The 112,500-nt window shown below is 70.0% G+C and carries 112 protein-coding genes and 2 pseudogenes (1 of these 114 only partly in view); 53 read left to right on the forward strand and 61 right to left on the reverse strand.

The window, feature by feature from the left end:
* The 12 genes from O5O46_RS18920 to O5O46_RS18975 form a co-directional block, all read right to left on the reverse strand.
* Positions 1-1,016 (reverse strand): PHP domain-containing protein (locus O5O46_RS18920; protein WP_269856671.1); only part of this gene is annotated, 1,016 nt, incomplete at its 3' end.
* An 83-nt stretch (positions 1,017-1,099) separates the two neighbouring features.
* Complete coding sequence (locus O5O46_RS18925; protein WP_269856672.1) at positions 1,100-1,672, reverse strand: antibiotic biosynthesis monooxygenase; 573 nt, start codon at positions 1,670-1,672, stop codon at positions 1,100-1,102.
* A 221-nt stretch (positions 1,673-1,893) separates the two neighbouring features.
* The gene (locus tag O5O46_RS18930) at positions 1,894-2,814 is read right to left on the reverse strand and encodes a cobalamin-binding protein (RefSeq protein ID WP_269856673.1); all 921 of its coding nucleotides are present in this window, start codon (positions 2,812-2,814) and stop codon (positions 1,894-1,896) included.
* Positions 2,815-2,916: 102 nt separating this feature from the next.
* Positions 2,917-3,078 (reverse strand): hypothetical protein, encoded by a 162-nt coding sequence (locus O5O46_RS18935; RefSeq protein WP_269856674.1) that lies wholly within the window; start codon positions 3,076-3,078, stop codon positions 2,917-2,919.
* 152 nt (positions 3,079-3,230) lie between these two features.
* Positions 3,231-3,473, reverse strand: a complete 243-nt coding sequence (gene rpsR, locus O5O46_RS18940; RefSeq protein WP_269856675.1) for a 30S ribosomal protein S18 — start codon at positions 3,471-3,473, stop codon at positions 3,231-3,233.
* A 41-nt stretch (positions 3,474-3,514) separates the two neighbouring features.
* On the reverse strand, positions 3,515-4,672 hold the full coding sequence (locus tag O5O46_RS18945) for a GTP-binding protein (RefSeq protein ID WP_269856676.1): 1,158 nt from the start codon (positions 4,670-4,672) through the stop codon (positions 3,515-3,517).
* Positions 4,669-4,920, reverse strand: coding sequence for a type B 50S ribosomal protein L31 (locus O5O46_RS18950; RefSeq protein WP_269856677.1), 252 nt, complete (start codon positions 4,918-4,920; stop codon positions 4,669-4,671). The genes O5O46_RS18945 and O5O46_RS18950 overlap by 4 nt, the downstream gene beginning before the upstream one ends.
* A gap of 5 nt (positions 4,921-4,925) precedes the next feature.
* Positions 4,926-5,090, reverse strand: a complete 165-nt coding sequence (gene rpmG / locus O5O46_RS18955) for a 50S ribosomal protein L33 (protein WP_269856678.1) — start codon at positions 5,088-5,090, stop codon at positions 4,926-4,928.
* Between the two features lie 217 nt (positions 5,091-5,307).
* Positions 5,308-5,607, reverse strand: coding sequence for a hypothetical protein (locus tag O5O46_RS18960; protein ID WP_269856679.1), 300 nt, complete (start codon positions 5,605-5,607; stop codon positions 5,308-5,310).
* Positions 5,608-5,797: 190 nt separating this feature from the next.
* Complete coding sequence (locus tag O5O46_RS18965) at positions 5,798-6,226, reverse strand: (2Fe-2S) ferredoxin domain-containing protein (RefSeq protein ID WP_269856680.1); 429 nt, start codon at positions 6,224-6,226, stop codon at positions 5,798-5,800.
* Positions 6,227-6,460: 234 nt separating this feature from the next.
* Complete coding sequence (locus O5O46_RS18970) at positions 6,461-6,817, reverse strand: GTP-binding protein (RefSeq protein WP_269856681.1); 357 nt, start codon at positions 6,815-6,817, stop codon at positions 6,461-6,463.
* A gap of 7 nt (positions 6,818-6,824) precedes the next feature.
* Entirely contained in the window at positions 6,825-7,325 is a 501-nt protein-coding gene (locus tag O5O46_RS18975) for a Fur family transcriptional regulator (RefSeq protein ID WP_269856682.1), read from the reverse strand.
* Positions 7,326-7,522: 197 nt separating this feature from the next.
* On the opposite strand from O5O46_RS18975, the gene O5O46_RS18980 reads away from it, so the two are divergent.
* The 5 genes from O5O46_RS18980 (at position 7,523) to O5O46_RS19005 (ending at position 13,066) form a co-directional block, all read left to right on the forward strand.
* Complete coding sequence (locus tag O5O46_RS18980; protein ID WP_269856683.1) at positions 7,523-8,992, forward strand: Y4yA family PLP-dependent enzyme; 1,470 nt, start codon at positions 7,523-7,525, stop codon at positions 8,990-8,992.
* Positions 8,982-10,301 (forward strand): pyridoxal-phosphate dependent enzyme, encoded by a 1,320-nt coding sequence (locus tag O5O46_RS18985; RefSeq protein ID WP_269856684.1) that lies wholly within the window; start codon positions 8,982-8,984, stop codon positions 10,299-10,301. Before O5O46_RS18980 ends, O5O46_RS18985 begins: the two co-directional genes overlap by 11 nt.
* Before the next feature lie 6 nt (positions 10,302-10,307).
* Positions 10,308-11,510, forward strand: coding sequence for an aminotransferase class V-fold PLP-dependent enzyme (locus O5O46_RS18990; protein WP_269856685.1), 1,203 nt, complete (start codon positions 10,308-10,310; stop codon positions 11,508-11,510).
* An 86-nt stretch (positions 11,511-11,596) separates the two neighbouring features.
* Entirely contained in the window at positions 11,597-12,355 is a 759-nt protein-coding gene (locus O5O46_RS18995; protein ID WP_269856686.1) for a class I SAM-dependent methyltransferase, read from the forward strand.
* 336 nt (positions 12,356-12,691) lie between these two features.
* The gene (locus O5O46_RS19005; protein WP_269856687.1) at positions 12,692-13,066 is read left to right on the forward strand and encodes an ArsR/SmtB family transcription factor; all 375 of its coding nucleotides are present in this window, start codon (positions 12,692-12,694) and stop codon (positions 13,064-13,066) included.
* Between the two features lie 17 nt (positions 13,067-13,083).
* On the opposite strand, the gene O5O46_RS19010 is transcribed toward O5O46_RS19005, so the two are convergent.
* Positions 13,084-13,485, reverse strand: coding sequence for a winged helix-turn-helix domain-containing protein (locus tag O5O46_RS19010; RefSeq protein WP_443072568.1), 402 nt, complete (start codon positions 13,483-13,485; stop codon positions 13,084-13,086).
* 330 nt (positions 13,486-13,815) lie between these two features.
* On the opposite strand from O5O46_RS19010, the gene O5O46_RS19015 reads away from it, so the two are divergent.
* Complete coding sequence (locus tag O5O46_RS19015; RefSeq protein ID WP_269856688.1) at positions 13,816-14,277, forward strand: molybdopterin-dependent oxidoreductase; 462 nt, start codon at positions 13,816-13,818, stop codon at positions 14,275-14,277.
* 21 nt (positions 14,278-14,298) lie between these two features.
* Here the strand turns inward: O5O46_RS19015 and O5O46_RS19020 are convergent, their stop codons facing one another.
* A complete protein-coding gene (locus O5O46_RS19020) occupies positions 14,299-14,718 on the reverse strand; it encodes a TOBE domain-containing protein (protein ID WP_269856689.1) in 420 nt (139 codons plus the stop codon).
* Between the two features lie 121 nt (positions 14,719-14,839).
* Between O5O46_RS19020 and O5O46_RS19025 the strand changes: the two genes are divergently transcribed.
* Positions 14,840-15,244 carry a TOBE domain-containing protein gene (locus O5O46_RS19025; RefSeq protein ID WP_333482407.1) on the forward strand — a complete coding sequence of 135 codons (405 nt, stop codon included), beginning with the start codon at positions 14,840-14,842 and terminating at the stop codon, positions 15,242-15,244.
* 51 nt (positions 15,245-15,295) lie between these two features.
* Here O5O46_RS19025 and O5O46_RS19030 read toward each other — a convergent pair whose 3' ends face one another.
* Positions 15,296-15,751, reverse strand: a complete 456-nt coding sequence (locus O5O46_RS19030) for a hypothetical protein (RefSeq protein WP_269856691.1) — start codon at positions 15,749-15,751, stop codon at positions 15,296-15,298.
* A gap of 222 nt (positions 15,752-15,973) precedes the next feature.
* On the opposite strand from O5O46_RS19030, the gene O5O46_RS19035 reads away from it, so the two are divergent.
* The 5 genes from O5O46_RS19035 to O5O46_RS19055 all read left to right on the forward strand — a co-directional run bounded on the left by O5O46_RS19035 (position 15,974) and on the right by O5O46_RS19055 (position 22,554).
* The gene (locus O5O46_RS19035) at positions 15,974-18,349 is read left to right on the forward strand and encodes a SpoIIE family protein phosphatase (protein WP_333482400.1); all 2,376 of its coding nucleotides are present in this window, start codon (positions 15,974-15,976) and stop codon (positions 18,347-18,349) included.
* An 84-nt stretch (positions 18,350-18,433) separates the two neighbouring features.
* Positions 18,434-19,540: a sugar ABC transporter substrate-binding protein gene (locus O5O46_RS19040; RefSeq protein WP_269856692.1), complete on the forward strand. Its 1,107-nt coding sequence runs from the start codon at positions 18,434-18,436 to the stop codon at positions 19,538-19,540.
* Positions 19,541-19,544: 4 nt separating this feature from the next.
* Positions 19,545-20,339, forward strand: coding sequence for an ATP-binding cassette domain-containing protein (locus O5O46_RS19045; RefSeq protein ID WP_269856693.1), 795 nt, complete (start codon positions 19,545-19,547; stop codon positions 20,337-20,339).
* Positions 20,336-21,604 carry a sugar ABC transporter permease gene (locus O5O46_RS19050; RefSeq protein ID WP_443072569.1) on the forward strand — a complete coding sequence of 423 codons (1,269 nt, stop codon included), beginning with the start codon at positions 20,336-20,338 and terminating at the stop codon, positions 21,602-21,604. The genes O5O46_RS19045 and O5O46_RS19050 overlap by 4 nt, the downstream gene beginning before the upstream one ends.
* Before the next feature lie 158 nt (positions 21,605-21,762).
* Positions 21,763-22,554, forward strand: a complete 792-nt coding sequence (locus O5O46_RS19055; RefSeq protein ID WP_269856694.1) for a polysaccharide deacetylase family protein — start codon at positions 21,763-21,765, stop codon at positions 22,552-22,554.
* A gap of 17 nt (positions 22,555-22,571) precedes the next feature.
* Here O5O46_RS19055 and O5O46_RS19060 read toward each other — a convergent pair whose 3' ends face one another.
* The 3 genes from O5O46_RS19060 to O5O46_RS19070 form a co-directional block, all read right to left on the reverse strand.
* Entirely contained in the window at positions 22,572-24,164 is a 1,593-nt protein-coding gene (locus tag O5O46_RS19060) for a hypothetical protein (protein WP_269856695.1), read from the reverse strand.
* Between the two features lie 258 nt (positions 24,165-24,422).
* A complete protein-coding gene (locus tag O5O46_RS19065) occupies positions 24,423-25,139 on the reverse strand; it encodes an esterase/lipase family protein (protein ID WP_269856696.1) in 717 nt (238 codons plus the stop codon).
* A 161-nt stretch (positions 25,140-25,300) separates the two neighbouring features.
* A complete protein-coding gene (locus tag O5O46_RS19070; RefSeq protein WP_269856697.1) occupies positions 25,301-25,489 on the reverse strand; it encodes an antitoxin in 189 nt (62 codons plus the stop codon).
* A 140-nt stretch (positions 25,490-25,629) separates the two neighbouring features.
* On the opposite strand from O5O46_RS19070, the gene O5O46_RS19075 reads away from it, so the two are divergent.
* Positions 25,630-26,064, forward strand: a complete 435-nt coding sequence (locus O5O46_RS19075; protein ID WP_269856698.1) for a hypothetical protein — start codon at positions 25,630-25,632, stop codon at positions 26,062-26,064.
* A 65-nt stretch (positions 26,065-26,129) separates the two neighbouring features.
* On the forward strand, positions 26,130-26,729 hold the full coding sequence (locus tag O5O46_RS19080) for a hypothetical protein (RefSeq protein ID WP_269856699.1): 600 nt from the start codon (positions 26,130-26,132) through the stop codon (positions 26,727-26,729).
* Here O5O46_RS19080 and O5O46_RS19085 read toward each other — a convergent pair.
* From O5O46_RS19085 to O5O46_RS19095, 3 genes are all read right to left on the reverse strand, one after another.
* Positions 26,719-27,429, reverse strand: a complete 711-nt coding sequence (locus O5O46_RS19085) for an N-acyl homoserine lactonase family protein (RefSeq protein WP_269856700.1) — start codon at positions 27,427-27,429, stop codon at positions 26,719-26,721. The genes O5O46_RS19080 and O5O46_RS19085 overlap by 11 nt on opposite strands.
* 66 nt (positions 27,430-27,495) lie before the next feature.
* Entirely contained in the window at positions 27,496-28,128 is a 633-nt protein-coding gene (locus O5O46_RS19090; RefSeq protein WP_269856701.1) for an aminotransferase class I/II-fold pyridoxal phosphate-dependent enzyme, read from the reverse strand.
* A complete protein-coding gene (locus O5O46_RS19095; RefSeq protein WP_269856702.1) occupies positions 28,125-28,961 on the reverse strand; it encodes an alpha/beta fold hydrolase in 837 nt (278 codons plus the stop codon). The genes O5O46_RS19090 and O5O46_RS19095 overlap by 4 nt, the downstream gene beginning before the upstream one ends.
* A gap of 101 nt (positions 28,962-29,062) precedes the next feature.
* Between O5O46_RS19095 and O5O46_RS19100 the strand changes: the two genes are divergently transcribed.
* A complete protein-coding gene (locus tag O5O46_RS19100) occupies positions 29,063-29,449 on the forward strand; it encodes a winged helix-turn-helix transcriptional regulator (protein WP_269856703.1) in 387 nt (128 codons plus the stop codon).
* A 27-nt stretch (positions 29,450-29,476) separates the two neighbouring features.
* On the opposite strand, the gene O5O46_RS19105 is transcribed toward O5O46_RS19100, so the two are convergent.
* The 4 genes from O5O46_RS19105 to O5O46_RS19120 all read right to left on the reverse strand — a co-directional run bounded on the left by O5O46_RS19105 (position 29,477) and on the right by O5O46_RS19120 (position 33,677).
* A complete protein-coding gene (locus O5O46_RS19105; protein ID WP_269856704.1) occupies positions 29,477-29,962 on the reverse strand; it encodes a DUF5709 domain-containing protein in 486 nt (161 codons plus the stop codon).
* 90 nt (positions 29,963-30,052) lie between these two features.
* Positions 30,053-32,167 (reverse strand): xanthine dehydrogenase family protein molybdopterin-binding subunit, encoded by a 2,115-nt coding sequence (locus tag O5O46_RS19110; RefSeq protein WP_269856705.1) that lies wholly within the window; start codon positions 32,165-32,167, stop codon positions 30,053-30,055.
* On the reverse strand, positions 32,164-33,165 hold the full coding sequence (locus tag O5O46_RS19115) for an FAD binding domain-containing protein (RefSeq protein WP_269856706.1): 1,002 nt from the start codon (positions 33,163-33,165) through the stop codon (positions 32,164-32,166). The genes O5O46_RS19110 and O5O46_RS19115 overlap by 4 nt, the downstream gene beginning before the upstream one ends.
* Entirely contained in the window at positions 33,162-33,677 is a 516-nt protein-coding gene (locus tag O5O46_RS19120; RefSeq protein WP_269856707.1) for a 2Fe-2S iron-sulfur cluster-binding protein, read from the reverse strand. The genes O5O46_RS19115 and O5O46_RS19120 overlap by 4 nt, the downstream gene beginning before the upstream one ends.
* A 220-nt stretch (positions 33,678-33,897) precedes the next feature.
* Between O5O46_RS19120 and O5O46_RS19125 the strand changes: the two genes are divergently transcribed.
* Together O5O46_RS19125 and O5O46_RS19130 are read left to right on the forward strand one after the other, a co-directional pair.
* A complete protein-coding gene (locus tag O5O46_RS19125) occupies positions 33,898-34,158 on the forward strand; it encodes a Smr/MutS family protein (RefSeq protein WP_269856708.1) in 261 nt (86 codons plus the stop codon).
* On the forward strand, positions 34,155-34,373 hold the full coding sequence (locus tag O5O46_RS19130; protein ID WP_269856709.1) for a DUF6011 domain-containing protein: 219 nt from the start codon (positions 34,155-34,157) through the stop codon (positions 34,371-34,373). The genes O5O46_RS19125 and O5O46_RS19130 overlap by 4 nt, the downstream gene beginning before the upstream one ends.
* A gap of 11 nt (positions 34,374-34,384) precedes the next feature.
* On the opposite strand, the pseudogene O5O46_RS19135 reads toward O5O46_RS19130, so the two are convergent.
* Positions 34,385-34,562, reverse strand: a pseudogene (locus O5O46_RS19135) (XRE family transcriptional regulator); the annotation flags it as partial.
* A 141-nt stretch (positions 34,563-34,703) separates the two neighbouring features.
* Here O5O46_RS19135 and O5O46_RS19140 point away from each other — a divergent pair.
* Positions 34,704-35,342, forward strand: coding sequence for an SAM-dependent methyltransferase (locus O5O46_RS19140; RefSeq protein ID WP_269856710.1), 639 nt, complete (start codon positions 34,704-34,706; stop codon positions 35,340-35,342).
* A gap of 51 nt (positions 35,343-35,393) precedes the next feature.
* Here O5O46_RS19140 and O5O46_RS19145 read toward each other — a convergent pair whose 3' ends face one another.
* The 6 genes from O5O46_RS19145 to O5O46_RS19170 form a co-directional block, all read right to left on the reverse strand.
* Positions 35,394-36,938, reverse strand: a complete 1,545-nt coding sequence (locus O5O46_RS19145) for an AMP-binding protein (RefSeq protein ID WP_269856711.1) — start codon at positions 36,936-36,938, stop codon at positions 35,394-35,396.
* 170 nt (positions 36,939-37,108) lie between these two features.
* Positions 37,109-37,612: an LURP-one-related/scramblase family protein gene (locus tag O5O46_RS19150; RefSeq protein ID WP_269856712.1), complete on the reverse strand. Its 504-nt coding sequence runs from the start codon at positions 37,610-37,612 to the stop codon at positions 37,109-37,111.
* A 117-nt stretch (positions 37,613-37,729) separates the two neighbouring features.
* A complete protein-coding gene (locus O5O46_RS19155; protein WP_269856713.1) occupies positions 37,730-37,918 on the reverse strand; it encodes a hypothetical protein in 189 nt (62 codons plus the stop codon).
* A gap of 219 nt (positions 37,919-38,137) precedes the next feature.
* Entirely contained in the window at positions 38,138-38,308 is a 171-nt protein-coding gene (locus O5O46_RS19160; RefSeq protein WP_269856714.1) for a hypothetical protein, read from the reverse strand.
* A 19-nt stretch (positions 38,309-38,327) separates the two neighbouring features.
* Complete coding sequence (locus O5O46_RS19165; RefSeq protein ID WP_269856715.1) at positions 38,328-38,816, reverse strand: hypothetical protein; 489 nt, start codon at positions 38,814-38,816, stop codon at positions 38,328-38,330.
* 263 nt (positions 38,817-39,079) lie between these two features.
* Positions 39,080-39,949, reverse strand: a complete 870-nt coding sequence (locus O5O46_RS19170; RefSeq protein ID WP_269856716.1) for an RNA methyltransferase — start codon at positions 39,947-39,949, stop codon at positions 39,080-39,082.
* Between the two features lie 335 nt (positions 39,950-40,284).
* Here O5O46_RS19170 and O5O46_RS19175 point away from each other — a divergent pair, with 335 nt between their 5' ends.
* Both O5O46_RS19175 and O5O46_RS19180 read left to right on the forward strand, forming a co-directional pair.
* Complete coding sequence (locus O5O46_RS19175) at positions 40,285-41,667, forward strand: hypothetical protein (protein ID WP_269856717.1); 1,383 nt, start codon at positions 40,285-40,287, stop codon at positions 41,665-41,667.
* Positions 41,668-41,828: 161 nt separating this feature from the next.
* Positions 41,829-43,070, forward strand: a complete 1,242-nt coding sequence (locus O5O46_RS19180) for an MGDG synthase family glycosyltransferase (RefSeq protein ID WP_269856718.1) — start codon at positions 41,829-41,831, stop codon at positions 43,068-43,070.
* A gap of 1 nt (position 43,071) precedes the next feature.
* Here the strand turns inward: O5O46_RS19180 and O5O46_RS19185 are convergent, their stop codons facing one another.
* Positions 43,072-43,995 (reverse strand): nitroreductase/quinone reductase family protein, encoded by a 924-nt coding sequence (locus tag O5O46_RS19185; RefSeq protein WP_269856719.1) that lies wholly within the window; start codon positions 43,993-43,995, stop codon positions 43,072-43,074.
* Between the two features lie 319 nt (positions 43,996-44,314).
* On the opposite strand from O5O46_RS19185, the pseudogene O5O46_RS19190 reads away from it, so the two are divergent.
* Positions 44,315-45,019, forward strand: a pseudogene (locus O5O46_RS19190) (methyltransferase); the annotation flags it as partial.
* Here the strand turns inward: O5O46_RS19190 and O5O46_RS19195 are convergent.
* The 3 genes from O5O46_RS19195 to polX all read right to left on the reverse strand — a co-directional run bounded on the left by O5O46_RS19195 (position 45,014) and on the right by polX (position 48,308).
* The gene (locus O5O46_RS19195) at positions 45,014-45,286 is read right to left on the reverse strand and encodes a hypothetical protein (protein ID WP_269856720.1); all 273 of its coding nucleotides are present in this window, start codon (positions 45,284-45,286) and stop codon (positions 45,014-45,016) included. The pseudogene O5O46_RS19190 and the gene O5O46_RS19195 sit on opposite strands and share 6 nt — an antisense overlap.
* Positions 45,287-45,412: 126 nt before the next feature.
* On the reverse strand, positions 45,413-46,501 hold the full coding sequence (locus O5O46_RS19200) for a hypothetical protein (protein WP_269856721.1): 1,089 nt from the start codon (positions 46,499-46,501) through the stop codon (positions 45,413-45,415).
* Between the two features lie 67 nt (positions 46,502-46,568).
* Positions 46,569-48,308 carry a DNA polymerase/3'-5' exonuclease PolX gene (gene polX, locus O5O46_RS19205; RefSeq protein WP_269856722.1) on the reverse strand — a complete coding sequence of 580 codons (1,740 nt, stop codon included), beginning with the start codon at positions 48,306-48,308 and terminating at the stop codon, positions 46,569-46,571.
* A 90-nt stretch (positions 48,309-48,398) separates the two neighbouring features.
* Here polX and O5O46_RS19210 point away from each other — a divergent pair, with 90 nt between their 5' ends.
* The gene (locus tag O5O46_RS19210; RefSeq protein ID WP_269856723.1) at positions 48,399-49,706 is read left to right on the forward strand and encodes a pyroglutamyl peptidase; all 1,308 of its coding nucleotides are present in this window, start codon (positions 48,399-48,401) and stop codon (positions 49,704-49,706) included.
* Between the two features lie 78 nt (positions 49,707-49,784).
* Here the strand turns inward: O5O46_RS19210 and O5O46_RS19215 are convergent, their stop codons facing one another.
* The 3 genes from O5O46_RS19215 to O5O46_RS19225 all read right to left on the reverse strand — a co-directional run bounded on the left by O5O46_RS19215 (position 49,785) and on the right by O5O46_RS19225 (position 51,424).
* Complete coding sequence (locus tag O5O46_RS19215; protein WP_333482401.1) at positions 49,785-50,336, reverse strand: HD domain-containing protein; 552 nt, start codon at positions 50,334-50,336, stop codon at positions 49,785-49,787.
* A 77-nt stretch (positions 50,337-50,413) separates the two neighbouring features.
* Positions 50,414-50,851: a hypothetical protein gene (locus O5O46_RS19220; protein WP_269856724.1), complete on the reverse strand. Its 438-nt coding sequence runs from the start codon at positions 50,849-50,851 to the stop codon at positions 50,414-50,416.
* 15 nt (positions 50,852-50,866) lie between these two features.
* Positions 50,867-51,424 carry a hypothetical protein gene (locus O5O46_RS19225; RefSeq protein WP_269856725.1) on the reverse strand — a complete coding sequence of 186 codons (558 nt, stop codon included), beginning with the start codon at positions 51,422-51,424 and terminating at the stop codon, positions 50,867-50,869.
* 158 nt (positions 51,425-51,582) lie between these two features.
* On the opposite strand from O5O46_RS19225, the gene O5O46_RS19230 reads away from it, so the two are divergent.
* Both O5O46_RS19230 and O5O46_RS19235 read left to right on the forward strand, forming a co-directional pair.
* A complete protein-coding gene (locus O5O46_RS19230) occupies positions 51,583-52,365 on the forward strand; it encodes an SDR family oxidoreductase (RefSeq protein ID WP_269856726.1) in 783 nt (260 codons plus the stop codon).
* Positions 52,366-52,813: 448 nt separating this feature from the next.
* Positions 52,814-53,356: a universal stress protein gene (locus tag O5O46_RS19235; RefSeq protein ID WP_269856727.1), complete on the forward strand. Its 543-nt coding sequence runs from the start codon at positions 52,814-52,816 to the stop codon at positions 53,354-53,356.
* A gap of 78 nt (positions 53,357-53,434) precedes the next feature.
* Here the strand turns inward: O5O46_RS19235 and O5O46_RS19240 are convergent, their stop codons facing one another.
* Positions 53,435-54,634 (reverse strand): cytochrome P450, encoded by a 1,200-nt coding sequence (locus O5O46_RS19240; RefSeq protein ID WP_269856728.1) that lies wholly within the window; start codon positions 54,632-54,634, stop codon positions 53,435-53,437.
* A 375-nt stretch (positions 54,635-55,009) separates the two neighbouring features.
* Here O5O46_RS19240 and gnd point away from each other — a divergent pair, with 375 nt between their 5' ends.
* From gnd to O5O46_RS35575, 8 genes are all read left to right on the forward strand, one after another.
* Positions 55,010-56,038, forward strand: coding sequence for a phosphogluconate dehydrogenase (NAD(+)-dependent, decarboxylating) (gene gnd / locus O5O46_RS19245; protein WP_443072570.1), 1,029 nt, complete (start codon positions 55,010-55,012; stop codon positions 56,036-56,038).
* A 2-nt stretch (positions 56,039-56,040) separates the two neighbouring features.
* A complete protein-coding gene (gene zwf, locus O5O46_RS19250; protein ID WP_269856729.1) occupies positions 56,041-57,480 on the forward strand; it encodes a glucose-6-phosphate dehydrogenase in 1,440 nt (479 codons plus the stop codon).
* 511 nt (positions 57,481-57,991) lie between these two features.
* The gene (locus tag O5O46_RS19255) at positions 57,992-58,444 is read left to right on the forward strand and encodes a hypothetical protein (protein WP_269856730.1); all 453 of its coding nucleotides are present in this window, start codon (positions 57,992-57,994) and stop codon (positions 58,442-58,444) included.
* 106 nt (positions 58,445-58,550) lie between these two features.
* A complete protein-coding gene (locus O5O46_RS19260) occupies positions 58,551-59,414 on the forward strand; it encodes an NAD(P)-dependent oxidoreductase (RefSeq protein WP_269856731.1) in 864 nt (287 codons plus the stop codon).
* Positions 59,415-59,596: 182 nt separating this feature from the next.
* Complete coding sequence (locus O5O46_RS19265) at positions 59,597-60,529, forward strand: LLM class F420-dependent oxidoreductase (protein ID WP_269856732.1); 933 nt, start codon at positions 59,597-59,599, stop codon at positions 60,527-60,529.
* A 26-nt stretch (positions 60,530-60,555) separates the two neighbouring features.
* A complete protein-coding gene (locus O5O46_RS19270) occupies positions 60,556-61,755 on the forward strand; it encodes an MFS transporter (RefSeq protein WP_333482402.1) in 1,200 nt (399 codons plus the stop codon).
* Positions 61,756-62,004: 249 nt separating this feature from the next.
* The gene (locus O5O46_RS19275; RefSeq protein ID WP_269856733.1) at positions 62,005-62,472 is read left to right on the forward strand and encodes a hypothetical protein; all 468 of its coding nucleotides are present in this window, start codon (positions 62,005-62,007) and stop codon (positions 62,470-62,472) included.
* Positions 62,473-62,483: 11 nt separating this feature from the next.
* Positions 62,484-62,684 carry a hypothetical protein gene (locus O5O46_RS35575; RefSeq protein WP_443072571.1) on the forward strand — a complete coding sequence of 67 codons (201 nt, stop codon included), beginning with the start codon at positions 62,484-62,486 and terminating at the stop codon, positions 62,682-62,684.
* Between the two features lie 325 nt (positions 62,685-63,009).
* Here the strand turns inward: O5O46_RS35575 and O5O46_RS19280 are convergent, their stop codons facing one another.
* A complete protein-coding gene (locus tag O5O46_RS19280; RefSeq protein WP_269856734.1) occupies positions 63,010-63,252 on the reverse strand; it encodes a DUF5302 domain-containing protein in 243 nt (80 codons plus the stop codon).
* A gap of 267 nt (positions 63,253-63,519) precedes the next feature.
* Here O5O46_RS19280 and O5O46_RS19285 point away from each other — a divergent pair, with 267 nt between their 5' ends.
* Both O5O46_RS19285 and O5O46_RS19290 read left to right on the forward strand, forming a co-directional pair.
* Positions 63,520-64,206 (forward strand): SDR family oxidoreductase, encoded by a 687-nt coding sequence (locus tag O5O46_RS19285; RefSeq protein ID WP_269856735.1) that lies wholly within the window; start codon positions 63,520-63,522, stop codon positions 64,204-64,206.
* A 329-nt stretch (positions 64,207-64,535) separates the two neighbouring features.
* Positions 64,536-64,976, forward strand: coding sequence for a hypothetical protein (locus tag O5O46_RS19290; protein ID WP_269856736.1), 441 nt, complete (start codon positions 64,536-64,538; stop codon positions 64,974-64,976).
* Positions 64,977-65,121: 145 nt separating this feature from the next.
* Here O5O46_RS19290 and O5O46_RS19295 read toward each other — a convergent pair whose 3' ends face one another.
* A complete protein-coding gene (locus O5O46_RS19295; protein WP_269856737.1) occupies positions 65,122-66,048 on the reverse strand; it encodes an NAD(P)H-binding protein in 927 nt (308 codons plus the stop codon).
* Between O5O46_RS19295 and O5O46_RS19300 the strand changes: the two genes are divergently transcribed.
* The 5 genes from O5O46_RS19300 (at position 66,034) to O5O46_RS19320 (ending at position 75,077) form a co-directional block, all read left to right on the forward strand.
* Entirely contained in the window at positions 66,034-66,159 is a 126-nt protein-coding gene (locus O5O46_RS19300) for a hypothetical protein (RefSeq protein ID WP_269856738.1), read from the forward strand. The genes O5O46_RS19295 and O5O46_RS19300 overlap by 15 nt on opposite strands.
* Before the next feature lie 687 nt (positions 66,160-66,846).
* On the forward strand, positions 66,847-70,857 hold the full coding sequence (locus O5O46_RS19305; protein WP_269856739.1) for a Pls/PosA family non-ribosomal peptide synthetase: 4,011 nt from the start codon (positions 66,847-66,849) through the stop codon (positions 70,855-70,857).
* A gap of 114 nt (positions 70,858-70,971) precedes the next feature.
* Positions 70,972-72,363, forward strand: a complete 1,392-nt coding sequence (locus O5O46_RS19310) for a diaminobutyrate--2-oxoglutarate transaminase family protein (RefSeq protein ID WP_269856740.1) — start codon at positions 70,972-70,974, stop codon at positions 72,361-72,363.
* Between the two features lie 4 nt (positions 72,364-72,367).
* On the forward strand, positions 72,368-73,627 hold the full coding sequence (locus tag O5O46_RS19315; RefSeq protein WP_269856741.1) for an aspartate kinase: 1,260 nt from the start codon (positions 72,368-72,370) through the stop codon (positions 73,625-73,627).
* Between the two features lie 124 nt (positions 73,628-73,751).
* Positions 73,752-75,077, forward strand: coding sequence for a M1 family metallopeptidase (locus tag O5O46_RS19320; RefSeq protein WP_269856742.1), 1,326 nt, complete (start codon positions 73,752-73,754; stop codon positions 75,075-75,077).
* A gap of 67 nt (positions 75,078-75,144) precedes the next feature.
* On the opposite strand, the gene O5O46_RS19325 is transcribed toward O5O46_RS19320, so the two are convergent.
* Entirely contained in the window at positions 75,145-75,501 is a 357-nt protein-coding gene (locus tag O5O46_RS19325; RefSeq protein WP_269856743.1) for a hypothetical protein, read from the reverse strand.
* Between the two features lie 425 nt (positions 75,502-75,926).
* On the opposite strand from O5O46_RS19325, the gene O5O46_RS19330 reads away from it, so the two are divergent.
* Entirely contained in the window at positions 75,927-77,438 is a 1,512-nt protein-coding gene (locus O5O46_RS19330; protein ID WP_269856744.1) for a DHA2 family efflux MFS transporter permease subunit, read from the forward strand.
* A gap of 59 nt (positions 77,439-77,497) precedes the next feature.
* On the opposite strand, the gene O5O46_RS19335 is transcribed toward O5O46_RS19330, so the two are convergent.
* A complete protein-coding gene (locus O5O46_RS19335) occupies positions 77,498-78,145 on the reverse strand; it encodes a maleylpyruvate isomerase family mycothiol-dependent enzyme (protein WP_269856745.1) in 648 nt (215 codons plus the stop codon).
* Between the two features lie 170 nt (positions 78,146-78,315).
* Here O5O46_RS19335 and O5O46_RS19340 point away from each other — a divergent pair, with 170 nt between their 5' ends.
* The 3 genes from O5O46_RS19340 (at position 78,316) to O5O46_RS19350 (ending at position 79,657) form a co-directional block, all read left to right on the forward strand.
* A complete protein-coding gene (locus tag O5O46_RS19340; RefSeq protein WP_269856746.1) occupies positions 78,316-78,516 on the forward strand; it encodes a hypothetical protein in 201 nt (66 codons plus the stop codon).
* Positions 78,517-78,590: 74 nt separating this feature from the next.
* On the forward strand, positions 78,591-79,154 hold the full coding sequence (locus tag O5O46_RS19345; RefSeq protein WP_269856747.1) for a DUF5565 family protein: 564 nt from the start codon (positions 78,591-78,593) through the stop codon (positions 79,152-79,154).
* The gene (locus O5O46_RS19350) at positions 79,151-79,657 is read left to right on the forward strand and encodes a DinB family protein (RefSeq protein WP_269856748.1); all 507 of its coding nucleotides are present in this window, start codon (positions 79,151-79,153) and stop codon (positions 79,655-79,657) included. The genes O5O46_RS19345 and O5O46_RS19350 overlap by 4 nt, the downstream gene beginning before the upstream one ends.
* Positions 79,658-79,777: 120 nt before the next feature.
* Here the strand turns inward: O5O46_RS19350 and O5O46_RS19355 are convergent, their stop codons facing one another.
* Positions 79,778-80,518, reverse strand: coding sequence for a type 1 glutamine amidotransferase domain-containing protein (locus tag O5O46_RS19355; protein ID WP_269856749.1), 741 nt, complete (start codon positions 80,516-80,518; stop codon positions 79,778-79,780).
* A gap of 125 nt (positions 80,519-80,643) precedes the next feature.
* The gene (locus O5O46_RS19360) at positions 80,644-81,117 is read right to left on the reverse strand and encodes a hypothetical protein (RefSeq protein ID WP_269856750.1); all 474 of its coding nucleotides are present in this window, start codon (positions 81,115-81,117) and stop codon (positions 80,644-80,646) included.
* A 91-nt stretch (positions 81,118-81,208) separates the two neighbouring features.
* Between O5O46_RS19360 and O5O46_RS19365 the strand changes: the two genes are divergently transcribed.
* A complete protein-coding gene (locus O5O46_RS19365) occupies positions 81,209-81,571 on the forward strand; it encodes a MerR family transcriptional regulator (protein WP_269856751.1) in 363 nt (120 codons plus the stop codon).
* Between the two features lie 168 nt (positions 81,572-81,739).
* Here O5O46_RS19365 and O5O46_RS19370 read toward each other — a convergent pair whose 3' ends face one another.
* The 4 genes from O5O46_RS19370 to O5O46_RS19385 all read right to left on the reverse strand — a co-directional run bounded on the left by O5O46_RS19370 (position 81,740) and on the right by O5O46_RS19385 (position 88,191).
* Positions 81,740-83,344 carry an adenosine deaminase family protein gene (locus O5O46_RS19370; protein ID WP_269856752.1) on the reverse strand — a complete coding sequence of 535 codons (1,605 nt, stop codon included), beginning with the start codon at positions 83,342-83,344 and terminating at the stop codon, positions 81,740-81,742.
* A gap of 85 nt (positions 83,345-83,429) precedes the next feature.
* Positions 83,430-84,506, reverse strand: coding sequence for a MerR family transcriptional regulator (locus O5O46_RS19375; RefSeq protein WP_269856753.1), 1,077 nt, complete (start codon positions 84,504-84,506; stop codon positions 83,430-83,432).
* 217 nt (positions 84,507-84,723) lie between these two features.
* A complete protein-coding gene (locus tag O5O46_RS19380) occupies positions 84,724-86,652 on the reverse strand; it encodes an alkaline phosphatase family protein (protein WP_269856754.1) in 1,929 nt (642 codons plus the stop codon).
* 138 nt (positions 86,653-86,790) lie between these two features.
* Positions 86,791-88,191, reverse strand: coding sequence for a serine hydrolase domain-containing protein (locus tag O5O46_RS19385; RefSeq protein ID WP_269856755.1), 1,401 nt, complete (start codon positions 88,189-88,191; stop codon positions 86,791-86,793).
* A gap of 176 nt (positions 88,192-88,367) precedes the next feature.
* On the opposite strand from O5O46_RS19385, the gene O5O46_RS19390 reads away from it, so the two are divergent.
* On the forward strand, positions 88,368-89,636 hold the full coding sequence (locus O5O46_RS19390; RefSeq protein ID WP_269856756.1) for a phenylacetate--CoA ligase family protein: 1,269 nt from the start codon (positions 88,368-88,370) through the stop codon (positions 89,634-89,636).
* 68 nt (positions 89,637-89,704) lie between these two features.
* On the opposite strand, the gene O5O46_RS19395 is transcribed toward O5O46_RS19390, so the two are convergent.
* From O5O46_RS19395 to O5O46_RS19415, 5 genes are all read right to left on the reverse strand, one after another.
* Positions 89,705-92,236 carry an acyl-CoA reductase gene (locus O5O46_RS19395; RefSeq protein WP_269856757.1) on the reverse strand — a complete coding sequence of 844 codons (2,532 nt, stop codon included), beginning with the start codon at positions 92,234-92,236 and terminating at the stop codon, positions 89,705-89,707.
* Entirely contained in the window at positions 92,233-93,405 is a 1,173-nt protein-coding gene (locus O5O46_RS19400; protein ID WP_269856758.1) for a LuxE/PaaK family acyltransferase, read from the reverse strand. Before O5O46_RS19400 ends, O5O46_RS19395 begins: the two co-directional genes overlap by 4 nt.
* Positions 93,402-94,556: a GNAT family N-acetyltransferase gene (locus O5O46_RS19405; RefSeq protein ID WP_269856759.1), complete on the reverse strand. Its 1,155-nt coding sequence runs from the start codon at positions 94,554-94,556 to the stop codon at positions 93,402-93,404. Before O5O46_RS19405 ends, O5O46_RS19400 begins: the two co-directional genes overlap by 4 nt.
* A gap of 305 nt (positions 94,557-94,861) precedes the next feature.
* Positions 94,862-97,336 carry a SpoIIE family protein phosphatase gene (locus tag O5O46_RS19410; protein WP_269856760.1) on the reverse strand — a complete coding sequence of 825 codons (2,475 nt, stop codon included), beginning with the start codon at positions 97,334-97,336 and terminating at the stop codon, positions 94,862-94,864.
* 147 nt (positions 97,337-97,483) lie between these two features.
* Positions 97,484-97,897: an organic hydroperoxide resistance protein gene (locus O5O46_RS19415; RefSeq protein ID WP_269856761.1), complete on the reverse strand. Its 414-nt coding sequence runs from the start codon at positions 97,895-97,897 to the stop codon at positions 97,484-97,486.
* A gap of 167 nt (positions 97,898-98,064) precedes the next feature.
* Here O5O46_RS19415 and O5O46_RS19420 point away from each other — a divergent pair, with 167 nt between their 5' ends.
* The 7 genes from O5O46_RS19420 (at position 98,065) to O5O46_RS19450 (ending at position 105,044) form a co-directional block, all read left to right on the forward strand.
* Positions 98,065-98,913: an MIP/aquaporin family protein gene (locus tag O5O46_RS19420; protein ID WP_269856762.1), complete on the forward strand. Its 849-nt coding sequence runs from the start codon at positions 98,065-98,067 to the stop codon at positions 98,911-98,913.
* A gap of 28 nt (positions 98,914-98,941) precedes the next feature.
* Positions 98,942-100,459 (forward strand): glycerol kinase GlpK, encoded by a 1,518-nt coding sequence (gene glpK / locus O5O46_RS19425; protein ID WP_269856763.1) that lies wholly within the window; start codon positions 98,942-98,944, stop codon positions 100,457-100,459.
* 246 nt (positions 100,460-100,705) lie between these two features.
* A complete protein-coding gene (locus O5O46_RS19430; RefSeq protein ID WP_269856764.1) occupies positions 100,706-102,241 on the forward strand; it encodes an ATP-binding protein in 1,536 nt (511 codons plus the stop codon).
* Positions 102,242-102,243: 2 nt separating this feature from the next.
* Positions 102,244-102,651 (forward strand): roadblock/LC7 domain-containing protein, encoded by a 408-nt coding sequence (locus O5O46_RS19435; RefSeq protein WP_269856765.1) that lies wholly within the window; start codon positions 102,244-102,246, stop codon positions 102,649-102,651.
* Positions 102,648-103,022 (forward strand): DUF742 domain-containing protein, encoded by a 375-nt coding sequence (locus O5O46_RS19440; RefSeq protein WP_269856766.1) that lies wholly within the window; start codon positions 102,648-102,650, stop codon positions 103,020-103,022. The genes O5O46_RS19435 and O5O46_RS19440 overlap by 4 nt, the downstream gene beginning before the upstream one ends.
* Positions 103,003-103,638: a GTP-binding protein gene (locus O5O46_RS19445; protein ID WP_269856767.1), complete on the forward strand. Its 636-nt coding sequence runs from the start codon at positions 103,003-103,005 to the stop codon at positions 103,636-103,638. The genes O5O46_RS19440 and O5O46_RS19445 overlap by 20 nt, the downstream gene beginning before the upstream one ends.
* A complete protein-coding gene (locus O5O46_RS19450; RefSeq protein WP_443072572.1) occupies positions 103,635-105,044 on the forward strand; it encodes a cytochrome P450 in 1,410 nt (469 codons plus the stop codon). The genes O5O46_RS19445 and O5O46_RS19450 overlap by 4 nt, the downstream gene beginning before the upstream one ends.
* Positions 105,045-105,096: 52 nt before the next feature.
* On the opposite strand, the gene O5O46_RS19455 is transcribed toward O5O46_RS19450, so the two are convergent.
* From O5O46_RS19455 to O5O46_RS19465, 3 genes are all read right to left on the reverse strand, one after another.
* A complete protein-coding gene (locus O5O46_RS19455) occupies positions 105,097-106,083 on the reverse strand; it encodes a terpene synthase family protein (protein ID WP_269856768.1) in 987 nt (328 codons plus the stop codon).
* A 456-nt stretch (positions 106,084-106,539) separates the two neighbouring features.
* On the reverse strand, positions 106,540-107,319 hold the full coding sequence (locus O5O46_RS19460) for a GNAT family N-acetyltransferase (protein ID WP_269856769.1): 780 nt from the start codon (positions 107,317-107,319) through the stop codon (positions 106,540-106,542).
* A gap of 48 nt (positions 107,320-107,367) precedes the next feature.
* A complete protein-coding gene (locus tag O5O46_RS19465; RefSeq protein ID WP_269856770.1) occupies positions 107,368-108,222 on the reverse strand; it encodes a helix-turn-helix transcriptional regulator in 855 nt (284 codons plus the stop codon).
* 135 nt (positions 108,223-108,357) lie between these two features.
* On the opposite strand from O5O46_RS19465, the gene O5O46_RS19470 reads away from it, so the two are divergent.
* On the forward strand, positions 108,358-109,053 hold the full coding sequence (locus O5O46_RS19470) for an SDR family oxidoreductase (RefSeq protein ID WP_269856771.1): 696 nt from the start codon (positions 108,358-108,360) through the stop codon (positions 109,051-109,053).
* Positions 109,054-109,084: 31 nt separating this feature from the next.
* Here the strand turns inward: O5O46_RS19470 and O5O46_RS19475 are convergent, their stop codons facing one another.
* The 3 genes in view from O5O46_RS19475 to O5O46_RS19485 are tightly spaced (at most 33 nt apart) and all read right to left on the reverse strand, a layout consistent with a single transcriptional unit that may run on beyond the window.
* The gene (locus tag O5O46_RS19475; protein WP_269856772.1) at positions 109,085-110,413 is read right to left on the reverse strand and encodes a hypothetical protein; all 1,329 of its coding nucleotides are present in this window, start codon (positions 110,411-110,413) and stop codon (positions 109,085-109,087) included.
* Positions 110,410-111,417 (reverse strand): ATP-grasp domain-containing protein, encoded by a 1,008-nt coding sequence (locus tag O5O46_RS19480; protein ID WP_269856773.1) that lies wholly within the window; start codon positions 111,415-111,417, stop codon positions 110,410-110,412. The genes O5O46_RS19475 and O5O46_RS19480 overlap by 4 nt, the downstream gene beginning before the upstream one ends.
* Positions 111,418-111,450: 33 nt before the next feature.
* Positions 111,451-112,500, reverse strand: the 3' portion of a protein-coding gene (locus O5O46_RS19485) for an ATP-grasp domain-containing protein (RefSeq protein WP_269856774.1). The gene runs 207 nt beyond the window's last position; only the last 1,050 of its 1,257 coding nucleotides appear in the window; its start codon lies beyond the right edge, outside the window — the gene reads right to left on this strand; it ends in the stop codon at positions 111,451-111,453.

The following is a 112,500-nucleotide window of genomic DNA, read 5'->3' on the forward strand; positions in this document are numbered from 1 at the left end:
CCCGGGTGGCTGCGGGTCCACTCCAGGAGGCGCTCGACCGGCCAGGTCGTGACCACCCGATCGGCGCGGACGCCGCACTCCTCGGCGCGGGCGCAGCCGTGGATCTGCCAGTCGAGCTGGCCTGGTGCGTGTGCGTCGCTGTCGATGGCGAACAGTGTGTCGTACTCCACGGCCAGGCGCAGCAGATCGCGGGGCGGGTCCAGGCGCTCGGGTCGGCTGTTGATCTCCACGGCTGTTCCGGACTCCGCGCAGGCGGCGAACACCGCCTCGGCGTCGAACAGCGAGGGTGGCCGCTGGCGGCCGGTGACGATCCGTCCGGTGCAGTGGCCGAGCACGTCCACCAGGGGATTGCGGACCGCCGCGACCAGCCGCCGGGTCATGGCCACCGGATCCATGCGCAGCTTGGAGTGCACCGAGGCCACGACCACATCGAGTTCGTCCAGCAGTTCCTCGTCCTGGTCGAGTGAGCCGTCATCGAGGATGTCGCACTCGATGCCGGTCAGCAGCCGGAACGGGGTCAGCTGCGCGTTGAGTTCGGCGACGACGTCCAACTGCTCGCGCAGCCGCTCCGCGGACAGGCCGCGGGCAACCGTCAGCCGTGGTGAGTGGTCGGTCAAGACGGTCCAGCGGTGGCCGATGTAGTCGCGGGCGGTGTAGGCCATGTCCGCGATGGGGCTTCCGCCGTCCGACCAGTTGGAGTGCGTGTGGCAGTCGCCGACCAGCTTCCCGCGCAGCCGCTGCCCACCCTGGGCGAGCGGTTCTTCGGCGGCGCGTTCCAATTCGACGAGGTAGCCGGGCCGCCGCCCGGAGACCGCCTCGCTGATGACCCGTGAGGTGGTCGGGCCGATGCCGGGGAGTGCGGTCAGCGTCCCGGCCGCGACTCGGGCGCGCAGTTCCTCCGGCGGTAGGGCCGCGATCGTCTCCGCGGCAGTGCGGAAGGCACGTACGCGGTAGGTGGCCTCGTGGCGGCGCTCCAGCAGGAACGCGATGCGGTCCAGCGCGGTGACGGGGTCCATGAACGACGAATAGCCGGTCGGAGCGCGATCGACGCACGGACCTGCGGGGTCGTCCCCCGTCTGGCGCAGGGACGGGACGCTCGCTAGCGGCGTGACTCGCTTCGGCGGCCTCGCACGCTTCCGAGCAGGCGGTAGTGCTGCGGAGGGTGTACGTGTACCGCGCTGTCGAGGGGCACGGGCAGTGAGCGGTGCCAGTCGCCGCCCTGCGTGTTCGGTGCGTAGATCAGCGCGCGCTTGCCATCCGTGCTCGCCAGCAGGTGTGCGGCTCCGATGCCCGCGGGCGGTGCGTTCCGCAGGCTGTCCGCGGTGGCGTCGGCCCAGCGCCGAGCGTGTTCGGCCGTCTGTGTCGCGACGTAGAGCAGCGTGATGGACTCGCCGCAGTCGGGCGCGCCGTCCGGGACGACGCTGTGTAGCAGCCGGTAGCGGGACAGTCCCGGACGCTCGATGCCGGGGATCGCCTGGTCGATGCGGTTGACCATGTCCTGGCGGTGCTCGCGTGCGAAGGCGATGTGCGCCTCATCGCTGACCCACTGCGCATGACTGAGCAGCACCCGGCCGTCCGCACTCGCGAAGCAGCTGAGCTGGAGGAACGCATCGAGCTGAAACCGTGCGGACAGCTCGCGCCACTCCCCCAGGCAGGGCCTCGGCGGCCGCACGCTGCCGCTCAGGTGTGCCGACTGTCCACTCGCTCAGCAAGGTGGTACCGGCGTCGGGCCGGGTCATGTCGGGCAGCTGTGACTGATCGGACGTCAAGGTCGTTCTCCTGGACCGTGTGACTGGCGACGTGAACTCCCCGGACGGCCAGGCTTGTTCGGTGGGAGGAGCGGCGCCGGCCGAGCGGGGTGACGCCAGCCTGCAGTCTCAAGCAGGCTTGAAGTCAAGTCCCCGCCAACCGGCGCGCCTCCGCGTGGGTGACCGGGACGCCGGCCGACACACCGTGCAGGACGTGTGCGAGGACTTCGATGCCGCGTACCACGCGGGGGCCGGGCCGGTTGAAGTAGGCGGGGCCGTCGACCACCCAGACCTGGTCGTCGCGCACCGCGGGCAGCTCGGACCAGCCCGGTAGGGCGGTGAGCAAGTGCCGTTCGGCTTCGGTGCGTTCGGGGGTGAAGCCGCAGGGCAGCAGCACGACCGCCTCGGGCCGTGCGGCACGTACCGCATCCCACCGCACCGGTTCGGTGTGTTCTCCGGGTCGTGCCAGCAGCGGCTCGCCTCCGGCGCAGCCGATCTGCTCGGGTACCCAGTGCCCGGCCGGCCACAGCGGGTCCAGCCATTCGACGGCGGCGACCCGGGGGCGTGGCAGGCCCACCACCGCGTCGCGTACCGCGTCCAGTCTGCCGCGCAGTTCGGCGACCCGTCGCGCCGCCGTCTCCGGCACGCCCAGTACCTCGCCGACCCGCTCCAGGCATCCCAGCACCTCGTGGAGGGTGCGGGGCTCCAGACTGATCACCCGGGGCCCGGCGTCCAGGACGCGTACCGCACGCGACACCGTGGAGTAGGAGACCGCGCACACCTCGCACAGGTCCTGTGTCAGCACGACGTCCGGAGCGAGTTCGGCCAGGCGCCGGGTGTCCAACGTGTACAGGGACGAGCCCTGGTGGGTCATTCCGCCCACGGCGTCGGAGATCTCCCGGCTGCTCATGCCGCCGGTCCGCAGCTCGGCGGAGGTGACCACCGGTACGGAGGCCACGGCGTCCGGCGGCCAGTCGCACTCGTGCGTGCGCCCGACCAGATCTCCGACCAGGCCCAGTTCCGCGACGATGTCGGTGGCCGCGGGCAGCAACGACACGATCCGCATACCGCGAGCGTAGGCCCTCTCGCCGCTGGATGTCCGGTGGCCGGACCCTGTGCGCCGGAAGCACACGTGAGCCGCCGGGCCGGGGCCCGGCGGCGGTGCGGGTCAGAAGAAGTCGCGCTCGACGATCTCCTCCCGCTCGATGACCTCCTCGCGCCCGAAGAAACCGTCGCGCTCCACGACGGTCTCGCGCTCGATGATCTCTTCCCCGCCGAAGAACCCGTCCCGCTCGATGATCTCTTCGCGCTCGTAGAACTCTTCACGCACGGCGCTTCCTCATTTCCCTCGGTGCGGGCCGCCCAACCGGGTTGGGGCGACCGATATGTACGGAGTCCGCCAACTCCCCCGTACAGCAGGGGAATCGCCGATCCGAGGGATGATCATAGGGGTGGTTGGGGCCCGCACCGCGCGCGGAGGGCCTACCGGCTGCCGTACGGCAGCAGCGCCATCTCGCGGGCGTTCTTGATGGCCTGGGCCAGGCGGCGCTGCTGCTGGAGGGTCACGCCGGTCACGCGTCGGCTGCGGATCTTGCCGCGGTCGGAGATGAACTTCCGCAGCAGGTCGGTGTCCTTGTAGTCGATGTACGTGATGTCCGCGGCTTCAAGGGGGTTGACGCGCTTGCGGCGGCGGTCGGTGGCTTTGGTGGGGATACGCCGGGACATGTCCGGGTCCTTTCCTTGAGGTCTGGGTTTTCGGGTCGGGGTCAGGACACGGGGTCCAGGAACTCGTCGAAGGCGTGGGGCAGTTGCTGCCACACGTCCCGGCCCGCCGCGTATTCGCTGTCGGTCAGCAGGCAGGAGTCGAGAAGTTCCAGCAGGCCGTCGCGGTCGAGGCCGGGTGAGGTGAACGTGAGGTGCTGGCAGCGGTCACCGTGCTGCGGGTGCCAGTCCAGCGAGGCGGCGACACGGCGCTCGGCCGGGACCATCTCCCAGGCCGCCTCGGGCAGCGCCGCCAGCCACGGTCCGGTCGACTCGACGCACAGGGCGCCGCCCGCCGCGTCCCAGGACAGCAGGGTGTCGGGGCGGTCGGCGAGCCAGAACCGGCCGCGGCTGCGCGCCGCCACACAGGCCAGGTCCTCCAGCGCGGCATAGAGCCGCTGCGGGTGGAAGGGCCGGTCGCGGCGCCAGGCGAGGGTGGTCACCCCGTGGTCGTCGGCCTCCTGGGGCAGCAGTGCGCAGGACGGGTGCTGCCGGGCCGCGGCGGCGGCGAGGTCGAATCCGGTCAGCAGCTCCGGGCCGAGCTCGCCCCCGCCGACCTGGAAGCGCCGTGCGGTGGGGGTGAGTTGGGCCAGCAGTGCCTGGTCGGCGTCGTCCGCCGGTTCCTCTCCCTCGGACAGCGCGAGGACGGTGGGGTACTCGATCTGCCGGGCGAAGGTGTCGGCGATGGTGCGCTGGTCGGTGGGCGCGGCGGCCAGGCCGACCTCGGCGAGGTCGTCGCCGTTGGCGAGGTACGGCAGGACGAGGGCCGGGTCCACCGCGGTGGCCACGCCGGTCAGTTCCAGCGGGGCGCCCGCGGCGGCGATCACGGCGGCCATGGCCTGCGGTTCGACGGAGTCCCACAGTTCGACGACGGCCAGCCGGTACGCGCCGTCCTCCGCGAGTCGCAACAGTTCCGGGACCAGGTCCTCACGCAGCGCGCAGCAGGCGCAGTCGTTGACCAGCGGGGTGTGGCCGGCGCTGACCGGGCCGGTGATGTCCCGGACGGCGCGGTGCACCATGCCGTCCGACGCGGCGGACAGGTCGTGGTGCAGCACGACCGTACCGGGCACGGCGTGCAGGATGTCGCCGATCGCCGCGCGGCGCGCGTCCGCGTGCAGCCCGCCGACGATCGCCACCGGCAGCCGACGATCGGCCGGGCTCATCGCGCCCCCCGCCCGTAGCGCCGCTGGAACAGCTCGACGCGGCCGGCGGTGTCCAGGACGCGCTGGGTTCCGGTGTAGAAGGGGTGACTGGCGGAGGAGACCTCGACATCGATGACGGGGTAGGTGTTGCCGTCCTCCCACTCGATGGTGCGGTCGCTGGTCATGGTCGAGCGGGTGAGGAAGGCGAAGTCGGCGGAGCGGTCGCGGAAGACGACGTGCCGGTACTCGGGGTGGATGCCGGACTTCATGACGGTCAGCGCTCCTCTCGGAAGTCGACGTGGCGACCGACGACCGGGTCGTACTTGCGCAGGGTCAGCCGGTCGGGGTTGTTGCGGCGGTTCTTGCGGGTCACGTAGGTGTAGCCGGTTCCGGCGGTGGACCTGAGCTTGATGATCGGGCGTAGTTCGTTGCGGGCCATGGACAACAGACTACACAGAACTGGTTTTCATTTTCATCTCCAGGTGCCGCCGATCCCCTGCTGTCCCGATCCGAGGTGGAGAAGCACGACCGTCAAGTGGGCCCGGCTGCCAGCAGTTTGGGGCCGCCGCACCTGAAAACGTCGCCGCCGTCACAACTGATCGGCGCCCCGGCCCGAAGGCCGAGGCGCCGATCAGCGTGCGTCGCGGGGACAGCGGTCAGTGGTCGTCCCAGTGGCCTTCGTGCTGGGCGTGGCGGTGTCCGTCGTGGATGTAGTCCACGTGGTCGCCGTGCGGAACGGCGACATGGCCGCACCCGGCGCCGTGCTGGTGGCCGTGGCTGTCGTGGACGCTGTGGCCTGCGGGCTCACACTCGTCCGTGTGCCCCTCGTGGGCGCGGTGCAGGTGTCCGTCGTGGACGTAGTCGACATGGTCGTCGTGCGGAACGGCGACATGGCCGCAGCCAGAGCCGTGCTGGTGGGTGTGGTTGGTGTGGGGAGCGTGGGTGGCGGTCGCCATGGCGATTCCTTCTTTCCGCTCGGTCATGTGCGTCTGCCCCGCGTCATGTGTACTTCGCCTTCGATCCTGACATGCGGTGATCGGAAACGCACCCGAGTGACGGTTGTCGTCTGGAATCCGATGATGTCCGGATACCGCCCTTGCCATGGTCAGCGGTGTTCGATCTTGCGGTGGCCGAGCGGTCCACGCCTCATCGGCGGGTACGACCGCGGCCCCGGGCCCGTGCGCGCGCCTCGCCGGGCGGCTCGATGAACTGGAGTTCCAGGGTCGCAGGCGGATCGATGACGCCGGGGCCGCCGTCGGCGACCCAACGCAGGATGTCATCGGTGCAGTCGTCGTCCAGCGCCCAGCCGATCCAGGCGGCCCGACCGCCGTTGCGCCTGCCCTCGGCGGAGGGCTGGACCACGATCACGTTCGCCTGACCGCAGGGACCGAGGCAGTCGGTGGTACGCAGCGTCAGTCGGCCCCCGGACTCGGCGGCCGCCGCCCGTAGCCGGTCCAGCTGCCACTGGTGGTCGGTACCGGGGTACTTGCTCGGGTTGCCGCAGCAGCAGCCCCGGCAAACGACCACCGTGCACGGCCGACTGCGGGCGGCACCGAACACCACGCCCCTGCTCACCGTGCCGTCCGGGACGGCAGATGACCGCCCGGTCGCCAGGCGGCGAGTGCCGTGATGGTCCCATAGGTGCCCAACGGGCGCGGCGCGGTGTCGGCCCGGCCCCTGCCGGAGAAGCCCACGCGCTCGTTCCCGCGGTGGTCGGACAGTCGGCGAAGCCGGGTTCCCGGGCGGCGCGGTCGCGGTCGCGGCGGAATCAACACCAGCCGCTCACCGCGGAGTTCGCCGACGCGGCGGTCACGGCCAAACCCGCCGTGCAACGGCATGTGCCCCCCTCTGCCAGACATATCGGCTTGGGCGTGCCCGCGATGGCGGGATGCCCTTCGAACGGAAGATATCAGCGCCCCGGACGCTCAACAGGCCGCCCAGCCACCCGTTGAGCCGGTCCTGGTCGAGCTCACCGGGCAGGGTGACGCCGACGGATATGACGGTGGCGTCGTGCCGGCGCCCGCCGTCGGCGCGGAAACAGGTGCCGTCCAGGGCCTGTTGGAGGTCGGCCTGGCGTGTCGGCGGGGACGGCCGAACCGAGGCGAGGAATCCGGCCGGCACGGTGGCGGGCAGGCACCCGCCGCCGGTCGCGGCGGTTTCGCCCATCGACGGGTCAGGCCCCTTCGGGGGCGGTGCTGTGGGGGTCGCGGTTGCGGGCTGGCCGACAGGGTGGCTCGCCCTGTTCGGCGGAGGGCAGGCATCGGGCGCAGATGCCGGTGAGTTCTACGGTGTGATGGACCGCGGCGAACCCCGCGTCCCCACCGACCCGGTCCGCCCATTCCTCCACCACCTCGGAGGCCACCGGCTGGCTGCGCCCGCAACAGCGGCACATCAGGTAGTGCCGATGGCCGTCCGAGAGCCGCCGCCGGTACAGCCGCTCCCCCGCGTCATCGCGGACCACGTCCACCCGCCCGGCCGACTCCAGGTCCCGTAGCGCACGGTAGACGGTGGTCAGCCCGACGCTGTTTCCGGCTGCGGCGAGCAGGGCGTGCAACTCCTGGGCGGAGACGAAGTCCTGGCATCCCGCGAGCACCCTCAGCACGGCGGTGCGCTGCCAGGTCGTACGCCCCCGCGCCTCCCCGCGCGGCGGCTTGCCGGTCGTCCGGCCGCCCACGGCCGATCACCTCCTCGCGAGGCTCTGTATGGTCACAGACCGACACTAAGTGAAAATGACTTCCATGTCCACGTATCTTTTCCGGCCATTCCCACCACTGGGAAGGGGGCGTAAATAGCCTCGCGGGCGGAAATGGGTAGACCGAACAGTCGTTGGGTCACCGCTGGCCCAGCCGATACCAGGGGAGGGAACCTCGGATGGACGTCCCCTTGTACCTGGAGCCGAGGCTGGGCCCACGGCTGGCGTCGTTGGTACGGTCCGGCCCATTACTGCACACACTCGTCGGCGGCCTCGGCTCACCGCTCAACGTGGTCCTACCCCAGCAGATCACCGACAACCTGGCTCGCTTCCGCGGCGTGTACCGCGAGCACCGGCTGGGCGGCGAGGTCCTCTTCGCGCACAAGGCCAACCGTTCCAGCGCCCTGGTACGGCAACTCGCCGCCGCGGGCGGCGCCGTTGAGGTCGCGTCGCTGGGCGAACTCCAGCACGCGCTCGGCGCGGGATTCACACCCGATCGGATCATGGCCACCGGCCCGAAGAACCCGGAGTTCCTGTGGCTGGCCGCCCGCACCGGGGTCGGGGTGCACATCGACTCCCCCGCCGAACTCGACGAACTGACCGCACTGGTGAACCGGTTCCGGCTGCCCCGCGCCCGGATCCTGCTGAGGCTGTCGGGGTTCACGGCGCCCGGGATGAAGGTACTGACCCGGCAGAGCAGGTTCGGCTCACCGGTGGCGGAACTGGACGGGCTACTGAAGGTGGTCGAACGGCACGGCGACGCCGTGGAGTTGCTCGGCGTCGGCTACCACCTGGACACCACCAGCCTCAGCGAGAAGGCGGTGGCACTCGAAGGCTGCCTTCGGGCGATGGACCTGTGCCGGGCCCGAGGGCTGCAACCGCGGGCCATCGACGTCGGCGGCGGTTACGGCGTCAACTACCTCGACGACGGCGAGCAGTGGGACCGCTACACCACGGAGCTGACCAACGCGGTGCTGGGCAGGCGCCCGCCGCTCACCTGGCACCAGCACGGCTACGGACTGCGCAACGACTCCGGCACGCTGCGCGGCGCCCTCGGCCTCTACCCGGCCCATCGGCCGGTAGCCGGTGAGCGCTACCTCGACGCGCTGCTGTCGCACCAAGCCCCGTCGCTGGGCGGCCGGTTGGCCACGCTGCTCCTGGAGAGCCTGTACGACCTGTACACCGAACCCGGTCGGGCGCTGGCCGACCAGTGCGGGCTCACCCTCGCCCGGGTGCTGGAGGTGCGGCGCACGGAGTCGGGCGAGCACCTGGTACGGCTGGAGGCCAACGCGGACGACATCGGCCTGGAGGAACACGGCGTGCTGATGGACCCGCTGCTCATCCCGCGCGACAAGGGCCGAACCCCGGCCGACGCCGAGCCGTTGGGGGTCTACCTCACCGGGAACCTCTGCCTGGAGTCGGACATGGTCACCCGCAGGATGGTCTTCCTCCCGCGTCCGCCCGTCCCCGGTGATCTGCTGGGCTTCGCCAACACCGCCGGATACTGCATGGACTTCAGCGCCGACCACGCGCAACGGCAGCCCGTGGCGCGCAAGGTCGCCGCCTGGCAGGACGGGGACGGCTGGCGATGGTGCCTTGACGAGCAGTACTGGCCGATCACGAATCCCGGGGGCGCGCATGCGGTTTGACAACATCACCGAGGCCATCGGCAACACACCGCTGGTCCGCATCGACCCGGCCGTGCACGGCCTGCGCAACATCGACCTGTACGCGAAGCTGGAAATGCTCAACCCGTTCGGATCGGTCAAGGACCGGGCCGCCTGGAACATGGTGCGCCCCGGTCTGGACTCGGCGGTGGAAAACGGCCACACGGTGGTGGAACTGTCCAGCGGGAACACCGCCAAGGCGCTGGCCGTGATCGCGGGCATGCACGGGCTGTCGTTCAAGAGCATCACCAACCGGATGAAGATCCCCGAGGTCAGGGAACTGCTGCTGCTGCTGGGCGCGGAGATCGAGGAGCTACCGGGACAGACCGAATGCCTCGATCCCACCAACACCGCCGACCCGCTGACGCTCTTTCACCAGTCCCTCACCGAACCGCAGGGCGCCTACCTGTACACCGACCAGTACTACAACGCCCGCAACACACAGGCACACGCCACGGGAACCGGTCCGGAGATCGTCAAGGACCTGGACGGACGGGCCCCAGACTGGTTCATCGCCTGCGTGGGCACCGCGGGCTCGTCCAGCGGAGTGGCCAGGGTGCTGCGCGAACACGACCCGCGGGTACAGGTCATCGGGCTGGTCGCGCACAAGTCGGACTTCATCCCGGGGATCCGCACCATTGACGAGGTACAGGAGGTCGGCCTGTTCGATCCGGCCACCTATGACGCCATCGAGTCGGTGACCTCCGACGAGGCCATCGAGGGCATGCTGGCCCTGGCCCGCCGCTGCGGCCTGCTCGCCGGACCCACCGGCGGCGCCGCGTACTTCGGCGCGGTACGCCAACTGTGCGCTGTCGACAGCGAGTTGACCGAGCGCAGGTCGGCGGTGTTCATCGTGTGCGACCGAATAGAGAGCTATCTGAGCTACGTCCGGGAGCGGCGCCCCGAACTGCTGGGCCGCCCAGTGCGGAAGAACTCCCTCACCACCCTCTCCGACGCCGAAGTTCGCTCGGCCCCGGCCATCGACACCGAGGACGCCCTGAAGTGGATCGCCAGGGAGCGGCCACTCATCGTCGACCTGCGCAGCCCCTTCGCCTACACCGCCCTGCACATCGAGGGGTCCGTCAACATCGTGGACGAACTCTTCGGTGAACTCGTTCGCGGCGGAATGCCGTTCAGCAAGAGCCAGCCGGTGCTGCTGGCATGCCCGGTCGGTGAGCAGTCCGCCCGGTACGCGGCGCTGCTGTCCCGGATGGGCCATCCCGATGTGCGCAGTCTGTCCGGTGGCATCATCGCCTGGCGGGACGCCGGCGCTCCCCTGGTACGGGAGTGAGCCGGGGTGACCACCACGGACACCGACGCGCTGGAGGAGCTACGCGCCTGGCACACCGCGCTGCGCGCCCAGTTCCCCATCATCGCGGCCAACCCGGAGCTGACGTACCTGGACAGCGCCGCGACCACACAGAAACCGCGGGCGGTGCTGGACGCCGTACACGCCTACCTCACCACCAGCAACGCCAATGCCGCGAGGGGCAGTTACACCTGGGCCAACCAGACGACGGCACTGGTGCGGGCCACCCGGCAGCGCGTCAAGGAGTTCCTGCGCGATCCGGTGCCGGAGCGTTCCGAGGTGCACTTCACCAGTGGGGCGACCGAGGGGCTGCGCACCGTCGCGCGGGACTGGCTGACCGGCTTGCTCGCCGACGGTGACGAGATCGTCGTCCCGTTCGCCGACCACCAGGCCAACATCGCACCGTGGCTTGAGGTACGCGACCTGCTCGCCCGGCAGGGGGTGCGCGTCCTGGTGCGCCCCATGCCGTACCAGCCGGGTTCCGGTGACTACGAACCGGGTGCGCTGGCCGAACTGGTGGGCGAGCGCACCCGGTTCGTGGCGGTCACCCATGTACACCATGTGTACGGCGGCGACATGAACGTGCACCGGATCCGCCAGGCGGTGGGGCCGGACGTACCGATCTGCCTGGACGCCGCGCAGAGCGTCGGCCATCTACCGGTCTCCATGGCCGAACTCGATGTGGACTTCGCCGTGTTCTCCGGCCACAAGGCGCTCGCCCTGCCGGGCAGCGGCGCCGTGTGGGCCCGTAACGCTCGCGGGCCGCGCTTCGTACCGGGCGGCTGGGACGGCACCCCCAACACCAGCGGAATCGCCAGCCTGCGGGCGGCACTTGACTGGCTGGACTCCGCGGGCATCGACCGCGTCGAGCGATGGACCACCGCGCTGGCCGCCCGGCTCACCGAGGGGCTGCGCCAACTCGACCCGTACGAAGTGCTGGGATGCCAGCGCAGCCTCGCCGCCCGGACCGACGTACAACAGCGGCGCGGCATAGTCACCTTCCGGCACCGCGACATCGACTCGGGTGATCTGGGATTCGTGTTGTTCAGTGAGGGGTTCATGGTGCGCAGCGACAGCCACTGCCAGGGCAGCGGCGGCGAGAAGCAGAACTCGGTGCGGGTGAGTCTGCACGTATACAACGCCCCGGAGGAGATTGACCGGCTTCTGAGGGTTTTGAGCACGTTGGAGTGAAGCACCCGCACTTGAAAATCGTTTCCACCTGTAGGCTCGGCACTGTCGGACGGATGGTTACGAGATGGCAGAGGTGGCGCGCCCCGATGGGACTGAGCATGGCAACGGCCGCGCTGTGGGTAGAGCGTTGGGAACGCCAGCAGCAGCGGTACGCCGTCGACCGCGAGGAGCGGTTCACGGTGATCGCGGACATCGTTGAGCATGTCACCGCCGGCCAGCCGAAGCCGCTGATCGTGGACCTCGGCTGCGGCCCCGGATCGCTGGCCGTGCGACTGGCGGAGCGGCTGCCGCACGCGGACATCGTGGCCGTGGACCGCGACCCCCTCCTGCTGGAGCTGGGCAGAACCCACCATGCGGCCGCGGCCCGGTTCGTGGAGGCGACCATCGGAGCGGACGGCTGGCTCCAGGCGCTGGAGCTGGACCAGCCGCTGGATGCCGTCGTCTCCACCACCGCACTGCACTGCCTGCCGCCGGAGGTGCTGGGACGCGCCTACGAACAACTGGCCGCGCTGGTACGGCCCGGCGGGGTGCTGGTCAACAGCGACCAGTTCGGCCCGGGCGGCGACCCGGCGTCGCGGATCGCCGCCGAGGTGGGACGGCGCCGGGCCGAACGGCAGCGGCTGCGCGAACGTGAGGACTGGACGTCCTGGTGGGCGGCCGTGGCGGGCGAACCCGAGCTGGCCCAACTGCTCACCGACCAACCCAGGCCGTCCTGCGCACACCACAACCGCGACAACGGTCTGGACGTGTCCCACCACGTGGAACTGCTACGCCGGGTGGGATTCCGACACGTCTGCCCGGTCTGGCAGTTCGGCACCGGTTGCGTTCTGGTAGCGGTGCGCTGACGGCCGTGGATCAGCTGCCTTCGGCCGCCGGTGCGTGCCAACGGCGCTCGACCTTGGCCAGGCCGCCAGTAGACGAGTGCGCAGGCCCAGACCACCGCGGACAGGCCGACGATGATGAGGCGGCCCACGTCGTTCGGGTCGATGCCGGAGATCCAGCCGGCAGGGCCGTACTGGACTTTTCAGACAGGGTCAGTGGCGAGGGCCGCTCCGGTTTCGCACCGCTCTTCCCGAACACCACGGCTGGGCAACGGTAGATGTTCAGTCAGGGTGGCCTCAAGCCTGCACAGATATGCACGTGTGTTGGTCATCGGCGGGCAAGGGGTGAGAATGGGGCCCATGCACTTGGTTCCGCCGGAGCGCGCGCATCAGCACCCCATTGACGAGCACACCGTGTGCCACGCCATCGAGGGGATCGGCGACCCCGAGCGGGTGCGCGCCTGGGCCGAGCGGTTCGCCCTGCTCGCCGACCCCGGCCGCCTCTCGCTGCTGCTCGCGCTGCACCGGGCAGGCCCCATCGCGGTCTCCGACCTGGCGCTCGCCACCGGGATCCGGGACACCGCGGTCTCCCAGGCGCTACGGCTGCTGCGTACCTCGGGCGCGGTACAGGCCGACAAGGACGGACGGGTGGTCCGCTACCGCCTGCGCGCCCCGGAGATCGCGGAGCTACTCGAAGTGCTCGCCACGCACGGTTCAACCCCCTCGCCCGGATAGCCTCACGCGGCCGCCACTCATGCGGGGCGGTATGTGTAGCCGACCTGACGCACGGTCGCGATCAGCGATCGGTGTGCCGGGCCGAGTTTGCGGCGGAGTCGGGCGATGTGGACGTCGACGGTGCGGGTGTCGCCGATGGACGGCTGCCGCCACACCTCGTTGATCAGCTGGGCGCGGGTGTGCACCCGCCGCGGGGCCGCCGTCAGATGGGCGAGGAGTTCGAACTCCAGGTAGGTCAGGGTGAGCGTTCGCCCGTCAATCGACGCCGTACGCCGCTCGCGGTCGATGACCACACCCTGCGGTGGCGCGACGGGCTCGGCGACCGCGACGGCTTCGGGTGCCGAGCGGTCCCAAATCGGCTGTGTGTACCGGCAGTTCCGGTGGATCGAGTACCGCGTGCGCGGATAGCGGACCAGCACGGCTCTCCTTAGCGGTCGATGAGGGTGACCAGTTGCCGACGCGCCCAGTAGCAGAGTTGGTGGGCAGCGGTGCGGGCTCGGGTGCTGACAGTCGGGTGCGCTTCGGGGCGGGCCATGACACCACAGCTTATCGCAATCGGTTTTCATTTTCATCAGCGATGCACGGCAAGCCCCCTAGGTTCGCAGATGCGAGGCCATTCCCCGCACCAACCAAAGATTCGCCAGGCTTCGCGGCCGAAAAGTCGGGCAGATTCGGTTCCCGATCTCCAGGGGCGGGCATCACGTTCTGCGAGCAGCCCGACTCACGCCCGTACGCCGAGGGGACCGCCGATGAGCCGCATCACAGCACCGCCCCGGACGCTGCGCTTGTACGGTGACCTCGAACGCCCCGGCGACCTGACGGTGGCCCAACTGCGGCGGTGGCCGGCCCAGCGGGCCGAAGTCGTCTTCGACTGCGCGACCAACGGCGCCCAGCGGCATGTCTTCACCGGGCCGCTGCTGCGGGACGTGGCCACCGAGGCCCACCCCACTTTCGACGTGCGCCGCCGCAAGGACCGTTCGCGGTTCCTGATCGCGGTGTTCGGTGGCGACGGCCATCGCTCGGTGCTGTCCTGGCCCGAGATCGACGCCGAGTTCGGCAACTCCCCCGTGCTGCTGGCCACCACCCTCGACGGGCGCCCGCTGGACGCGGACGGCAGCCAGCTGGTGGTACCCGGCGACGCCTGCGGGGCGCGCTACGTCAGCGCGATCACCAGCATCTGGGTCGGGGCCTACCTTCCGCCCGACCGCTAGGCGGGCGACCGCGGCGTCCCGTCAGGCGGCGGCGAGCGCGATCTCCGTCGACTTGATCAGCGCGACCACCGGGGAACCCGCGGCCAACCGGAGTTCCTCGACGGCGTCCTTGGTGACAGCGGCGGTCAACTCCCCGCCCTCCACGGCCACTTTGACCGTCGCCATGGCTTCACCGGTGGCCACCGCCGAGACCGTGCCGGGGATCTGGTTGCGGATGCTGACCCCGGTCACCGGGCCGGTGGCCAACGCCACCTCGGTGGACTTGACCAGGGCGCGCACCGCACTGCCCTCGGCGATCCCGAGGTCTCTGACCGCCTCCAGCGTCACCGCGGCGGTGATCTGCTGACCACCGGCCAGTCGAGCCTTCACCGTGGCCATGACCGTGCCAGGGGTGACCGATACGACAGTACCGGGAAGCTGGTTGCGCATGCTCAGACTCATGGAACGCCACCTCGGGCCCTTCGCGCGGAATATCCCGTTTTCCGGATGTGCCACAGACACAGTAGCCAGCACTGGCCGTCGATGATCGCGACCCGTCGCAAACGCCGGACAAAGGGCCACTATCGTGAGGCACATGCAGTCCTACACGATCGGCCAGGCGGCGCGGCTACTCGGCGTCAGTCCGGACACCGCCCGCCGCTGGGCGGACGGCGGCCGTATCCGCACGCACCGCGACGAGGCCGGTCGCCGTCTCATCGACGGCCGGGACCTGGCCGCGTTCTCCGTGGAACTGGCGCAGAGCGCGGGGGGCGAGGAGGAGGCCTCGTACACCACGGCCCGCAACGCCTTCCCCGGTATCGTCACCGCGGTCAAGCTGGGCGATGTCGCCGCCCAGGTGGAGATCCAGGCCGGACCGCACCGGCTGGTCTCGCTGCTCACCCGGGAGGCCGTCGAGGAACTCGGACTGGAGGTCGGGGTACAGGCCACCGCCCGGGTGAAGTCGACCAACGTCCACATCGACCGCTGAACCCTGAGCCGCGGCTCCGGCCCGGTCGGCTGACCGAGTACCCGCTCCGCTCTAGCCCCTGTCGAGCTCCGGAACATCATGGCCCAGACCGCGGGCCTCGTCGGCATGGACATGATGCAGCAGTCGGTGCGTCTCCCGGGCGAGGCGCAGTCTTTCCTCTTCCATGCGGGAGCGCCTGCGGTTGGTGCGCACCAGGTGCAGGGTGCCGCCGGCGGCGATGCACGCGCCCACGTCGCTGGTCACGTTGGTGTAGTTGCCGCCGATGAGTTCGGCGGTGGCACTGGGGGTGAGGATGTGGGCCAGCGGCAGCACGACCAGGTAGATGCCCAGCGCGACCAGGAAGATGACGTGCACCTTGCTGGCCAGGGCGCGCGGCACCCAGGCCAGGATCCGGTCGAAGGCGTGTCCCGGGTGGGCTATCCCGGTCAGTGACTCCACCGGCCGCGTTCCCGGGTCGGTCGGCTGCTCGTCGACGGTGGGTACGGTTCCGCCGGATTCCGTGCTCATTGGCCCTCCCCTGGGTCCCGGTTCCCCACATCGTAGCCACGCCACTTGCGTGATTGCGCAAGCCCGCAATCAGAACTACGGACCCGGGGCCAATCGGATCAATCTCGCCCTTAAGCGGGAATGTGTGATGATAAAGGGCCAGAGCGAGGCGGCCCCCATGCCGTGAAACCGGGCGGCCGGGGCCCACGGAGTCGACTCCCTGCTACGAGGACGCTGCGGATCGTGACGGATCGGGGCGAGGGGTTCGCCGGGGCGGCGCTCACCGCCGTCTACGTGCTGGACCTGGACGCCGACGAGCTACGACAGACCGATGCGGTCGGGGACAGTCCCGGCACCGGGTTCGGATTGTCGTCCAGATACCCCTTGTCCGGCAGCTCGCCGGTGGCCGACGCCTTCCGCACCGGGCAGCCGCTGTGGTTGACCCCGGCGGAGGTGACCGCACACGGTGACGGCCAGCCCGCCGACGTCTCCCTGGGCGCCCTGCCGCTGGGCGCCAACGGCAAGCGGCTGGGCTGCCTGGTCGTACTGGACCGCGGCGGGGACGGTTTCGACACCGTGCGGCGCAACTTCCTGGAGCTGTACGCGGACCAGGTCGGCGCGCTCCTCGACGCCGCCGACGTCCCCTGCGGTACCACGGCCCCGGACTGCGCACTGCGGCACATGCGGGTCGGTTCGTTCACGCTGGTGCTGGGCACCGGGCAGATCGACGCTGACAGACAGGTGCTCGATCTGGCCGGGATCCACCCGAGCGAGTTCGACGGACGCGTGGAGACCCTGCTGGCGCACACCGTTCCGGAGGACCTGCCCGCACTGATGTCCGTGGTCGAACCGGGGCATATGGCCTCCAGCAGGCGGGAGTTGGAGTTCCGGATGCGCTGGCCGTCGGGCGAGCTGCACTGGCTGCGGCTGCGTTGCCGGGTGCTGGCCGACTCGGACGGCAGGCCGGAGCGGATGCTGGGCGTGGTGGCCGAGTCCTCGCATCTGCGGCCCAGCACGGACGAGGTCTCCCGGGTGCAGCGGCTGTCCGCGATCCTGGCCACCGCGATGACCGTACGGGACGTGAGCCGGGGGGTGGTGGCCGCGCTGCGCGAGCCCCTGGGCGCCGATCGGATGGCGCTGTCCGAGTTGCACGCCAGCCGACTGGTGGTCACCGTCCTTGACCCGCCGGAGCCCTCGGCGTGGCCGGAGATCTGGCGCGCCGAGTGGCGTTCCGAGTGGCCCGAGGCCCCGGCCCGCGCCCTGCCCACCCTGGAGGCCGCGCTGCGTGAGGGCCGCACCAGCCTGTGGACCACCAGCACCGGCCTGGAGCCGGGGCTCGCCGGACTCGGCCGCGGCGGACTCGCGGTGCTGCCACTGCCCGCCGACGGCCGGCTGGTCGGCGCCTGCCTGCTCGGCTGGGACAACCCGCATGAGTTCGGCACCGAGGAGCGGTCGCTGCTGACCGCGACCGCGGGACTGGTGGGGCAGGCCCTGGTGCGGGCCCGCGCCTTCGACGCCGAGCACGAGCTGGCCGCGATGCTCCAGCGCAGCCTGCTCCCCCGCAAGCTGCCCGAGCTGCCCGGCTGTGCGGCGGTAGCCCGTTACCTGCCCGCCACGGCCGGGCTTGAGGTGGGCGGCGACTGGTACGACGTCATCCCGCTCTCCGACCGGCATGTGGCGCTGGTCATCGGCGACGTACAGGGGCACAGCGCCGAGGCCGCCACGGTCATGGGCCAGATCCGCACCGCCATCCGGGCCTACGCCGTGGAGGGCCACCCGCCGGACGTGGTGGTCTCGCACGCCAACCGGCTGCTCGTGGGCATGGACACGGACTCGTTCGCCACCTGCTGCTACGTCGCGCTGGACACGGAGGAGGGCGACGCGTGGATCGTCAGGGCCGGGCATCTGCCGCCGCTGCTGCGCGACCCGGACGGCAACTCCAGCGAGGTGTTCGCCGAGGGCGGTCCCCCGCTGGGGGTGCTGGCGGACGCGGAGTTTCCCCTGACGGTGGTCGGGCTGGCCGCCGGAAGCGTCATCACACTGCTCACCGACGGCCTGGTCGAGTCGTCCAGCCTGCACCTGGACGACGGGATGCGCCGGGTGCGCGAGGTGCTCTCCGCCACCGACCCGTCCGACGTCGACCGGCTGGCCGACGCGGTGATCAGCGGCGCGGACCGACGTGACGATGACGTCGCGGTGCTGCTGCTGCGCTACGACGGGTTGCGGGCCCGGCCGCTGCGCGCGGGCTGGGCGGTGTGGCGGCTACCCGACGCCGTTATGCACGCCCGCCGCTTCACCGCGCGCACCCTGCGCTCGTGGAAGGTGAGCCAGCAGACGGACGCGGTGCTGCTGATCGTCTCCGAGCTGGTCACCAACGCCCTGGTGCACACCCAGGGCGAGGTTCGCCTGGATCTCACCCTGGCCGGGGAGCGGTTGCGGGTGGCGGTCAGCGACTCGTCGCCGCGCGCACCGGTCAAGCCGACGAGCGTGGACTGGGAGGTGACCGGCGGCCGGGGGCTGCTGCTGGTGGAGGCCATGGCGTGCTCGTGGGGTGCGGTTCCACTCAGCGGCGGCAAGCAGGTGTGGGGGGAGATCGTCCTGGCACCACTGGAGAGCTGAACCGTCGACCCCCAGCCCCGAGTCCGATTTTTCGGGTATTGCGGCTATTGTCGAGAGGAGAACCACGACCGGAAGTGCCCGCGGATGAAGAGTTCTCTGGGTCGCGCTGCGGTTGCCGTGACAGCGGTGTCCCTGGCCGTCGGCCTCGCCGCCTGCGGAACGGCCCGCGGCCCCGGCATCCCGACCGCCGTCGCCAAGGGCAGCGGCGGCTTCACGATCGGCCTGCTCCTTCCCGACACCCACACCGCACGCTGGGCGACCGCCGACAAACCGCTGGTCGAGAAGAAGGTCCGGCAACTGTGCCCGCACTGCACGGTGGACTACGCCAACGCCTCGGCGGACGTGGCGACCCAGCAACAGCAGATCGACTCGATGATCGCCAACGGCGTCCGGGTGCTGATCCTCGATCCGGTCGACTACAAGGCGCTGCGCTCCTCCGTCACCAGGGCGCACGACGCCCACATCCCGGTCGTCTCCTACGACCGACTGGCCCAGGGCCCGGTCTCCGCCTACTCCAGCTACGACTCCTGGCAGATCGGCCGGATCCAGGCCCAAGGCCTCCTGGCCGCCATGGGCAGCAAGGCGCACGATCCGCGGGTCGTGATGATGAACGGCGACCCCACCGACCCGAACACCGCGGCGCTGAAGGACGGCGCGCTCTCCGTCCTCAAGGGCCGGGCCAAGATCGCCGCGACGTACTACACCGGCGGCTGGATCCCGGAGAACGCGTTCAGCAACATGTCCGCCGCCATCGCCGAACTGGGCGCGGGCCGGATCGACGGTGTGCTGTCCGCCAACGACGGCCTGGCGTCCGGCGCTCTGTCCGCCCTCAAGGCGGCCGATGTCACACCGCTGCCCCCGATCACCGGTCAGGACGCCGATCTGGGCGCCATACAGCGGCTGCTCACCGGCGAGCAGAGCCTCACCGTCTACAAGTCCTTCGTGTCGGAAGCCGACGCCGCGGCACGGATGGCCGTCGCGCTGGGCCGTGGCCGGACGTTGCACGGCATCGCCAACGCCCGGGTCAGCAACGACACCAGCAAGGACATTCCGGCCGTCCTCGGCACCCTGGTGCCGGTGACCGCGCACACCATCAGGCAGACCGTCGTCGACCGCGGCCCCTACACGGTCAGCCAGATCTGCACGCCCCAGTACAGGTCCGCCTGCGAGAAGGCCGGTCTCACCGGTTAAGGAGATGGTCGATGTGTCCACCACGCCCGTGCTGGCACTGCGCGGAATCTGCAAGCGGTTCGGCGCCGTCCAGGCGCTCACGGACGTCGAGTTGGAGATCCACGCCGGTGAGGTGGTCGCCCTGGTCGGCGACAACGGCGCCGGAAAGTCCACCCTCGTCAAGGTGATCACCGGTGTCGGCCCCGCGGACGAGGGCGTCATCGAGTGGAACGGCCGACCGGTCCGCATCAACCGCCCCCATGACGCCCAGGCCCTGGGCATCGCGGGCGTGTACCAGGACCTCGCGCTGTGCGAGACCCTCGATGTGGTCGGTAACGTGTTCCTCGGCCATGAGCTGTGCAAGGGCGGTGTCCTTGACGAGGTGGCCATGGAACGCCGTACCCGGCAACTGGAGTTGATGGACACCCTGTCCATCCGGATCCCCAGCGTACGGGTCCCCGTCGCGTCGCTCTCCGCGGGCCAGCGGCAGATGGTCGCGATCGCCCGCGCACTGCTGAGCGATCCCAAAATCCTCATCCTGGACGAGCCCACCGCCGCCCTGGGTGTCGAGCAGACCGCCCACTTCCTCGACCTCATCGAGCGGTTGCGGGAACGCGGCATCGGTGTGCTGCTGATCAGCCACAACCTGGGCGACGTCAAGGCCGCGGCCGACCAGGTCGCTGTGCTGCGCCTCGGCCGGAACAACGGCTTCTTCGACGTACTGACCACGTCCCAGGAGCAGATCGTCTCCTCCATCACCGGAGCAACCGACAACGCCGTGACGCACCGCAAGGCATGGGCGTGGGAGGCGATGCTGTGAACAGGGCGGAAGCTTCCGAACTCAAGGCCGCGAAGGCGCACACCGACTCCACCGCCAGGCGCCGCCAGGGCGAGCCGGACCGGGAAGCGCCGGGCTATCTGGACGAGTTCGTCCGCAAGCTGCGCGGCGGTGAACTGGGCTCGCTGCCGGGAGTGTTCTGCGTCGTGGTGATCTGGATCGTCTTCCAGGTCCTGGACCACCAGTTCCTCTCCCCGCGCAACCTGTCCAACCTAAGCGTGGACATCGTCGGCACGGGACTGATCGCGGTCGGCATCGTCTTCGTGCTGCTGCTGGGCGAGATCGACCTGTCGGTCGGCTCGGTCAGCGGGCTGGCGGCGGCGGTGTTCGCCGTGCTGAACGTCAACGACGGCCTGCCGGAGTGGCTGGCGGTGCTCGCCGCGGTGCTCGTCGGCGCCGCGATCGGCGGCATCCAGGGGTTCTTCTTCGCCAGGGTCGGGGTGCCCGCCTTCGTGGTCACCCTGGCGGGGCTGCTGGCCTGGAACGGTCTGATGCTGCACGTCCTCGGCGCGAGCGGCACCATCAACCTCCATGAGCGGGGCCTGGTCTACGCCCTGACCAACCGCTACTTCCACCACACGGCCGCGGCGTACGGGCTGGCCGCACTGAGCGCCGCGGTGTTCTTCCTGACCTCGTACCAGGACCGGCGGCGGCGCAGGGCCGCCGAGGTGCCGTACCGGCCGCTCGCCGAGATCGCCCTGCGCACCGGCGGGGTCGCGGTGATCGCGTTCGCCACCGCCTATGTGCTCAACCGGTTCGAGGGCCTGCCGCTCGCGCTGCTGGTCTTCCTTGTCTTCGTCGTCGGCCTCGACTACGTGCAGCGGCGCACGAAGTACGGCCGCCGGATCCGCTCGATCGGCGGCGGTGTCGAGGCGACCCGGCGAGCGGGCATCAACGTGGTGTGGGTACGGGTCTCGGTGTTCGCGATCTCCGGGACGCTGGCCGCGATCGGCGGGCTGTTCCTCGCCTCGCGGGTGGCCTCGGTCGGCCAGACCTCCGGCTCCAGCATCCTGATGATCAACTCCATCGCCGCGGCCGTCATCGGCGGCGCCAGCCTGTTCGGCGGGCGCGGCAGTCCCTGGTCCGCGCTGCTCGGCATGCTCGTCATCCAGTCGATCGCGTCCGGGATGCTGCTCATGGGGATCCAGACCACCGTGCAGTACATGATCACTGGCGGTGTGCTGCTGGCCGCCGTGGTGCTGGACTCGCTCTCCCGCCACTCCCAGAAGACGCACGGCCGGGCGTGAGCGGACCCCTCCCGGCGCCGCGGGGACGTTAAGGCTAATGGCGTACTCCCGACTGCCGGGGACGGTGCCCGGTGCCAGGGTGGCGGTGTAACGCGGCGACGGGCGAACGCCCGCTGGTGCCGCGATGGGGGCAACCGCTACGAGGGAGACGATGTCCCGTGACGGTGAGCGTGCCTCGGCGGGCTGTGCTGTACACAAGCGGTCTGGTGATGGCGGCCGTGGGCGGATGGGGCCTGCTGGTCGACCCGCCCTGGCGGCACGCGGTCGCCGGCGGGCGGTCCCGGTCCCGGTTCCCCACCCCCGGCCCCGCACAGAGCGAGGACGGCGATGTGCGCGGGCCGCAGTACCACGTGGACGCCGGCCCCAAGACCATCGCCATCACCTTCGACGACGGGCCGGACCCCCGCTACACCCCGTTCATACTCGACGAGTTGCGGCGCCACCATGTCACCGCCACGTTCTGCATGATCGGTGAACACGCCGCCAGACACCCAGACTTGGTGGCCCGCGTCGTCGACGAGGGGCACGCGCTGGCCAACCACACCTGGTCGCACCCCAATCTGCGGCATCTGCGTCCCGCGCAGATACGCGACCAGATAGAGAAGGCCGCCGACGCCATCGAGTCGGCCTCCCGGGGGAACCGCCCGGGGCTGTTCCGCGCCCCGTTCGGAACGTTCACGCCCGCCGTGCTGTCCGCGTGCTCGGAGTACGACCTGCGGCCGCTGGCCTGGTCGGTGGATCCGCGCGACTGGTCCCGTCCGGGCAGTGCGCGGATAGCCGCCACCGTACTGGACCGCACCCGCACGGGAGCGATCATCATCAACCACGACGGCGGCGGCGACCGATCCCAGACCCTGGCGGCCGTGCGCACCTATCTCCCGCGGCTGATCGCCGCGGGCTACCGGTTCACCACTCCCTTCTCCGGAGCCGACGACAGCGACGGCGAGTAACCCACCGTCGGCGTCGGCTACCAATGGACCTTCTTGGGCGGTCGGCACGACTTGCTGGGCGCCGGGGTGGGGCTGTTCCCGGTGCCGGTGCCGCCCGCGGTGCCGCCTGCCGGGGCGGTGGCACTGGTGCTGGGGGCCGGGGCTGAGGCGGTCGCGGTGGGCGGCATGCCGCCGGTGCCGGTGGGCGCGCTCGGCATGGCCGAGGCGGTGGGCGCGGCGGACGGCGGGGTCTTGCCGAGCGGGGTGAGGGCGGCGGCGGTGACCACCCCGTTGCCGTTGGTCGTCAACGTGATCGGGTTGGCGGCGTTCAGCAGCTTGCCGCAACCGAGGTTGGTGAAGCTCTGGTTCGCCCGCATCGCCAGGAAGGTGAACAGGTTGGTGGCCATCGCGGCGTCCACGGACGGCGCGTTGGCGAACATCGCCTGGTCCTTGAACACCCTTTGCACACCCGCGGGGTTGTTGAACATGTTCTTGCAGTACGTCGTACCGTTGCCGTTGTCGGCGGCGCCGATCGGGGGCTGGTCGACTCCGGCGCGGTAGAGGTTGGCCTTGCCCTGGCTGGCGTTGGCGTTGTTCAGCGTCATCGGATCGTTGAGCGGTACGAGGGCGACCGGGGCCTTCTGGTTGGCCGCCGCGGACAGTTCGTCCAACGGCAGGGCGGCGCTCGGCTGGTTGTCGCTGGACTGGTCCGGTGTGGTCCACGGTGTGCAGCCGAGGGCCGGGTCGATGAACTGGCTCAGCAGCAGGTTGTCGCTGCCGTTGGCCAGATCGGTGGCGTTGGCCACCGCCGCCTTGCCCGCGGCGTTGTTCTGGGCGGTCTGCCCCTTGCCGTTGGCCAGGTAGTGGGTGACCACGTTGTCACTCTGGTCCTGGTCCACCACGGAGAAGTCACGGGTGGTGGGACAAGGCATCCCGTCCTTCGCCATGCCCAGCGCCGGGACCTGCAACTGCTTGTTGGCGATCTGGCCGTTGGCGGCCTGGAAGAACGCGGGGGCGTTGCACTGCGCGAACTGCCCGAAGACCGAGCCGTTCTGACCGTTGACGCACTTGCCCTGGGTGAGACTGTTTGCGCCCGCGGCCGACTTCAGCGTCAGGTTGGTTCCGTTGAACCCGAACCAGATGCCGACCGTGGACCCCGCCGGGACCTGCGCGGCGGCCGGGGGCGCGGCCGGTTGGGTGCCCTTGTCGACCACCAGCGGGTCGTAGAGCGTGAGTTGGCCGTTGCCGCCCATGACCGCGGCTTCGACGAACGCCGACTGGTTGGCGTTGGCCTCGTTGCAGGGTCCCATCGCGGGGTTGGTCGCGGTCAACTGGTAGGGCGTGGCCAGGCCTTGGGCGCTCAACGGGTTGGCGGGGACGATCAGGGTGCAGTTCGGGTTGGCGTTGGCAGCCGCGGCCGGGTTGGCGGCGGCGCTGGGGCTAGTGGACGGGGCGGCTGCGGCGGCACCGCGGTGGTGGTGGACGCCGACCGCGGCGAACACGGTTCCGGCGAGCGCGCCCATGGCCAGCGGTACGCCCGCGAGGGTGAGCGTCAGCTTGGAGATCCTTCGGCGGCGTACCCGCTGCCGTCGCAAGGTCCGACGGGACTTCTCGGTGCGTATGTGCGACACGTATCCGGCTCCGATCTTCCTGGTTCAGTCGGCCCGTCGCCGAACCGCCTCGGCGTCAGCGGCGGAACCGGGCCGCCCCTGCACACGTACGGGCGCGCGGTGGGGTTCAATTCCCGGGGCGACGCGGCCACTTGGCAGCGCCGGGACAGGCCCAATCCGACTCGGTGGCTTCGGCCGCCGGATGTTCCCACCGCAGCGCCAACCACATAGGCGGCATTTGGCGGTCCCGGTCTGCTCGAAGTCCGGCCGGGCCGGTGATCAGTGAGCCGTCGCGGTCCGGAGGAACGCGAGAACCTGTTCGGACACCGTTCGGTCGCTGAGGAAGTCGTTGTGCTTCAGGCAGCCGGTCTCGGTGTTGGCCGCACCGGTGAGTTCCGTGCTCGTCGGCGGGGAGACCTGCTCGTCGCACGGCGACCACCAGGTCGCGTACCGCACCGGTCCCGGGGCTTCGGCGCCCTGGTCCAAGTGCTGCACGACGTAGGAGCCGGGGGTCATGTCCCGGCACCCCTGGTCCCACAACGCGCACAGATAGGCCAGGCTCGTACCGTGGTTGGGACCGGCAAGGGAGGCCCAGTGCGCCACCTTCCGCGCGCCGCCGCCGAACTTGATGTACCAGCGGGTGGGCAGGCTGCCGAGGCTGTGCGCGACGATGTCCACCCGGGTGGCACCGGTGCGGGCCAGCACCGTGTCGACGTACGAGGACAGTTGGCCGCTCAGCACCTCGTTGGTCGACTGCGATGTGTCGTACGACCAGGCGAACAGCCGGTCCTGCGGGTACCCGGCGGCGGTGAAGTCGGTCATCATGCCGCCCCACACACCGGGCCCGGCGTTGCGGCCGTGCACGAAGACCACCGGGTCCGGTTCAGCCGGCGCCGCCTGGGCGGGAGCGCTGGACGTGACGGCGCTCAGTGTGGCGGTCGCCAGGGCCGTTGCCAGTAAGGCCGCGAGTGCGCGGCCCAAGTGGTCGCGTTTCACCGGCCGTTGCGGTAAGCCGTGCCTTGAGTTCCCCTTGGGCATCCGTTCCTCCCCCTCGTAGGGCCTGGAACGCAGCTTGGGGAACGCGACGGGCATGCGCAAGGCAACCGGCACCGCCGCCGCGACCGCCAACGGCCCCCGCGATCCGCGTCAGGCCGCGGTCAGGTCCGTGGAGGATTGTCCTGGTCTCCGCCGAACTGTTCCCTGAGCTTTTCCTGGCCGGTGTCGACCTGGCCGCTGTACCTGCCCTGCGTCTTCTCGTCCGCGTAGTCACCCGCCTTGTCGACGCCCGTCCTGGCTTGGTCCTCGTGCCCCTTCAGCAGGCCCTTGAGCTTGTCGAGCATGGACATGGTGGTCCTCCTTGGCGTGTGGCCCCTCTCCCAGGGTCACCGCATAACACTCGGTCCGCATCCGCAAGCCGGTCACCTCGAAGGAGTGAATCGAAGGTGATCGGAAGCGGGCCGTGCCGCCGCGAGTCACAGTGGAGGGCATGAGGAGCATGAAAATCCCCGTCAGCGCGTTCACCGTGGGGCTGGCCCTGTCCACCGCCGCGATCTGCGTACCGGCCCCGGCCTCCGCCGCACCACGAACGGACCGGTCGGTAACGGCCGCCCGCCTCACCCTCACGAACGCTGACAACGGCCGGTCGGTGACCGTCCGCAGGGGAGAAGTGATCACGGTCCGGCTGACCGGCCGCCGCGCGAACGCGGAGACGTGGAAGTGGAGCGTGCCGAGCGCCACCGGGGACCGGACCCTCCAGCGCACCGCCGAGGGGACATCCCCAAGCGGCAACGCCAGCGCCGTCTTCCGCCCGCAGTCCGACGGCACCGCGACCATCAGCGCCAATGAGCGGTGCGTCTCCGCACCCGGTCGCATCTGCCCGCATACGGTGCTGCACTGGACGGCAACGGTCCACGTGAAGTGACGAGACGGCCACAACCCCCGGGCGCCGCGGACGAGTTGCCGCACACACCAACCCGGACGGAGACCATGTCCACCGCACGCCGTCCGCGCCTGCCCCTCGCCGTGGCCGGGCTGCTCCTGACCGCCGTACCACTACTGGCCCCGGCCAACCCCGCCACCGCCTGCGACGCACCGGACCCGGCACCCTCCGCCACGCGCACTCCGGCCACCGTCCACCACGGCCGTGCCACGGTGGCCTACGACCCGCTGACGATGCCGAAAGGGGTCGTCGTGGGCGGCCCCAAGGTCGAGATCGGCACGGTGATCTACAACGGCACAGGCGCCCCGTTCCACAGCATCCGCCCGGCGCTCGGCCTGTCCGCCTGGGCCCCGATCGGCAACGGCAAGGCGGTGTCCCTCGCGCCCAGGGACGCAACCGTCGAGGTCTACCACCAAGGACGGTGGAAGAGGCTCAGCCTGACGAGCGGCTGCGACCCGGTGCTCAACACCAACACCGACTTCCTGGCCGCGCACCTCCCCGACAACCGCGCCACCCGCTTCCTGTTCCGCCTGTCCATCACCCGAGCGGCCCCCGCCCAACTGACCTCGCTCCAATTGCACTTCACCGCCTGGTCAGAACGCGGCTACGAGGCCCTGGTCAGCCGCACCATTCCCATCACCCGTTGAGCGGCGCCTCCCAGACCGCGAAGTCATGGGCGAAGAACACACGCCGGGGGTGGAATTCGGCGAGCCGGTCCAACCACGGCCGGTAGGTGGGAAGCGGTGGTTGCACGCCGCGCAGCGAAGCGCGCCGGGCCAAGTGGTCCGAGCCGAACTGGAAGGCGAAGTCATGGGCTTGGCCAGCGAGCACGACGGTTTCGCCGTCCGGTTGTCGTAGGACCAGTGACTGATGGCCGTTGGTGTGCCCTGGGGTCGGGATGATCCGGACCCCAGGCCAGATCTCGGCCTCGCCGGCGAGTCCTTCGTAGACCGCACCGGGGAAGTCGACGAGTTCGTCAATCGTGTAGTCGCCTCGGCGGGCCATGGCCAGTTCCACGTCCTGCACCAGGATCGGCGTGCCGCCCAGCAAAGGATTTCCGCCGCAGTGGTCGAAGTGGAGATGGCAGTTCACAACGACCGAGATATCGGCAAGGGTCACACCGGCGGCGGCCAACTCGTCCTGGAGTCCGCGCCGTTGGGGTCGGTAGTGGGCTTCGGTCTCGGGATCGGCCGCGCCGATGCCGGTGTCGAAGAGCAGCAGGCCCCGCTCGTGCGCCACCAGATAGGCGAGAACGGGTTCAACCCTCGGCTGCGAGCCGCCCGTTTCCGACGCTGGCCGGATCACATAGCCCAGGTCGAGCCGTCGCACGGTCGTGGTCTCTCCCATCACCCCAGCGTGGCCGCCCGCCACGCCGCATTCGGAGTGTTTCGCGCATGGCGGAACCGCTCCCCGTCACCCCAGCCCCGCCGCGAGTTGGCGGGTGTGTTCCTCCCAGGCGACGGTGAGGCGGTCGACGGCGGTCTCCAGGGTCCGCGGGGACTGCGCGAAGGAGAGGCGGAGCCCGGACAGGTGGTGGCGGTCGACGCAGAACGTGGTGCCGGGGGTGGTGTGGACACCGTGGTGGGTTGCCGCGAGGTGGGCGTAGGTCTCGCTTTCCGATGCGGGGAGGGCCGCCCACAGGGACAGTCCGGCATGCGGCACATGCCTCCGCCAAGCCGGTAGGTGCCGGGCGAGCAGGTCCAGCAGCAGGTCGCGGCGTTGCCTCAGGGTGCGGCGCAGTTCGGCGTACCAGGCAGGGTCTGCGGCCTGAAGCAGTCGGACCGCGAGCAGTTGGGCGGGGGCGCTCGGTGCCGTATCGCTCATGAGGCGCAACCCCGTGGATCGGGGGATGCGCAGCCAGCCGATGCTCAGCCCGGCCCAGAAGGTCTGGGAGAGGGAGCCGATCGCGACCACGCGGTCGTCCTCGGCCACCAGCGGCACGGGCTGTTCCGCGCTGTCGAGGCCGAGCCCGGCTTGGGACAGGTCCTCGACATCGGTGACGTCGCGCCGCCCGGCCATGGCCGGCAGTGGCTGTCTGCGCCTCACCCGAGGAACGGCTCCAGTAGGTCGAGCAGCGCCGCTGGCCGGTCCAGCGGAATGATGTGGCCGCAGTCCTCGATGACATGGCCGACGAGGTGGTCGGCCACCGGGCGCAGTTGCCGTTCGAGCGCGTCGCCGACCGGCTGCGCGCCGACCGCCAGGGTGGGCACCGTGAGTCGGCTGGTGGCGACCGCCTCCTGGATCTGCCGCGCGCTGGTGGGCAGTGCGCGGTAGTAGGAGAAGGCGCAGCGCAGGGCCTCGGCTCCGGTGTAGGCGTGCACGAAGGCGTCGCGGATGTCGGCGGGCACGCCACGGCCGAGAGTGCCGCGGTCGAGGAACCAGTCGATGTACTGGGCCTCATGGCCGGTCAGTACGGATTCCGCCAGGCCGGGCTGGGCGTGGAAGCCGAACCACCAGGGTGCCCCGCCCGCCAGGAAGTCCTCGGCGCCGGGCAGCGCGCCCACCAGTGACTCCATCACCGCCAGTCGCCGGACGAGACCGGGTCGCCGCATGGCGAGCAGGAAGGCGGGCGGGGTGCCCGCGTCGATCCCGACCACCGCCGCGGAGGTCTCGCCGAGTGCGGCCAGCAGGCCCTCGGCGTCGGCGGCCAGGTTGGCGGCGTCGTAGCCGTCGGTGGCCCGGGGGCTGGCGCCGAGACCCCGCAAGTCGAGTGCGATGACGCGGTGTTGAGCGGCGAGCCGCTCCATGACCTCGGTCCACAGTCGCCAGGTGTGCGGAAACCCGTGCAGCAGCAGGACCGCCGGACCTTCGCCCGCGAGCGCCACATTGAGGCGGACGCCGTTGGTCGCGACGCGACGGAGTTCGATCTTCAGGGACACGGCGCGCCTCCGAGGCCGGTTACCGATGGTGACAAGCAAACGTTAGGTAACTACAGTGGAGGCGCCAAGACCGCACTTTCGGCACAGGTGGTGAGTTCCAGGTGACCTCCGACGGCGCCCGCGGCGACCTGTTCGATCAGCGATGCCCGACCCGGCAGTTGCTGGACCGCATCGGCACCAAGTGGACGTCGATGGCGATCAAGGTGCTGGCCGGGGCGGCTCCGGACGAGGTCCGGTTCGCGGAGTTGCAGCGTCGGATGCCCGGCGTCTCGCAGAAGATGCTGTCGGTGACCCTGCGGAACCTGGTCCGCGACGGCCTGGTCAGCCGCCGGGTGGAGCCGACCGTGCCGCCACGGGTGCACTACCGGATCACCGAACTCGGCCTGTCTCTGGAGACCCCGCTGGCCATGCTGCGGAACTGGGCCGAGGAACACATGGCCGACATCGACCGCGCCAACGCGGCGGCCATGGACGGCGCTTCCTGGTGATCCCCTCACGCCGCAGCGCGGTTGCGGTCACAGATCGTCCGGCTCGGGTTCCTTTCCCTCCTCCACGATCCGCATCGCCGCCTCCTCGGCCGACGCGGCGCCGCCCGCGATTCCGGCGTCGTAGGCCGCACTGTCCTCCGCCTGCTCCACACCGTGCGGCACGCCCTCGTCGGTGCCCACCAGACGCCCCGCCCGCGCGTCGCCGACCTCGCGGTCGATCAGCTCTCCGTTCCCGCCGACCAGGTCTCCGACGCCGTCGCCCAGCGGCTCGCCGACGTCCGGTACCTCCTCCGCCAGCCGCTGGTCGAGACTCTCGCCCCGTCGCTGCTCGCTGACCGTGACGCCGAACCGCTCCACTGCCAGCGGGCGCTCCGGCGGTGAGTACCCCTCGTCGATGGCCGGGCTGACGCCCCGGTCGTCCAGGGTGTCCTGCGGATCGAGGATCCCGGAGTCGTCCTGGACCTCCGACCCGTCAGGTTGGTAAACCTCGTTGGCCCATATCTCGTCGGACATGGGAGTCTCCTCACCACCAGGTGAGCTGCCGTCCTGCCCAGGCACCTGCTACGGCACTCTTCCTCTTACACCTTGACACACTTTCCCGCGCTATGGCGGACCTGGCTGGTCGGCTAGCCGGGCCACCAGCACATCGGGGTGGATGGGCAGCGCACGCACCCGTACGCCGGTGGCGTGGTGGACCGCGTTGGCGATCGCCGCGGCGGTGCCGACGATCCCGATCTCGCCGATGCCCTTGGAGCCCATGGGGTTGAGGTGTGGGTCTTCCTCTTCGATCCAGTGGACGTCGATCTCCGGGACGTCCGCGCAGGCGGCCACGTGGTACGCGGCCAGGTCCCGTTCCGCGTAGTCACCGAAGGCGGGATCCATGGTGCTGCCCTCAAGTAGCGCCATCCCCAGGCCCATTGTCATCCCGCCGATGAACTGCGACCGCGCGGTACGGGAGTTGAGGATCCGGCCCGCCGCGAAGACGCCCAGCAGCCGGCGCACCCGTGTCTCACCGGTCGCCGGATCGACCTGGACCTCGGCGAACTGCGCGCCGAAGGCATGGCGTGCGAGGTCCTCCCGCTCGTCAATGTCCTGGGCGATGTCCGCGGCGACGGTGATGCCCTGCTCGGGCACCGCGTATCCGCGTTCCGCCAGGCGCTGCCGCAACTCGGTGCACGCCTTGTGCACCGGCCAGCCCCAGGAGGCCGTACCGGACGAGCCCCCGGCCACCGAGGCGGGCGGCAGATCGCTGCTGCCGACGCGGACCCGGACGCTGTCCAGCGGCACGCCGAGGGTGTCGGCGGCGATCTGGGTCAGCACGGTACGGGCGCCGGTGCCGATGTCGCTGGCGCTGACGCGCACCTCGTAGCTTCCGTCGGCGGCGGCGTGCGCCTCGGCCTGCGAGGGCATCACGAGCGCCGGAAAGGTGGAGGCGGCGACGCCGCTGCCGATCAGCAGACGGCCCTCGCGCCTGCCCCCGATCCGGGCGTCGCGGTCGTGCCAGCCGAACCTGCAGGCGCCCTCGCGCAGGCACTCCACCAGATGGCGGCTGCTGAACGGCAGCCCACTGTCCGGCTCGACGGCCGGCTCGTTGCGCGTGCGCAGTTCGATCGGGTCGACCCCGCAGGCGAGGGCGAGTTCGTCCATCGCGGACTCCAGGGCGAACATCCCCGGGCACTCGCCGGGCGCGCGCATCCACGACGGAGTGGGGACATCGAGTTGGGCGACCCGGTGGGTGCTGCGGCTGTGTGGTGCGTTGTACATGGTGCGGCTGGGCGCCGCCGCCTGCTCCACGAACTCGGTGATCGTCGAGGACTGTGTGATCGCCTCGTGGGCGAGCGCCTCGATGTGTCCTTCTGGGTCGGCGCCGATGCGGATCCGCTGGATGGTGGGGGCGCGGTAGCCGGTCACCGCGGCGAGCTGGTTGCGCGGCAGGGCGAGCTTGACCGGGCGGCGCACGGTGCGGGCCGCCATCGCCGCGAGTACGACGGGGGGCCGGGCGGTGCCCTTCGCGCCGAAGCCGCCGCCGACGTGCTCGTTGACCACGTGCACCTTGCCGTTCGCCAGCCCGAACAACTGGGCGAGCGTGCGCTGGACGCCGGAGGAGTCCTGGTTGGAGTCGTAGACCGTCAGATCGTCGCCGTCCCACAGCGCGGTGGCCGCGTGCGGTTCCAGGGGGTGGTTGTGCAGGGCGGGGGTCTCGTAGACGGCGTCGATCCGCACCGGCGCGTTGGCGTAGGCGGTGTCGAAGTCACCGTGCTCCCGGTCGGTGGGCAGACCAGCGTTGACCTCGTCGGGTTTGTACAGTCCCGGGTGGTCGGGGGTCAGTACGACGTCGTGCGGCTCGGTGCGGTAGGTGACGCGGATCGCTTCGGCGGCGGCCCGCGCGGACTCCAGTGAGGTGGCGACGGCGAGCGCGACGAACTGGCCGCGGTGCGCCACGTGCGGGCTCTGCAGCACGGCGAGGTTCGGGTCGTCGGTCTCGTGCAGCCGGGGAGCGTTCTGGTGGGTGAGTACGGCCAGCACGGCCGGGTCGGCCAAGGCCGCGGTGGTGTCGATCGACGTGATCTCGCCGCGCACCACGGTGGCGGGCACCGGCCAGGCGTACGCGGTGCGGTCGGTGGGGTGGTCGGTGGCGTACCGGGCGGCGCCGGTGACCTTCTCACGGGCCTCCAGCCGGGCCGTGGGCGCCCCGAGCAGGGGCTGGGTGGTGGTCATCGCGGTTCTCCGGCCTCGGGCGCCGCGAGGTCGGTCAGCACGCTGACGGCGAGGCGGCGGGCGAGCGGCACCTTGTAGCCGTTGTCCCGCAGCGGCCTGGCCGCCGCCAGCTCCCGGTCGACGGCTTCTTCGAAGGCCTCCGCGGTCGCGGGCTGGCCCAACAGCGCCTCTTCCGCGACGCGGGCGCGCCACGGCTTGGCCGCCAGTGCGCCGAAGGCGATCCGCACATGGTGCACCAGCCCGCCGCGCACCTGCAGCACGGCGGCGACGGAGGCGAGCGCGAAGGAGTAGGAGGCCCGGTCACGGGCCTTGCGGTAGGCCGAGCGAGCCTCGGGCACCGGCGGCGGAAGCTCCACGGCGGTGATCAGTTCACCGTGCCGCAGGACGGTGTCGCGCTGCGGTTCGTCGCCCGGCAGACGGTGCAACTCGGTCAGCGGCAGCGAGCGCGGACCCGAGGCCGAGACCAGGTGGACCATCGCGTCCAGCGCGACGAGCGCCACGGCGAGGTCGGACGGGTGCGTGGCGACGCAGTGCTCCGACGCCCCGAGGATCGCCAGGTCGCGGTGGACGCCCTCCCGGGCGGGGCAGCCCGAGCCCGGCTGGCGCTTGTTGCACGGCTTGCCGACGTCCTGGAAGTACAGGCACCGGGTGCGCTGGAGCAGGTTTCCGCCGATGGTCGCCGCGTTCCGCAGCTGCGCCGAGGCGCCGGACAGCAGCGCCTCGGAGACGATCGGATAGCGTTCGCGCACCATCCGGCGCGCGGCGAGCGTGCTGTTGCGTACGGCGGCGCCAACCCGCAGCCCACCGCCGTCGGTCTCCTCGATCTCCTCGAACGGCAGTCGGCTGACGTCGACGACCAGGTCGGGGGCGGCCACGCCGAGTTTCATGAGGTCCACCAGATTGGTGCCGCCACCGAGGTAGGTGGCGGCAGGAGCGTCGGTCAGCAAAGCGACGGCCGCGTCGGCGTCGGTCGGCCGTTCGTACCGGAATTCCTTCACCTAGCCACTTCCCGTACCGCACTGACGATGTTCACGTAGGCGCCGCAACGGCACAGGTTGCCGCTCATCCGCTCGCGGACCTCTGGCACGGTCAACTCGACCGGGCCTTCGGGGGCGTCCTCGGCGGTGACGGCGCTGGGCCATCCGGCGCGCGCCTCGGCGATCGCCCCGACCGCCGAGCAGATCTGGCCCGGTGTGCAGAAGCCGCACTGGAAGGCGTCGTGGTCCACGAACGCCTGCTGGAGCGGGTGCAGGGTGTCCCCTTCGGCCAGCCCCTCGATGGTGGTGATCTCCGTCCCGTCCATGGCGACCGCGAGCAACAGGCAGGAGTTGACGCGGTGGCCGTCGAGCAGGACCGTGCAGGCCCCGCACTGACCGTGGTCGCAGCCCTTCTTCGCCCCGGACAGGTGCGCGTGTTCGCGCAGCAGGTCCAACAGCGTGGTGCGGTTGTCGAGTTCGCGGGAGAACCGCTCACCGTTGATGTCCAGGGTGACCGCGGTCATGGCACCCATGGCCCGTCTCCTTCCGGTGCGCGCGGTTGCGCGTACCAACACATCGGCACAGCGTTTCGGGCTAACCGATTCGGGCCCGCGGCAAACCGATGCCGCGTCATCTCACACCGCTGGCGCACGGAAACGTTCATCGAAGGTGACCGGGGTACGCCCGCCCGGAGTCGAGCGCACGGCGACATGGCAGACTCGGGCTGGGACACGCCGGAACCGACAGGAGGGGTTGACGTTGCTGACCCTCGACCTTCACCCGATCTTCCGGAACAACCGAGACATCGAACTCGCCCTGCGGCAGACCATCTTCAAGGCCGCCCGAACCGGCGAGACCGTCTTGGAGATCATCCCCGGCAAGGGATCGGGGCAGCTGAGGCAGCGCACCCTGGCGTTCCTCGGCCAGAAGCACATCAAGAAGCTGTACGACCGGGTCGAGGCCGATCCGAACAACCCGGGCCGTCTCCTTGTCCACTTCAGGCCGGCCCGATGACCGCGCCGAATCTGACGCTGCCGCTCGACCAGGATGACGAGCCGCAGGCGCGGCGGCGCGTCAGCTGCCGCTTGTGCGGGCGCCCGTTGACCGGCCGGGAGGCGCGCCTGTGGGGGCTTGGCGAGGGCTGCCGCGCCAAGCTGGCCGAGCGCGGCGCTCCACGGCCGCCGCGCGCCGAGGTCGAGCAGGACGCGCTACCCGGTCTGGCGGACTGAGCGGGCGCGGGTCACTCACCGCTGGGGCGGGCGCGTACGTGCGTCCGTTCGCCCTGCGGCCCGAACAGGCTGAGGGACTCCACGGGCGCGGAACCCGCGTTGGCGAGGCCATGCGGGGGTGCGGGTGTCGAACTCGGCGGTCAGGACGAGGCCGTGCTCGCCCAGGGCCAGCCGTAGTCGGCCGGACAGGTCAGCCATACGCCTGTTTGCTGACCCGGCAAGAAGGTTTGTCAAAGCAGCGATGCTGGGGCGACGCTCTGCGGTGAACGGAGGTACGGGCGGCGCCGCCCGCCCGTGACCACCGCCCCTCCCACCGAAAGGGAACCGAAGATGACCAACGAAACCGCCTCGGCGGCCGAGCTCTGGGACGCCCGGTACTCCGAGAGCGAGCGGATCTGGAGCGGACAGCCCAACACCGTCCTGGCCCGGGAGGTCGCCCCCCTCAAGCCGGGCACCGCGCTGGACCTGGGATGCGGCGAAGGTGGAGACGCCGTCTGGCTCGCCGAGCGGGGCTGGCGGGTCACCGCTGTCGACGTCTCCCGTGTCGCCCTGGACCGGGCCATCAAGCACGCCGCGGCGGCGGGTGTCGGCGACCGGATCGACTGGCAGCGGCACGATCTCGCGACGTCCTTTCCCACCGGCAGCTTCGACCTGGTCTCCGCCCAGTTCCTGCACACCCTCGGCGACATGCCGCGAGAGGAGATCCTGCGGAAGGCCGCGGCGGCCGTCGCGCCCGGCGGGGTACTGCTCATCGAGGGACACTCAGGTCTGCCCCACTGGGAACAGCACGCCCATCCCGAGGTGCGGCTGCCCTCCCCGGACGAGGTCATCGAAGCGCTGAACCTGCCGGACGGGCAGTGGGAGGTACTGCTGAACGAGGAACACGAGCGCGTCCAGGTCATGCCCGACGGCGAGTCGTTCACCCGTACCGACAGCACCGTCAAACTCCGTCGTCTGCCTCAGCGTTGAGCGGACCGACAGGGCCGGGCCGGACGAGTCCCGGCCCGCCCCGGACGGCGGTCAGGCCAGGGCGGCCTCCTGCTCGGCCCGCAGCCGCAGCTGCTTCTTGTCCGGCTTGCCCGCGTCGGTCAGCGGCAGGGCGTCGACGAACGTGATCCGCGCGGGCTCGTACATCGCGCCGCGCTCGCCGCGCACCATGTCGCGCAGCCGCTGTTCGTCGACGTCGCCGCCGGGTGCGCGGACCACGGTCGCGTGCACCCGCTCCATCCGGTCCTCGTCACGCACCCCGAAGACGGCGCTCTGCAGCACCTGCGGGTGCGAGTTGAGCAGGTCCTCCAGCTCCGTGGTGTACACATGGCCGCCGACCACGACGATCATGTCCTTGAGTCGGTCCACGATCGTCAGGTAGCCGTCGGCGTCCAGGTAGCCGACGTCACCGGTGTGCAGCCAGCCGTCGCGCAGCACCTCGGCGGTCAGTTCGGGCTGCTTCCAGTACCCGCTCATGATCTGGTCGGAGCGCACGCAGATCTCGCCGTGCTCACCCGCGGGCAGGTCGCGTCCCGACTCGTCGCGGATGACGACCTCGACCCCGTCGAGGACCTTGCCCGCGGACCGCAGCAGGTCCGGCCGCTGCACGTCGTGGTCCTCGGACTTGAGGACGCTGATGCCACCGGCCTCGTTCTGCCCGTAGAACTGCATCAGCACCGGGCCGAACCGCCGCACCGCGTCGGCGATGCGGGTCGGCGACGCCTGGCAGCCGCCGTACACCACGTTTGTCAGGCTGGAGGTGTCGGCGTGGGCCGCGTTCGGGTGGTCCATCAACTGGTAGAGCAGGGGCGGCAGCAGGAACAGATGGGTGATGCGCTCACGCTCGATCGTGGCCAGGACGGCCTCGGCGTCGAAATCCTCCAACAGCACCGCCGAGCCACCGGAGTTGAGGGTGGAGTCGACCAGGAAACCGGCCGCGTGGGCCAGGGTGGTGCACACCAACTGCCGGTGCCGGTCGACCTTGTTGTCCGGCAGCCGTCCGCGCAGGTTGCGCATCTGGCCGAAGGAGGTGCAGATGCCCTTGGGATGGCCGGTGGTGCCGCCGGTGTGGCGGATGGTGCAGATGTCCTGCGGCCGGGCCTCGTTGGGGAACGGCTCGGCGGACTGCTCGGCCGCCAGCGCGAGCAGGTCGGAGCCGATGGGCGCGGCCCCGAGTATCAGGACGTCCTTCACCGGCGCCCGGTCGAGCACCTCGACGGCGCGCTCGGTGAGGCGCGGGTCGACGATCAGCGCGCGAGTCTCCACATCCTGCACGATGGCGGCCTGGACCTCGGCCGACAGCTTGTTGTAAAGGTGGTTGACCCGGCAGCCGATCAGGTTGGCGGCGTAACGGGCGGCGACCGTCTCCGGCAGGTTCCCACACAGCAACGTGACCGTCTGGCCGCGGCCTATGCCCTGGGCGCGCAGGGCGCGGGCCATCCGGTAGACGAGGTCGCGCAGTTCCCCCGCGGTCATGCGTCGTCCCTCGTGCACGAGGGCCTCGCGCTCCGGGTCAGCGCCCAGCGCGTCGAGGTTGTCGTCCACGTAAGTACGGAAACCGTCGGCAGCGACAGACATCTATAACTCCTCCTAGAAACCCATAGGGTTGCCCGAGGCAACCGAATGTACGATGCACCCTAATGATCCATAACAACAAGTCGGGCCATCGCCATCCGGCCCAGGAAGGTCGATCACGGCGCCGAGTCGCCACCTGCGGGACGCCGTGAACGCGCTGCCTGCGGCCCTGCTCAGAGGTTGGTCAGCTTGTCGCCCTTCATGTCCTGAAGCGTGTGGTCGACGCAGACCGCCAGGATGAGCAGCATCATCGTGTCCCGCTCGCTCATCACGTCCACCGCGTAGGCGTCGCGGATGCTGAACCAGCGCCGGGAGATGTGCGCCAGGGTGTTGCCGTCGTGCTGGATGTCGAACTCGCGGTCCCAGAAGTTGCCCACTATCCGCAGTCGCCGCCCGTCCCGCAGGCTGACCTTGAAGCGGTCGCCGAAGAGGCTGAACATCCGCTTGCTGATCCATGCCTCCAACTGGCCTTCCCGCTTGATCAGGATGGTGTGGTGGAAGGTGAAGGCCTTCTTGACGATGCTGGCCACGTGGTTGCCCTGGGCGTCGACGAAGTCGAAGGTGCGGCGAAGCCGCAGGAACCTCCGGTTGACCTTGAAGACCTTCTCCCGGTGCTCGGTCTCGACCCATGCCTCCTCGTGGAAGGCCAGCATGCGGTCGCGTACCAGGTAGCGCATGGGAAATCCCCGTTCGGGTCGTTGCTGCCAGTCAGCGGCACTGTGCCGCCCCAGAGCGTATTACGCCGGTACGGCGACTTCCGGTTGCGTCGCGGTCCGGGCCAGTGCCGCGTTGGTTCACTCCCCCGCGACCAGCAGGCGGTACCCGTAGTCCACGCTGTCGCGGTGGAGCCGATCGGCATGGCGGCGCGCCCACGCACCGGAGGCGCGCAACCCGGCGATCGCCAGGTCCACGATGTCCGCGGGCAGTTGGGCGAACGTCGAGCTGGCCTGCCTTGCCGCACGGTCCAAGTAGAGCTCGGGCACACGCCAGTGGGCGGCCTGGAAGCCGTCGGTGAAGTCATGTGGGACAGAAACGGCACCACCGTGTGCGCGCCCAGCGCGTCCGCCACTTCGGAGTGGCGTGAAGCGCGCGTGTCAGCGGCGGCCCCCCGAGGCCAGGGCCCGCTCCGCCTCCGTGGCGAGGTCGGTGACGATGTCGGCCGCCGGTCTGATCTCGGTGATCAGATCAAGGACCTCACCGGCTCAGACGGGGACGTAGTCGATGTCGTCGCGTTCGGCGTACGAGTGCTTCGCGGCTGGCCTGGAATTGGACACCGCCGCCGCCAGCGCGCCACCGGCGGAGCCGCCCATGGGCGCGAGGGCGATGGGATGCCGCGGCCCGAGTGAGGCGGTGAACGCGGTCGTCAATGCCATACGGGCATTATCCGGCCCCTCAGCGGTAGTGCCAGCGGCTGGGCGGGAAGTAGAACCACCGGGGGCGGCGGTCGAAGTTCTGCACCAGCAGCGCCGGGTGGCGTCGGTAGAAGCCGACGATCCGGAACTGGTAGCTACCGGAGGTGTTGAACGGGATGTTGACGTCGAGGAACGTCAACACCGAGCCGTCCTTGGTGGATTTGATGATGGCGATCGGTCCGCGTCGGCAGTTCTTCAGGATCGCCCTGACGTCCTTGAAGACCAACGGGGCGCGGGTGGGGCAGCGGAATCCGCTGCCGAAGCGCACCCGGCGGCCACCACGCCGGTCAGGAGCCACAGTGCCGTGCACCGTGCGGTGAGCCGTGCCTTGCACCGGGCGGTGCACCGTGGCGAGGGCTGCCGAGTGCCGTGTGTGGGCGGGAACCAAGGCGGCATCGGCCAGGGTCGGCGCGGCAAGGACGATCACCGCGCCCGCCAGTGGAGCGGCGACCCACTTGTGAAGGCTCATGGCGATGACCTCCTCGGGCGGCGGACGCAGGCAAGAAGCTGCTGTTGGACGTCGGAAGATCCGCACCCTCACTACGAGCTAAAGCGCACCAGGCACATGTCGCAGCCCGAGCCCGTGGCAGGCGGGGCGTCCCGGATCACCCGGCCGGAGCAGCCCGTAGCCGTCAGCGCGGGTCACCACGGCGTCCCGGCGGCGGCGATTCATCCGGCTGGCGGCACACGATTGGTGGCACCGCCCCGGCAGTGCCGGGCGACGGCGCCGCGTTACCGTCGGCCGCCGGTGGAGGGGGGCGCGCCCCCGGTTGACGCCCTCCCGCCGGCGACGCGCTGGCGCGCCGCCTCGTAGAGCACCGCCGTGGTGGCGTTGGCCGCGTTGAGGGAGCTGGCCGCGCCGGTCATGGGGATGCGCACCGTGTGGTCGCACACCTCGCGCCATGCGTTGCTGAGCCCGTTGGTCTCGTTGCCGACCAGCAGCAACACCGGCTGGGTGAGGTCGAAGTCGAAGACATCGCAGTCGCCCTGCTCGTCCGTACCGACCAGCACCACCGGCTGGCCCGCGGCCCGCCGCGCATCCACCCAGTCGACCACCTCGCGTGGCGACGCGACCCGTACCGAGGGCAGGGCGAACAGTGAACCGGTACTGGCGCGCACCGACTTGGGGTCGTAGACGTCCGCGGCGTGTCCGGCGACGATCAGGCCGTCCGCGCCGAAGGCGTCCGCGGAGCGGATGATGCTGCCGATGTTCCCCGGGCTCGTCGGCCGGTCGAACAGCACACCGAGGAAGTCATCGCGCACCGTGATGCGGTCCAGGTCGTCGGCGGGCATGCCCACGACGGCGACCACCTCGGGTGCGGACTCGTTCTTCTCCCCCAGGTCGGCCACCATGTCGGAGGTCGTGGCGATGTGCTCGGTCCGTACGGTACGCAGCAGTTCCTCGGCCCACTGGGACAACTTCCGCTGCTCGTCGTAGATCAGCGCGTGCACCGGCCAGCCGTACCGTACGGCCAACGTGATGGGCCGCACCCCCTGGACCAGGAACTCACCTGACCGCTGGCGCTTGTTGCGATTGCTCAGCAGTGCCTGCCACTGCTGGTACCGCGCGTTGCGCGAGGTGATCCGCTGAACCGTTGGCACCTGTCCCCCATATCGTGATGACCCGCGACGAACCGCGCGTGGGCAGCGTACTCGATGTCCGCGCGCCAGCCTCTGTTCCGATGCCGGACATCTGCGGTGCACCGAGCAGTGCGATATCTGAGGAGCTCATGCCCGGCCCAGCAGGGCACATATGCGGTCGTCTACACGCTGTAGTAGCTTACCTGGCGCGTTGTCCCCCGTACGCGACCCAGAGAGCGACTGTGACGACCGACGATCGAACGCCGACCATCGCGCCCGCCGCGAGACCGGTGCGGCAGGCCGTGCGAGGGAGGATGGCGGTCGGTGCGCGCCAACGGGCCGCGAGAGAGCCGCTGATGCCGCCGGTTCCACGAGTCGCCCTGGACACCGGACCCGCGTCCGCCGCCATCGCGCCGGACACCCTCGGGACCACCCTGGTCGACCGGTTCAACGACAGCGTGCTCGCCAGGCCGAGGGTCGCCGTCTGCCTATCGGCACTCGGCATGGTGCTGTTGGTGCTGGTCGGCGCCAGCGCGCCGAACAACCACACCCTGCGGGCGCCGCTTCCGCTGCCCCTGCTGGCACCCATGCCGGGGGGCGCCTCCACGATCGCCGTCTACATATCGATAGCGCTTTCCAGCGTGGGGCTGTTCGGACTGCTCGGCGCCAACCGCCGCGGCTGGCGCCCAAGACCGCGCGCGCTGTTCTACGTGGGCGCGGCCGTCGTGGCCGTCGTCGCCGACCTGACGCCGGTCGGCTCCTCCGACACCGCCAGTTATGCCGCCTATGGCCGGATAGCCGCGCTCGGCGGCGACCCCTATGTGACCACGCCCGGCCAACTGGGCGGCGGCTACGCGCACTTGGTCAGCGACGTATGGCTGCGTACGCCCTCGGTGTACGGGCCGGTCGCGACCTGGTTGCAGTCCGCGGCGGCGCAGATCGGCGGGCACCGGCCGTGGTTGACCATCTGGCTGCTGATGCTGGTCAACGGCGCCGCGTTCCTCGCCGCCGGACACCTCCTGATACGCACCGCCGACGACCCGGTCCGCGCCGCGCTGATGTGGGTCGCCAATCCGCTGCTGATCGTGCTGCTGGTCGCGGGCGGCCATCTCGACACCCTCATCGCCGCCCTGGCGGTCTGCGCCGTTCACCTCGCCCGCCGGGCCGCCCGGCCGCGTGACGACCTGCTGGTGGGGGTGCTCGTCGGGCTGGCCTGCGGCCTCAAGATCAGTGCGGTGCTGCTGGGCGTCGGACTGTTGTGGCCGCTGCTGCGGGAGCGCGACTGGGCCCGCATGGCACGGCAGACGTCCGCCTTCGCGGTCGTCTCGTTCGCCGGCTACTACCCGTACGGCCTGCATGCCCTGTCACCGCTGTCGTCGGCGGCCCGCCTGGTCTCCGTCCCGTCGTTGTGGGCGGCCGTCCAACAGCTCGGCCGGGTCACCGTGGGACCGGCCGCGACCGGCACCGCCATCAGCCTCGCCTGGCCGGTCCTGATGCTGGCCCTCGCCTGGCTGCTGCACCGCCGCATCCCGCCGCAGGCTGTACTCTCCGTGTCCGCGCCGTTCGCCCTGGGCTTCGCCTGGATCCTGGCGGCGCCCTGGTCCATGCCCTGGTACACCGCCACCGTCTGGGCCACGGCGGCACTGCTGCCGCGCGGCCCGCTGACCCGCTGGCTGATCCTGACCACGTCAGTGCTCGCCTTCAGCCACAACAGTGGGGGCCACGGCTGGACTTGGTAGTGCGCGGCGTGAAGTTCACCAGACCGCCGTCTGGCGCTCATGTCCACGAACGGCGGATCGGGACCGGCCGCTCCTACGGTACGGCGCGAGCACGAGGGGGCTGCCCCACCCGAAGCGCCGCACGCCGTACCCGGCCGTGCGCCCACGTCGAGCGGAAGCACATGGACGTCCTACAGCACGCCTCTCCCGACCACACCCACCACCTCCCGGAAACCGGGCCACCGCTCCGCGCACTGGTCATCACCGGCAGTGTCGGCGCGGGCCACAACGGTGCCGCCACGGAACTCGTACGACGGCTGGCCGCCCACGGCATCGGGGCCACGTACCGTGACTACCTCGACGCCCTACCGCGCCGCTACCGCCATCTGCTGCGGGACGGCTACGCGTTCAGCGCCACTCGCGCACCACGGGTCTTCGAATGGCTGTTCCGCAGCGAGGAACGGGACTCGACGGTGCGCGCGCTCACCATGCGGCTGTGCCGACTGGCCTGCCGGGACCTGGCGGACTGGGTCGGCCAGGGCTACGACGTGGTGGTGACCACGTTCCCGTTCGCCGCGCAGAGCCTGGGCATGCTCAAGGAGGACGGCACACTGACCGCGCCCACGGTGTGCTACCTCACCGACCCCGCGCCGCACCGGTTGTGGCTGCACCCCCGCATCGACGCACACCTCACCGTCACCCAGGCCACGGCCGCCGAGGGCAGCGCGCGGTACGGCCTGCCGATGGCCCCCGCCGGCCCCCTGGCCCCGGCCGCCTTCGACGCGCCGGTCGACCCGGCGGACCGCCAGGCGCTCCGCGGCGAGTTGGGCGTACCGGCGGACGGGCGGATGGTGCTGCTGGTGACCGGCTCGATGGGACTCGGCGATGTGATGGCCAGCGTACGCGCGGTGTGCGGCGTGCCGGGGACGGTGCCGGTGGTGCTGTGCGGCAGGAACGAACGGCTGCGGCAGCGGGTGGCGGAGCTGCCGGGGGCGGTCGCGCTGGGGTGGCGCGATGACATGCCGCGGTTCATGTCCGCCGCCGATGTGCTGGTGCACAACGCGGGCGGGCTGTCGCTGACCGAGGCGCTGGTGGCGGGGCTGCCCGCGGTGAGCTACGAGGTGCTGTCCGGCCACGGCCGGGCCAACGCGGCCACCCTGGCTCGCGCCGGGCTCGCCCCCTGGCCCCGCACCCCCGCCGGACTGGCGGAGGCGCTGGACCAGCAGGCGGCGCGGGGCCGGGTGCGGCTGCCGGCGCTGCCCGAGGAGCAGCAGGCGGTGCACGTCGTCGCGGAGCTGGCGCGCCGCTGGCGCGCCGAGGGGCGACGCTGCGGTACGGCACCCGCCGCGCGCCGAAGGCGCCAACCTCCGCTGTGGCGGCGGCAGTTGGGGGCGGCCGCGCCGGGGGCGAACTCGGCCTCGTGACCTATGACCCGGTGGCCTGGGCGGGTGCCGCGGGAGGGAACGGGATCCTGGCCAGGACGGGCAGCAGCCACGCCTCCTCGTAGTCGAGGTGCGCGGTCAGCTCCCTTGCCATCCGGTCGAGTTCGGCGGTGAAGCGGCGGGGGTCGGCGGTTGCGATGCCCCCGAGCAGGGTGAGCAGTTCGCCGCGGATCCGCGCCACGGTCCGGTGCTCCTCGCCGAGCCGGTCGAGGACTTCGCGCAGCTGCGGATGGTGTTTGGCCAGGGCGGGGAAGATGTGTTCGTCCTCGCCGGTGTGGTGGTGCCGCAGGCCCTCGCAGAACGTCAGGCAGTGCTGCCGGATCTGCAGTCCCAACGCCGGTACCGACGCTTCGCCGGGCCCGGGTCGGGATGCGCGGACGGCGAAGTGGGCTTCGGCCTCGGCACGTATGTGCCGCAGCTGTGCGCGCAGCCAGGTGTGTGCCTCCAGCACCCGGTCCGCGAGGTTCGCCACTTCACGGGGACCGTCCTGCGCCTGTGAGTAGGCCCGCTCCAGCAGCACGACCGGCAGGGTCCGGCCGGTACGGCTCTGGTAGTCCCCGTACCCCGGTGCGACACGCAGCACCTGCTCGAACAGCCGGTCCCGCCGTGCGCCCTTGGTGGGCACCGCTGTCGCGGCGAATATCTCGTTGCCGATCTCCACCCGCACCACGGGGTGTGCGAGCAGGTTGTGGTACCAGGCGGGGTGTGCGGGCGAACCCATGTTGGACGCGACGACCAGCAACAGGCCGTCCGGACGGAAACAGCCGAGGGCAACGGTGTGTTCGGCGCCCGATCTCGCCCCGGTGGTCGTCAACAGCAGGAGTTCACCTCCCGCGAAGGGGCCATCCACCTTTCCCTCGTTGGCTCGGAACTCCTCGATGACGGACTGGTTGAAGGACATGGGCATGGGCTGTTGACGCTCCCGAAAAAGGCAGGTGGACCCGCGTGATCGCGGTGATGGCAAGTGAGGGGGTGAAGGCAGCCGCCGCACGGCGCCCCGCGGGTGAACAGACGTCACACGACGGTGAATCGCGGCGCGCGAAGGCGCTTACGTCAGACGCGGGGTGCGGAGTGGGAACTCATGGCATGTGTCCCTTGGTGAAGGGCGCTCGCCCGACTGTCGACCGGCCCACTGCTCTTTGGTCGACGTCACGCGGCACCGCGCACCATTACAACCACCAGCCCCCGACGTGTCAACGCGGCAAGTCAGCCGCGGGGGTTGGCGTGGTCGGAACCGGTCCGGCCCGGCAGAGTCGTTCCGGCTGCACCGTCGAGCCCGTGCTCATCGCGCGCGTGTGCTGGGCAGGTTGCTCGTGCTGTTGGAAGACGACCACACCGTGGCACTGCGCAGGGCACCCCCGCCGCGGTGGTGGACGGCCCGCTCCCCGCACCGCGTTCGGCCTCGGCACGGGGACCGGTGTGCTCGCCGCCGTCCTGGCCCAGCGGGGCATCGAGCGGGTGGTGGCCACCGACATCAACCCCCGTGCGCTTGGCTGCGCTCGTGAGAACATCGACCGGCTGGGTCTGGCCCGGGCGAGTCCACCTCGCGGGCTGTGACCTCTACCCCGAAGGCCGCGCCGCGCTCGTCGTGCGCAACCCGCCGTGGCTGCCCGCCCGGCCGAACTCCCCTGTCGAGCAAGGCGTGTACGACCCTGACGGCCGCATGCTGCACGGCTTCCTCGACGGACTCACCGCCCACCTCGAACCCGCGGGTGAAGGCTGGCTCATCCTGTCGGACCTGGCCGAACACCTGGGGGCTCAGAACACGACGCCAACTGCTCGCCGCCATCGGGGCCGCACATCTGCGGGTGCTGGACAGGATCGACACCACACCACGGCATCCACGCTCGACCGACCCCGCGGATCCGCTGCACGCGGCCCGCGCGGCGGAGACAACCTCACTGTGGCGCCTGGCGAGCGCGCGGTCATGACCTCACCGGCTGCGCGGCGCCCACCTGGACCTCCGCGGCCTGCATCGAGGCGCGGACCACGGCCAGGCAGGGTGAGCAGCAGCGCTCCGTCGCGGCGTGGCCCCCTGCCACCAGGCTCTCGTGCACCGTTTGGGCGAGTTGCTGACCGCACAGGGCCATCTGGTTGTCTTCCTTGGAGATGACATGCCACAACAGCGCCAAGCTGCTAGAAGTGTTCTCCGGGCCTCCGGTCGCATCCGGGTCGAATTCGGCGCGCATTTCGTACATCGGCCTCTCCCTGGCTCATGTCCCAGCGGGCGGGGCAGCCCCGGTTCGCCCGCGGATCCATCGAAACGCCCGGCCCCCGAATGGACCATCGGAGCTAGGCCGTCAGAGTGAACACCGGGAAGTGGATCAGGTTACGGGCCGGCGGTCGATCGGGGTGAGCGGTGTGCGGATCACCACCGGGGTGCGGCGGGGCCCTGACCACGGCGCCGGGACCGCGTCGATGTCCCACGCCAGCCGGTATACGAGCCCCTCGTAGTTCACCCGCCAGCCGCGGAAGTGCGGCCATGCCTCCTGCGGTGTGCGTTCCATCGGATAGCCCTGCTCGGTCATCCGCGCCACACCCTGGAGGAACTCCTGGTAGGTCAGCTGGAGCGGGTCGTCGGGGTGGGGGTCGTGGTCGTAGGCGATGCCGCGGCTGTCGGCGATGTCACGCAGGCAGACGAAGCCCGCGCGCAGTGCCATCCGTACCTCGGCCTTCGGCTGGGAGGGGTTGAACGCCAGCCGCAGCGCCGCGGCGTCCATCACCGACAGCAGGGCGATCAGCCAGTTGCGGACCGCCTTGGTGGAGCGGAACTGGATCAGGATCGGGTAGGTCGTGTGGCTCTCGCTCAGCCCGGCGCTCCACCGTTCCCAGCCGCGGAACAGCTCGGTGAGGTCGTCGAGCAGCTGGACCTGCGCGTACCGGGCGAGGATCTCCGGTCCCCAGGGCGGGCTCCCGGCGCGCGACTCCAGCAGGGTGACCTCGGTCTCGCGGCGCTGGTAGGCGGCGTAGAGGGCGGGCAGATAGCCGACCTGCAGGCCGATCACGATCGGGCCGGTGGCGGCGGCGCAGAAGTCGATGGCGTTCAGTGACGCCCGGTTTCCGCTGGCGAAGCCGAGGGTGAACAGCGACGAACCGGCCTCGGTGAGCGCGGCCCTGACGCCGAGTCGGCTCACCGCCGCCTCCAGCAGCGCATAGCCGAGCAGGAAGAACGCCAGCCAGCTGATCAGTGTGATGAGGATGGCCAGCGGCGCCACGGGGGCGAGCAGCCGGTCCTTGACTTCGGCACTGTGCGTCAGGTCGGCCACCCACTGGAACGGCCGGTGCACCGTGCGCTGCACGACCCGGGTGAAGCTGGAGCGCGTCAGCCGTGGGATCACCAGTGTGCCCAGCACCGAGAAGAAGATCCCGAGCACGATCACCGCACCGGCGATGCCCAGCAGTACACGCAGCACAGTTACGTTCCTTCCCGCACCGATCAAGACGAGGGAAGCGTACGAGGCGTGAGGGGCAGGCGCCCTGTCATGCCGCCGCCGCTCGTCCGTGCCCCTTGCGCAGGAAACCTTTCAACCGCCGCAACGGCCAGGTGTTGATCACGTCGTCCGCGGTCAGCCAGCCGCGCTGCGCGGTGCCGGTCGCGTAGCGCAGATAGGGCAGGTGGATCGGGCTGTGGGCGTCGCTGTCCAGTGCGAACTTCACGCCGTAGCGCTTGGCCAGCAGGATGTCCTCGTCGCTCAGGTCGAGCCGCTCCGGCTGGCCGTTGACCTCCATGGCGGTGCCGGTGCGACCGCAGGCTTCGAACACCGCGTCCAGGTCCACGTCGATGGGGGGCCGCCTGCCGATGTGGCGGGCCGTGGGATGGCCGATGATGTTGACGTACGGGTTCTCGCAGGCCCTGATCAGCCGCCGGGTCTGGGCCTCGCGGCCGAGCTGGAAGTACGAGTGGATAGAGGCCACGCACAGGTCGAAGTCCGCCAGGAAGTCCTCGGGCCAGTCGACGTCGCCGTCCCGGCCGATGTTCAGCTCGGTGCCGTGCAGTAGTCGCAACCTGTGGTGTTTGCCGTCGAGTTGACGCACCAGTTCGCGCTGGGCGAGCGCCTTGTCGTCGGTCATGCGCTGCATGTACAGGTCGGGGGCGTGGTCGGTGACCGCGTAGTAGGCGTAGCCGCGTTCGGCCGCGGCGGCCACCATCTCCTCCAGCGGGGCGAGTCCGTCGGTCAGGTCGGTGTGGGTGTGCAGATCGCCGCGCAGCTGCGTCTCCGCCACCGGATCGGGCAGCGTGCCGTCCAGCGCGGCGGCGATCTCGCCGCGGTCCTCGCGCAGCGTCGGTGGGATCCACGGCAGCCCGAGTCGTGCGTACACCTCCTCCTCGGTGCACGAGACGATCAGCTTGCCGCTGTCGGCCTCGAACAGGCCGTACTCGGAGAGCTTGAGGCCCTGGCGCACCGCGATGGTGCGCAACCGGATGTTGTGCGCCTTGGAGCCGGTGAAGTACATCAGGCCCGCGCCCCAGGAGTCGGGTGGTACAACCCGCAGGTCCACCTGAACGCCCTCGGAGGTGCGGATCGAGCTCTTGGTGCCGCCGTGCGCGATGACGTCGGCGGTGTAGGGCAGGTTGACGAACGCGTCCATGAAGGGCGCCGAGTCGTCCGCGGCGACGAGGATGTCGATGTCGCCGACGGTCTCCCGCATCCGGCGCAGCGAGCCCGCGCAGGTGCAGCGGACGCAGCCGGTGATCTCGGTGAGCCTGGCCAGCACGTCCTCCGCGGTCTGCATTGCCGTGTTGAGCAGGATGCGGTCGCCCGCCTGCCGTAGCAGGCCGATGCCGTGCAGCAGGTTCTCCTCGGTCTTGGGGCCGAAACCCTTCAGACCGCGCAGTTTCTCCGAGCGGATGGCCTCGGCCAGCTCGTCGACGGAGGCGATGTGCAGGTCCTCGTAGAGTGCCATGGCCTTCTTGGGCCCGAGGGTGGGAATCCGGATCAGTTCGCGGACGCTCGCGGGAATGCGGGACCTGCGCTCCTCCAGCGCCGGGATGTGGCCGGTGTGGAAGTACTCGGCCACCTTTTCGGCGATGGACGCTCCGACGTTGGGTATCTCGCGCAGATGCTTGACGTCCAGCCGGGAGACATCAGCGTGGTACCCACCCACCGCGCGGGCCGCCTTCTCGTAGGCGCGGGCCTTGAAGGCGTCGCCACCGGTGACGGACAGGAGGTCGGCGTACTCCTGGAGCAGCGCCGCGACCTCCTCGTTGGGCCGCACCATGGTGCCCATTTTACTGAGCTTGCCCTTGTGCTGCCTGGGCGGCGCCCTGACAAGGTTGGCATGAAACCGCCAAGCCGAAGGGAAACGCGTATGACCCGGTTACGAACCAGCGCGAGCACCCTGCTCGCCACCGCCGCCCTCGTCGTCCCGGCCGCCGTGCTCGGCGCCCCGACGGCACACGCGGCCCAGGGCTGTGTGAACGCCTCGGCCCCGCTGACCGTCGAGGAGCAGCGCCTGGCCAAGCCGATCCCGCAGGAGATACTGCGCCGCAGCGGATTCGACAGCAAGGCGCCCGACTTCCTGCGCCGGTTGTGCGCGGCCAGCACACCGGCGCAGGCCCGGCGCGTCGTCACAGACAGCGGCAGACGGCTGTGGCGGGCAGCGGTGGACCGGGCTCAGGGGCGCGGCCCGACGGAAGGCGGCCCGTCCGCTGGGGGCGGGCGAGCGGAGGGACTGAACCGGAGCGATGACCGTCCGCTGTACTGGGCGCGGCTCGGCATGACCCGGTACCTGCGCCAATGGCGGCCGCGCTTCCCCCTCAGCGAACGTGAACGGGCCGCGCTGCTACTGCGGTTGGAACGCACGTCTCGCGGCGAGGACTCCGTCGACCTGCCAACGGGTGACCGGATCAAGCGTGTTGTCGTCACCGGCTTCGATCCGTTCACGCTGGACACCGACATGCGCATCGGCAACCCGTCGGGCGCCAACGCGCTGGCGCTGGACGGCGTGACGCTGCGGACCGCTGCCGGTCCGGTCAGGATCGAGACCGTGATCTTCCCGGTCCGCTGGGACGACTTCGCCGACGGCACGGTCGAGCGGACCCTGCTGCCCTACTTCAGGCCCGGCCCGCAGCGGGTGGACATGTTCGTCACCGTCAGCCAGGGCAGGGTGGGCCGCTTCGACGTGGAACGGTGGAACGGCGCCTGGCGCGGCGGCTTCCCCGACAACGACAACCTGTCCCGCACGGGGACGGTACCGCTGCCCGCCTGGGTGCCGGGCCGGCGCCCGCAGCCGCAGTGGACGGTCACCACGCTGCCCTACGAGCGGATCGTGCGGGCGCGCACCGGGCCGTTCCCGGTCTACGACCACACCGAGGTCACTGAGCTGCCCGCCGGGCAGAGCACCCCGGTGACCAGGCCGGACGGGCCGACGCCTGGTTCCATGGCGCGAGCGGGCGGCGGGGGTGACTACCTGTCGAACGAGATCGCCTACCGGGCGACGCGGCTCAGGGACGCGGTGGGTCTCGATGTGCCGGGTGGCCATGTCCACACTCCCGTGCTGGAGTTCGCCCCGGGCAGCACCAGCGCGATCACCGACCCGGTCTTCGAACACAACCGGGCGGTCATCCTCGCCCAACTCCGCGCGATCATCACCACCGCTGCGGACGCACTGCGCTGAACGTGCGGGTGGATCACCGGCCGTTGGCGAGGGGCCGTAGGGCGCCACATCGGCCTGGCGCGCCGCAACTGCCGCCCACTACACGGCGGTTCGTGCGACCGCCGCGATGACCGGCCGCCAGTCCTCCATGGTGCCGGGGTCCAGGCCGACGACCTTGCCCGCGTCGTCGGCCTCCCGCAGGGCTATCGCGGACTGGGCCAGGGGGTCGCCGCGGAAGTGCTCCATCTCGGCGGCCGTCATCGCTCCGCCCTGGGTCCGCAGGGTCAGGGCGCTGCGCGGGGACAGGGTGCGCTCGGCGACGGTGGCCGCCAGATAGCGCTTGGCGGGGACGTGCAGCTCGACGAGTCGGGCCACCCGCTCACCGAGCAACGGCCGTACCGCGTCCGCCGCGTGCCGGGCGTGGCCCGCGTCGTCGCCCGGCCGCAGCAGATGGCCGATGTCGTGCACCAGACCGGCCACCTGGAGTTCGGTGTCCTCGGGATGCGTCTCCCGTAGCAGCCGAGCGGTCTGCAGTCCGTGATCGTGCAGGTCCACCGGATCGCCGGAGCGGTCGGGAGTGTCCCAGGCCCCCCGGCAGGAACGCAGCAGCGTCATCAGCTCCCCGACACTGCTCACCTGCGGTATGTCCACGGAAACTGCGCTCCTTCTGCGTTGGTGCGGTGCCCCAACACAACAGGCCCGGGTGAACGGTCTGGGTGGGCGCGGTTTCAGGGGAGTTGGCCGATGGTGAACAGCGGCTGCTGGGTGTCACCGCAGCACCACCACGCCTGCTCGTCGATGGCGCACGGCGCCATCGGGTGGTCGTGGCCCGGGCAGAGTGGCCAGGGCAGCGCCTCGTAGCCGACGAGGTGGTCCTGGGTGATCTCGGCGACGCGGGCGGTCAACTCGGCCTGTTCCACAGCGCAGTTGACGCCCGAGCCGAACAGCGCGCCCTGCGCTGACTCCATTCCCACGACCAGGAACCCCTCCGGGGCGCCCGTCTCCTGTCCCGCCCACCACCGCGGTTCGGGTAGCCGGGCCCGCACTCTGGCATCATGCCGCAGGTCGTGTCCGACCCGTGCGCAGGCGCTCGCCAGGCCGGTCGGCACACCCTGCGCGGGTGTGCCGACCAGTTCCCATGAGGCCAGCTTCCGTAGCGCTGACATCACCTTTCGCGGCCCCTAACCGATCGAGGCACTGCTGACCAGGGCGGACGTGCCGGAGAGCGCGGCCTGCCGGTGCGACGCCGCGTCACCGCCCCCGCCGTCCACGACGTAGCGGAAGAGGAACCGCACGTTGGCGGTCCCGGTGCGGCCACCCGCGTTGACCGGGAAGACACAGCTTCCACTGGCCTCCATGTGCGGCCCGATCGGGTTCTCCGGGAACGTCCAGTGCCAGATGTAGCCCGGCGGGATCGAGTGGTAGTCGCTCGCACCGGTCAGCGCGCCGTTCTTGGACTGCCAGGCTCTGCACTGCATGGTGCCGGTGGCGATCGACCGCAGGTACGGGCTGATGACGAAGGAGAACGCCACGGGGTTCTCCCGGAACGGCCGACCGCCGGACACATAGGTGACCTGCGCGGTGAAGTGCCCGTTGGAATCGGTGGCTTGGAAGAACTGGTTGCCGATCTCGAAGATCTTCTCGCCGTAGTCGCCCGCGGCGACCGCTGGCGAGACCAGGCCGATGCTCGCGGCGAGGAACGCGGCGAAAGCAATGGCCAGGTGGAGGATTTTGCGCACTCTATACCCCCTTTAACCTTTTGGCTGTTTGGAGCCGGTTAATCCTAGAGTTCCAGCGGCGGGGAACGGTGTATTCACGCTGAACGGCATGTGAGCGAGATGTGTGCCGCGGCGCGCACCAGAGGCGGAACCAGCAAGGTTGCGCGACGATGGAACCCATGACCGAGCACAGGCAGTCGGATACCGACGCGCGCCCCCTGTCCGGATGTGCGGCGCTGATCACCGGCGCCTCCAGCGGCATCGGAGCGGCCACCGCCATGGCACTGGCCCGGCAGGGCGCCGCGGTCGCACTGGCCGCCCGCCGCGCCGAGCGGCTCGCGGAGCTGGCCGCAGCCATCACGGACCAGGGCGGGGCATCTGTCCCGGTCATCGCCGACCTGCGGAATCCGGCGCAGGCGCGGCAAGCCGTCGAGGCGACCGTGGAGCGTCTGGGCCGGTTGGACGTGCTGGTGAACAACGCCGGTTACGCGGCGATGGGCACGCTCGAAGAGGGCGAGCCCGAGGACTGGGACCGGATGATCGACCTCAACTTCCGGGCCGTACTGCACACCTCGCGTGCGGCGCTGCCGCATCTGTCGCGCGCGGCACAGGACGGCCCGCGCGGCGTGGCCGACCTGGTGAGCGTCAGCTCGGTGGCCGGCCGGTTGGCACGGCCGGGCAACAGTGTCTACTCGGCGACGAAGCACGCGGTGGTCGCGCTCGGCGAGTCGCTGCGGCAGGAACTCGCCGGTCGCGGCGTGCGGGTCGGCCTGGTCGAACCTGGGCTGACCCGCACGGAGATGACCGCCGAGGGCGCCGCCGCGCCCGTCGCCCGCGGCCTGCCGGAGAGCCGGTGGCTGGAGGCGGAGGACATCGCCCGGGCCATCGCCTTCGTGGTCACCCAGCCGCCGCACGCCGCGGTCAGCGAGATCATGGTGCGGCCGACGGCCCAGGAGCACTGACCGCAGCAGGGAAGACCGCCCTGCGCATCGCGGGTCCGCCAGGGCCGGACCGTACCGGGCCCGCGAGACGTCCGGTCAGCACGAGAGCTTCCCGCAGTAACGACCCGCCCATGTCCACGGGCCCCCAGTGCGATTCGCGCCGGGTGTCGGGTCACCGGCCCCAGTCGCCGTCGTCGTCCTCTCCCCACCCCGTGTCCCGGTCGTCGTCGCTGCGCGGGTCGTTGTCGTCGTCGCCGAAGAGCTCACGCTGATCGTCCATGGCCACCATGATGCCGACTGCGCGGCCGAGGGTTCACCCCACATCGCCCCGTACCGGTCAGGCGCCACCCCAGCAGGTGAACAGGCCATAGAATGTATGGAAACTCACCTCTGATCGCCTAAGAATCTCCACCCCTGGCTGCTATTCTTCTAATGAATCTTAAGCGTTGAGGGAAAGGGGCAGGCGGTCATGGCCGGGGGCAAGCGAGTCTTCGTCGGCGTGAGCGGATCGACGGCCAGCTTGGCGGCACTGCGCCGCGCGGTGGTCGAGGCGCGGCGCACCAACGCCCTTCTGGTGCCGGTGCTCGCCTGGACCCCGCCGGGCGGCGAGACCGCGTACCGCAAGCACCCCGTTCCGGCGCTGATGCGGGAGTGGCAGCAGGCCGCCCGCAAGCGCCTGGACACCGCCTTCGAGGAGTCCTTCGGCGGCTACCCCTCCGACCTGGAAATCCTCCCGATGCCGGTGCGGTTCGCACCCGGCCCCGCGCTGGTCCAGCTCGCGGACGACCCCGACGACCTCCTCGTCGTCGGCACCGGCCGCCGCGGCCGACTGCGCCGCATGCTCCACACCTCGGTCAGCCGCTACTGCCTGGCCCACGCCAAGTGCCCCGTCATCGCCGTGCCACCGCCCGAGCTGCTGCGCGAACTGAGCTTCACGGCACGGACGTTGCGCAAACTTCCGGCACTGGAGGCCCCGGACTGGACGGCGGCGGTACACGCACATCGGGGATGAGGGTGGCGTACGACTCGTCGTACAGGTCACCGCTGCACGCCGCGCGGTGGCTCCCGCGCAGCGCAGCGACCGCGCGGTCTACCAACTGACCGGTAGTTGGCAGGGGAAGCGGCGGATGGTCCCGGCGTTCCACTGGAGTTCCTGGGGGGCGACGGCCAGGCGCAGCCGGGGGAAGCGGGTGAGCAACGCGCCGACGGCGGCCTGTAGTTCGGCCATGGCGAGGGGGACGGCGATGCAGTGATGGCCGCCCCAGCCGAAGGCCATGTTGGGGCTCGGCGGCCGCTCCAGGTCGAGGCTGTCGGGGTCACGGTACCGGGACGGATCACGGTTCGCCGTCAGGTAGGAGACGTGTACGAAGTCACCGGCCCGGATGGTGACACCGCGGACCTCGACGTCCTGTGTGGCGACGCGCGGAATTCCCACTCCGGTACGGAACGGGATGAAGCGCAGCAGCTCCTCCAGGGCGCCCGGCAGCAGTTCGCGGCGACGGTGCAGTATCGCCCACCGTTCGGGGTTGGTGAGCAGCATGTACGCGATGTTGCTGATCTGGCAGGTGGCGGTGTCATGGCCGCTCATCATCAACGTCAGGGCCATGACGGCCAGTTCCTGGTCGTCGAAGGCGTCGTCGCCGTCGCGAGCGGCGGCCAGGTTGCTGATCAGGTCGTCACCAGGGCTGCGGCGCCGCCTTGCGGTGAGTTCCTCGAAGTACGAGCGCAGATGTGCCTTGGCCTCGGCGGCGGCGTCAGCCGTGTCGTGGCCGGTGGACAGCATCTCGTGTACGTGGCCTTGCAGCATGGGCCAGTCGTCCGGTGGGATGACCAGCAGTTCGCAGATGGTGCGTTGCGGCAACGGTTCCGACAGGTGGTGCACCAGGTCGGCCGGGGGGCCGTGTTCGACCATCTCGTCGAGGAGCGTGTCCACGATGCGTTCCACGGCGGGGCGCATCCGGTCGACGTGCGGTTTGGTGAACGCCTGCGAGGCGAGTCTGCGCAGTCTGCTGCTGTGCGGCGGGTCCATCACGTTGATGGATTCCGGGGAGACGATGGGTTTTGGTGTCAGCCGGGGGTAGTCGCGGCCGATGATCGCGGCGCGGCTGAACCTGTGGTCGGTGGTCACCTGCCGGACTCCCTCGAAGTCCGTGACCAGCCAGGCGGCGTCGCCGTAGGGCATGCGGATCCGGGTGACCGGACCGGCGGACATGAGTTGCCGGAGCAGTGGATCGAACTCCAGCCCCACCCTGAAGTCAAACGGACAACTCACAGCAGCGACGTCGTCCACGCGAGCACCCCGTAACGGTAGCCATCACAACAAGCCGAACACCACTTCCATGGTTAGCCCGCCTGCCGGCGTGCCGGAGCCCATCAAGACGGTTTCGCCCCACGTTTCCCTCCGACGGCCTTACGGACGACCGCGAAGCCGAGCCTCACCGATCGCGCGGCGTGCGTGATGTGAGGGGAGTTCTCGCGCCTCGCGAGGCTTGCTGACGTACCCTCAGCGCGCTTGACCGGATGTCGCGCCTCGCGGCCTCCCCGTTCGGCTGCGGGGGCCCTGCGTTGGAATCACCCTGTATGGACTATTTCCCACCGATGCTCCAAGGGTAGGAACTCCTCGTGATCGTCGCGCATCCGCGATCAGGAAAGCGAGGAGTACGCAATGGCAACCGACCGTCCCATGCAGCTCGGCATGATCGGGCTCGGCCGGATGGGCGCGAACCTGGTGCGCAGGCTGATGCGGGACGGGCACCGGTGCGTCGCCTATGACGTCAACGACAGCGCGGTGCGGCGGCTGGAGGGCGAAGGCGCCCTGGGCGCGGTGTCCATGGCGGACTTCGTGGCGAAGCTGGAGAAGCCCAGGGCCGTCTGGCTGATGCTGCCCGCCGGTGTCGTGCAGTCCACGCTGCACGAACTCATCGGGCTGCTCGATCCGGATGACGTGGTGGTCGACGGTGGAAACTCCTACTACCGCGACGACATCGCCCGCGCCAAGCAGCTCGCTACGCGGAACATCCACTACCTGGACTGCGGGACCTCGGGCGGTGTGTGGGGCCTGGAGCGCGGCTACTGCCTGATGATCGGCGGCCCCGAGGAGCCCGTACGCCGGCTCGGCCCGATCTTCCGCAGCATCGCTCCCGGCTTGGGCAGCGCGGAGCCCACCCCCAGTCGGACCCGCACCGGCACCGCTCCGGAGGGCTACCTGCACTGCGGCCCCAGCGGCGCGGGCCACTTCGTGAAGATGGTCCACAACGGCGTGGAGTACGGCATGATGGCCGCCATCGCCGAGGGCCTTAGCATCATCAAGCACGCCAACGTCGGCGAGAAGCCCCAGACCTTTGACGCGGAGACCGCGCCGCTGCGCGATCCGGAGGCCTACCGGTACGACATCGACGTCGCCGAGGTCGCCGAGGTGTGGCGCCGCGGCTCCGTCGTCGGATCGTGGCTGGTCGACCTGCTCGCCGACGCCCTCGCCCGCTCTCCTCAGCTGGATGACTTCACCGGACGGGTGTCGGACTCCGGTGAGGGCCGGTGGACGGTGCTGGCATCGGTGGACGAGGGGGTTCCGGCCCCGGTGATCACCGCGGCACTGGTCGAGCGGTTCCAGTCACAGGGGCGCGGCGACTTCGCCAACAAGGCGCTCTCCGCTATGCGCAGCGAGTTCGGCGGCCACGCGGAACGGAAGGGCTGACGATGTCGCCACGCTCCCAGGTGCCTGACGACCACGTCATCGTGCTGTTCGGCGCGACCGGGGACCTCGCCAGGCGCAAGCTGCTTCCCGGACTCTTCCATCTGGCCAACGCCGGGCTGCTTCCAAGGCGTTGGCGCATCGTCGGCTCGGCGCCCGCCTCCTCCGCGCTCAGCGACGAGGAGTTCCGCCAGCACGCCAAGGCTGCCGTCGCCGAGTTCGGGCTGGTCAAGCCGGAGGGCGAGGCATGGCAGGCGTTCGAGGGCACACTGAGCTTCGGCGCCGCGGACGCCGAGGACCCCGGTCCGCTGGTCGCCGCGGTGGCCTCGGCTGAGCAGGCCATCGGGGGAAGCCCGCGCCGACTGTTCCACCTGGCGGTGCCGCCGACCGCGTTCGGCTCCGTGATCGGCATGCTCGGCTCCAGCGGGCTGGCGGAAGGCGGGCGGGTCATCATCGAGAAGCCGTTCGGCACCGACCTGGCCTCGGCCCGCGCGCTCAACGAGACGGTCCACGCGGTCTTCGACGAGTCCAGGGTGTTCCGCATCGACCACTTCCTCGGCAAGGAGTCGGTGGAGAACATCCTCGCGCTGCGCTTCGCCAACGGGCTGCTGGAACCCGTCTGGAACCGCGACCACATCAGCCATGTGCAGATCGACGTACCGGAGACCATCGGGATCGAGGGCCGTGCCGGGTTCTTCGAGGGCACCGGCACCTTCCGGGACATGGTCGTGACGCATCTGTTCCAGGTGCTCGGCTTCGTGGCGATGGAGCCGCCGACCGCACTCGCCGCCAAACCACTGCGAGACGAGCGGAGCAAGGTCTTCGAGGCGATGCGGTCGATCGACGTCGCGCATGTGGTGCGCGGACAGTACCTGGGCTACCGGGACGAGCCCGGTGTCGATCCACGTTCACAGACCGAGACCTTCGTCGCGCTGCGCGCCGAGGTGGACAACTGGCGTTGGGCCGGGGTCCCGTTCTACCTCCGCTCCGGCAAGCGCCTGGCACAGAGCCGCCAGGTCGTGACGCTGCACTTCAAGGAACCGCCCCTGCGGATGTTTCCTGTCGACGCCCGGCCGAACGCCGATGCCCGCGGCAACGTGCTGGTGGTGGACTTCGACGACCCCGGCTGGATCGCCGCCCGCTTCCTGGCGAAGGAGCCCGGGCCCGCCATGCGGCTCGCCCCGGCGCAGATGACCTTCCGCTACGCCGACTCCTTCCAGAAAACACACGGCCTCGAAGGATACGAACGGCTCATCCTGGAAGCGATGTTGGGCGACCAGTCCCTGTTCACACGCTCCGACGGCATCGAACGCCTCTGGCAGATCTCCGAACCGCTGCTGAACTCCCCACCGGACGTGGAAACGTACGCCCCCCGATCATGGGGCCCGGATGCCATCAACGACCTGATCGCACCGCACCGTTGGTACCTTCCGGACGGCAACTAGGGCCGTCCGGCCGACCAGGATCCACGGCGCCCAGTACCGACGGGCACCACCACTCAGTGGGGCGAGGAACCCTCGGCAGGGCCCCTCATGGATCGCGGCGACCGCGCCAGTCGATCGCATATCTCATCCGTGGCAACGGAACCGTACTTCGCCGACAGGTTCGACACCCTACTCCAAGCAGTAGGCGTGCGAGTCGTTCCCACGCTGCCAGACGTTCCGCGGGACGAACGCGATCGCCGAACGCTGGACGGCGGTGTCCGCATCCAGAACTGGCGAGCCGTCGGGACACTCCATTGGCGTCCCACCGACCGGGTGAATTGTTCCGGTTGGCCGTCCCGGTAGCCCGCGTGGACGGCCCGGGATTGCTCTGGTCGGGTGGCTCGGCGGCCGGTCGGAGGGGGGCCTCAAGCTGCGATGGGCCCCGGAGTCCGTTTAGCTCGTGGCTGAGGCACGGAGCTTCCCGCGTTCAGCAGGTACTCGCCTACGTCCGCCGCCCGAGGAGGTCATCGCCATGAGCGCTCGCACCTGGGTCGCCGCTCCGCTGGCAGGAGCAGTCATCGCCCTCGCCGCCCCTGCGGCGGCCCACGCTGGCACCGCGGCCGTCCCCGCGCGGCACCCGTCGACCGCCGCCGCGGTTCACCGGGCCGCCGCGCCCCCTCCTTCGCGCCGTAACCGGCTCCGGGGCGGCGGTTTCAATGGCTGTCCCTACATCAAAGTGGCTATCTCCAGTGACCGGACAGCGATCATGAGCAACTGCCGCCGTGGGCCGGTCGCGATCATCTTGACGACTGCGGACGGCAAGGTGGACGCGTTCCTGGACGTCAATTACCCAACGGACACCACCGACGGCCTTGAGCTGCGGATCGTCGGGTTCTTCAGGCGCCATCCGGCGCTGCTGGTGAAGCACTTCGACAGTCCCCCTCGGTGGTTCTACTTCCCGCCCAGCCGCTACCACTACGGCTGATCGGCGCGTCGCGTGCCTCGTCGGGGCCTGTGGTAGGGCGCTCCGTTCCCAGGAGGGACTCGGGCTGCTGGGGAACACCATGAGGGGGAACGGACAAGGGGCTGCCATGTCTGATGTTTCCACCGTCGCTGTTCTCGGAGCGGGCGCACTTGGCACCGCGATGGCGACGCGGCTCGGAGGTACGGGCCATCAGGTGCGGTTGTGGAACCGCACGGAGGAGAGGGCCCGCGCGGCGGCGGAGCACGCGCCCGGGGTCACGGCGGTCGGGGGGCTCGGCGACGCGGTCTCCGGCGCGTCCGTCGTCATCACGGTGCTGCGTGACGGCGAAGCGGTCGCGGAGGTCATGTCAGATGCCATCGCTCGGCTGGACGACGACGCCGTCTGGGTGCAGGCGAGCACGGTGGGGCCACGGCATGCCAGCGCCCTGGCTGGTATGGCTCGTGACCACGGTGTCGCCTACCTCGACGCGCCGGTCTCGGGAAGCACCACTCCCGCTCGGGAGGGCAAGCTTGTCTGGCTGGTCGCCGGTCCCGAGGACGTCCTCGCGCGGGCGCGCCCGGTACTCGACCATCTCGGCTCGTCCGTGCTCCACGTTGGGAGGGGCTCCGAGGGCAGCGCCGTCAAGCTCGCGGTGAACGCCTGGATGGCCGCCTCCACAGTCGCCATGAGCGACGTCCTCGCCCTCTGCGACGCACTCGGCGTCGACCACGCCACGTTCGTCCGGGTCCTTGAGGCGGGCCCGCTCGCCATGCCTTATGAGTTGCAGAAGGTGAGCGTCATGGACAACGCCTCGTACGCGCCCGGATTCGCGGTGCGACTGGCCCTCAAGGACATCGAACTAGCCGCGGCATCCGCCGCCCTCAGTCCTCTCCTCCAAAGCGTCCGAGACCGCCTGGCAGCAACCGCGGCGGCCGGCCATGACAGCGACGACCTCGCCGCCGTCGACTTCCTGAGGCAGCCGCCGTCGTAACCCGTCCGCGGGCCGTGGCTCCGGTGCCGGCCGCACGGGTCGAGCAGCACACGACCGGTCTCGCGCACGGCCCGTAACAAGGGTGTCGACGTCCGCGCCGGGAGGCGGCCCTCGTCCGGACGGCGGGACCCAGACGGGTACAGCGGGCTGCGCATCGCGGGCTGTCGGGGGAGGATCAGCCCATGACGATGAGGCTGGGAATCGGACTACCGCAGATGAAGCGGTACGACGTGTCACGTGATGTCGCCGAGGTGGCGCGCACGGCAGAGCAGATCGGTTACGAGAGCCTATGGGTTTTCGAACGGGTTCTGTTCCCGGAACGGCCGCAACAGGGGCTGTACTCGATCCCCGGACTGGCGTGGCCGGACTCCTACCGGTCGGTGGCCGATCCGTTGGTGGTGCTGTCGATCGCCGCCGCGGCAACTGAGCGGGCCCGACTCGGCAGCAGCGTGCTGATCGCACCCTTGCATGTGCCGCTCCAACTCGCTCGCACTCTCGCCACGTTGGACGCGGCGAGCGACGGCAGGGTGCTGGCAGGGTTCGGCACGGGCTGGTCGCTGGACGAGTACGCGGCGGCGTCCATCGCCCCGTTCCAGGAGCGCGGGCGGGTGCTGGACGAACTCCTCGACGTCTGTGCGGCGGTCTGGGGCCCGGATCCGGTGTCCTATGAGGGCACTTGGACCGTGATCAAGGAGGCTGAGGTCGGGCCGAAGCCCGCGAGCCCGATCCCGGTCTATCTGGCGGCCACCAACCGGAAGGCGCTGGACCGTGTGGCCCGCCGCGCCGACGGCTGGTTGCCCACGGGGATCCCACCGGAACCACTGGCGGCCCAATGGCGGCAACTGACTGATCTGGCCGCGTCCTACGGCCGTGACGAGCACGCGCTGGAGATGTGCGTAAGGGCGAACGTGCAGCTCACCCGGGCGCCGGTCGACGACGACCAGCGCCAGCCGTTCATGGGCACGGTCGAGCAGATCGTGCAGGACGTGGCCGCCCACGCCGCGGTGGGCGTTCACGAGGTGTTGCTGGACCTGCAGGGCAACGTACGTGACGCCAAGGAGCTCACCGATCTGGCGGCCCGGGTGTACGGGGACGTACGCGACGCGGGGATCTAGGTGTGCCGTCCGGACGGGGCGGAGACGTGGGCGTTGAGGACGCGGGCGGCCGTCATGCCCGGGTCCGGTACCTCGCGGCCGCGGCGGTGTTCGCGGTCGGCATGGCGGGGACCACGCTGCCGACTCCCCTGTACGGTCTCTACCGGCAGCAGATCGGCTTCTCCGAACTGATGGTGACGGTGGTCTTCGCGGTCTACGCGCTGGGCGTGATCGCCGCGCTGCTGATCGCCGGTGACTTCTCCGACGTCCTGGGCCGACGCCCGGTGCTGATGGTCGCTTTGGGGTTGTCCGTCCTGAGTGCGGTGTGCTTCCTGGCCGAGGACGGGCTGCCGCTGCTGTTCGTGGGACGGCTGCTTTCGGGATTCGCCGCGGGCCTGTTCAGTGGAGCCGCGACAGCGGCCGTACTGGAGCTGGCGCCCCCGCAGCTGAGCGGAAGGGCAGGATTCGCCGCCACGGCCGCCAACATGGGCGGTCTGGGCTGTGGGCCGGTGTTGTCGGGAGTCCTGGCACAGTACGCGCCGTGGCCGCTGCGGCTGCCGTTCCTCGTGCACATCGCGTTGCTCGCGGCGGCCTTCGCCGTCACGAGCGCGCTGCCGGAGACGGTGGCGCGTCGCACGCCTCGACCGCCGCTGCGCCCTCAGGGCATGGTCGTGCCCGAGCAGACGCGTGGAGCGTTCGTGCCGGCCGGGCTGGCGGCACTCGCCGGTTTCTCGTTGCTCGGACTGTTCACCGCGGTGGCGCCGAGCTTCGTCGCCCGGACCCTGGGTGTGCACAACCTGGCTGTTTCCGGCGTGGTCGTCTTCTCGGTGTTCTGCTCCTCCACAGCCGGTCAGTTCCTGATGGGCCGGGTGGGCGTACGGCGCGCGCTGCCCATCGGGTGCCTGGTACTGACCATCGGCATGGCCCTGGTCGCGTCCTCCCTGCTGATGGTGTCCCTGCCGGTGCTGGTCGTGGGCGCGGTGGTTGGGGGCCTCGGCCAAGGTCTGGCGTTCCGCGCGGCCTTGACCAGCGTGAGCGCGGTGGCTCCGGACGAGCACCGTGGAGCGACGATCTCAGCGTTCTTCGTCGTCGCCTACGTCGGGATCTCCTTGCCCGTGGTCGGAGTCGGGGCCCTCACTCTGGCTCTGGGGCTGCGCGGCGCGGGTCTGGTCTTCTCGGGTTGCGTGGTTCTGCTCTCTGCTGGGGTGGGAGTGTTCCTTCTGCGTCGGCCCCTGCGGACGGACTGAGGTCGTGGACACGTCCGCGGGGATAGGTCCCGGCCCGGCGGCCGGACGGCTGGAAGCACGGATTCACGGCTGCCGCGAGGCAGCCGTCCTGTAGTGGAACGCAGCAGCTCAGTGGCCCAAACCCGGTTTGTTACGCGGAACGCCTGAAACTTCTCAGTGACTTTGCAGGTGTTGTGTCATCAGAGGTGTCCGCATGTGCTGTTGATTGTTCCCAGGAACAGACCGTCTCCACTTTCTAGGGACCTCACAGTGCAACTGCGTACCGTCCTGATCGCCGCCCTGATCGGTTCCGCCACCGCTGTGTCCGCCGCACCCGCACACGCGGGTCCTCCGGCCACCGGCATGCTGGTGACGGCGGCGCGGCAGCCCGATGCCGTACTCGCGCAGGCGCGTACCGAAGCCCGGGTGGACGCCTTCTTCCGTGACTATCGTCAAGCCGTCCTCCGCCGGGGCGGCAGACCTCGTGCCGTACGCATCAAGTACCTCACCGCCCGGCTGAACAAGAGGCTGGACCACTGGGCCGAGCGGCACGGCGCCGATCCGGTCTTCCACGCGCGCAAGGTGCCCGGGCAATGGTCGGTGCGATATGAAGGCACCGCCGCTGCCTACTCCACGGTCGTCCTGACGGAGCGCTGGGGGTCCGGGGCCGTCCGGGAGCTCGTGTTCCAGGTCCGGCTGCCGGACCTGCGCATCATGGACCTTGAGGACCCCGCCTGACCACTCGCCCAGTGACTCGACCCCACCTCAGCCCGGACGGGGCGTCCCTCTACGTCGCCAACGGCGGGTCCAACAGCGTCTCGGTGCTCGACACCCGAACCAACCGGGTGACCGCGTCGGTACCGGTCGGTGTCTCCCCGGTGAGCGCGGCTGTCAGTCGCGAAGGCTCCAGGGCCTACGTCGCCGATATCGGCCCGGGAAGGTGTCCGTGATCGACACCCGTACCCACCGCGTCACGGCGACCGTCGCCGTGGGCCCCCCGGACACCGCCCCTTCAACCTGGCGCCAACCCTTCCCAGCGGGGCCGTCATTCCGCCAAGGGGGCGGCCGCCTACTGCCAAGGGAGCCGTGAGGCCCAACCAGGTACAGCGCCTGATTGGGCCTCACCTGCGGCGCCCGTCGCTCGTGCCTGTTCTCTTCGATCCGTCGCCGAACTCCAGCCGCTCGTTCTGGGCGGTTGCAGTCCTTCTTGTCGAGGGTCAGCACGTGCCGAAAGGAAGACACCGAGCGGTATCTGGTCGGGCGCTCATCCTCGACTCATCCGCCGCTCTTGCGTCGGAACGATCGCTGCCTCGCAGCCGGACCCTGAGCACCGTGGACCTTCGACGAGTCCGGGCCCGCGGATCCTGTACCAGCGCCCGCCTGCTGACCGCGCTTACGCGCCAGGGCTTCCTGGAACTTGCGCTTCAGGTCGTACTGGCCGTCATCGCCAGGCGCCAGGGAAGGACTCTCTGAATCAGCTGGCTCGGGAACTTCGTGCGGTTGAGTTTCAGCGGCCATGGGGACCTCCTGGGTTCGGGCCTTTGGAGGCACAGCTTGTCACGCCGCGCGCCTCGGCGGGTGGTCCGCTGGTCGGCTGCTCGGATCCCAGCCGAAGCGGGACCGAGTCGACCGGTCGACAGCAGGGCGTTCTGTGGCCTGATCGGCGACCGGCCGGAACAGACCCCGAGCCGTCCGGGTGAATCAGTCCGCCAACGCCCGTACCGTCCGCGTATGACTGCATAAGATCCTTGACGGCCGCATGTCCACCGGAAGGGACACCGGATCGTGACCACATCGATCGTCGTCGGAGGAAGCGGCGGCCTGGGACGCGTTCTGGCGCAGCGATTCGCTGACCGCGGAGACACCGTCATCATCACCAGCCGCACCAGCGCACGCGCCGAGAGCGCTGCCGCCGAGATCGCCGGCACGGTGCGGGGCCTGGCACTTGACCTGTCGAGGCCGCAGACCATCGATGGAGCGCTCGCCGACGTAGGCGAAGTCGACAACCTGGTGATCAGCGCCGTCGCGGAGCTTTTCACCACTGTCGCGGACTTCGACATCACCAAGGCCGTCGACCTCGTGACCATCAAACTGGTGGGGTACACGGAGACCGTGCGAGTTCTGCGTGACCGGTTCACCCCCGGGGCGTCGGTCGTACTGTTCGGCGGGCTGGCCAAAGAACGCCCCTACCCAGGATCCACCATGGTGAGCGCCAGCAACGCGGGTATCACCGGCCTGATGAAGACCCTCGCGGTGGAGATTGCGCCCCACCGCGTCAACGCCATCCACCCCGGCGTGGTGGGCGACCATCCGAGGTGGCGCGACGCCCCGGACCATCCCCACGTGTCCCGTACTCCCATCGGGCGCCTCGTGACGATGGCGGAGGTCGCCGACGCTGCCGACTTCCTCCTTCGCAACACCGGTGTCAACGCCCAAGAGCTGTTCGTTGACGGCGGAGTACGCATCACCTGATGCGAGTGACGTATGTGGTCCCGCCACCAGGTCGACCACCCAGGTGCGCTGACCGCACGCCGCGCCGTCCCGAATACGGTCGGCCAAACGCTGACAAGATCGCTGTCCATGCGGCGCGAGTAGTGGTGTGACGACTCTCGTTTCGATGCCGTCCGGCGGTGCACGTCAGTCGTGTCAGCGAGGCTGGAGGCGTCGGGGCCGTCAGCCGACGAACTCAGAGGGCTTTCACAGGTAGTTGGCCATGTGAAGTCAACCCAATGGTCGGCATGCTGGTTCCGCCCATGGCGCGTACCACGATGAGGCTCCCCCCACTCTCTCCTGGAGGACCCGTGCCCAAGCTCTCCGCTGCCCGAATGTGGGCGTCCGTTCCCGCCGCGGCGCTCTGCCTCGCGGTGTCGTGGATCCACGTGCAGGACCAGGGCGGCTTCCCCGGCAACAAAACGCCCGCATATGTCGCCGCCGGGTACTACCTGCTGGAGGCCGCCGGAGTGATCGCCGCCGGACTGCTGTTACTGGCGGCCCGCCGGGGCGCGAGGGCCCTTCCGGTATGGCTGTTGGCGGCCTGCGTCGGCATCGGACCGCTGGTCGGTTATGTACTGTCGCGAGGTCCGGGACTGCCGGACTACTCGGACGACAAGGGCAACTGGGCGGAGCCGCTCGGCCTGGTCAGCCTGGTGGTCGAGGCGGCTCTGATCGCCATCTCGCTGACCGTCCTGCGCACGGCGGGCGGCGGAGCGCGCGGGCAGCAACTCCGGGCGGGCGCGAACTAGCCTCCGGGTGCCGTGCCCTGGTGCTCGGCTGCACGTCTCCGGGCCCCCGCCACGGTGGCCGACGTACCCAGGGCGCTGGTCGGCCGGCGCCAACCGTGCGAAGCCGGGCGGCAGCAGCGCCCGGCAGGGCGCCGCAGGTTCGGCCCTATCCCCGACCGCTTCGAAGCCCCGGCGTGGCCTCGACCAGGCTCTCGAAGCCCGACGGCGGGCGGCCCAGCAGTTCCGCCACATCGTTGGTGACCCGGTCGTAACGGTTCTCCCGGTGCAGTTCGGCCATCGTGGCGATGTGGTCGAAGACGTGCGGTGACAGACCGAGTGGCTTGAGGTCGCGCTCAAGCCACTCGTCGTACGGTACGTCGACGTAGCTCACGGTGCGGCCCAGGGCGCTGGAGAACTCGGCGGCGATGGCGGTCATGTCACGCGACGCGGCGCCGGTCAACTCGTAGACGCTGCCGACCGGTGGTGACGGATCGAGAAGCAGCCGGGTGGCCACCGCCGCCACATCGCCGGAGGCCACGGGCGAGGTGCGGGCGTCGCCGAACGGGAGGCGGATCGTGTCGTCGCGTTGGATCGAGGCGACAGCGAGCATGCCGAACAGCGGGTTCTCCATGAACACAGTCGGCCGGATGTGGATGACCGGCAGCCCCGACCAGTTGAGGACGTGTTCGGCGAGCCAGTGCAGTCGCTGCTGGTTCGACTCCGTACTACTGGTGAGGCTCATCTGCGATACCGTCATCTGGGAGATGTTCACCAACAGTTCAAGCCGCTCGCCCTCAAGTGCCGCCGCGGCCACGGTAGCCGTGGCCTCCAGGTAGCCGGGCGACACGCTCATCCCGAAGTAGGCCCTGCGGCAACCCTCCAGGGCCGCCACCACGTCCGCGCCGCGGGTGAGGTCGCCGACCACCACTTCCACGCCGTCCAGCGCCCGCAGAACCGCGGCCCGGTCGTCGTCGTGGTGTACCAGGGCGCGTACCGGCACCCCGTGCTCGCGCAATCCCGCCACCACCTTCCCGCCCACACCCCCGATGCCGGCAGCGGCTCCGGTGACCAGGATCGGATGAGCACTTGGCATGGTGGCCTTCCCACGGTCGACGACTCGTTCCGGTTCCCTTTCTACGGCACGTCGACCGCCCCCGGCACGCCCCGGCAGGCCCCGGCCGCGGCGGCCACCCGGCAGGACTAGCGCTGTCCCGGCCAAGGCAAGCCTGTTTCTTGCAACAACCAAGGGCGAGTCTTTACGCGATCCGAGCGCCGTTTGGCGGGATCGGGGCCGCCCCGGCGACAATCCGCTGGCCGGTTCTCGGAGCAAATCTTCTGCCGGGCCGCGACGCAAAGTTACTGGACACCTTTCATGGACATGACCGGCATGGAATCGCGAATGGGACCCCGGAGCGGCGGCGAACAGCAAGCGGAGTGCCGTTCGATTCTGAATCTATGGCATACCTGTGAATTAACTGTCAACCCGGAAGATGGGACAGTCACCTTTGGTATACGTTCTTCGGGAGTAACCGGCCATCCGACGTTGGCCCATATACCGCTATTCCACGAGACCACGCATACCTAGTTTTCGTTTCGGTTCAACGCGCTACTACTTGGCAGGTCGACGGCCCTTGTCGCGAGAGGAGCCGCCTGACGTGCAGGTACCACAAGCCGACCGATTCGCACACCCCATGCGGCACTCAAGCCAACCGGCCGGTTTCCGGACCGGTTTGCACACCAGCCCGCCACGCGCTCCACTGCTTCCCGTCACCTGCGGGAAACATCAAGTGGCGCACAGCGAAATGCAAAGACAATTAAAAAACCCTCCTGCATTACGGGGTCACAAGGAGTGGCTATGCCAGAGGCACAACCAATCGCACCTTCCGCCAAGGTGGGTGATGATCCGGGCGCGGTTACCGCGACGCGCCCCCGGGCGTTACCACCCACTCGGGGACTGATCCAGTTCTTCGAGCGGACATGCGACCGAACACCTGAGAACACCGCACTGGTCTGCGGTGACACACAGCTCAGCTACGCCGAACTCGACCGCCGGGCGAATCGGTTGGCGCGGCTGCTCAGACGGCGCGGCGCCGGGGAGGGCCGGGCTGTCGGGATCCTGCTCGACCGTTCCGTGGACACCTATGTCGCCCTGCTCGGCGTGATGAAGGCTGGTGCCGCCTACGTTCCACTTGACCCTTCGTTCCCTGCCGACCGGGTGGCGTTCATCGCCCGGGACGCCGAGTTGTGCGATCTGGTGACGTCGTCCACCATGTCACACCGCACGCAAGGGCTTTCCTGCCCGGTCCTCGAACTGGACGAGTGCGCAGAGGAGTTGGCCGGTCAATCGGCCGAGCGCCCCGCAGGCGGCGTCAGCCCGTCGTCGCTGTGCTACGTCATCTACACCTCGGGAACCACCGGCCGCCCCAAGGGCGTTGCCGTCTCGCACGCCAACATCGTCAACTTCCTGCGCGTGGTCACGCCCATCTATCGGGTGAACGGCGATGACAGGGTCTACCAAGGGCTGTCCATCGCGTTCGACTTCTCGGTGGAGGAGATCTGGCCCGCGTGGTCGGCGGGGGCGACACTGGTGGCCGGGCCGACCGACGACCGTCGCGTCGGGCAGGGGCTGGCCGACTTCCTGGTCGAGAACGCGATCACGGTGCTGTGCTGCGTCCCGACGCTGCTGACCACCATCGAGGGCGAAGTCCCCTCACTGCGCAGCCTGTTGGTGAGCGGCGAGGCCTGCCCGCCCGACCTGGTGCGCCGCTGGCACCGCCCCGGCCGCCGCATCCTCAACGCGTACGGCCCCACCGAGTCGACGGTGACCGCGACCTGCGGAGAACTGCACCCGCATCGCCCGGTCACCATCGGAACGCCGCTGCCCACCTACCGGGTCTACATCCTCAACGACCGGATGCGCCCGGTCGCCGAGGGCGAGAGCGGTGAGATCTGCGTCGGCGGCCCCGGAGTGGCGATCGGCTACCTCAACCGGCCGGAGCTGACCGCGGAGCGGTTCGTGACCAACCCGGTCGAGCACGAGCGGGCCGAACACCCGCGCATCTACCGCACCGGGGACCTGGGCCGGTTCACCTCCACCGGGGAGATCGAGTACCTGGGCCGGATCGACACCCAGGTCAAGATCCGCGGCTACCGCATCGAGTTGGCCGAGATCGAGGAGGTGCTGCGGGAGGACGAGGCGGTCGAGAACGCGGTCGTCACCCCGCTGGAGCGGGACGGCGTGGTGCAGGACCTGGTCGGCTACGTCACGCTGACCGGCCGTACCGGTGGCGAGAGTCACGACCAGTTGCGGGAACGCCTGCACACCGCGCTACGCCGAAGACTCCCCGAGTACATGATCCCGTCGTTCGTCGAAGTGCTTCCGGAGTTCCCGCTGTTGGCGGCCGACAAGGTGGACCGGGCGGCGCTGCCCGCCCCGGCCTCTCCCCCGCTGGCGCGCGGTTCCCGCCCGCACGTCGCCGCGGCCACTGCGCTGGAGCGCCAACTGGCCGCGGTGTGGCGGGAGGTGCTGGGCGCCGAGAACGTCTCGGTGGAGGACGACTTCTTCTGCGACCTGGGCGGCCACTCCATGGCGGCGGCCCGGCTCGTCTCCCGGCTGCGTCGGCAACCGGAGTTGGCCACCGTGGCCATGGCCGACCTGTACGCCCACCCCACCATCCGCGATCTCGCCACGTACCTGGACACCGGCGATCAGGCCCCCGACGAGCAGCCGTCGGCGGAACCGGCGCCCCCGGTCCGGCACCACTCCAGTGCCCGGGTCGCGTTGTGCGGCATCGCCCAGATCGGCTCCCTGTACGCGTGGTTGCTGCTGGCCGGTCTGCCACTCGGTGTGCTGGTCTACCGGCTGCTGGCGGTGTGGCACGAGCCGGTGCGCGCGGTGGCCCCGCACTCCGCCCTCAACTGGCTCAGCCATCTGGGGTTCGGCGCGTTCATACCGCTGGAGATCGGCTGGCTGCTGGTGAGCCTGCTGGTGCTCCCGCTGCTCGTCGGCCGACTGCTGATGGCGGGGGTCCGGCCCGGCTGGTATCCGCTGTGGGGCGTGACGTATCTGCGGTTCTGGCTGTACGGCAAGGTGCTGGCGCTCTCCCCGATCGCGCTGCTGACCGGTTCACCGCTGCTGCCGCCGATGTTGCGGCTGCTGGGGGCGAGGATCGGCCGCGGCTGCCATCTGTCGTCCGTCGTCGCGCTGCCGTGCTTCCTGCGGCTCGGCGACGAGGTGAGCGTCGGCTACGGCGCGCGGTTGCTGCCGTTCCTGGTAGAGGACGGCTGGCTGCGGCTGGCGCCGGTGGCGCTGGGCGATCGCAGCTACGTCGGCACCAACAGCGTCGTGATGCCGGGCGCCACCCTGGGCAGCGGCGCGTCCGTGGGCGACCAGTCGCTGGTCCCCGCCGACCGGACCGTACCGGCCGACGAGCACTGGTCCGGCTCTCCCGCACGCCGTCAGGACGCCCGCCCGGCGCTGCTGGACGCCATGGCCGCGGACGCCGACGACCGGCGCTGGCCGCTACGGCTGCTGGCCGGATACGCCCTGGGATCACTGCTGTTGATACTCGTGCCGCTGGTCATCGCCGACGCCACCGGAACCCTGGTCGGCTATGTGACCGTCAGGGACGGCCTCGTCTGGGGCTGCCTGTCCACGTTGGCGGTCGGGCCGCTGGTGGTGGTGCTCACCTGCCTTCTGGTCCTCGTCCTCAAGCGCGCGTTGCTGCCGCGGGTACGGGCGGGCGTCCATCCGGAGCGCAGCGGCTTCGGGGTGCGCAAGTGGATCGGCGACGGCCTGATGAACACCAGCCTGGTCCTGACCCACGCCCTGTACTCCACCCTGTACCTGGTGCCGTTCCTGCGCTGGCTGGGTGCGCGCACCGGCCGCTGGTCGGAGGTGGCCACGGTCAGCTTCGTCGATCCGGACATGCTGGTCATCGGCGAACGCAGCTTCGTCGCGGACGTCAGCGTGGTGGGGCCCGCGGTCTTCCACCGGGGCCGGATCGCGCTGGCACCGGCGGAAGTGGGGAAGCGCAGCTTCGTCGGCAACGGCGCACTGGTGCCCGGCTCCTGCCGAATGGGCGACAACAGCCTGCTGGGCGTGCACTCCGTGGCGCCGACCCGGCCGGTGGACCCGGAGACGACCTGGCTGGGGTCACCGGCGATCTTCCTGCCGCGCCGGGAGGAGAGCCAGAACTTCCCGGCGAAGTACACCTACGACCCGAGCCCCGGGCTGATCGCCGCCCGGCTGGTCATCGAGTACTTCCGGGTCACCCTGCCCGGCACCTTCGCGGCCCTCGGCGTGCTGCTGAGCCTGTACGCCGCGATCGGCCTCGCCAAGTCGGCTTCCCCGACGGCCCTGTTCCTGCTCGGACCGGCGCTGCTGCTCGGCGTCGGCGTACTGGCCACCCTGCTCACCGTGGTCCTGAAATGGCTGGTGATCGGCCGCTACCGGCCACGGGTCGAACCGCTGTGGGGCATCTGGGTGCGGCGCACCGAACTGATCACCGGGTTGTTCGAGAACCTCGTCGTGCCGTCGCTGGTGAACTTCCTCACCGGAACGCCCCTGATGGGTACGGTCATGCGGCTGTTCGGCGCCCGGATCGGCCGCCGGGTGTGGCTGTCCACCACCTACATGACGGAGTTCGACCTGGTGGAGGTCGGCGACGACGCGGCGGTCGGAGAGGTCACCTCGTTGCAGACCCACCTGTTCGAGGACCGCGTGATGAAGATGTCCAACGTCAGGGTCGGCAAGGCGAGTTCGGTCGGCCCCCGGACGGTCGTGCTCTACGACGCCGAGGTCGGCGCCGGTACCTCACTGGACGCGCTGTCCCTGCTGATGAAGGGCGAGCGGCTGCCCGACCGCACGAGGTGGCGCGGCATCCCTGCCCGTCCCTGTTGAGCCGAGGGCGCCCGTCCTCGTCGCGCCAAGTCCCGGCGTTCCCGGCACACCGGAGGCGGCCGAGTGCCGCATCGACCAACATCCCGCAGTCTTCTGCTCTCTCGCGGAGAAACCATGACATCGCTCGACCACCTCGGTACCTGGACCGGCCCGCACGTCGACCACGAACTGCCAGGCCCCCGCTCTGCCGAGTTCCTGGCACTCCAGCAGCGCCACGAGTCCAACGCCCGTACCTACCCCCGCCGGTTGCCCATCGCCATCGAGGAGGCTTCCGGAAGCTTCGTACGGGACGTGGACGGCAACGTCTTCATCGACTTCCTCGCCGGGGCCGGTGTGCTCTCCCTGGGGCACAACCACCCCGATCTGGTACGTGTCATCACCGATCAGCTCGGTCGGCTCACCCACGGCCTGGACTTCCCCACCCCGGCGAAGGAGGAGTTCATCCAGGCCCAACTGGCCATGCTGCCACCGGGCCTACGGGACCGGATGAAGATCCACTTCTGTGGGCCGACCGGCGCCAACGCGGTGGACGCCGCGCTCAAGCTGTGCAAGACGGCGACCGGCCGCGGCGATGTGATCTCCTTCCAGGGCGGCTTCCACGGCAGCAGCCACGCCGCCATGGCGATCACCGGCCTGGTGTCGCAGAAGCAGCCCGTGCCCAACGGTGTGCCCGGCATCCACTTCTTCCCGTACTCCTACTGCGCCAGGTGCCCGCTCGACCTGACGCCGGACGCCTGCGCCACCAACTGCGTGAGCTTCTTGGAACGTTCACTGCGGGACGGCAACGGCGGGGTGCCGCTGCCCGCCGCGGTGATCCTGGAGATGGTGCAGGGCGAGGGCGGGATCATCCCGGCGACCGGCGACTTCGTAAGACGGGTACGGGAGTTGACGCGGGAGCTGGACATCCCGCTGGTGGTGGACGAGGTGCAGAGCGGCTGCGGGCGCACCGGCACCTGGTTCGCCTTCGAGCAGTACGGCATCGAACCCGACGTCATCGTCGCCTCCAAGGCGTTGAGCGGCATCGGCACTCCGGTCGCCGTCATCCTCTACGACGAGCGGCTGGACGTCTGGGCGCCCGGCGCGCACACCGGGACCTTCCGCGGCAACCAACTGGCGTTCGCGGCGGGGGCGGAGGCGGTACGGGTCTTCGAACGCGAGGACATCCTGGGCAACGTCCACCGGCGCGGCGAGCAGATCCTCAAGTCGCTCGCCGAGTTGCATGCCAACCCCTGGGTGCGCGAGGTGCGCGGACGCGGCCTGATGTGGGGCATCGAGTTCGCCGATCCCGGCGACGGCAGCCCGGCAGGCGCCGTCGCCGGCCAGGTGCAGGCCGGTGCGCTACGGCGCGGCCTGATCGTGGAGGTCGGCGGCCGTGCCGACTGCGTGGTCCGGCTCATGCCGCCGCTGAACGTCACCGCGGAGGTGGTCGACACCGCCTGCGCAATCCTCGTCGACGCCATCGCCGACGCCACACTGTCCGCGGACCGGGGACGGCAGGAGGCTTGACCACGTGGCACTCATCGTCCAGAAGTACGGCGGCTCCTCGGTACGCGACACCGAGCGGATCAAGAAGGTCGCCGAGCACATCGTCGCGACCCGCAGGGCGGGCCATGACGTGGTCGTGGTGGTCTCCGCGATGGGCGACACCACCGACGAACTCCTCGGTCTGGCAGGCGAGGTGACGGAGGCTCCCACGCCACGCGAGCTCGACATGCTGCTCACCTCGGGCGAGCGGGTCTCCAACGCCCTGGTGGCGATGGCCATCCAGGCACTGGGCGCTCCGGCGTGTTCGTTCTCCGGTTCGCAGGCGGGGGTGTTCACCACCGCCGCGCACGGTCGGGCGCGGATCGTCGACATGGACACCACCCGTGTGCGGCAGCAACTCGACCGCGGCGCGATCGTGCTGGTCGCCGGGTTCCAGGGGGTCAACCGGGAGAGCGGTGACATCACCACGCTGGGCCGCGGCGGCTCCGACACCACGGCGATCGCGCTGGCCGCCGCCCTGAAGGCGGACACCTGTGAGATCTACACCGATGTGGACGGGGTCTACACCGCCGACCCCAGGATCGTGCCGAACGCCAGGCTGCTGGAGCACATCAGCTACGAGACCATGCAGGAACTGGCCGCCTGCGGTGCGAAGGTGCTGGCGCTGCGCAGCGTGGAGTACGCCCGTCGGCACGGAGTACCGGTGCACGTGCGCTCCTCGTACAACACCCGGCCGGGGACGATGGTTTCGGCGGCCCGTGAGGTGCCGCCTGCCGAGCGGCCGTCGATCACCGGTGTCGCCCACGACCAGTCCGGCGCCAAGATCACCGTGACCGGTCTACCGGACGGCCCCGGCCCCGCGGCACAGGTCTTCCGGGTCGTCACCGGTGCGGAGAGCGAACTCGACATGGCCGTGCGCGACACGTCACACGGCGCGGACGGCCGCACCGAGTTGTCCTTCCTCGTCCCGGCGGACAGCCGGCTGCCCGTCGTGGCGGCGTTGCGTGAGCACCAGGAGGAGATCGGCTTCGCTGACATCTCCCAGGACGAGCGCATCGGCAAGGTCTCGCTGGTCGGCACCGGGATGCGCTCACAGCCCGGGGTGATCGCCGCGTTCTGCGAGACGCTGGCGGCGGCGGGCGTCAACATCGAGATCATCTCCACCTCGGAGATCCGCATCTCGGCCGTGTGCCGGGCGGCCCAGCTGGGTGACGCGGTAAGGGCGTTGCACGGCGCCTTCGGGCTGGGCGCGCCCGAGGGGGTGGCCGTCGCCGCGCGGACATGAGGTTCCGCTCGCCCACGTGGCGTGCGGTTTCGGGTAGTAGTACGTGGGGGGCGGGCTCGGCACTGGCCCGCCCCCCTCTCCTGTTCGGCCGAACCGAGCCAGTGCCCGGGCGGAGGAGTACACGGTGGAGTTCGGGAGGGCCGCGCGGTACTTTCCACGGCACGGCAGCGACGACTACCGGGTGCTGCGGTACCGGCTGCGGCTGGACTGGAAGCCGGGCTCCGGGCGGATCCTGGCCAGCGCGGGGCTCACCGTCCTCCCCGAGCGCGCGGTGGAGGTGATCAGTCTCGACCTGTCCCACCTTGAGGTGACCAGGGTCGCCGCCGGGGGCGAACCCGTTGAGTTCCACCAGCGCAAGAAGAAGCTGAGCATCAGGCCAGGTCGGCCGTTGCCGCTGGGGCGGCCGGTGGAGTTCGAGATCGGCTATCACGGTGTCCCACGGCCGGTCGGCGTTCCCGAACTGGACGACGAGGCGGGCTGGTTCCGCACCCGGGACGGAGTCCGGGTGATGAGCGAACCGCTGGGCGCCCCCTCGTGGTTCCCGTGCAACGACCGACCGGACGACAAGGCCGCCTACCGGTTCGAGATCACCGTGCCGCAGGACCACCAGGTCTGCGCCAACGGGCGGTTGACGCAGCGGCGCACGGTCGGCGGGCAGCGCGTGGAATGGGTCTACGAGCATCCGGGGCCGATGGCGCCCTACCTGGCGACCGTGGCCATCGGCCGGTTCGTGTTCGTCGAGCAGACCGGTGGCCCGCCGGGCGTGCTGCTGCGCAACGCGTTCCCCGAACGGCTGCTGGACCGCGCCGAGTTCGACTTCGGCCGCCAACCGCGGATGCTGCGGGTCTTCAGCGAACTGTTCGGCCCCTATCCGTTCGACGTGTACGGGTCCGTGGTGGTGGACGCCGTGGTCGGCGACCCGCTGGAGACCCAGACGTTCTCGGTCTTCGGCACCGACCGGGTCACCGGCCGACGGAGCTACGAGGACGAGGTGGCCCATGAGTTGGCCCACCAGTGGTTCGGAAACAGCGTCGGCATCCGCGACTGGCGGGACATCTGGCTCAAGGAGGGCTTCGCCAACTATGCCGAGTGGCTGTGGTCGCAGGCGTCCGGCGGTCCCAGCGCGCACACGATGGCGGTGTCCCATCTGAACAGTCTTCGCGCCAAGGGACAGGACTTCGCCATCGGCGACCCGGGGACGGCCAGGCTCTACGACGACCGCCTCTACACCCGGGGCGCGTTGACCCTGCACGCCCTGCGGCTGACCGTGGGGGACGAGAGGTTCTTCGCCCTCCTCCAGGCGTGGGCCGGGCGGTACCGGGGGGCCAGCGCCGACACCGCCCGCTTCATAGCCCTCGCCCAGCGGGTGTCGGATGCCGCGCTCGACGGCTTCTTCCACGACTGGCTGTACACCGCCGCGATTCCCCAACTGCCGTTGGACGGAGCCTGATCCAGCTCGCAGGCGCGCCCCGCCCGGCGCGGAGCCGGGCGGGGCGAAACCTTACGTCAGCCGTGTGTCACCTCGTGCACCAGCGGACGTACCGGTAGTTGTTGACGTAGTAGGCGGGAATCCAGCCCTGGCCGCCCGCGAGCTTGTACCAGCGGTCGTTGCTGCCGACCTGGCCACCCCTGGCCTTGCACACGATCCACACGTGCATGCCGTTGTTGATCGTCCCGGTCGCCCAGCGGTTCACACCGGGGCCGTAGTGGACGGTCACCGGCTCCGGGGAGACCACCCGTCCCTCGACGCGGTGGTGCCAGAAGCCGTGGTGGGCGGGGGTGAGGGCCTGCGCTCCGGTGGCGGTGCCCAGCGCGACGCCTGCGGTGAGCAGGGCCGCGGTGATGGACCTCCGGATGGAGTGACGTTTCATCATGACGCTCCTCTCTCCAATACCGGCACATACAATGGGATTTGCTGTTTTGCCGGTATTGGCGTGAAGATACTGCCCAACACTTGATGCACCGTATGCCACACGTTGGAGTGATTGGCTAGCCAAGTGATTTGACCGGCCCACAGTTGCCACACAGAGAGCCGGACACACCCGGACGCGCGGGACGAAAGCGTCAACGGTCAACAATCAGCGGACACTTTCCTCCCTTCAGGGGATTCCCTACGGCGTGTCTGGATGAGTCCGATGCGCTTCGGCAACTCTACGTATGCGACAAATCACCCCATTGGCCCGCATGGACCTCACGTGCAAGAGAGGGGGATCGCTGCCATGTCCGTCGCATCAGAAGGAACCCGGTCCGGGCTCGTCGATCACGACGCGGAGCGCCGACGAGTGCGGCGTCCGCCGCGATGAAGAAACGTAAAGCCGCCGCACATGGGCGGCATGCCCGCCGTCCCGTGGCGCACCAGCACGGCGCGATCCTCCAGGAGCCCACTCCCCTTGCAGAGGGCGGGAGTTGGGCGGGAAGTCTGCGGCTGACGATGACGGTCGTCCTGGTGGCGGCGGTCATGCTCTTCCTCGACTCGTCCGTCGTCCACGTCGCCCTGCGGTCGCTGTCCACCGGCCTGCACATGTCGTTGAGCGCCGCGCAGTGGATCGTCTCGGCCTACATGCTGGCCTTCGCCGCGGCGATCCCGACAAGTACCTGGGCGGCACAGCGCTTTGGCCCGGAGCGGGTGTACCTGGCCGCGATGAGCGTGTTCACCGTGGCGTCCGTGATGTGCGGACTGGCGCACGCCCCCTGGCAGTTGATCGTCGCCCGTGCCGTACAGGGCGCGGGCGGCGGGCTGATCAGTTCGGTCTGCCGGATCATGCTCGTCACCGCCGCCGGCCCCAAGCGGCTGCCCAGGGTCATGGGCACCCTGGGTATCCCGGTGATGCTGGTGGCGGTCATGGGACCACTGCTGGGCGGCGGACTGCTGGCGTACGTGGGATGGCGCGCGATCTTCTTCCTCAACGCGCCGATCGGCATCCTCGCGCTCCTGCTGGCGCGCCGCCTTCTGGGGCCGAAGCCGCCGCGGCCCAGTTCGTCACTGGACGTGGTCGGGCTGCTGCTGGTCTCCCCCGGGCTGGCCGCACTGACGTACGCGCTGACCCAGGCCGGTCGCTCCGGGCGGCTCGGCTGCCCGGCGGTGGTGGTGCCGCTGTGCGCCGGAGCGGTACTGATTGTGGCGTTCGTGGTGTGGTCGCTCCAGGGCAGCAGTCCGCTGCTGGACCTACGGCTGTACCGCAACGGGGTGTTTCGGGCGGCCGCGCAGTCGATGTTGGTCACCGGTGCCGTGGTGTTCGGCGGAACGATCCTGCTGCCGTTGTACCTCCAGACGGTACGCGGTGACGATCCCTGGCGGACCGGTCTGCTGATCGCGCCGCAGGGGCTGGGCACGGCGGCCGCGATGTGGCTGTCCGGCCGGTTGTTCGAGCGGCTGGGCAGTGCGACGGTGCTGGTCGGTAGCGGTGCGGTACTCCTCGCCACGCTGCCGTTCGCGTTCTTGACGGTCAGTACGCCCTACTGGTGGCTGATCACCGCAACGGTGCTGCGGGGCGTCGGCGTCGGGCTGGCGCACACCCAGGCGATGACCGCCGCGTACCAGTCACTCGCCCCGGCGCACATCGGGCAGGCCAGCACCCAGTTCAACACCCTTGAACACGTAGGCGGTTCACTGGGCTCCGCGACACTGATCCTGCTGCTGTCCCGGATGCCGTACACCTACAGCCATGCCCCGATCTCCCGAGCGCACGCGGTGGACATCGCCTACTGGGCACTGATCGCGGTGAGCGGATGCAGCCTGCTGCCCGCCGCCGCGCTGGTCGCCGCGCAGCGCCGAATCGGCCAGGAGGCCACCGCCGCCTCACCGCGATGACCGCACCGGGGGCTCCCGCCCGCGCCGTGGGCGACGCCGTGGCGGCCAAGCCTTTCAACTCAGGCCATGACGAAGCGGTCGCACTGCTCGCCCGCCAGGTGGCCCGCGGGGACCTTGCGCCCGTAGGCGAGCAGCAGCAGGTCCTGAACGGTGCCGGAGACGGGGTTTCCGGTGCCGTAGGTCCAGTCCAGGTCGTTGGCGCGCAGCTGCACGCCGAGCAGGTCCGCGCCGAAGAACCTGAGCGACCTGGAGCTGATGGTTCCAAGGAGTATCCGCAGACGTTCTTCCGGCACCCGGCGGTCGAGCCCGAGCGCGACCGTGATGTCCAGGCCGTGCACCACATCGTGTCCCAGCGCCGACTCGAATCCGCCGACCGGCGGCTTCCAGGGGTGGTTGGCGTTGTCCCGCATCGACGCGGCGAGCGCACGCGTGGAGTGGGCCGCCGCGTCGGCTCGGGCGCACCGGTCGGTCATCCGGTGGAGGTTGCCGCCCGCCTTGACGAGTTCCCACGCCGTCTTGGCGAACGAGTACCGGAACCCCATCGACATGTGCGCCGCGACATGCCGTACCCGCCACCCCGAGCACAGGGTCGGCGCATCCCACTGCTTCTCCGACAGCCCGTCCAGAAGGTCGGCCAACTCCCGCCGCTCGGCTGCGATTTCGGCCCTGACTTGTGCTGTCATCCTGCGCTGCGCTGTGTTCCCCATGGCCCCAAGAGTGTCGGCAGCCCGGCCGCAAGTCCAAGAACGCATGATTGTCGCCGCCAGCATGGCTGGTTATCGACTTCGGTGGTGCGCCGCGGTGCCCGCTCCGGCATCCCGTCATCCGGGCGGATGGCCCACCGTCACCTGCCGACGTCTCGTCCGTTGATGTGGTCGTGAACGAATCGGATTACGCGGATTACCCGGCCGACGCCCCTGACCAGCGGGAGGACGTCGAGACGGTGGCGACCGAGCCGGAGGTTCCGATCACCCGCGCCACCCGGACCTGGGTCGTGTCCCGGGCGGGCATCGCGGAGGCCCGGGCGGACGGCGGGCGGAGCAAGCCCGAGGGCCAAGGCACAAGCGCCCCGGCGTAATTGGGTAACGCGCGCCCACCCTGGGGTGGTTCACTACCCCCGACCAATCGGAGAACATCCACACCGGGGGAATCATGCGTAAGGTCCCGACCCTGTTCGTGCGCGACCCGCGGGACCGGCGGGTCGTGCTGCCCGAGGTGACGCCTGGCTGTGAGTGGGTGCTGGCCGGCGAGGGGACGGCGACGCGCAAGTGGGACGGGACGTGCGTGATGCTCGACGAGTCCGGCATGTGGTGGGCACGGCGCGAGGTGCGGGCGGGCAGAGCTGCGCCCGAGAACTACCTCCCCGTGGAGACCGATGGGACCACCGGCAAGACGGTGGGCTGGGAGCCGATGGCCCGGTCATCGTTCGCCACTTTCCACGCCGAGGCGGTGCGATCGGGCGAGGGGTGGACGCCAGGCACCTACGAACTCGTCGGCCCGAAGATCAACGGCAATCCGGACGACTTCGACACCCACGCGCTGGTGCGCCACGGTTGGGCCCCGGCGCAGGTGCGCGCCGATGTGGAGGCGGCCCCGTGGGACTTCGCGGGTCTGCGGGACTGGCTGCTGGCCCGTCCGCGGTACGAGGGGATCGTATGGCACCATCCGGACGGCATGCGCATGGCGAAGATCAAGCGAAGGGACTTCAGGGCATGACGACCGAACGGATCGGGCCGCCGTTGATCGCGGGTGAGCGCGAGATGCTGCGCGCGTTCCTCGACTTCCACCGTGCGACGCTCGCCATGAAGTGCGACGGGCTGACCGACGAGGAGCTGCGCCGCCAGTCGATGCCGCCCTCGACGCTTTCGCTGCTCGGCCTGGTGCGGCACATGGCCGAGGTGGAACGCACCTGGTTCCGGCGGGTGATCAACGGCGAGGACATTCCGCTGGTGTGGTCGGACGAGGACGACTACCAGGTGGCGTTCGACACGAGCGCGTCCACCCGGTCGGGGGCGTTCGCGGCCTGGCAGGCCGAGGTCGAGCACTCACGGCGGATCGAGCGCGAGGCGGAGTCCCTTGATGTGATCGGCCACCAGGCCCGTTGGGGCAAGGACGTGTCGCTGCGGCTGGTGATGCTGCACCTGATCCACGACTACGCCCGCCACAACGGCCATGCCGACTTCCTGCGCGAGGGCATCGACGGGACCGTGGGGGCCTGACGGCCTTGCGCAACCAGGACGAGGTCAGCATGGGCACGATCGCCGCCCGCCACGCCCCCACGGTGCAAAGTGTTTGACGCTCCCCGCAGCTGAGAACGGGCGGCACAGGTGCCGCACCGGCTACCTGAGCATGTCGTTGAAGCGGCGCGCGAACAGGTAGGCGTCGCCAGGCCAGCGGGCGGACAGGTAACTGCCGTCCTGGACGACGAACGCGGGCCGGTCATCCGTGGCGGTGCCGCGTCGCGTCAGCTGGACGGGTCCGCGTTGGAACTGCGCTGGGTCGTCCAGACAGGCGGTCACCTCGTCTTGGACGTAGGCGGGGTAGGTGCGGTAGTAGCGCCCGCGGCGCCAGGCCGTGAGGTAGTAGGCGCTGCGCTCCATGTACTTGGGCAGGCAGGTCGTACGCCGGTCGGCCAGGATGCTGCGGCCCGTGGCCGGATCGGGCGTCCGGGCGAGCACGAGGACGCCGTGGCAGATGGCTCCGACCGGGCGGCCGGTCGCCCAGAAGCGGGCGACTTTCTCGCGAAGCACAGCGGAGCCGAGGTACTGGCGCATGCCGGGCGCGTGTCCGCCGGGCAGCAGGAGGCCGTCGTGGTCTTCGGGCTCCACGTCGGCCCAGCGCAGCGGGCGGCGGTAAGCGGCCTCGCCGACCATCCGACGGTAGAACTCCTTCGGCTCGGCGTCCGCGCCGAGTTGCCCGAAGAGGACTCCGGTGAGCAGCAGTGGGTCCGCCTCGGGCGGGTGGTCGCCGCGTTCGGTGGCGAAGACCACCTCGTGGCCCGCGTCGCTCAGCAGCCGGTGGGGCACGGCCACCTCGGTGACGTCGAAGTCACGGTCAGGCAGCGGGAAGAGGATTCGCATGGGTCCTGGCTACCACGGCGGCGTCGGGCGAACAGTGCCGGGGGCGTTGCAACGCCCCCGACGACCGGACGTCATCTCCCCGCCCGCAGTCCGAATCGCGCGCGGACAAGCCGTCGCCAGGCTGATCAACGAGTACTGCCCAGCAGGTGGCCGGCGGCAGTGCCCTCGGCGTCGTCCATTCGATCGGCGAGAATCCGCCGCCACGGCAGGAGTTGGACGGCGCCGAACGCCGCCTCCACGACGAGGAAGAGTCCCAGCAGCCGCGGGGCACCGTGGGCCAGCGCGTACGCCTGCCAGGTGGTGAACAGCGTGCGCGCGACACCGTCGAGCAGTCCGTGCACCGGCAGCGGTCTGACGATCCGCAAGAGTGCCCAGACAACCACGACCGAACCCATCAGATTCGCGTACAGGGTCTGCACCGGGTCGAGGGCGGGCAGGACGCCCAGCCCCAACGCGCCGCCCACCGACGACAACCCGCCGTGCAACAGAGCGTAGGTCCACGGCGTGGCGAATCCGGCGGTGACGACGAGGTCGTACCAGGCACTCGCACGTACGACGCGAAGGTAGGCGCGGCGAGATGAGGCGAAAGGACGGATCACGATGAGGCTCCTGCTGATCTGACGGCAGCGACGCCTCACGGTAAACAGTGGAGTACTCTCCAACGTCAAGTCCATACTCAGACGGAGGGTCATGCGCATCGGGGAGCTGGCCGCGCAGGCGGGTATGACCAAGGACACCATTCGGTTCTACGAGAAGATCGGCCTGGTCGCAGGCCGACGGCTGGCCAACGGCTACCGTGACTTCCCACCGGAGACGGTGACTTGGCTCCATTACGTCCGCACCGCGCAGACGCTCGGCTTCTCCCTGGCCGAGATCGCACGGCACGGCGACGAACTGCGAGATGCGGAGGATGCCGCCGAGGCGTTGTCCGCGCTTTTCGCGGAGAAGATCCGGGTCATCGACGCGCGCATGGCCGAGCTCGCCGAACTGCGGGCCGACCTCGACGCGCGCGTCGGCACGGGGTGCCCGTTGCGGGTGGCTAGCCGGTCATAGCCGCTGAGTGCGGCTGGCCTGTGCAGCCGCGCTGCTGCGGAAGACTTCCACTGGATGCCCCGGGCGCTTGGAATCCGCAGTACACCGCCCAACAGGCCTTGATCAGAAGGGAATTGGGCGGTGTCGGGGCGCGGTTCAACGCACCGGGGCCGGGCGTGAGAACTCCGGTCAGTGGAAGGATCGTTCGAAGGCGGCGAAGGCGGCTTCCTGCCGCCACTCAACGGCTGCCTTCGGGCTCGCTTCGAGTAGCCGTAGGCAAGCGCCCCTCGGTGGTGCGCTGCCAGGGTGCTGTCCGCGGCATTCGGTGACGGGGTGGTAGCCGTCGCGTGTCGGGTTGCCCTGCCACAGGCTGCGGCCGGGCAGGAAGGCGTACTGGAGCGAGGCGCGCGCCAGGTCCTTCAGGTCGACGTAGCCGAGGTTATACGTGGTGGCGGCGTACTGGTACTCGTGGGTGATGTCGATGCGTGAGACCCCTGGGTCGTCGGTGGCCAGCACGACCGGGACCCCGTACGCACGGTAGGTGGTGAAGGGGTGATCGGCGCCCTTGACACCGAGGATCTGGGCGTTGCTGCTGAAGGGGACTTCGACGGCCACCTGGCGGGCCGCCATGGTCCGCGCCAGCTGCTGCCAGTTGTTCTCGTGAACCAGGTCGACGCCGTGGCCGATGCGTTCGGCATGGGCCACGTTGACGGCCTGGTTGATGTGAAAGGTCAGGTCCTCCGGCTTGGCCAGGCCCGGCCACAGCTCACCGGCGTGCAAGGTGATGTGGGCGCGCGGATACGTGCCGTGTAGGTAGTCGAGCATGCGCATCTGTGTGCTGTAGTTACGCAGAGCGCTGTCGCCGTCCTCGGGCTGGACGAGGTTGACGGCGACGAAGCGCGGATCCCGCTCGGCCAGCCGCATGCCCAGTTCCATCTGTGTGAAGACCCGCGCGGGGGTGCTGCCCCGAGACACCTGGGAGATCCAGCGTACGGTCAGTCGGCAGCCCGGCGCGGGCCGGGAGGTTCCGCAGTGTGAGGCCGCGCGGAACTCGGCGTCGGCGTCGTCGGCTTCCTTGCGTGCCTCGTCCACGAGGCGGTCCAGTTTGCCATCGGCGAGCAGCTTGCCGTGGAGCCGGTTGAGGTCGTCGTCCCAGCCAACCTGGTCGGCGAGCCTCTTGGCGTCGTCCGAAGCGGGGCTGACCATCGTCTCCAGGTAGAACTGGTTCTGCGCGACGACGCCATCGGCGACTTTGGCCAATAGCTTTCCGCGATGCCGCCACGTGACTTCACCGAACTTGCCGAACGCGTCGAAGAAGTGGTCGTGCCCGGACTGGTCGGGCGGGAAGTCCTGCATGGACCAGGAACGCACCAACTCGTCGTGAAAGACACGGTCGTTGCGGGCGTCCGCAGCCGGTCGCGTCCCGGACCCGCATGGCGGTTCGACGGCTGTCATCGTCTTGCGGTCAACGCACAGTCCGTCCTCGGCGGCCAGCTCGATCAGGTACTCGGTGGGGACCGCACCGGAGAGGTGGTTGTGCAGGTCGCCTCCCTTGGGCAGATGCGAGAAGAAGGCCCGCGACCGCACCGGGTCCTGGCGGATCGACTCCAGAAAGGCGCTGGTACGCGCCTCGGCTGGCGTCTGCTGCCGCGAGACAGGCGCTGACGGGGACTGCCTGGCCGTCGGCTGTGCGGCGGCAGGAAGCGCGGACAACACCAACACCACACTGAGGGTGGCCAGGCCGACTCCGAGAACCCGGCGACGGCCCACCACGTGATCACGTTCACCGTTCATGAAAGACATGATCGCCGCGCGGCCGAGGCTGCCGACGCTTTTCCGACAAGGTTCACTCAGACGGAACGAACGCGACTTCCCTGCCTCACCGAGCCTCGTCCACGTGGGCTACCACGCAGCTGACGTTGTCGGGGCCGCCGCGGCGGTTGGCCTGGTCGACGAGTTCGCGTGCCGCCTGTTCCGGGGCGAAGTCGGCCGCGAGAACCTCGCGCAGGGTCTCGACCGGCACCACTTCGGAAAGGCCGTCGGAGCAGAGCAGATAGCGGTCGCCCGGACGCGCGTCGTGCAGGCGGACGTCCGGGGTGACTTCGGTGGCACCGGTCAACGCCTTCGCGAGGAGCGCGCGTTGTGGATGCGAGGCGGCCTCCTCCTTGGTGAGGCGGCCTTCGTCCAGCATCGTCTGCACCGCCGTGTGGTCATGGGTGATCTGCAACAGCTTTCCGTCGCGCAGCAGATAGGCCCGGGTGTCGCCGATGTGCACCAGCGCCAGTTGGGTTCCGGTCCAGAGCATCGCGGTCAGGGTGGTGCCCACTTCTTCCGGTACGGGATCGACGCCGGCGACGCCGTGCACCGCTTGCTGGGCCTGGCGCACCGCGTCCTCAAGGGCGTTGAGCAGGTTGCCCGTCGTTATCCCGTTGGTTTCCAGGCGCTTGACCGCGTCGATCGCGGCGGCGCTGGCCTGCTCGCCGCCCCTGCCGAAGCCGTCGGCGACGGCGAGCAGGCGGGATCCGGCGTAGGCGGTGTCCTGGTTGGTGTCGCGGACCAGTCCGGTGTCGGTCAGCGCGGCGTAGTGGATCTCCAGCGGGTTGGCGGTCAGGGTCATCTCGGCGTCCTTCCGGGACAGATGGTCTATGAGGAAGGCGGCCAGGTCCCGCCGGGCGGCGATGTCGGCCTCGAACCGCGCCCAGAACGCCCGCACCTCACGCGCCGCCTCGGGCGGATCCAGCGTGCATATCTGCCGGATCCGGGCCAGCGGCACCCCGAGCCGGCGCAGCCAGGCCACCAGCCGGGCCTGCTCCAGTTGCTCGGGGTCGTACAGGCGGTAGCCGGTCGCCGGGTCGACCCTCGCCGGGGTCAGCAGTCCCAACTCGTCGTAAAGGCGCAGTGCCTTCGGTGACAGACGGGACGCCTTGGCGAAGGCCCCGATGGTCAGCAACCCCATGCCCGCTCCTCCTCATGCCGGGCCCTCGCCCGACGCCCTCGATGCTGTGGCCTGCCCCAGGGGGAAGGTCAACTTCGGGTCCGCGTGAGGACGGTAACCGGCCGTTCCGCTCCTGGGGTGGGGCGCCGTGGCCGGTCACCAGGAGGTGAGCGAGCCCTCTGAGGAGCGGAGCGGACCACGGCCGGGCGGCCGGGGTCCGCAGCGCTCATGCCGGGGCTCAGCGGCGACGGCCGGGGCGGGTCCAGATGTCGTTGACGGGCTCGGCGTACAGGTCGTTCTTCGTCAGGCTGGGCAGGTGGAGTGCGGCCTCGATGGTGCGCAGCACGCTGTAGTGCGTGTAGCGGACGTTGGACGTGGCGCCGGCCCGCACTCCCTGGGAGCCGAGCACGATGGTGGGGATGCGCTGCAACTGCTGCTGGCCGTCGGCCGCGTCCTCGTCCCAGGTGAGGACGAGCAAGGAGCGCTGGTTCTTCCACGCCGGGGAGTTGAAGATGGTCGGCAGGGTCCGGGAGAGCCAGGTGTCTCCGGCGGTGACGCCGCAGCCTTCCATGTCGTCGCAGTCGTCGGCGCTGAGCCAGGAGAAGGTCGGGGTGGTCGACGTCTTCCGCAGGTCCGTGCTCAGTTGGGTGAGCGGCTTCAGGTGCGCCTGGCAGTTGGCCGGGTTGTCCTTGACGTCCTTGAAGAAGTAGAAGGGCAGATCGTCAATGGTGTAGGCGCCGTGCCCGGTGGTGTCGCAGGAGCCGTTGGCGTTCTCCATGTAGCCGCGCCAGGTACCGCCGGCCTTGGTGACCAGGTCGCCTATGTGCGGGGCGTTGACGGTGCTGCTGAAAGGGGTGTTGTCGTTGACGTTGAACAGGCTGCCGCCCGCCAGCGCGACGTAGTTGGGGTCGCTCGGGTGGGTCTCGGCGATGGCGTTGGTGAGGTTGGCGCCCTTGGGCACGAGGCTGTTGATGTAGGGCGCCGCGGTCTTGTTGCCGATGATGCCGTTGTAGTCCTGGTTCTCCAGCATCACGACGAAGACGTGGTCGTACCCGGGCACGTCGGCCTTCGGTGCGGTGGCCTTGCGCGGGGCCGGCACCGGTGCGGAGATCTTGAGCGACAGGTTGTCCGCGTAACCCTGGGCGTGGCCGCGGCGGTCGTGCGGCTGCGGGCCGGTGATGGTGAGTACGGTACGGATCGAGCGGGTGCCGGCCGGGATCCTGCCCACCGCCTGCTCGGGAAGCAGTTCGGTGGTGTACTTGCGCATCTGCGGGGTGACCGGCCCCAGCGTCGCGGTCCCCAGGGCCCTGCCCTTGGCGTTGAGGAAGGTGCTGGTGACGCTGGCGTTGTCGGTGGAGACCCCGCTGCCGCCGAGCCAGCCGGTCAGGTTGTAGGTGACGGTGCCGCGATCGATGCGCTTGGCCGCGGCCCTGACGTCCGCGGTCTGGGTCGCCGTGCTGGTGCCGCCTCCGCCGCCGGAGAAGAAGTTCCTGCCGCGGTCCTTGGGACCGGTGGTGGTGGGCGTGGGGAAGTTGGCGATGCCCTCACCGCCCTGGGCGCCGTAGGCGACGGAGTTGAGCAGGCCGGTGACCTTCCATCCGGGGACGGTGTTGGTGTCCACGCCGACCTGACTGCCCTCGCCCTGCTCGGCGTCGCCGTTGACGATCAGGTTCGGACCCGAGCCGGTGTTGGGGGCGGTCGGCGGCGTGGTCGGCGGCTGCGGTGCCGGGTCCGCCTGGACGGTGAGCGGGACGGGGCCGGCCAGGCTCGTGTAGCCGTCGTTGTACAGGTAGTAGACGTCATAGGCGCCCGGGGTCAGCGCGGTGGTGTCGAAGGAGACCGTGCCGTTGGCGTTCGGGGTGTACTGCCACAGGGTGGAGCCCTGCGAGCCCGGCTTGACCCCGGCCGGGTAGATGCCGACCCAGTTCTTGGCACTGAGGTTGGCCGCGGGCGTCGAGTAGTCGAACATGACCGACTGGCCCTGGTAGAGGGGCCCCGAACCGGCCTCGGACAGCGTCGGGCCACCGGCCGTCGACGGCGCGGCCGAAGCGGCCGGTACGGGGGCTGAAAAGGCTTCGGACGCGCCGGTGACCGCCAGGCAGAGCGCTACCGCGGTGATGGTGGAGAGCCGGAGGCCGTCACGGCGCCGGGAAAGTTGTTTAGACATGTTGGGGACTTTGGCGAAGCACTCGGGCAGCCACAACAGCTCTCAACGGGTGGGCAGATGACCATGCGGGGAACTCTTGGGGCAGGCGGGAGCCATATGGTGTTATTCCCGGTGATGCGAACCCGGTGCCCGACCGGCCTACCGAAGGCGCTCTGGATACCGGTGATCGGCGTGCCAGCCCCGGGGGTCCACTCCGCCCGGGACGGCGGTGGCGGGCTCGTAGGGCTGGCGGGTGAGGACGAAGCTGCCGATGTCCAGGTGGCTGGCGGTGCCGTCGGCGTTCCTGACCACCCGTAGCCGCTCACCGGTGTAGTAGCCGTCCAGGCCGGTCCAGGTGCCGTCCGGCTCCGCGCTGAAGCGCGAGCTGCGGCCAACCGCGCCCAGCGCGGTCAGCTCCAGGGCGCGGTCCGCCCGCAGCCGTAGGGTGAAGGGGGCCGCGCCCCAGTACCAGGGACCGGTGAGCGCCAGCAGTTCCTGGTCGACGTCCCCCAGCGGACGCCAGGGTTCCGGGATGCGCGGCTCGTGCTCGGCGACGATCCGGATCAGGTCGGCGGCTATCGCCGTGGTGTTCATCCCCGAGGTCACGTTGGCCAGCGTGACGGCCGCCACGTCGTCCGCCTCGCTCACCCACACGCTCGCCAGGAACCCGGGCATCGAGCCACCGTGGCCGTACAACAGCCGTCCGTCCCGCCGGATGAGCTGGAGGCCCAGGCCGTAACCGGCCGTCCACTCCCGGTCGTTGGGCTCCGTGGCGGGTCGGCGCATCTCGGCGGCCGTCGCCGGGGCGAGCACCTTGTCGTCGCCGGTGGCGAGGAACGCCGCCCAGCGGCACAGGTCGGCGGCGGTGGACCACAGTTGGCCCGCGGGCGCCATCACCCCGGTGTCCTCCAGGGGTTCGGGCAGCATGACGTCCGCCCACGGATGCACGGCGAAGCCACCCGCGTGCGGAGCCTGCGGCAGCAGCGTGGTACGCGTCATGCCGAGCGGCTCCAGCACCTCCCGGCGCAGCACCTCGCCCCAGGGCGCACCGCGCAGCCGGGCCACCAGCGCGCCCAGCAGGGCGTAGCCGGGGTTGGAGTAGTGGAACCGGCGGCCGGCGGGATGGCGCACCGGCTGCTCCCCCAGCACATCCACCAGGTCGGGCCGCAGTTCACCGGGCGTACGCTCCCACCACGGTCCCGGTGTCTCGGCGGCCAGGCCCGAGGTGTGCGCGAGCAGCTGATGGACCGCCAGAGCACCGGCGGGTGTGCCGGGCAGGTGCCGTTCCAGCGGGTCGGCGAGGTCCAGCAGCCCCTCGTCGCGCAGCCGCAGCACGAGTACGGCGACGAAGGACTTGGTGAGTGAGCCGATCCGGTACTGCACGTCATCGGTCGGCTGGTGGTCGTCGAACATGCCGCGCGCCCCGGTCCACACCGTGCGCCCGTCCCGTACCACCGCGCCCACCAGGGACGGTGTACGCCCCTCCGCCTGGCCGACGGCCAGGCGGTGCAGCAGGGCCCGGCGTGTGGTCGGCAACAACGCCTGCGGTACGACGTCCATCTGGCACCTCATCCCTCAACCCCTGGCATCCGAACCGGTCGACCGTACCGGCGCACCAACCGGGCAGCCCACCGAATTTCGGTGTCCCCGTAACGGATCCACCGATAGCCCTGTGATTCCACGCCAACGGGGCTTCAGTACCCTGGAATCCTTGCCCCACAGGGAAGTTGGATTACGTGAACGCTCAACGAGTAGCCGAGCTCATATCCTTCGCGCGGCAGCACTCGCCGTACTACCGCGACCTCTACTCAGGCCTACCGGCCGAGACGACGGACCTCACCGCACTGCCACTGGTCGATCACACGGCGTACTGGAAGGCGCACGGTGAACCGGTCAGCCAGGTGCTGACCGGGCCGCACACCGAGGGCATCGTCTTCAAGACCGGCGGCACCACGGGCGCTCCCCGGGTGTCCCAGTACACCCGGGACGAGTGGCGGGCGATGAGCCGCCGGTTCGGCGACGGGCTGCCCGCGGCCGGGCTGCGCGCCGGGGACCGGGTGGCCAACCTGTTCTACGCCGGGGAGCTGTACTCCAGCTTCGTCTTCACCCTCAATTGCCTTCAGGACGCGCCGGTTCCCACCGTCCAGCTGCCGATCGGCGGCGGCAGCCCGCTGGACTTCACGGTCGGCGCACTGCGTGACTTCAACGCCACCGTCATCGCCGCGCCGCCGACCTCGCTGTGCCGTCTGGCGATCGAGGTGGTCAACACGGTCGGCACACTGCCCGGCGTCCGGCTCGCCCTGTTCAGCGGTGAGGCGCTCTACGGCGATCAACTCTCGCTGCTGGACAAGGCGTTCCCCGGCATCGAGGTCCGCTCGATCGGCTACGCCAGCGTGGACGCGGGCGTGCTGGCCGGTCCGGTCGCCGGGGAAGCCGACCCCCGGGTGCACGAGGTGTTCGCCCCGGACAAGGTCGTGGAGCTGCTGGACCCGGAGACCGGTGAGCCCGTCGAGGAACCGGGGCGCCCCGGCCGGGTCGTTGCCACGGACCTGGTGCGGCGGCTGATGCCGGTGATCCGTTACCCCGTCGGCGACATGGCCGAGTGGGTGGACTTCCCGCAGCGCCGCTTCCGGCTGCTCGGCCGCTCCGAGGAGGGGGCCCGGGTCGGGGTGGTCACCGTGTACCTGGAGGACCTGCGGCAGCTGGTCGAGACCGTGGACAAGCAGGGCCTGGTCGCCGGGGTGCAGGTGGTGCTGCGGCACCGGGAGACCAGGGACGAGCTGGTGCTGCGGCTGGCGGCGCACTCCTCGGGCGACGCCGCGGACCGCCGGCTGCTGGAGCGTGAGTTGACGGAGCGGTTGGCTTCCGTACGGCCGATGTTCGACGAGCACGTACGGGAAGGCAAGATCCATCCGCTGGCGTTCGAGTGGGTGGGCCTGGACGGTCTGATCCTCAACGCCCGTACCGGCAAGCTGGTTCGGCTCATCGACGAGCGGATGGACTGACCTGCCGGTCACACGAAGAGTCCCGCCGCCGGGCCAAGGTCCGGCGGCGGGACTGTCCTCGCCGCGGGTCAGCTGTTGCGGGCCCGGCGGTCCACGACGGCCAGGAGCTTGCCGCTGGCGGCGGTCTGCTCGAAGCGGTCGGCGGGCGACCACTCCACGCGCAGCTCGACCATCCGGTCCCGGCGCACCGCGATGTCCAGCGCGGGGTACTCGTCGAGGAAGACCCGCACCGCGTCCTCCTCGGACCGGGTGGCCTCGCCCTCCAGTCGTACCGTCAGCCGCTCGTGGGCGTTCGCGTCCTCGTCCAGCAGGAGCTGCACGGCCCCGGTGTGGCCCAGCGCGTCCTCGGCGACGGCGGTGAACCGGCGGTAGTTGAGGAAGTGGCTGCCGCTGCGGAAGATGTCGCCGAACCGGCCCAGCAGCTCGAAGCGCGGTGTACGGCGGCCGCATTCGCAGTCGCCCGCGACCCAGCGGCCCAGGTCACCGATCTCGTAGCGGTCAAGTCGCTGGCCGCGCCGGGTGTGCGCGGTGAACACCAGTCGTCCGGTCTCACCGACCGGCGCGGGCCGGTCCTCGTCCAGCTCCAGGATCTCCAGGGTCTGCAGACCGCTGAACAGATGGTGCACCCGGGCCGATGAGGCACCGCACTGGTAGCCCAGCGGCCCGGCGTCGACGCTGCCGTAGGCCGCCGAGCGGATCAGCTCGACGCCGAACTCCTCGCGAAGCCAGGCCTGTTGGCTTTCGGGGAAGTGCTCACCGCCGTAGAAGATCTTGCGCACTCCGCGGTACTCGCGCAGTTCCTCCGCGCCCTCGGTGAACACCCGCAGCAGGTAGTTGGGCATGCCGAGGAGGGTGTCCACCCGGTGTTCGACGATGGAGCGGGCCACCTCGACATGGTCCTGCTGCGCGGCCATCGGGAACTGCACGGCGTTGAGGGTCTCCAGCACCGAGAAGAAGCTGGGGAAGCCGCCGTAGAGCAGGCCGCCGAAGAAGAGGTTCATGGCCCGGTCGGTGCGCGGCTCGAACCCGGCGGCCAGCAGGCCCTCCGCCCCGTGGCGCATGTGCTCGTGGTAGTCGTCCCAGGTGAAGGCGGACAGCTTGGGCGCGCCGGAGCTGCCGCCGCTGCGGAAGAACACCTCGGCCCGGCTCAGGTCGGTCTGCAGCTGCTCGAAGTCGGCCTTGGCGGTGATCGGCACGTCGGGTGCAGGCAGTTCGCGTGCGCCGACCAGGTCGTCCAGGCAGGCGTCGGTGGCGAACCTGGCGTCGAGTTGGACGTCCACCCGGCGGCTGTAGCGCTGGAGCGCGTAGACGCCGTCGTGCGGTTCGCCGTTGTAGCTGCCGAGCATTTCGCCGGGCACGGTTACCCGTTGGGCGCCGGCGGCCAGTACGGCGGCGGCCAGTTCGGCGGTGTCGCACCGGTCGGCGCCCAGGCCAACGGTCTGCAGGTAGCGGCGCATCGGGCGCAGCACTTCCTGGATCCGCTTGCGCGGCAGGGGCTTGACCCACACCGTGCGGTGCAGCGGGGACGCCCGCAGCGCGCTACGGGTGTCCGCCAGGACGTGCCAACTGCCGTCCGGCGCGGCGTGTACCCGGGTGAGGTCCAGGTGCTGCTCCAACTCGGCCACCAGGACGGTGTTGGTGATCTCCGCGCTCTCCAGCAGCTCCGGCTCGGCCGGGCTCAGGGTGCTGACGGCGTCGGCGAGTGCGGTGCTGAACCGCTCGGCGAAGGCGAAGACCTCTTCGGTGTCGTCGGTGTCCAGGTAGATGACCTGCGGGCTGGAACACGCCTGCTGGTTGAGGCGGCAGATGTCCGCGGCCACCGCGCGCAGCGTGTCGGGGGCGGACCAGGTGTCCGCGGTGAGGTAGGCGAAGGAGAGCTTCGGCCCCCAGTCGACCAGTCGGCAGCCGGGCCGTACCAGGGCGGCGACGCCCGCGATGGCCTCCTCCCCGCCCCAGGCGGCGACCGCGTCCGCGGCGGCGCACAGGCGTTCCAGCCAGCTGGTGCGGCTGGAGGGGAAGCCGAGCACGACCACCCGGCCGGCTATCTGCCCGGTGGGGTCGAGTTCGGCGAGGGTGGCCAGCAGTCCATGGGTGAAGCGCGAATCACCGCTGGTCTTGGCCACGTTGACGTTTCCGGCGAGCAGTCCCTCGACCACGCTGAGCGCTCCGGCGGCCGGCGCGTTGCCCGGGGTGATGTGCACCAGCAGGCCGACCGGCAGCCAGGCCTCGAACACCTCACGGCGCAGGTCGAAGCGGGCCAGCCGACCGGGGTCGATGCCGCCCAGCTCACGGGTCAGCTTGGTCTCCAGGGCCTCCCGGCCGAGGGCCGCGGCGATGTCGCGCAGGGTGCGCGCCGACTCGTCCTCGGGCACCTCGGCCTCGCGCAGCAGCGCGGCCAGCCGCTGGGTGTGGGGGTCGTCCGGGTCGGTGAGCGCGGCGGCGAGGCGGTCGCAGGCGGCCACCACGACCAGCGGGCTGAAGGGCTGGGCCAGTGCGCCGGGAACGTAGTCGTCCAGCGCGTCCAGTCGGCGCTGCGCCTCGGCGTCGTCGACCCACTCGCCCTGCCAGTAGTGTCCGTTGGGTACCCACTCGGCGGTCATGACTTCCCCTTGATCAGTTCGGCGGCGGCGATGGCACAGCTGCGGTTGCGGCTCAGCCCGGCCCGGCCGTGCACGGTGAACCAGGGCGTGGGCAGCCCGCAGCCGCACTCCTCGGGGCCGTGCTGCGTGACCAGGTCGCCCATCAGAACGGACTGCGCCGGGACCGAGGTGATGTACGGGGAGACGAACTGGGCGTATCCGGGCTCCCCGTAGGGCAGCGGCTCCAGTGTGCGCACCGAGCGGACCAACATCCTTGACCAGGTGGGCACATGGAGGCGGTGGCGCGGGCACTCCATGTACAGCACGGAGTGCTCGGCGGCGCCGAATCCGTCGCGGATGCGTTCGTCGGGGATGCCCAGCTGGTCGTGGATGCGCTGGTAGAGCTCGGGCTTGGCCACCTGCTTGTCGGCGTGGCCCTTCCAGCCGCCGCCGAAGACGACCAGCGACCGCGGGGACAGTTCCAGCGGCGGGATGCCCAGCTCGCGCATCCGGTCGAGGGTGAAGGAGAGGAAGGACGGGAACCCCAGGATGCGTACCGGCGCGCCCTCCTCGGCGTAGCGGATGAGCGCGCGGACACAGCCGAACGGGTCGAACTCATGGCCGTTGCCGGTGTGCTTGAGCGCGTACTCGACGGACCGTACCGGCGCGAAGTGGCACAGGTACTCGTCGGTGAACGAGCTGCCCAGGTTGAGCCCGGGACGCGGCTGGTAGTTGGAGAGCAGATAGTTGACCGGTTCGCTCTCCCCGATCCAGCCGTAGTGGTCGAAGACCCGGGCGACGATGCGCTGGCCGTTGCGCAGTGTCCAGTTGTCGAAGAACATCTGCGACTTCTGGCCGGTGGTGCCGGAGGAGGTGACGTGCAGTTTCACGTCGCCGGTGGGTATGGACACCACTTCGTGCGCCTTGAAGAAGTTGGCGTGCACGAACGGCAGTCGGTGCAGGTCGGCCACGTCCTCCAGCGGACGGTCCGCCGCGGCGCTGGCGGCCAGCATCCGGGCGAAGAACGGGGAGCGGGCGGCGTGCCAGGCGTTGGACTCGTTCATCGCCTGGGCGAACAGCCGGTCGTTGTCCGGGCCGACGACGTACGGCTCGGCGATGTCGCACAGCCGCTGTACGGCGGCGAGGGCGTCGGGATCGGGTACCGAGACCGGCCCCAGGTACTGGTTCACTGGAAAACCCCGCAGGTGTTGAGGTATTGCTGCTTCCACAGCTCGATGTACTGCTCGGTGAAGGGCTGGAACGCCATGTCGATGGCCAGGTCGTGGAAGTCCAGCGGCTGGAGGGTGCGGGCCATCACGACGTGGTCGCGGAACCATTCCCTCTCCCCGTGCGACTCCCGGCGCATCGCCGGATAGGCGGCTGCGGGCAGGAAGCCGTGGGCGAGCAACCGGCACAGTTCCTCGTAGCGGTCCAGCGGCACCAGGGTTTCGATGTAGGAGGCGCCGTAGCCGCCCAGCCGCTCGATGAGCGGTTGGAGGTCGTCGCCGACGGCCGCGAACCCGGGCGCGGTGCCGATGAGTGCGCAGTAGCCGTCGGAACGGCTGAGTTGGGCGTACAGCTCGTACGCCCCGTCGGTGGCGGTCAGCATGATGTTGGGCGCGTGGAAGGGGTAGAAGCGCCGTGCCGGGTCGGGCATGACCTCGTTGAAGCGGCGCAGCACGAACTCGGGCGCGTCCACGAGTTCGACATCGTGGTCCGCCGTACGGCCGCCGGGAACGCGGGGCGGCACCTCGTCGGTGATCTCGGTGTCGAGCGCGAACCCGGCGGAGCGCAACGCATGGACCAGACCGGCGAGTTGGGCGGGCACCCGGGGTACCGGGAGGCGTCGTTCCAGTACGCCTTCGCGGTGCCGGGCCAGCAGCACCATGGTCTCGTGGCGGGCGGCCTTGCGGAGGTTGGGGAAGATGCCCAGGGCGTGGAAGCCGCTGCGCAGGCAGATGCGTTGCGGCGCCGTGGAGTTGGTGCGCGCGGTGGCGTACACGGAGTCGGCGGGCTGGTCACCGCTGAGCAGGGTGTCGCTGAGCTGCTGGACCGCCTGCCGGGCGGCGCCCGAGCCGCGGGCGTCCGGGTGGACCACCAGGCCCTGGAGCTTTCCCAGGCCGTCCGACGGGTCGTGGTTGCCCACGATCGACCCCACCAACCGGCCGGTGCCCGGCTCGTCGGCGACGAGCCAGGTGGTCAGCGGTTCGCAGATCTCCCGGGCCATCACCTCCGGGTCGGTGCCGAGCGGCAGCGCGTAGTCGCGTCCGTAGACCTGCTGGTAGAGCCGGAGCAACCCGTCGATGTCTTCCAGAGTCGCGACGCGGAAATCGAGGGCCAAGGTACCTCCACACAGACATGGCACACCGGCGGATCAGCGCGGGTGTGCACGGGTGAAGCGGTTCCGCGGACGGTCACGGGGTGCCCGGTCGGGGCACCCGCGCCACAACGTCCCGAAAGTGGCGGAAGCGTAGGGAGAAGTCAGCTGTTGGCAGGATCTGCCGACGCATCACACACTAGCGCGTGATGTCCTAGGAAGATCGCATGGGGCACCACTGACCAGGCATTATGAAGGCGGTGTGCGACCAAGCTCACAGAATGGTCACATCCTGGAACTGACCGCGACAAGGGGGACTTTGACTTGTTCTAGGGGCAACTTGGGGTCTGGCCCGCCGGGTTGGTCCGGGAGCCGATCGGCAACGGCTGTTCGGCCCAGATGGTCTTGCCTTCTGGTGTGTAGCGGGTGCCCCAGCGTTGGGCGAACTGCGCCACCAGGAACAGGCCGCGGCCACCCTCGTCGTTGGAGCGGGCACGGCGCAGGTGCGGAGAGGTGTTGCTGCCGTCGGACACCTCACAGATCAGGTGTACGTCACGGATCAGCCGCAGGGCGATCGGCTCCGAGGCGTAGCGGATCGCGTTGGTGACCAGCTCGCTGACGATCAGTTCGGTGGTGAACGCCAGCTCGTCCAGGCCCCACCGCTCCAGTTGCTGCCCGGTGATGGTCCGGGCGTGCGCCACGGCGGTGGGTTCGCTGGTCAGGTCCCAGGTGGCGAAGCTGTCGGCGCTCAGCGCGTGCGGGCGGGCGACCAGGAAGGCGACGTCGTCGTGCGGGCGGTCCGGCAGCAGGGTGCGCACCATGTCGTCGCATATCTCCTCCAGCGGGCGGTCCGGATGGGCCAGGGCGAAGCACAGCCGCTCCAGACCGGTCTCCACATCACGGTCCGGGGAGGCGGTCACCAGACCGTCGGTGTAGAAGGCGAGCACACAGCCGTCGGGAATGGGGACCTCCGCGGCCTCGAAGGGCAGGCCACCAAGACCGAGCGGCGGTCCGGCCGGTATGTCGGGGAACTCGACCGCCCTGTCGAGGTGGGCGATGGCCGGGGGCGGATGGCCCGCGCGGGCGAAGGTGGCGGAGCGGGCGATGGGGTCGTACACGCCGTACAGGCAGGTGGCGCCGAGCACTCCGGTGCCGGGCCGGTCCGCCGTCTCCTCGTCGGCGGCCAGCCGCAGCACCAGGTCGTCGAGATGGGAGAGGAGTTCGTCGGGCGGCAGGTCGAGATCGGCCAGCGTGTGTACGGCGGTGCGCAGCCGACCCATGGTGGCCGCCGCATGCATGCCGTGGCCCACCACGTCGCCGACGACCAGTCCCACCCGGCTGCCGGACAGTGACAGCACGTCGAACCAGTCGCCGCCGACCCCGGCCTGGGTGTCGGCGGGCAGGTAGCGGTAGGCGGCCTCCACCGCGGTGTCCGCGGGCAGGTCCTGCGGGAGCAGACTGCGCTGCAGGGTCAGTGCGGCGCGGTGTTCGCGGGTGAAGCGCCGGGCGTTGTCGACGCACACGGCGGCGCGGGCGGCGAGCTCCTCCACCAGCAGCAGGTCGTCGGCGTCGAAGGACTCGGCGTTCCTCCAGCGCATCAGGGTGGCCACGCCCACGGTGATACCGCGGGCGCGCAGCGGGACCACCATGTGGGAGTGGACGCCCACCTCGTGCAGCTTCGCGGCGCGCGGCGGGTCATGGCGTAGCCAGGGCGTGGTCAGGTCCACCACGGCGTCCAGCACCGGCCGGCCGGTGGCCACGCAGCGGGCCTGCGGCGACACCGGTGGGTAGTTGGCGGGTTCACCGAGCGCCACCAGGACGTTCGGCGGGCCCGGCCGGATCGACCGGTGAGCGCTGCGGCGCAGGTCGGCGGTGTCCGACATGAGCAGCGGTTCCGGATCCTGCTCGCCGACCACGGAGGCCAGCAGGTCGACGGCGACGAAGTCGGCGACCGGCGGAACCAGCACCTCGGCCAGCTCCTGGACGGTGCGGTCCAGATCCAGGGTGCTGCCGATCAGGACGCTGGCCTCGTTCACCAGGGCCAGCCGCTGTCGGGCGCGGTGGTGGCTGGTGACGTCGAGCACCGCATGCCCGACGCCCACGGTGTGCCCGGCCGAGTCCTGCAGCCGGAAGGAGGAGCCGGATCGCACGTGCTGCCGGTGCGGATCGACCGCGGAGTCCACCTGTTCGACGGCGACCAGCGGCTCGCCGGTCTCCAGTACCTCCCGGGCCCGCGCCTCCGCCAGCGGCCCCGCGGCCCCGGGCATCGCGTCGCGCAGCCGACGGCCCAGCCGCAGCCGCGCGGGGACGCCGTCCATCCGCTCCAGCGCGGGGTTGATCATCAGGAACCGCAGTTGCGGGTCGACCACGGCCAGGCCGAACGGGGACTGCGTGAACAGCCCGCGCAGCACCGCCTGCTCGCGCTCCCAGGTCCGCATGGTGGCCAGGTCGGCGGCGACCACCAGCCAGCTCGCGCCCTTCCGGTCGGCGCCCAGCGGGCAGGCCTGCGCACCGACCTCCAGGCTGCTGCCGTCGCGGTGCCGTACCGTCAGCGCCGCCTGCCAGCCGCTGCCGGTGCGGTGCCTCAGCTTCAGCCCTTCGCCCGGGACGGCCAGCAGTTCCTTGGCCGGGTGGCCGATGACGTCCTGCTCCGGGTAGCCGAGTAGTTCCTGTGCGCCCCGGCTCCACCCCTGGATCAGGCCCTGCGGATCCACCACCAGGACGGCGGCATCGGTGACGTCGAACGGGCAGCGCCGAGTGTCGCTGCCGGACGCCTCCGGAGTGGTGATCGCCCCTGGCCGCACCAGTCAATTATCGCCCCTTCGGCGATCAACTGCATGGCACGGGCCGGGCCGCGGACGCCGCCCGGGGTGCGGGCGCGGGCGGGCGCGCCCCACTCCCCCGTCCGGCGAGGAGCGCGAGACCAACCCGTCACCGGGCGAGGTGAGTTGTCACTCCACGACCAGCTCGACCGGGATGTTGCCCCGGGTGGCCTTGGAGTACGGGCAGAAGGCGTGCGCCTTCTCCACCAGCTCGCGGCCCGCCGGGCCCTGGAGCGACTCGGGCAGCTCGACGCGGAGCGTGACCGCCAGCCCGAAACCGCCGTCAGTGTCCTTGCCGATGCCCACCTCGGCGGTGACCGAGGCGTCGCTGGTGTCGATCTTCGCCTCGCGGCCGACCGCCCCCAGGGCGCTGGCGAAGCAGGCCGCGTATCCGGCGGCGAACAACTGCTCGGGGTTGGTGCCGTTGCCGTTGCCGCCCAGCGCGGGCGGGAAGGCCAGCGGGAGGTCGAGCCTGCCGTCGGAGCTGACGGCGCGGCCCTCACGGCCGTTGGCGGTGGCGGCGGCGGTGTACAGCGCGTCCATGGGAAAGCCGTCCTTACGGTCGAGGCATTGTGTGCAACTAAGTTGTACACAACTAAAACGCATGGGTCAGCCCCCGTCAAGTCCGAGTGGCCGACTGCCGCCCGGTGCCGGAAGATGGTGCACGGTTCCCCGCGTGACGAAGCCGCAGCCGTAGGAGGCGGGCACCCATGAGTGGACCAACACCCAAACCGCGGCTTATCGGCGAACTCTCCGCGGAGTTCGCCGGAACGATGGTGCTGATCCTCTTCGGCTGCGGCGTGGTGGCGCAGGTGGTGGCGGGCGGCGCCCTGACCAACCCCAAGGGCGGTCTCGGCAACCACGACAGCATCTCCTGGGCCTGGGGCCTGGGTGTGACGTTCGGCGTCTACATGGCGGCACGCATCAGCGGCGCCCATCTCAACCCGGCGGTCACCCTCGCGCTGGCGGCGTTCAAGGGCTTCCCCTGGTCCAAGGTGCTGCCGTACACGGTCGCCCAGACGGCCGGGGCCTTCGTGGCGGCGCTCCTGGTGCGCTGGAACTACACCGAGGTGCTGGCAAGAGCCGACCCCAAACACACCACCGCGACCCAGATCGTCTTCTCCACCCTGCCCGGCAACGGCTCACTCACCGCGGGCGTCCACGAGTGGGGCGCGTTCCGCGACCAGGTCATCGGCTCCGCCCTGCTGGTGATGCTGATCCTCGCGGTCACCGACCTGCTGAACACGCCCCCCGGCGCGAACCTGGCACCGTTCGTCATCGGCCTGATCGTGGTGGCGATCGGCATGGCGTTCGGCGGCGACGCGGGCTACGCCATCAACCCGGCGCGTGACTTCGGACCCCGTCTCGCCAGCTTCCTCACCGGCTACCGGGGCGCCTGGCGCGACCAGTGGGGGAACTTCTACTTCTGGGTGCCGATCGTCGCGCCGCTGGTCGGCGGGCTGGTCGGCGCGGCCTTCTACAAGGCCTCCATCAGCCGCTACCTGCCGGTGGCCCAGCCCCAGGAGCCGGGCGAGATCCCAACGCCTCCCGGCAGCTGACCATCCACCGCACGAGAGGCGGCGAGCCATGGCGGACTTCGTCGGCGCGATCGACCAGGGGACCACCAGCAGCCGTTTCATGATCTTCGACCACGACGGCAACGAGGTGGCCAAGCACCAGTTGGAGCACACCCAGATCCTGCCGCGCCCCGGCTGGGTCGAGCACGACCCGGTGGAGATCTGGGAGCGCACCAACGTCGCCATCCAGACCGCCACCCGCACCGCCGGTATCTCCCCCACCGACCTGGCCGCCATCGGCATCACCAACCAGCGCGAGACCACCGTGGTGTGGGACCCGCGCACCGGCCAGCCGTACTGCAACGCCATCGTCTGGCAGGACACCCGCACCGACACCATCGCCTCGGCGCTGGAGCGGGACGGCCGCGGCGACCTGATCCGCCGCCGGGCCGGACTGCCGCCCGCCACCTACTTCTCCGGCGGCAAGGTGCAGTGGATCCTGGAGAACGTACCGGGGGTGCGCGAGGCCGCCGGGCAAGGCCGCGCACTGTTCGGCACCACCGACTGCTGGGTGCTGTGGAACCTCACCGGCGGACCCAACGGCGGCATCCACGCGACCGACGTCACCAACGCCAGCCGCACCATGCTGATGGACCTGGAAACCCTCGACTGGGACGAGGAGTTGCTCGGCCTGTTCGGCATACCCCGCGCCATGCTGCCGAAGATCAACCCCTCGTCCGATCCCGAGGCGTACGGCCAGGCGCGTACCACCAGGCCGCTGCGCACCGCGGTGCCGATCACCGGGGTGCTGGGCGACCAACAGGCCGCCACCGTGGGACAGGTGTGCTTCGCGCCCGGCGAGGCGAAGAACACCTATGGCACCGGCAACTTCCTGCTGCTCAACACCGGTACCGAGCCGGTGCGTTCGGAGCACGGCCTGATCACCACCGTCTGCTACCGGTTCGGCGACTCACCCGCGGTCTACGCGCTGGAAGGCTCGATCGCGGTGACCGGATCGGCGGTGCAGTGGTTGCGCGACCAGATGCGCGTTATCCGGGACGCCGCCGAGAGCGAGACGCTCGCCCGTACCGTCGAGGACAGCGGCGGCATCTACTTCGTACCCGCGTTCTCCGGGCTGTTCGCACCGTACTGGCGTTCCGACGCACGCGGCGCGATCGTCGGACTGGCCCGCTACCACACCAACGGGCATCTGGCCCGGGCCACCCTGGAAGCCATCTGCTACCAGAGCCGCGATGTGGTCGAGGCGATGTTCCAGGACTCCGGGGTCCACCTGGACGTGCTCAAGGTGGACGGCGGCGTCACCGCCAACGACCTGTGCATGCAGACCCAGGCCGACATCCTCGGCGTACCGGTCAGCCGCCCGGTGGTCGCCGAGACCACCGCGCTCGGCGCCGCCTACGCGGCCGGCCTGGCCACCGGCTTCTGGCGTGACACCGACGAACTGCGCGCACACTGGCACGAGTCCAAGCGCTGGCGCCCGCAGTGGAGCGAGCAGCGACGCACCGAGGGGTACGAAGGCTGGCAGAAGGCCGTACAGCGCACCCTCGACTGGGTCCAGGTCTCCTGAGCGCACACCGGTGGCGTGGCCCCGGTGCCGCCCCGAGAGGCAGCAGCATACAGAAATCTCAGGCGCCAACTGGCAGTTGCCGCAAAGAGAATGATTATGCGTCAGGCACAGGCGGAGCATGACTATGCTGCTTTGCGGCTCAGCGTGTTGCAGCAGTTACGCCAAGTCAGCCCTGTGTGCTGGGTTGCCGCTGATGCCGTATCCGCTTGTTCGTATTCCAAGTCTGCTGACGGTTTGAGGATGCTGATGGTTCCTGCTGGATCGTCATCCGGAGTCCCCCGGCCTGCCTCGGTTGTACCGTGGTTACTGCCCGCCGCCGGGACCGCTTTGTGCGCGACCGTCGCCGCCGCGGTCGCATCCGCGTCGGCGCGCGGGCTCGTCGCCTGGTGCGGTGTCGTAGCCACGGCGGCGGTGGCCCTGGTCGCCGCGGAGGCGGCGCGCCGGGGACGCATGGTCGCGGTGCTACGGGACCGGCTCGCCGAGCAGGAAGCGACCCTCAACGCCCGGCTCGCCCAACAGCGCGCCGACACCCTGTGGTTGGCGGACGTACTGCTCCCCGAGGCGGTGGGCCGCATCCAGCGGGGCGAGTTCCCCGAGGACGTGATCAGGGCGGTCGCCGCCAACCAGCAGGGACGCGGCGACCCGGAGTCCAACGCCGTCAACCTGAAGGTGGTGCGTACCGTCCTGGAGGCGGTCTCCGCCGAGGAGGACATGCGTGACTCCGCGCAGCGCGCCTTCGTCAACATCGCCCGACGCGTGCAGGCAATCGTCCACCAACAGGCCCGCGGCCTGAGGGAGATGGAGGACCGGCACGGCAACGACCCGGAAGTCTTCGGCGACCTGCTGCGATTGGACCACGGCACGGCGCTGATCGGCCGCCTCGCCGACAGCATCGCGGTACTCGGCGGTGCCCGGCCGGGCAGGCAGTGGAGCAAGGCGGTACCGCTGTTCAGCTGCCTGCGCGGTGCGATGTCGCGGATCCTGGACTACCAGCGGGTGGAACTCCACTCGGTCTCGGAGATCGCCATCGTCGGCCCCACGGTCGAACCGCTGATCCACGCGCTGTCCGAACTGCTGGACAACGCGACCCGCTACTCGCCGCCGGAGACCAAGGTGCATCTGACCGCGGTCGAGGTGCAGGCGGGCATCGCGGTGGAGATCGAGGACGGCGGGGTGAGCCTCAGCGAGGAGGCCCGGGCCCGCGCCGAACGGATGCTCGCGCAGGCACAGGCCGGCATCGACCTCAACGACCTTGGCGAGACACCCCGACTCGGTCTGGCGGTGGTGGGACGGCTGTCCCAGGCCTACGGCTTCCAGGTCTCGCTGCGCCCCTCGGCGTACGGCGGGGTACGGGCGGTACTGATCGTCCCCCAGGAACACCTGACCACGGCCGCCGCGCACGGCAGGGCACACGGCATCGGCGCGGTCTCCGTCACCCGGCAGGACGCCTCGGCGCCCAAGATCTCGATCCCGCGGCCGATCACCGGCCTCAGCCCACGCCGCGCCATGCCCCCCAGCACCATGGACGACGACGTGCCGGTGGTGACCGAGCGCACCGCCAACGGGCTGCCGCAGCGCCGCCGCCGCGCCCCCGTCCCGCCGCCCCGAACGCGTTCCGTGTCGGCCCCCGCCGCCACGAACCCCGCCGCCGACACCTCGGACCAGGGCAAGGAGCCCCCCGGTATGTGGTTGGCCGCCTTCCAGAGCGCGGTGTCAGGCGATCCGCCAGCCAGCGCTCCAGTCCACGACAACAGTGACGAGTCATTGGATAAGGGTGAGTAGCCATGATGCAGTTGCGCGCCAACATGGACTGGATGCTCAAGGACCTGGCATCGAGCGTTCCGTGCACCCGTCAGGTCGTGGTGCTCTCCTCGGACGGCCTGCGGATGGCGCAGTACGGCTCGGACACCGACGCCGCGGACCGGCTCGCCGCCGCCTGCGCCGGGCTGCAGAGCCTGGCGGCGGCGGTGGCCGCCGAGTTCCCGCACAGCAACGGCATGATGCGGCTGGTCGTGATCGAGATCAACGGTGGCTTCTTCTACCTGATGGCGGCGGGCGCCGGAGCCTATCTGGCGGTACTCGCCGACGAGGGGGTGGACGCGGGCCTGATGGGGCAGCGCATGCGGGACCTGGTGGCCCGTATCGGTGAGCACCTGAGCAGCCCGCCGCGCAACGACGGGCAGACCACATGAGCGGATCGGACCAGCAGAAGGACGAGCAGGAGTGGAATGAAGGTGACCCGGAACGCCTGTACGTGATCACCAAGGGGCGCAGCGGTTCAACCGAGAAGGCCGCGATCGACCTGGTCACACTGATCGTGTCGCGGTCAGGACCGACATCGGGGATGCAGCCGGAGCACGCGGCGATCGTGCGGCTGTGCCAGTCCCCGCTGTCGGTGGCCGAGATCTCGGCGTACTTACATTTGCCGGTCAGCGTGGTGAGCGTGCTGGTCGCGGACCTGCTGGCCGATGAACGTGTGGAGGCGCGTGCCATGGTACCGCCCGCCCAACTTCCCGATGCTGCGCTCATTGAGGCGGTGATGCATGGACTTCAAAAGCTCTGAACTGATGGACGCCGACACCGTCGTCGGGCCGCGGGCCGAGGACACGTTGCCGTCGTCGGCCACCGCCGCGGTGAAGATCGTGATCGTTGGCGGCTTCGGGGTCGGCAAGACGACCCTGGTCGGCTCGGTGAGCGAGATCCGCCCACTGACCACCGAGGAGACGATGACCCAGGCCGGTGTCGGGGTGGACGACATCGCCGGGGTGGAACGCAAGACGGCGACCACCGTCGCCATGGACTTCGGCCGGATCAGCATCAACGACGAACTGGTGCTGTACCTGTTCGGCACGCCCGGCCAACAGCGCTTCTGGTTCCTCTGGAACGGTTTGTTCCGGGGCGCGTTGGGGGCTGTGGTGCTGGTGGACACACGACGCCTCGAAGTCAGTTTCGATGTGATCGGACGGCTGGAGGAGCGCGAAGTCCCCTTCGTCGTCGCCATAAACACCTTCCCCGAAGCGCCCACCTACCCCACCGAGGAACTACGCACCGCACTCGACCTGCCCGCACACGTCCCCATCGTCGACTGCGACGCCCGCAAGCGGGCCTCCAGCCGCGACGTCCTGCTGACCCTGATGCGCTACCTGCACTCCCTCGCCGCCACACCGGAGCACTCGTGACCACTACCCCACCCCCCACCTGCCCCGCCCACGCCCCCGGCCCCATCGGCCCCGGCGGCGTCCGCCGCCTCTACGGCCCGGAGGCGGAAGCCGACCCCGTCGGCCTGTACAACAAACTGCGCGCCGAACACGGGGCGGTGGCCCCGGTGTTGGTACCCGGCGACCTACCGGCCTGGCTGGTCCTCGGCTACGCGGAGAACCTGGAGGTCATGCGGACGCCTTCACGGTTCTCCCGGGATTCGCGGCGGTGGACGCCGTTGGTAGAGGGGCGAGTCGCGATGGACTCACCGATGCTTCCCATCGTCGCGTGGCAGCCGATGTGCACCTTCGCCGACGGCGAGGAGCACGAGCGACTGCGCAAAGCCGTGACGGAGAGCATGAACCGCTTCGACCGCCGAGGAATCCGGCGCTATGTCCTGCGCTTCGCCAACCAGTTGGTGGACGAGTTCGCCGAAGACGGCCATGCAGAGCTGGTCAAGCAGTTCGCCGAGCACCTCCCAATGCTGACGATGACTCAGATTGTTGGCATGCCCGACGAGTACGGCCCACGCCTCGTGGACGCGGCACGCGACATGCTGACCGGCACCGAGACCGCCATCGCCAGCAACGACTACGTCGTGGACACACTGCGCGAGCTCGTCTCCACCAAGCGTGCCAAACCGGCGAACGACTTCGCGTCTTGGTTGATCGAACACCCCGTCCGGCTCACCGATGACGAGGCGGTGGCGCACCTGCGCCTGGTGCTAATCGCCGCGTATGAAAGCACCGCCAACCTGATCTCGAACACCCTACGCATGGTGCTCACTGATCCGCGCTTCCGCGCCTCCCTGGCGGGAGGGCACATGACCCTGCCCGAGGCAGTGGAACAAGTCCTTTGGGACGCACCGCCGTTCTGGCGAATCTACGGCCGTTGGGCCACCGGCGACACCGAGTTCGCGGACAAGAAGATCAAAGCCGGTGACATGATGATCCTGGGTCTGGCCGCGGGCAACATCGATCCGGCCATCCGTCCCGACCTCTCCGTCCCAGTTCACGGAAACCGCTCCCACCTCGCCTTCAGCGGCGGCCCCCACGAGTGCCCCGGCCAGGAAATCGGTCGGGCCATCGCGGACACCGGTGTCGACGCGCTGCTTGCGCGGCTGCCCGACATTCAACTCGCTGTGCCGGAAGACGAACTGCACTGGGAGAACGGGTTGATGTCCCGCCGCCTCACAGCCGTGCCGGTGGAATTCACCCCGCACAAGCCCGAGCGCGTCGAGGACACCGACTTGTGGCCCGCTCCGCCCACGGCCCCGGAGCCTTCTGAGCTGGTGCCGGAAAAGAAGGAGGCCCCGGCGACCGCGTACGTCCTTCCTCGGGTCACGTCCTGGTGGCAGGCGCTGACCCGTTGGTGGCGGGCGCGATAGGTCTGGTGCAGGTCCCGTATCGCGACGCGTACTCAGGCAGGAGCTCCGCTCCTCAACGCATTGACGTTGGTGTGGCTAACGCGGTTGTGGGCTCGACGGCGATCCGCATGTGGGACTCGCCGATATGGTGGACTACGCGGTAACGCGGGGCGCTGACGTGCCAGCAGGCGAACCCGGCACAGACATGGTGAATGCCGTCGAGCCACCGCCTCGTCCCAGGGCTGTCGGCGTCCTTCAGCAGGCGGCGTTCCGCCTCCTGTAGCGACTCGACGAGATCATCGTGGAGGCGGGCGGCCAAGCCGAACGCCTCGTCGAGTCGGCACCGCCGTTCATCCGCGAAGGACCGCACCACATTGGGCCAGTCAGCGGCGAAGTCCTTGGTCACTCCGACGAGGTCGTTGACGACTCCGACGATGGAAGCGGCGAGCATCTCGACGTCCCATCGAGCCGGATGTGCCCGGGTGACCGCATCCAGTTCCTGGCGCTGCGCGTATTCCACCCAGTGCGTCACTGGCAACGCCCCGCCGATCACGGCTTTCAGTGCCAGGTACTGGTCTACCGGCGGTTGCCTTCCGGTGCGCCTGGCGGCGTTGACGAGTCCGGCCTCCTGGGAGACCGCGTCGACCCAACTGCCGAAACGGTTCTCCTGCTCCCTGAGCCATGCCTCACTCATCGTGGTACGAAACTGCCGCCCGATCTCCCACCACCCACGCAGATAGGGGCTTACGTGCCGGAGCTCCTTCAGCTCTCCGCGGATCGCTTTGCCCACTGATTCCGGCGGCAGGGCCGTCCCCTCGATGGCATCATCCCAGAAGATCCACAGCGACAACGCGCGTGTCACTGTTCGCAGTTCCCGCCATCCGGCCAGAGGAAACGGGCATCCTCCGTACAGGCCCACGGACATGGCCTCGAAGACCCGCTCTTCCTCCGCTCCACGGACCACTTGCAGCCTGGTGAACCATGCACGAGCGTCCCGTTCAACCACTTCGTGCAATGGATTGACGGAAGCGAACCAATGTTCCGGGTAGCGAATACTCACCCTGTCAACCATGGCGTGTGTCCTCCGTGCCGACTGTGGCGGACTCTCTTGGAAAACGCGAATGCGGTCGGCGTCGAACAGGCAACCGGGCTCCATCAACTGGGCGTCGCACGCCTTTGGTGAAGGCTCGCCGGCCAACTGCAAGCGGTGGGCGGAACCTGCATCCGTGCTGCGAGCGCACAGCGCCCGCACACCCTCCGACCCGTCAATCGTCCCCACCAGCCCCACCGTCCCGCGCCGTTGCCCCGAACCCCACTTTCGAACGCCCGTACACCACCGGGTCTAGCCAACCAGTTGCATGTTCGACTTTTCACTCACGAGCAGGCAAGGGCAAGTGCCACTCAAGGCGGCGCGCGAGGCACGCGGCCGCACGCACACAACGGCAGCGCACTCCGCCCCTGTCACGCGCCACCCGCACACGCTGATCGGCGTCAGGCACGGAAATTGGAGATTACTTCAGAACGGGTACATGTACGGCGTAGTAGTACTCACCCGAGCAAACCCCAACCGGCCCAGGATCGGTCGGCTCTCGTCCGACGCGTCGACCTGTAGGTAGCGGTAGCCGCGTTCGGCGGCGAGGGCGGCGCGGTAGGCGATGAGGGCGCGGTAGATACCCCTGCCGCGCCAACTCGGGAGGGTGCCGCCGCCCCATAGGCTGGCGAAGTCGGTGCCCGCGTGGAGCTCCAGGCGGGCCGCGCAGACCGGCTGGTCGTCTGCCATGGCGAGGACCGCCGTTACCGTGTCGGGGGTCGCGGTCAGTTGGGCCAGTAGGCGGTGGCGGAGGCGGGAGCCGTCCGTGCCGAAGACCCGTTCGTGGACGTCGGCCACCAGGTCCACGTCGGCCGCGTCGGTCACCGGGCGCAGGTGGATGCCCGCTGGGAGGCTGACCTCCGTGGGGAGTTCGCCGATCTCGGCGATCATCACGGCCTCCTCGGGGCGCGGGGTGAATCCCGCCGCGCACAGTCGCTGTCCGAGGTCGGCCGGGCGGTCATGGGAGTAGTGCTTCCACTCGAACTCCCCGCATCCCAACTCCCGGAAATGCGCCACCTGTTCGGCGATCACCGCATCCGCGGAATCCGCGTCGAGGCCCGACCAGAGGATGCCGTTCCAGTCCTGTGCCGTACCAACCTGGCGCACCACGTCGCCCGCCCGCTCGACCCGGGCGCCGGGTCCGTCCGCCCGCGCGCCCAGCCGCATCTGCTGGTCATACGTCACCAGTACCTTCTCAATGTCCATGCGGGCACTCCAGCACCGAACAGTCACACGCGGCAACGCCATTTGCGATCAGCCCCGGCCGCCCTCGGTCATGGACTGGGTGCCGATGACATTGAGGAGCCTGAGTCGCTCGGCATCCGCGCTGCCGGGCGCGGCGGTGTAGGCGATGATGCGCAGATCGCTGCCGGTAGCCGTGAGCACGTCGCAGTCGAGGGTGAACGTCCCGACATCGGGGTGATGGATGATCTTGGTGTCCGTCTCGTGGACGCCGACGGTTCCCGTGTCCCACAGTCGTGCGAAGTCGACGCTGACGTCCCGAAGGTCCTTGATCAGGGAGCGCAGCCCGGCATCGGCGGGGTAGCGGGCCGTCGCCGCCCTGAGATCGCCGACCACGGCGTTCTCGAACCGGATCTGCTGCTCGGCGGTGTGGCTGACCCGGCTCGGCAGACCGGTGAAGTGACGCCAGACGATGTTGCGTTCGCGTCCGCTCCACGCGGACACGTCCCCGTGCAGGGCGGCCCACATCGGGTTCCACAGGATCAGACTCCACGCGGCGTCGCACACGCTGAGCGGTGCGCCGTCCAACTGGTCGAGCAGTCTTCGGACGCCTGCCGGGATGTGCGCCGACAGCTGCCCGGGGCCCGGCGCCGTCTCGCCCGCGAGCCGATACAGGTGTTCGCGCTCCACGTCCGACAGCCGTAGGGCGCGGGCCAGCGCGGACAGGACCTGGGTCGACGGGGAGGTGGCGCGGCCCTGTTCCAGTCGGACGATGTAGTCCACCGACAGGCCCGCGAGCTGCGCCAGTTCCTCACGCCGCAGTCCGGCGGCCCGCCGTACTCCGCCGACGGGCAGTCCCACCGCGGCGGGGGATGTTCGGTCGCGCCAGCCGCGCAGCGCCCTGGCCAGTTCCCTGGACTCGCTCATGCCCCCAGTATCCGGCCGCCGCGGCAGGACAGCCTGGTACTGGCAGTCCACAGGATGCGGCGGGTACTGCCTGTTCCTCGGTGCTGCGACGAGGGTGGTGGCATCACCACCTCACCGATCACCGGAAGTGAGCACATGACCACCACACTGATCACCGGAGCGAACAAGGGCCTCGGTTTTGAGACGGCCCGGTGCCTGATCGAGGCCGGGCACACCGTCTACGTCGGGGCGCGCGACCCCCACCGCGGCCAGGAGGCCGCCACACGGCTCGGCTCCCGTTTCGTACAGCTCGACGTGACCGACGTGGAGTCCGTCAAGGCCGCCGCCGAATTCGTCCGCGCGGACGCCGGACGCCTCGACGTCCTGGTCAACAACGCCGGCATCGTGGGCGTGCGCAAGCCGGTAGGCGAGGTCACCGGAGCCGACATGCTCACCACCTACGACACGAACGTCTTCGGCGTCGTGCGGGTCACGCACGCCTTCCTGCCGCTGCTGCGGGCAAGTGACGCCGCGGTCGTGGTCAACGTCAGCAGTGGTCTGGGCTCGCTGGCGGCGACCGCCGATCCCAGCCGGGTCGAGTTCCAGGTGATGGCACTGGACTACAACTCCTCCAAGACCGCGCTGGTCATGATCACTTCGCAGTACGCCAGGGCGTATCCCGCGATCCGGTTCAACGCCGTCGACCCCGGCTACACCGCCACCGACCTCAATGGCCACCGGGGCACCAACACCGTCGAAGAGGGCGCGGAGATCATCGTGCGGATGGCCTCCCTCGGCGCTGACGGCCCGACCGGGGGCTTCTTCGACCGCAACGGCCCGGTTGTCTGGTGATCCCGGTGAAGGCGAGCCCGGATCCCACCTCCTAGCCCCGCACCGTGAGCACCGCCGCGGACTCAGCCCCGTTCGCCGCGTTGATCGGGGCGAGTCCGCTCGGCAGTGACTGCCGCAGCATCACTCCGGCGAACCGCCCGCCGAACACCAGTGGCCCCAGCACCACTTCACGCTCCGGCGGGGTAGCCCCCGGCAGCTCGACGACCGCCGGGCGCAGCCGCTCCTGCACCACGTAGCGCTCGCGCTGGTCGGCCAGCCGCTCCCGGATGAGGGCCCGCCACTCCTGGTCGGTCATCGCGCGGCCGAACGCCACGCCCTTGCCGCCGTAGGCCGAGGCCGGTTTGCAGATCAGCCGCTCGCGGTCGGCGAGCGCACGGTCGGCGGTCTCGGCGCGTAGCCGGAACGTCGAGGGCACGTGTGTGCGCACCCACTCGCGTTCCTCCGACCGCAGTTGGGAGGCGAACTCGGGGGCGGTGAGCAGTTCCAGGTTCGCCTTGTTGTCGAAGAGTGCGGCGGCGGGGGAGCCGACGAAGTCCAGCTTCCCGGCCGTGTCGAGATCCATCAGGGCACGGGTGTGTTCGTGCGGCACGAAGGCCCTGGACTCGTGCCAGGTGTACATCGTCACCACGACGTCCACGCGTCGGCCCTCGAAGTACGCGCCGTCGTCGGTGGTTTGGAGGTCGGTGACCAGGCCACAGCTGATCTCGTAGCCCGCGGAGCGGATCATCCGTACGAAGAAGCGGCGGCCGGAGTCGATGTCCGCCGGGTTGGCGATCGCCTCGAAGACATGCGGCGGCCGGTCGCCGCGCCGCCGTACGAGTGCGGCGAACGTCTCCAGCCACGTCTTCGCGGTGTCGGGACCGAGCAGGCCCAGTCCGCGCCGTTCCAGGAACCGGTGGTAGGCCGAGGCCCGGGCGGCGTCGGTGTACGGGGGAAGTGTGCTCAGGCCGCCGAGCGAGGTGGCGACGTTCAACTCGACCAGTTTCAGGCCGCCTTCGGTCACCAGCAGGTCGGGCCGCATGAACGAGGTGGCGATGCGGCGCAGCCGTGGGTTGCGCAGCGCCGCGCACATCAGGTCGGCGTCCTCCTGCGGCACCCCGAGGTACTCGGCCCATGCCGCCAGGTCGTCGCCGAAGATCCGCCGCGGCAGGCTGGCGAGCAGCTCGCAGAGGCGTAGCCCGGCCGTGGCGGTCTCGTCGGACGCGGCGGTGGTGAAGCAGGGCGGCGGGTACATGTGCCGGTAGTTGGACCGGTGGATGCTGTGCTGGAAGCGCGCCCGATCGGGCTCGGCCTCTTCGGTGGCCGCGAAGTCGGTCCAGGCCGCCACTGCCCGTGGCTCAAGCCAGTCCCATGCGGTCATGACAGCTTGCCCGCGGAACGCAGCGCGTCCAGCACGGTGTTGACCGCCTCGGAGGACTGGTCGACACCGGTCGCACGGTAGGCGTAGCTGAGTCCGCCCGGGTTCACCAGGTTGAACTCCATGACGTACGGATACGCCAGGTCGATCCCGGAGTAGAAGATGCCGAGTCCCATCATGCGCTTGCCGAGTTGGCGCACGAAGTCGTCCTCTTCCGGGGTCAGGGTGAGGGGCTCGAACCTGGCGCCGAGCGTGACGTTGGCCCGGTCGTCGTGCTCGGGGTGGATCCGCCTGAAGCCGCTCACCGGGGTGTCACCGGCGATGATGACCCGCTTCTCGTTGCTGCGTACGTTGGGTATGTACTCCTGTACGGCGGTGTACCGCTTGGCCATGCCGATGATGTCGCGTCCGTACCTGCCGTAGCGCGGCGCGGCGTTGCCGGTGGCGGACTGCAGGAGTGCGGAGCGGTTGCGTTCGTGCTTGCTGAGGAAGTAGACGTCCGCACCGATGCCGTCGTTGGTGGGCTTGACCACCCAGGTGCGTGCTGGGTCGGACTCCACCAGGCTGGTGAGGAAGTCGAAGTCGTTGGAGACGTAGGAGGCGGGGAGGTTCTCGTTGGGCACCGCGGCGCCGAGGGTGGTCTTGGAGTTCATGTAGAACAGCGCGGACGCGTCGTTGACGAACGGCACCCGCCGGTTGAGCAGCCACAGCAGTTGGAAGTGGTCGGTGAGCGCGTCGGGATGGGTACCGGCGAGCACCCAGACCAGGTCGAACTCCTCGGCGGACGCGTAGGACTCGCTCAGTGCCGGGAAGTCGCTGCCGACGAGATACTCCTCGGTGAGCCGCACCCGGTCGCACACCACGACGGAGTCGTGTACGCAGAGGGTGTCGATGTCGCCGATGTACACGTCGTGGCCTTCGCGGAACAGCGCGCTGGGGATGATGGAGTGGTTGTCGAGCCGGAACGTGGCCGCCTCGGACACCAGGACCAGGATCTTGTACGACACGGGAAGCGCCTTTCAGGTTGAACGGGCGGTCTTTCAGCGGGCTTTGACGGCGTGCTCGGCCGCGGTGAGCGCGCGCACGGCGCGGGCCAGGTTGTGCTCCAGCCCGTCGCGGGTGTCGCCGGTGGCGACGACGAAGCCGTGCCGGTCGCCGGACTTGCGGATCTCCGGCGGGTACTCCCCCGCCGGTACGCAGACGCTGACCTCGGCGACGCCGGGCAGCGCGGCGACCGGTGCGGTGTCGATGACGGGCATCGCAGCGGCCCGGTCGAAGGTGACGTAGCGGATGCCCGCCACCCGGGTACGGGTGGCCTCGGTGGGCGCCGGTAGTCCGAGGACGTTGGCCATCGCCTGCTCGAAGACGTCCTCGCCCAGGGCGAGTTCGAGCATGTCGCTGATCCGGTCGCCGCCAGGGCGGCCGTGTGACTCGATGAGCCGGGGCCCGGCCGCGGTGAGCATGACCTCGGTGTGCGAGGGCCCGTAGCGGTAGCCCGCGGCGTCCAGGGTCGCGGTGACGAGGTCGCCGATGGCGGCCTGGTCGGCGGGGTCCAGGTGGACGGGCAGGGTGTGCCCGGTCTCCACGAAGTGCGGAGCGCCTGTGGTCATCTTCTCGGTGATGGCGAGGATGCGGTGACCGGCGGGTGAGCTGATGGCCTCGACGCTGTACTCGGTCCCGGTCAGGAACTCTTCCACCAGGTGGGGGGTTTGGAAGTCGAGGGTGCTCAGATAGTGCTCGGCCTCGCTGGGGCCGGTGAGGTACCGCACCCCGGAACTGCCTGTTCCGTCCACTGGCTTGACCACGCAGGGGAAGCCGATCCGATCGGTGGCGGGCAGGATCTCATCCTTCGTGAGGCACGTCAGATGGGCCACCGGCGCTCCCGCCCGGTCGCCGACCAAGGACCGCAGCCGTGCCTTGTCCTTGAAGGCTTCGAGGGCCTGCGGCGGGTTGCCGGGCCAGCCCAGTTCGCGGTTGACCACCGCCGACACCGCGCAGCCGAGTTCGCCGAAGCCGAAGCAGCTCACCGGTGCCGGAAGCTCCAACGCACGGAGTTCATCTATGAGTTCGCCGGGGTCGATGTGCCAGGG

It is taken from the genome of Streptomyces sp. RPT161 (assembly GCF_027533845.1).
Taxonomy (GTDB): Bacteria; Actinomycetota; Actinomycetes; order Streptomycetales; family Streptomycetaceae; genus Streptantibioticus_A; species Streptantibioticus_A silvisoli_A.

Bases quoted from the DNA above. Each gene is read 5' to 3' on its own strand.
- O5O46_RS18930 (WP_269856673.1), bottom strand. From the start codon at position 2,814: ATGCGGATCGTGTCGTTGCTGCCCGCGGCCACCGACATCGTCGCGGAA.
- rpsR (WP_269856675.1), bottom strand. From the start codon at position 3,473: ATGTCCCGGCGTATCCCCACCAAAGCCACCGACCGCCGCCGCAAGCGC.
- O5O46_RS18945 (WP_269856676.1), bottom strand. From the start codon at position 4,672: ATGAGCCCGGCCGATCGTCGGCTGCCGGTGGCGATCGTCGGCGGGCTG.
- O5O46_RS18950 (WP_269856677.1), bottom strand. From the start codon at position 4,920: ATGAAGTCCGGCATCCACCCCGAGTACCGGCACGTCGTCTTCCGCGAC.
- rpmG (WP_269856678.1), bottom strand. From the start codon at position 5,090: ATGGCCCGCAACGAACTACGCCCGATCATCAAGCTCAGGTCCACCGCC.
- O5O46_RS18960 (WP_269856679.1), bottom strand. From the start codon at position 5,607: ATGGCGACCGCCACCCACGCTCCCCACACCAACCACACCCACCAGCAC.
- O5O46_RS18970 (WP_269856681.1), bottom strand. From the start codon at position 6,817: ATGGGCGAAACCGCCGCGACCGGCGGCGGGTGCCTGCCCGCCACCGTG.
- O5O46_RS18980 (WP_269856683.1), top strand. From the start codon at position 7,523: ATGGACGTCCCCTTGTACCTGGAGCCGAGGCTGGGCCCACGGCTGGCG.
- O5O46_RS18985 (WP_269856684.1), top strand. From the start codon at position 8,982: ATGCGGTTTGACAACATCACCGAGGCCATCGGCAACACACCGCTGGTC.
- O5O46_RS18995 (WP_269856686.1), top strand. From the start codon at position 11,597: ATGGGACTGAGCATGGCAACGGCCGCGCTGTGGGTAGAGCGTTGGGAA.
- O5O46_RS19005 (WP_269856687.1), top strand. From the start codon at position 12,692: ATGCACTTGGTTCCGCCGGAGCGCGCGCATCAGCACCCCATTGACGAG.
- O5O46_RS19015 (WP_269856688.1), top strand. From the start codon at position 13,816: ATGAGCCGCATCACAGCACCGCCCCGGACGCTGCGCTTGTACGGTGAC.
- O5O46_RS19020 (WP_269856689.1), bottom strand. From the start codon at position 14,718: ATGAGTCTGAGCATGCGCAACCAGCTTCCCGGTACTGTCGTATCGGTC.
- O5O46_RS19030 (WP_269856691.1), bottom strand. From the start codon at position 15,751: ATGAGCACGGAATCCGGCGGAACCGTACCCACCGTCGACGAGCAGCCG.
- O5O46_RS19040 (WP_269856692.1), top strand. From the start codon at position 18,434: ATGAAGAGTTCTCTGGGTCGCGCTGCGGTTGCCGTGACAGCGGTGTCC.
- O5O46_RS19045 (WP_269856693.1), top strand. From the start codon at position 19,545: ATGGTCGATGTGTCCACCACGCCCGTGCTGGCACTGCGCGGAATCTGC.
- O5O46_RS19070 (WP_269856697.1), bottom strand. From the start codon at position 25,489: ATGTCCATGCTCGACAAGCTCAAGGGCCTGCTGAAGGGGCACGAGGAC.
- O5O46_RS19075 (WP_269856698.1), top strand. From the start codon at position 25,630: ATGAGGAGCATGAAAATCCCCGTCAGCGCGTTCACCGTGGGGCTGGCC.
- O5O46_RS19080 (WP_269856699.1), top strand. From the start codon at position 26,130: ATGTCCACCGCACGCCGTCCGCGCCTGCCCCTCGCCGTGGCCGGGCTG.
- O5O46_RS19085 (WP_269856700.1), bottom strand. From the start codon at position 27,429: ATGGGAGAGACCACGACCGTGCGACGGCTCGACCTGGGCTATGTGATC.
- O5O46_RS19105 (WP_269856704.1), bottom strand. From the start codon at position 29,962: ATGTCCGACGAGATATGGGCCAACGAGGTTTACCAACCTGACGGGTCG.
- O5O46_RS19110 (WP_269856705.1), bottom strand. From the start codon at position 32,167: ATGACCACCACCCAGCCCCTGCTCGGGGCGCCCACGGCCCGGCTGGAG.
- O5O46_RS19120 (WP_269856707.1), bottom strand. From the start codon at position 33,677: ATGGGTGCCATGACCGCGGTCACCCTGGACATCAACGGTGAGCGGTTC.
- O5O46_RS19130 (WP_269856709.1), top strand. From the start codon at position 34,155: ATGACCGCGCCGAATCTGACGCTGCCGCTCGACCAGGATGACGAGCCG.
- O5O46_RS19140 (WP_269856710.1), top strand. From the start codon at position 34,704: ATGACCAACGAAACCGCCTCGGCGGCCGAGCTCTGGGACGCCCGGTAC.
- O5O46_RS19145 (WP_269856711.1), bottom strand. From the start codon at position 36,938: ATGTCTGTCGCTGCCGACGGTTTCCGTACTTACGTGGACGACAACCTC.
- O5O46_RS19150 (WP_269856712.1), bottom strand. From the start codon at position 37,612: ATGCGCTACCTGGTACGCGACCGCATGCTGGCCTTCCACGAGGAGGCA.
- O5O46_RS19160 (WP_269856714.1), bottom strand. From the start codon at position 38,308: ATGGCATTGACGACCGCGTTCACCGCCTCACTCGGGCCGCGGCATCCC.
- O5O46_RS19165 (WP_269856715.1), bottom strand. From the start codon at position 38,816: ATGAGCCTTCACAAGTGGGTCGCCGCTCCACTGGCGGGCGCGGTGATC.
- O5O46_RS19175 (WP_269856717.1), top strand. From the start codon at position 40,285: ATGCCGCCGGTTCCACGAGTCGCCCTGGACACCGGACCCGCGTCCGCC.
- O5O46_RS19180 (WP_269856718.1), top strand. From the start codon at position 41,829: ATGGACGTCCTACAGCACGCCTCTCCCGACCACACCCACCACCTCCCG.
- O5O46_RS19185 (WP_269856719.1), bottom strand. From the start codon at position 43,995: ATGCCCATGTCCTTCAACCAGTCCGTCATCGAGGAGTTCCGAGCCAAC.
- O5O46_RS19195 (WP_269856720.1), bottom strand. From the start codon at position 45,286: ATGTACGAAATGCGCGCCGAATTCGACCCGGATGCGACCGGAGGCCCG.
- polX (WP_269856722.1), bottom strand. From the start codon at position 48,308: ATGGTGCGGCCCAACGAGGAGGTCGCGGCGCTGCTCCAGGAGTACGCC.
- O5O46_RS19210 (WP_269856723.1), top strand. From the start codon at position 48,399: ATGACCCGGTTACGAACCAGCGCGAGCACCCTGCTCGCCACCGCCGCC.
- O5O46_RS19220 (WP_269856724.1), bottom strand. From the start codon at position 50,851: ATGTCAGCGCTACGGAAGCTGGCCTCATGGGAACTGGTCGGCACACCC.
- O5O46_RS19230 (WP_269856726.1), top strand. From the start codon at position 51,583: ATGACCGAGCACAGGCAGTCGGATACCGACGCGCGCCCCCTGTCCGGA.
- O5O46_RS19235 (WP_269856727.1), top strand. From the start codon at position 52,814: ATGGCCGGGGGCAAGCGAGTCTTCGTCGGCGTGAGCGGATCGACGGCC.
- gnd (WP_443072570.1), top strand. From the start codon at position 55,010: ATGGCAACCGACCGTCCCATGCAGCTCGGCATGATCGGGCTCGGCCGG.
- zwf (WP_269856729.1), top strand. From the start codon at position 56,041: ATGTCGCCACGCTCCCAGGTGCCTGACGACCACGTCATCGTGCTGTTC.
- O5O46_RS19255 (WP_269856730.1), top strand. From the start codon at position 57,992: ATGAGCGCTCGCACCTGGGTCGCCGCTCCGCTGGCAGGAGCAGTCATC.
- O5O46_RS19260 (WP_269856731.1), top strand. From the start codon at position 58,551: ATGTCTGATGTTTCCACCGTCGCTGTTCTCGGAGCGGGCGCACTTGGC.
- O5O46_RS19265 (WP_269856732.1), top strand. From the start codon at position 59,597: ATGACGATGAGGCTGGGAATCGGACTACCGCAGATGAAGCGGTACGAC.
- O5O46_RS19280 (WP_269856734.1), bottom strand. From the start codon at position 63,252: ATGGCCGCTGAAACTCAACCGCACGAAGTTCCCGAGCCAGCTGATTCA.
- O5O46_RS19300 (WP_269856738.1), top strand. From the start codon at position 66,034: ATGAGCACTTGGCATGGTGGCCTTCCCACGGTCGACGACTCGTTCCGG.
- O5O46_RS19295 (WP_269856737.1), bottom strand. From the start codon at position 66,048: ATGCCAAGTGCTCATCCGATCCTGGTCACCGGAGCCGCTGCCGGCATC.
- O5O46_RS19310 (WP_269856740.1), top strand. From the start codon at position 70,972: ATGACATCGCTCGACCACCTCGGTACCTGGACCGGCCCGCACGTCGAC.
- O5O46_RS19325 (WP_269856743.1), bottom strand. From the start codon at position 75,501: ATGATGAAACGTCACTCCATCCGGAGGTCCATCACCGCGGCCCTGCTC.
- O5O46_RS19330 (WP_269856744.1), top strand. From the start codon at position 75,927: ATGAAGAAACGTAAAGCCGCCGCACATGGGCGGCATGCCCGCCGTCCC.
- O5O46_RS19335 (WP_269856745.1), bottom strand. From the start codon at position 78,145: ATGGGGAACACAGCGCAGCGCAGGATGACAGCACAAGTCAGGGCCGAA.
- O5O46_RS19345 (WP_269856747.1), top strand. From the start codon at position 78,591: ATGCGTAAGGTCCCGACCCTGTTCGTGCGCGACCCGCGGGACCGGCGG.
- O5O46_RS19350 (WP_269856748.1), top strand. From the start codon at position 79,151: ATGACGACCGAACGGATCGGGCCGCCGTTGATCGCGGGTGAGCGCGAG.
- O5O46_RS19355 (WP_269856749.1), bottom strand. From the start codon at position 80,518: ATGCGAATCCTCTTCCCGCTGCCTGACCGTGACTTCGACGTCACCGAG.
- O5O46_RS19365 (WP_269856751.1), top strand. From the start codon at position 81,209: ATGCGCATCGGGGAGCTGGCCGCGCAGGCGGGTATGACCAAGGACACC.
- O5O46_RS19370 (WP_269856752.1), bottom strand. From the start codon at position 83,344: ATGAACGGTGAACGTGATCACGTGGTGGGCCGTCGCCGGGTTCTCGGA.
- O5O46_RS19375 (WP_269856753.1), bottom strand. From the start codon at position 84,506: ATGGGGTTGCTGACCATCGGGGCCTTCGCCAAGGCGTCCCGTCTGTCA.
- O5O46_RS19380 (WP_269856754.1), bottom strand. From the start codon at position 86,652: ATGTCTAAACAACTTTCCCGGCGCCGTGACGGCCTCCGGCTCTCCACC.
- O5O46_RS19385 (WP_269856755.1), bottom strand. From the start codon at position 88,191: ATGGACGTCGTACCGCAGGCGTTGTTGCCGACCACACGCCGGGCCCTG.
- O5O46_RS19395 (WP_269856757.1), bottom strand. From the start codon at position 92,236: ATGACCGCCGAGTGGGTACCCAACGGACACTACTGGCAGGGCGAGTGG.
- O5O46_RS19415 (WP_269856761.1), bottom strand. From the start codon at position 97,897: ATGGACGCGCTGTACACCGCCGCCGCCACCGCCAACGGCCGTGAGGGC.
- O5O46_RS19420 (WP_269856762.1), top strand. From the start codon at position 98,065: ATGAGTGGACCAACACCCAAACCGCGGCTTATCGGCGAACTCTCCGCG.
- glpK (WP_269856763.1), top strand. From the start codon at position 98,942: ATGGCGGACTTCGTCGGCGCGATCGACCAGGGGACCACCAGCAGCCGT.
- O5O46_RS19430 (WP_269856764.1), top strand. From the start codon at position 100,706: ATGGTTCCTGCTGGATCGTCATCCGGAGTCCCCCGGCCTGCCTCGGTT.
- O5O46_RS19435 (WP_269856765.1), top strand. From the start codon at position 102,244: ATGATGCAGTTGCGCGCCAACATGGACTGGATGCTCAAGGACCTGGCA.
- O5O46_RS19440 (WP_269856766.1), top strand. From the start codon at position 102,648: ATGAGCGGATCGGACCAGCAGAAGGACGAGCAGGAGTGGAATGAAGGT.
- O5O46_RS19445 (WP_269856767.1), top strand. From the start codon at position 103,003: ATGGACTTCAAAAGCTCTGAACTGATGGACGCCGACACCGTCGTCGGG.
- O5O46_RS19460 (WP_269856769.1), bottom strand. From the start codon at position 107,319: ATGGACATTGAGAAGGTACTGGTGACGTATGACCAGCAGATGCGGCTG.
- O5O46_RS19465 (WP_269856770.1), bottom strand. From the start codon at position 108,222: ATGAGCGAGTCCAGGGAACTGGCCAGGGCGCTGCGCGGCTGGCGCGAC.
- O5O46_RS19470 (WP_269856771.1), top strand. From the start codon at position 108,358: ATGACCACCACACTGATCACCGGAGCGAACAAGGGCCTCGGTTTTGAG.
- O5O46_RS19475 (WP_269856772.1), bottom strand. From the start codon at position 110,413: ATGACCGCATGGGACTGGCTTGAGCCACGGGCAGTGGCGGCCTGGACC.